This is a genomic window from Staphylococcus chromogenes (genome assembly GCF_029024625.1).
GTDB classification, from domain to species: domain Bacteria; phylum Bacillota; class Bacilli; order Staphylococcales; family Staphylococcaceae; genus Staphylococcus; species Staphylococcus chromogenes.
Genome location: NZ_CP118953.1, coordinates 1614802 through 1730144 on the forward strand (window position 1 = coordinate 1614802; position 115343 = coordinate 1730144).

104 protein-coding genes, 2 tRNA genes and 2 riboswitches (2 of these 108 only partly in view) are annotated in these 115343 nt (G+C 36.0%); of the genes, 32 read left to right on the plus strand and 74 right to left on the minus strand.

All coding sequences use genetic code 11. The features are described from left to right. The 3 genes from PYW36_RS07905 to cyoE form a co-directional block, all read right to left on the minus strand. Nucleotides 1-752: the 5' portion of a CAP-associated domain-containing protein gene (locus tag PYW36_RS07905; protein WP_103159654.1), read on the minus strand. Its footprint begins 322 nt before the window's first position; only the first 752 of its 1074 coding nucleotides appear in the window; the start codon lies at nucleotides 750-752; its stop codon lies beyond the left edge, outside the window. 125 nt (nucleotides 753-877) lie between these two features. Next, nucleotides 878-1339, minus strand: coding sequence for a DUF420 domain-containing protein (locus PYW36_RS07910; RefSeq protein WP_103159655.1), 462 nt, complete (start codon nucleotides 1337-1339; stop codon nucleotides 878-880). A gap of 24 nt (nucleotides 1340-1363) precedes the next feature. Continuing rightward, the gene (gene cyoE, locus PYW36_RS07915) at nucleotides 1364-2275 is read right to left on the minus strand and encodes a heme o synthase (protein WP_037571715.1); all 912 of its coding nucleotides are present in this window, start codon (nucleotides 2273-2275) and stop codon (nucleotides 1364-1366) included. Nucleotides 2276-2488: 213 nt separating this feature from the next. On the opposite strand from cyoE, the gene PYW36_RS07920 reads away from it, so the two are divergent. Beyond that, entirely contained in the window at nucleotides 2489-3397 is a 909-nt protein-coding gene (locus PYW36_RS07920) for a COX15/CtaA family protein (RefSeq protein WP_037571718.1), read from the plus strand. Nucleotides 3398-3451: 54 nt separating this feature from the next. On the opposite strand, the gene PYW36_RS07925 is transcribed toward PYW36_RS07920, so the two are convergent. From PYW36_RS07925 to PYW36_RS07935, 3 genes are all read right to left on the minus strand, one after another. Then, the gene (locus PYW36_RS07925) at nucleotides 3452-6901 is read right to left on the minus strand and encodes a pyruvate carboxylase (protein WP_103159657.1); all 3450 of its coding nucleotides are present in this window, start codon (nucleotides 6899-6901) and stop codon (nucleotides 3452-3454) included. A 264-nt stretch (nucleotides 6902-7165) separates the two neighbouring features. After that, the gene (gene ftsW / locus PYW36_RS07930; protein WP_037571723.1) at nucleotides 7166-8386 is read right to left on the minus strand and encodes a cell division peptidoglycan polymerase FtsW; all 1221 of its coding nucleotides are present in this window, start codon (nucleotides 8384-8386) and stop codon (nucleotides 7166-7168) included. A 76-nt stretch (nucleotides 8387-8462) separates the two neighbouring features. Further along, on the minus strand, nucleotides 8463-8738 hold the full coding sequence (locus tag PYW36_RS07935; RefSeq protein ID WP_037571726.1) for an Fpa/YlaN family protein: 276 nt from the start codon (nucleotides 8736-8738) through the stop codon (nucleotides 8463-8465). A 135-nt stretch (nucleotides 8739-8873) separates the two neighbouring features. Here PYW36_RS07935 and PYW36_RS07940 point away from each other — a divergent pair, with 135 nt between their 5' ends. Beyond that, nucleotides 8874-9356: a hypothetical protein gene (locus PYW36_RS07940; RefSeq protein ID WP_037571730.1), complete on the plus strand. Its 483-nt coding sequence runs from the start codon at nucleotides 8874-8876 to the stop codon at nucleotides 9354-9356. Next, complete coding sequence (locus PYW36_RS07945) at nucleotides 9357-9542, plus strand: DUF2197 domain-containing protein (protein ID WP_037571734.1); 186 nt, start codon at nucleotides 9357-9359, stop codon at nucleotides 9540-9542. A gap of 258 nt (nucleotides 9543-9800) precedes the next feature. Here the strand turns inward: PYW36_RS07945 and PYW36_RS07950 are convergent, their stop codons facing one another. Together PYW36_RS07950 and typA are read right to left on the minus strand one after the other, a co-directional pair. Beyond that, nucleotides 9801-10925, minus strand: a complete 1125-nt coding sequence (locus tag PYW36_RS07950; protein ID WP_037571737.1) for an NADH-dependent flavin oxidoreductase — start codon at nucleotides 10923-10925, stop codon at nucleotides 9801-9803. A 207-nt stretch (nucleotides 10926-11132) separates the two neighbouring features. Continuing rightward, a complete protein-coding gene (gene typA, locus PYW36_RS07955) occupies nucleotides 11133-12980 on the minus strand; it encodes a translational GTPase TypA (protein WP_103159658.1) in 1848 nt (615 codons plus the stop codon). Between the two features lie 91 nt (nucleotides 12981-13071). Here typA and PYW36_RS07960 point away from each other — a divergent pair, with 91 nt between their 5' ends. Then, nucleotides 13072-13263, plus strand: coding sequence for a DUF5325 family protein (locus PYW36_RS07960; protein WP_229717287.1), 192 nt, complete (start codon nucleotides 13072-13074; stop codon nucleotides 13261-13263). Between the two features lie 191 nt (nucleotides 13264-13454). On the opposite strand, the gene PYW36_RS07965 is transcribed toward PYW36_RS07960, so the two are convergent. Next, a complete protein-coding gene (locus tag PYW36_RS07965; protein WP_037571744.1) occupies nucleotides 13455-14267 on the minus strand; it encodes an inositol monophosphatase family protein in 813 nt (270 codons plus the stop codon). Between the two features lie 115 nt (nucleotides 14268-14382). On the opposite strand from PYW36_RS07965, the gene PYW36_RS07970 reads away from it, so the two are divergent. Beyond that, nucleotides 14383-14994, plus strand: coding sequence for a YktB family protein (locus PYW36_RS07970; protein WP_103159659.1), 612 nt, complete (start codon nucleotides 14383-14385; stop codon nucleotides 14992-14994). Nucleotides 14995-15282: 288 nt separating this feature from the next. Here the strand turns inward: PYW36_RS07970 and PYW36_RS07975 are convergent, their stop codons facing one another. The 13 genes from PYW36_RS07975 to PYW36_RS08035 all read right to left on the minus strand — a co-directional run bounded on the left by PYW36_RS07975 (nucleotide 15283) and on the right by PYW36_RS08035 (nucleotide 28017). Then, nucleotides 15283-16089, minus strand: a complete 807-nt coding sequence (locus PYW36_RS07975) for a DUF4064 domain-containing protein (protein WP_037571746.1) — start codon at nucleotides 16087-16089, stop codon at nucleotides 15283-15285. A gap of 241 nt (nucleotides 16090-16330) precedes the next feature. Continuing rightward, a complete protein-coding gene (gene auxB / locus PYW36_RS07980; RefSeq protein WP_103159432.1) occupies nucleotides 16331-17398 on the minus strand; it encodes a lipoteichoic acid stability factor AuxB in 1068 nt (355 codons plus the stop codon). A 64-nt stretch (nucleotides 17399-17462) separates the two neighbouring features. Next, on the minus strand, nucleotides 17463-18533 hold the full coding sequence (locus PYW36_RS07985) for an ABC transporter substrate-binding protein (RefSeq protein WP_103159433.1): 1071 nt from the start codon (nucleotides 18531-18533) through the stop codon (nucleotides 17463-17465). Further along, the gene (locus PYW36_RS07990) at nucleotides 18530-19342 is read right to left on the minus strand and encodes an ABC transporter permease (RefSeq protein ID WP_103159434.1); all 813 of its coding nucleotides are present in this window, start codon (nucleotides 19340-19342) and stop codon (nucleotides 18530-18532) included. The genes PYW36_RS07985 and PYW36_RS07990 overlap by 4 nt, the downstream gene beginning before the upstream one ends. Continuing rightward, nucleotides 19339-20145 (minus strand): ABC transporter permease, encoded by an 807-nt coding sequence (locus tag PYW36_RS07995; RefSeq protein ID WP_103159435.1) that lies wholly within the window; start codon nucleotides 20143-20145, stop codon nucleotides 19339-19341. Before PYW36_RS07995 ends, PYW36_RS07990 begins: the two co-directional genes overlap by 4 nt. Next, nucleotides 20132-21232: an ABC transporter ATP-binding protein gene (locus tag PYW36_RS08000; RefSeq protein ID WP_103159436.1), complete on the minus strand. Its 1101-nt coding sequence runs from the start codon at nucleotides 21230-21232 to the stop codon at nucleotides 20132-20134. The genes PYW36_RS07995 and PYW36_RS08000 overlap by 14 nt, the downstream gene beginning before the upstream one ends. Before the next feature lie 11 nt (nucleotides 21233-21243). Next, a complete protein-coding gene (locus PYW36_RS08005; RefSeq protein ID WP_037571758.1) occupies nucleotides 21244-21783 on the minus strand; it encodes a helix-turn-helix domain-containing protein in 540 nt (179 codons plus the stop codon). Between the two features lie 102 nt (nucleotides 21784-21885). Continuing rightward, on the minus strand, nucleotides 21886-22158 hold the full coding sequence (locus tag PYW36_RS08010; RefSeq protein WP_037571766.1) for a UPF0223 family protein: 273 nt from the start codon (nucleotides 22156-22158) through the stop codon (nucleotides 21886-21888). Between the two features lie 93 nt (nucleotides 22159-22251). After that, nucleotides 22252-23658: a dihydrolipoyl dehydrogenase gene (gene lpdA / locus PYW36_RS08015; RefSeq protein WP_103159437.1), complete on the minus strand. Its 1407-nt coding sequence runs from the start codon at nucleotides 23656-23658 to the stop codon at nucleotides 22252-22254. A 3-nt stretch (nucleotides 23659-23661) separates the two neighbouring features. Beyond that, on the minus strand, nucleotides 23662-24951 hold the full coding sequence (locus tag PYW36_RS08020; protein WP_103159438.1) for a dihydrolipoamide acetyltransferase family protein: 1290 nt from the start codon (nucleotides 24949-24951) through the stop codon (nucleotides 23662-23664). A gap of 182 nt (nucleotides 24952-25133) precedes the next feature. Further along, complete coding sequence (locus tag PYW36_RS08025) at nucleotides 25134-26111, minus strand: alpha-ketoacid dehydrogenase subunit beta (protein WP_103159439.1); 978 nt, start codon at nucleotides 26109-26111, stop codon at nucleotides 25134-25136. 3 nt (nucleotides 26112-26114) lie between these two features. Next, complete coding sequence (gene pdhA / locus PYW36_RS08030) at nucleotides 26115-27227, minus strand: pyruvate dehydrogenase (acetyl-transferring) E1 component subunit alpha (RefSeq protein ID WP_037571778.1); 1113 nt, start codon at nucleotides 27225-27227, stop codon at nucleotides 26115-26117. Nucleotides 27228-27387: 160 nt separating this feature from the next. Next, entirely contained in the window at nucleotides 27388-28017 is a 630-nt protein-coding gene (locus PYW36_RS08035; RefSeq protein WP_037571785.1) for a YkyA family protein, read from the minus strand. Between the two features lie 124 nt (nucleotides 28018-28141). Here PYW36_RS08035 and def point away from each other — a divergent pair, with 124 nt between their 5' ends. Beyond that, nucleotides 28142-28693 (plus strand): peptide deformylase, encoded by a 552-nt coding sequence (def, locus tag PYW36_RS08040; protein ID WP_037571788.1) that lies wholly within the window; start codon nucleotides 28142-28144, stop codon nucleotides 28691-28693. A 61-nt stretch (nucleotides 28694-28754) separates the two neighbouring features. Here the strand turns inward: def and PYW36_RS08045 are convergent, their stop codons facing one another. Continuing rightward, nucleotides 28755-29024 carry a hypothetical protein gene (locus PYW36_RS08045; protein ID WP_037571790.1) on the minus strand — a complete coding sequence of 90 codons (270 nt, stop codon included), beginning with the start codon at nucleotides 29022-29024 and terminating at the stop codon, nucleotides 28755-28757. 319 nt (nucleotides 29025-29343) lie between these two features. Here PYW36_RS08045 and PYW36_RS08050 point away from each other — a divergent pair, with 319 nt between their 5' ends. Continuing rightward, nucleotides 29344-29559, plus strand: a complete 216-nt coding sequence (locus tag PYW36_RS08050; RefSeq protein ID WP_037571792.1) for a DNA-dependent RNA polymerase subunit epsilon — start codon at nucleotides 29344-29346, stop codon at nucleotides 29557-29559. Beyond that, on the plus strand, nucleotides 29559-31241 hold the full coding sequence (gene rnjA, locus PYW36_RS08055) for a ribonuclease J1 (RefSeq protein ID WP_103159440.1): 1683 nt from the start codon (nucleotides 29559-29561) through the stop codon (nucleotides 31239-31241). Before PYW36_RS08050 ends, rnjA begins: the two co-directional genes overlap by 1 nt. Before the next feature lie 97 nt (nucleotides 31242-31338). Here rnjA and PYW36_RS08060 read toward each other — a convergent pair whose 3' ends face one another. The 3 genes from PYW36_RS08060 to PYW36_RS08070 all read right to left on the minus strand — a co-directional run bounded on the left by PYW36_RS08060 (nucleotide 31339) and on the right by PYW36_RS08070 (nucleotide 34539). Then, a complete protein-coding gene (locus PYW36_RS08060) occupies nucleotides 31339-31998 on the minus strand; it encodes a potassium channel family protein (RefSeq protein WP_037571801.1) in 660 nt (219 codons plus the stop codon). Nucleotides 31999-32170: 172 nt separating this feature from the next. Next, the gene (locus tag PYW36_RS08065; RefSeq protein WP_103159441.1) at nucleotides 32171-33190 is read right to left on the minus strand and encodes a cytochrome d ubiquinol oxidase subunit II; all 1020 of its coding nucleotides are present in this window, start codon (nucleotides 33188-33190) and stop codon (nucleotides 32171-32173) included. After that, nucleotides 33187-34539, minus strand: coding sequence for a cytochrome ubiquinol oxidase subunit I (locus tag PYW36_RS08070; RefSeq protein ID WP_103159442.1), 1353 nt, complete (start codon nucleotides 34537-34539; stop codon nucleotides 33187-33189). The genes PYW36_RS08065 and PYW36_RS08070 overlap by 4 nt, the downstream gene beginning before the upstream one ends. Nucleotides 34540-34761: 222 nt before the next feature. Here PYW36_RS08070 and PYW36_RS08075 point away from each other — a divergent pair, with 222 nt between their 5' ends. After that, complete coding sequence (locus PYW36_RS08075) at nucleotides 34762-34989, plus strand: glutaredoxin family protein (protein ID WP_037571811.1); 228 nt, start codon at nucleotides 34762-34764, stop codon at nucleotides 34987-34989. A 123-nt stretch (nucleotides 34990-35112) separates the two neighbouring features. Here the strand turns inward: PYW36_RS08075 and ptsP are convergent, their stop codons facing one another. The 5 genes from ptsP to auxA form a co-directional block, all read right to left on the minus strand. Then, complete coding sequence (gene ptsP / locus PYW36_RS08080; protein ID WP_037571813.1) at nucleotides 35113-36834, minus strand: phosphoenolpyruvate--protein phosphotransferase; 1722 nt, start codon at nucleotides 36832-36834, stop codon at nucleotides 35113-35115. After that, complete coding sequence (locus PYW36_RS08085; protein ID WP_037566021.1) at nucleotides 36834-37100, minus strand: phosphocarrier protein HPr; 267 nt, start codon at nucleotides 37098-37100, stop codon at nucleotides 36834-36836. Before PYW36_RS08085 ends, ptsP begins: the two co-directional genes overlap by 1 nt. Before the next feature lie 157 nt (nucleotides 37101-37257). Continuing rightward, a complete protein-coding gene (locus PYW36_RS08090; protein ID WP_037571815.1) occupies nucleotides 37258-37788 on the minus strand; it encodes a hypothetical protein in 531 nt (176 codons plus the stop codon). Between the two features lie 43 nt (nucleotides 37789-37831). Continuing rightward, on the minus strand, nucleotides 37832-39016 hold the full coding sequence (locus PYW36_RS08095) for a class I SAM-dependent rRNA methyltransferase (RefSeq protein WP_103159443.1): 1185 nt from the start codon (nucleotides 39014-39016) through the stop codon (nucleotides 37832-37834). A 125-nt stretch (nucleotides 39017-39141) separates the two neighbouring features. Beyond that, complete coding sequence (gene auxA / locus PYW36_RS08100; RefSeq protein ID WP_037571820.1) at nucleotides 39142-40485, minus strand: lipoteichoic acid stability factor AuxA; 1344 nt, start codon at nucleotides 40483-40485, stop codon at nucleotides 39142-39144. Nucleotides 40486-40810: 325 nt separating this feature from the next. Between auxA and graF the strand changes: the two genes are divergently transcribed. From graF to PYW36_RS08120, 4 genes are all read left to right on the plus strand, one after another. Beyond that, nucleotides 40811-40942 (plus strand): glycopeptide resistance-associated protein GraF, encoded by a 132-nt coding sequence (gene graF, locus PYW36_RS08105; protein WP_194434871.1) that lies wholly within the window; start codon nucleotides 40811-40813, stop codon nucleotides 40940-40942. A 193-nt stretch (nucleotides 40943-41135) separates the two neighbouring features. After that, nucleotides 41136-41236: riboswitch (TPP riboswitch) on the plus strand. Nucleotides 41237-41350: 114 nt separating this feature from the next. Continuing rightward, on the plus strand, nucleotides 41351-41932 hold the full coding sequence (locus tag PYW36_RS08110; RefSeq protein ID WP_037571822.1) for an ECF transporter S component: 582 nt from the start codon (nucleotides 41351-41353) through the stop codon (nucleotides 41930-41932). A gap of 12 nt (nucleotides 41933-41944) precedes the next feature. Beyond that, entirely contained in the window at nucleotides 41945-43342 is a 1398-nt protein-coding gene (locus PYW36_RS08115; protein WP_103159444.1) for an ABC transporter ATP-binding protein, read from the plus strand. Continuing rightward, nucleotides 43339-44130 (plus strand): energy-coupling factor transporter transmembrane component T family protein, encoded by a 792-nt coding sequence (locus tag PYW36_RS08120; RefSeq protein ID WP_037571827.1) that lies wholly within the window; start codon nucleotides 43339-43341, stop codon nucleotides 44128-44130. The genes PYW36_RS08115 and PYW36_RS08120 overlap by 4 nt, the downstream gene beginning before the upstream one ends. A gap of 819 nt (nucleotides 44131-44949) precedes the next feature. On the opposite strand, the gene purD is transcribed toward PYW36_RS08120, so the two are convergent. From purD to purE, 11 genes are read right to left on the minus strand one after another with little or no spacing between them, the layout of a single operon-like run. Beyond that, on the minus strand, nucleotides 44950-46191 hold the full coding sequence (gene purD / locus PYW36_RS08125) for a phosphoribosylamine--glycine ligase (RefSeq protein ID WP_037571830.1): 1242 nt from the start codon (nucleotides 46189-46191) through the stop codon (nucleotides 44950-44952). Between the two features lie 14 nt (nucleotides 46192-46205). After that, nucleotides 46206-47684, minus strand: a complete 1479-nt coding sequence (purH, locus tag PYW36_RS08130) for a bifunctional phosphoribosylaminoimidazolecarboxamide formyltransferase/IMP cyclohydrolase (RefSeq protein ID WP_037571833.1) — start codon at nucleotides 47682-47684, stop codon at nucleotides 46206-46208. Between the two features lie 12 nt (nucleotides 47685-47696). After that, nucleotides 47697-48263, minus strand: coding sequence for a phosphoribosylglycinamide formyltransferase (gene purN / locus PYW36_RS08135; RefSeq protein ID WP_037571836.1), 567 nt, complete (start codon nucleotides 48261-48263; stop codon nucleotides 47697-47699). A 2-nt stretch (nucleotides 48264-48265) separates the two neighbouring features. Next, a complete protein-coding gene (gene purM / locus PYW36_RS08140; RefSeq protein ID WP_037571839.1) occupies nucleotides 48266-49294 on the minus strand; it encodes a phosphoribosylformylglycinamidine cyclo-ligase in 1029 nt (342 codons plus the stop codon). Between the two features lie 4 nt (nucleotides 49295-49298). Beyond that, the gene (gene purF / locus PYW36_RS08145; RefSeq protein ID WP_037571849.1) at nucleotides 49299-50720 is read right to left on the minus strand and encodes an amidophosphoribosyltransferase; all 1422 of its coding nucleotides are present in this window, start codon (nucleotides 50718-50720) and stop codon (nucleotides 49299-49301) included. Next, a complete protein-coding gene (purL, locus tag PYW36_RS08150) occupies nucleotides 50699-52888 on the minus strand; it encodes a phosphoribosylformylglycinamidine synthase subunit PurL (protein WP_103159445.1) in 2190 nt (729 codons plus the stop codon). Before purL ends, purF begins: the two co-directional genes overlap by 22 nt. Further along, nucleotides 52881-53552: a phosphoribosylformylglycinamidine synthase subunit PurQ gene (gene purQ, locus PYW36_RS08155; RefSeq protein ID WP_037571853.1), complete on the minus strand. Its 672-nt coding sequence runs from the start codon at nucleotides 53550-53552 to the stop codon at nucleotides 52881-52883. The genes purL and purQ overlap by 8 nt, the downstream gene beginning before the upstream one ends. Further along, nucleotides 53552-53821 (minus strand): phosphoribosylformylglycinamidine synthase subunit PurS, encoded by a 270-nt coding sequence (gene purS, locus PYW36_RS08160; RefSeq protein ID WP_037571855.1) that lies wholly within the window; start codon nucleotides 53819-53821, stop codon nucleotides 53552-53554. The genes purQ and purS overlap by 1 nt, the downstream gene beginning before the upstream one ends. Before the next feature lies 1 nt (nucleotide 53822). Continuing rightward, entirely contained in the window at nucleotides 53823-54530 is a 708-nt protein-coding gene (purC, locus tag PYW36_RS08165; RefSeq protein ID WP_037571857.1) for a phosphoribosylaminoimidazolesuccinocarboxamide synthase, read from the minus strand. Next, complete coding sequence (gene purK / locus PYW36_RS08170) at nucleotides 54527-55654, minus strand: 5-(carboxyamino)imidazole ribonucleotide synthase (RefSeq protein ID WP_037571859.1); 1128 nt, start codon at nucleotides 55652-55654, stop codon at nucleotides 54527-54529. The genes purC and purK overlap by 4 nt, the downstream gene beginning before the upstream one ends. Beyond that, a complete protein-coding gene (purE, locus tag PYW36_RS08175) occupies nucleotides 55641-56123 on the minus strand; it encodes a 5-(carboxyamino)imidazole ribonucleotide mutase (RefSeq protein WP_037573011.1) in 483 nt (160 codons plus the stop codon). Before purE ends, purK begins: the two co-directional genes overlap by 14 nt. Before the next feature lie 211 nt (nucleotides 56124-56334). Between purE and folD the strand changes: the two genes are divergently transcribed. Continuing rightward, complete coding sequence (folD, locus tag PYW36_RS08180) at nucleotides 56335-57192, plus strand: bifunctional methylenetetrahydrofolate dehydrogenase/methenyltetrahydrofolate cyclohydrolase FolD (RefSeq protein WP_037571861.1); 858 nt, start codon at nucleotides 56335-56337, stop codon at nucleotides 57190-57192. A gap of 156 nt (nucleotides 57193-57348) precedes the next feature. Here the strand turns inward: folD and PYW36_RS08185 are convergent, their stop codons facing one another. Then, on the minus strand, nucleotides 57349-58494 hold the full coding sequence (locus PYW36_RS08185; RefSeq protein ID WP_103159446.1) for a globin domain-containing protein: 1146 nt from the start codon (nucleotides 58492-58494) through the stop codon (nucleotides 57349-57351). Nucleotides 58495-58700: 206 nt separating this feature from the next. On the opposite strand from PYW36_RS08185, the gene PYW36_RS08190 reads away from it, so the two are divergent. From PYW36_RS08190 to qoxD, 5 genes are all read left to right on the plus strand, one after another. Further along, complete coding sequence (locus tag PYW36_RS08190) at nucleotides 58701-59039, plus strand: immunoglobulin-like domain-containing protein (RefSeq protein ID WP_037571867.1); 339 nt, start codon at nucleotides 58701-58703, stop codon at nucleotides 59037-59039. 471 nt (nucleotides 59040-59510) lie between these two features. Continuing rightward, the gene (qoxA, locus tag PYW36_RS08195) at nucleotides 59511-60602 is read left to right on the plus strand and encodes a cytochrome aa3 quinol oxidase subunit II (RefSeq protein WP_037571870.1); all 1092 of its coding nucleotides are present in this window, start codon (nucleotides 59511-59513) and stop codon (nucleotides 60600-60602) included. Between the two features lie 2 nt (nucleotides 60603-60604). Continuing rightward, nucleotides 60605-62593: a cytochrome aa3 quinol oxidase subunit I gene (gene qoxB, locus PYW36_RS08200; RefSeq protein ID WP_037573014.1), complete on the plus strand. Its 1989-nt coding sequence runs from the start codon at nucleotides 60605-60607 to the stop codon at nucleotides 62591-62593. Beyond that, entirely contained in the window at nucleotides 62583-63188 is a 606-nt protein-coding gene (gene qoxC, locus PYW36_RS08205; RefSeq protein ID WP_037571873.1) for a cytochrome aa3 quinol oxidase subunit III, read from the plus strand. Before qoxB ends, qoxC begins: the two co-directional genes overlap by 11 nt. Further along, the gene (gene qoxD, locus PYW36_RS08210) at nucleotides 63185-63475 is read left to right on the plus strand and encodes a cytochrome aa3 quinol oxidase subunit IV (RefSeq protein ID WP_037571876.1); all 291 of its coding nucleotides are present in this window, start codon (nucleotides 63185-63187) and stop codon (nucleotides 63473-63475) included. The genes qoxC and qoxD overlap by 4 nt, the downstream gene beginning before the upstream one ends. A gap of 314 nt (nucleotides 63476-63789) precedes the next feature. Here the strand turns inward: qoxD and PYW36_RS08215 are convergent, their stop codons facing one another. From PYW36_RS08215 to PYW36_RS08260, 10 genes are all read right to left on the minus strand, one after another. After that, nucleotides 63790-65133, minus strand: a complete 1344-nt coding sequence (locus tag PYW36_RS08215; protein ID WP_037571879.1) for a glycosyltransferase — start codon at nucleotides 65131-65133, stop codon at nucleotides 63790-63792. Between the two features lie 17 nt (nucleotides 65134-65150). Continuing rightward, nucleotides 65151-65969, minus strand: a complete 819-nt coding sequence (locus PYW36_RS08220) for a prolyl oligopeptidase family serine peptidase (protein WP_037571882.1) — start codon at nucleotides 65967-65969, stop codon at nucleotides 65151-65153. A gap of 19 nt (nucleotides 65970-65988) precedes the next feature. Further along, a complete protein-coding gene (locus PYW36_RS08225; RefSeq protein ID WP_037571885.1) occupies nucleotides 65989-66906 on the minus strand; it encodes an ABC transporter ATP-binding protein in 918 nt (305 codons plus the stop codon). Nucleotides 66907-66911: 5 nt separating this feature from the next. Continuing rightward, entirely contained in the window at nucleotides 66912-68102 is a 1191-nt protein-coding gene (locus PYW36_RS08230) for a glycosyltransferase family 4 protein (RefSeq protein WP_037571888.1), read from the minus strand. A 21-nt stretch (nucleotides 68103-68123) separates the two neighbouring features. After that, nucleotides 68124-68933 carry an ABC transporter permease gene (locus PYW36_RS08235; protein ID WP_037571891.1) on the minus strand — a complete coding sequence of 270 codons (810 nt, stop codon included), beginning with the start codon at nucleotides 68931-68933 and terminating at the stop codon, nucleotides 68124-68126. Continuing rightward, nucleotides 68930-70795 carry a hypothetical protein gene (locus tag PYW36_RS08240; RefSeq protein WP_037571893.1) on the minus strand — a complete coding sequence of 622 codons (1866 nt, stop codon included), beginning with the start codon at nucleotides 70793-70795 and terminating at the stop codon, nucleotides 68930-68932. The genes PYW36_RS08235 and PYW36_RS08240 overlap by 4 nt, the downstream gene beginning before the upstream one ends. A 14-nt stretch (nucleotides 70796-70809) precedes the next feature. Then, nucleotides 70810-73371, minus strand: coding sequence for a glycosyltransferase (locus tag PYW36_RS08245; protein ID WP_103159699.1), 2562 nt, complete (start codon nucleotides 73369-73371; stop codon nucleotides 70810-70812). 1 nt (nucleotide 73372) lies between these two features. Beyond that, entirely contained in the window at nucleotides 73373-74299 is a 927-nt protein-coding gene (locus PYW36_RS08250) for a hypothetical protein (RefSeq protein WP_037571900.1), read from the minus strand. A 120-nt stretch (nucleotides 74300-74419) separates the two neighbouring features. After that, nucleotides 74420-75682: a nucleotide sugar dehydrogenase gene (locus PYW36_RS08255; RefSeq protein WP_103159134.1), complete on the minus strand. Its 1263-nt coding sequence runs from the start codon at nucleotides 75680-75682 to the stop codon at nucleotides 74420-74422. Nucleotides 75683-76023: 341 nt separating this feature from the next. After that, nucleotides 76024-77637, minus strand: coding sequence for an SH3 domain-containing protein (locus PYW36_RS08260; protein ID WP_229717271.1), 1614 nt, complete (start codon nucleotides 77635-77637; stop codon nucleotides 76024-76026). Nucleotides 77638-77825: 188 nt separating this feature from the next. On the opposite strand from PYW36_RS08260, the gene PYW36_RS08265 reads away from it, so the two are divergent. Further along, the gene (locus PYW36_RS08265) at nucleotides 77826-79163 is read left to right on the plus strand and encodes an SH3 domain-containing protein (RefSeq protein ID WP_232160012.1); all 1338 of its coding nucleotides are present in this window, start codon (nucleotides 77826-77828) and stop codon (nucleotides 79161-79163) included. 77 nt (nucleotides 79164-79240) lie between these two features. Here PYW36_RS08265 and PYW36_RS08270 read toward each other — a convergent pair whose 3' ends face one another. After that, nucleotides 79241-80893: a phospho-sugar mutase gene (locus PYW36_RS08270; protein WP_308446700.1), complete on the minus strand. Its 1653-nt coding sequence runs from the start codon at nucleotides 80891-80893 to the stop codon at nucleotides 79241-79243. A 351-nt stretch (nucleotides 80894-81244) separates the two neighbouring features. Between PYW36_RS08270 and PYW36_RS08275 the strand changes: the two genes are divergently transcribed. The 6 genes from PYW36_RS08275 to PYW36_RS08300 all read left to right on the plus strand — a co-directional run bounded on the left by PYW36_RS08275 (nucleotide 81245) and on the right by PYW36_RS08300 (nucleotide 90489). After that, nucleotides 81245-82492 carry an LCP family protein gene (locus tag PYW36_RS08275; protein ID WP_103159136.1) on the plus strand — a complete coding sequence of 416 codons (1248 nt, stop codon included), beginning with the start codon at nucleotides 81245-81247 and terminating at the stop codon, nucleotides 82490-82492. Between the two features lie 16 nt (nucleotides 82493-82508). Next, nucleotides 82509-82979: a DUF2538 family protein gene (locus PYW36_RS08280; RefSeq protein ID WP_037571909.1), complete on the plus strand. Its 471-nt coding sequence runs from the start codon at nucleotides 82509-82511 to the stop codon at nucleotides 82977-82979. Nucleotides 82980-83111: 132 nt separating this feature from the next. Beyond that, nucleotides 83112-83534, plus strand: a complete 423-nt coding sequence (locus PYW36_RS08285) for a GNAT family N-acetyltransferase (protein WP_037571912.1) — start codon at nucleotides 83112-83114, stop codon at nucleotides 83532-83534. A gap of 202 nt (nucleotides 83535-83736) precedes the next feature. Then, nucleotides 83737-87831: an N-acetylmuramoyl-L-alanine amidase gene (locus tag PYW36_RS08290; protein WP_103159405.1), complete on the plus strand. Its 4095-nt coding sequence runs from the start codon at nucleotides 83737-83739 to the stop codon at nucleotides 87829-87831. A gap of 412 nt (nucleotides 87832-88243) precedes the next feature. Then, complete coding sequence (locus PYW36_RS08295; protein WP_037571918.1) at nucleotides 88244-89251, plus strand: acyltransferase family protein; 1008 nt, start codon at nucleotides 88244-88246, stop codon at nucleotides 89249-89251. Nucleotides 89252-89322: 71 nt separating this feature from the next. Further along, nucleotides 89323-90489, plus strand: coding sequence for an aminotransferase class I/II-fold pyridoxal phosphate-dependent enzyme (locus tag PYW36_RS08300; RefSeq protein WP_037571921.1), 1167 nt, complete (start codon nucleotides 89323-89325; stop codon nucleotides 90487-90489). Between the two features lie 92 nt (nucleotides 90490-90581). On the opposite strand, the gene menB is transcribed toward PYW36_RS08300, so the two are convergent. Genes menB through PYW36_RS08320 form a run of 4 tightly spaced genes read right to left on the minus strand, consistent with a single transcriptional unit; the run spans nucleotide 90582 to nucleotide 95222 of the window. Then, a complete protein-coding gene (gene menB, locus PYW36_RS08305; protein ID WP_037571924.1) occupies nucleotides 90582-91400 on the minus strand; it encodes a 1,4-dihydroxy-2-naphthoyl-CoA synthase in 819 nt (272 codons plus the stop codon). Then, on the minus strand, nucleotides 91393-92208 hold the full coding sequence (gene menH / locus PYW36_RS08310; RefSeq protein ID WP_037571929.1) for a 2-succinyl-6-hydroxy-2,4-cyclohexadiene-1-carboxylate synthase: 816 nt from the start codon (nucleotides 92206-92208) through the stop codon (nucleotides 91393-91395). Before menH ends, menB begins: the two co-directional genes overlap by 8 nt. Beyond that, complete coding sequence (menD, locus tag PYW36_RS08315; RefSeq protein ID WP_103159404.1) at nucleotides 92195-93868, minus strand: 2-succinyl-5-enolpyruvyl-6-hydroxy-3-cyclohexene-1-carboxylic-acid synthase; 1674 nt, start codon at nucleotides 93866-93868, stop codon at nucleotides 92195-92197. Before menD ends, menH begins: the two co-directional genes overlap by 14 nt. Before the next feature lies 1 nt (nucleotide 93869). Further along, entirely contained in the window at nucleotides 93870-95222 is a 1353-nt protein-coding gene (locus PYW36_RS08320; protein WP_103159403.1) for an isochorismate synthase, read from the minus strand. 174 nt (nucleotides 95223-95396) lie between these two features. On the opposite strand from PYW36_RS08320, the gene PYW36_RS08325 reads away from it, so the two are divergent. Next, nucleotides 95397-96335 carry a 1,4-dihydroxy-2-naphthoate polyprenyltransferase gene (locus PYW36_RS08325; protein WP_037571937.1) on the plus strand — a complete coding sequence of 313 codons (939 nt, stop codon included), beginning with the start codon at nucleotides 95397-95399 and terminating at the stop codon, nucleotides 96333-96335. Between the two features lie 22 nt (nucleotides 96336-96357). Here PYW36_RS08325 and PYW36_RS08330 read toward each other — a convergent pair whose 3' ends face one another. The 8 genes from PYW36_RS08330 to PYW36_RS08365 form a co-directional block, all read right to left on the minus strand. Then, nucleotides 96358-97134: an ABC transporter permease gene (locus PYW36_RS08330; protein ID WP_103159402.1), complete on the minus strand. Its 777-nt coding sequence runs from the start codon at nucleotides 97132-97134 to the stop codon at nucleotides 96358-96360. Beyond that, a complete protein-coding gene (locus tag PYW36_RS08335; RefSeq protein WP_103159401.1) occupies nucleotides 97131-97778 on the minus strand; it encodes an ABC transporter ATP-binding protein in 648 nt (215 codons plus the stop codon). Before PYW36_RS08335 ends, PYW36_RS08330 begins: the two co-directional genes overlap by 4 nt. An 11-nt stretch (nucleotides 97779-97789) precedes the next feature. After that, entirely contained in the window at nucleotides 97790-98347 is a 558-nt protein-coding gene (locus PYW36_RS08340; RefSeq protein ID WP_037571946.1) for a GNAT family N-acetyltransferase, read from the minus strand. Between the two features lie 440 nt (nucleotides 98348-98787). Beyond that, nucleotides 98788-98876: transfer RNA gene (locus PYW36_RS08345), tRNA-Ser, on the minus strand. Nucleotides 98877-98879: 3 nt separating this feature from the next. Then, nucleotides 98880-98954, minus strand: a tRNA-Asn gene (locus PYW36_RS08350). A 152-nt stretch (nucleotides 98955-99106) separates the two neighbouring features. After that, a complete protein-coding gene (locus PYW36_RS08355) occupies nucleotides 99107-99517 on the minus strand; it encodes a YolD-like family protein (protein WP_037572095.1) in 411 nt (136 codons plus the stop codon). A 158-nt stretch (nucleotides 99518-99675) separates the two neighbouring features. Next, nucleotides 99676-100125 carry a GNAT family N-acetyltransferase gene (locus tag PYW36_RS08360; RefSeq protein ID WP_103159400.1) on the minus strand — a complete coding sequence of 150 codons (450 nt, stop codon included), beginning with the start codon at nucleotides 100123-100125 and terminating at the stop codon, nucleotides 99676-99678. Nucleotides 100126-100519: 394 nt separating this feature from the next. Then, entirely contained in the window at nucleotides 100520-101158 is a 639-nt protein-coding gene (locus tag PYW36_RS08365; RefSeq protein ID WP_051604934.1) for a competence protein ComK, read from the minus strand. A 226-nt stretch (nucleotides 101159-101384) separates the two neighbouring features. Here PYW36_RS08365 and PYW36_RS08370 point away from each other — a divergent pair, with 226 nt between their 5' ends. After that, on the plus strand, nucleotides 101385-101612 hold the full coding sequence (locus tag PYW36_RS08370) for an IDEAL domain-containing protein (RefSeq protein ID WP_103159399.1): 228 nt from the start codon (nucleotides 101385-101387) through the stop codon (nucleotides 101610-101612). Nucleotides 101613-101679: 67 nt separating this feature from the next. Here PYW36_RS08370 and lplA read toward each other — a convergent pair whose 3' ends face one another. Then, nucleotides 101680-102672, minus strand: coding sequence for a lipoate--protein ligase (gene lplA / locus PYW36_RS08375; RefSeq protein WP_103159398.1), 993 nt, complete (start codon nucleotides 102670-102672; stop codon nucleotides 101680-101682). Nucleotides 102673-102846: 174 nt separating this feature from the next. On the opposite strand from lplA, the gene PYW36_RS08380 reads away from it, so the two are divergent. Then, the gene (locus tag PYW36_RS08380; protein WP_037572105.1) at nucleotides 102847-103032 is read left to right on the plus strand and encodes a YkvS family protein; all 186 of its coding nucleotides are present in this window, start codon (nucleotides 102847-102849) and stop codon (nucleotides 103030-103032) included. Nucleotides 103033-103038: 6 nt separating this feature from the next. Then, nucleotides 103039-103641, plus strand: a complete 603-nt coding sequence (locus PYW36_RS08385) for a CPBP family glutamic-type intramembrane protease (protein WP_103159397.1) — start codon at nucleotides 103039-103041, stop codon at nucleotides 103639-103641. A gap of 82 nt (nucleotides 103642-103723) precedes the next feature. On the opposite strand, the gene PYW36_RS08390 is transcribed toward PYW36_RS08385, so the two are convergent. The 7 genes from PYW36_RS08390 to PYW36_RS08420 form a co-directional block, all read right to left on the minus strand. Continuing rightward, nucleotides 103724-105229: a bifunctional metallophosphatase/5'-nucleotidase gene (locus PYW36_RS08390; RefSeq protein ID WP_103159396.1), complete on the minus strand. Its 1506-nt coding sequence runs from the start codon at nucleotides 105227-105229 to the stop codon at nucleotides 103724-103726. A gap of 169 nt (nucleotides 105230-105398) precedes the next feature. After that, on the minus strand, nucleotides 105399-106757 hold the full coding sequence (locus PYW36_RS08395; RefSeq protein WP_037572111.1) for a TrkH family potassium uptake protein: 1359 nt from the start codon (nucleotides 106755-106757) through the stop codon (nucleotides 105399-105401). Between the two features lie 16 nt (nucleotides 106758-106773). Next, nucleotides 106774-108387 carry a S1C family serine protease gene (locus PYW36_RS08400; RefSeq protein WP_103159395.1) on the minus strand — a complete coding sequence of 538 codons (1614 nt, stop codon included), beginning with the start codon at nucleotides 108385-108387 and terminating at the stop codon, nucleotides 106774-106776. Between the two features lie 151 nt (nucleotides 108388-108538). After that, entirely contained in the window at nucleotides 108539-109348 is an 810-nt protein-coding gene (locus PYW36_RS08405) for a TerC family protein (protein WP_165806227.1), read from the minus strand. Between the two features lie 76 nt (nucleotides 109349-109424). Continuing rightward, nucleotides 109425-109551: riboswitch (yybP-ykoY riboswitch) on the minus strand. A gap of 77 nt (nucleotides 109552-109628) precedes the next feature. Further along, nucleotides 109629-111191 (minus strand): peptide chain release factor 3, encoded by a 1563-nt coding sequence (locus PYW36_RS08410; protein ID WP_037572120.1) that lies wholly within the window; start codon nucleotides 111189-111191, stop codon nucleotides 109629-109631. 12 nt (nucleotides 111192-111203) lie between these two features. After that, a complete protein-coding gene (locus tag PYW36_RS08415) occupies nucleotides 111204-111443 on the minus strand; it encodes a YueH family protein (RefSeq protein WP_037572127.1) in 240 nt (79 codons plus the stop codon). Next, entirely contained in the window at nucleotides 111433-112917 is a 1485-nt protein-coding gene (locus tag PYW36_RS08420) for a UDP-N-acetylmuramoyl-L-alanyl-D-glutamate--L-lysine ligase (protein WP_037572130.1), read from the minus strand. The genes PYW36_RS08415 and PYW36_RS08420 overlap by 11 nt, the downstream gene beginning before the upstream one ends. A 525-nt stretch (nucleotides 112918-113442) precedes the next feature. On the opposite strand from PYW36_RS08420, the gene PYW36_RS08425 reads away from it, so the two are divergent. Together PYW36_RS08425 and ltaA are read left to right on the plus strand one after the other, a co-directional pair. Continuing rightward, nucleotides 113443-114618, plus strand: a complete 1176-nt coding sequence (locus PYW36_RS08425) for a diglucosyl diacylglycerol synthase (RefSeq protein WP_103159394.1) — start codon at nucleotides 113443-113445, stop codon at nucleotides 114616-114618. Then, on the plus strand, nucleotides 114596-115343 hold the 5' portion of the coding sequence (gene ltaA, locus PYW36_RS08430; protein WP_169301482.1) for a lipoteichoic acid biosynthesis MFS flippase LtaA. It continues 440 nt past the right edge of the window; 748 of the gene's 1188 nt are visible here — the first part of the coding sequence; its start codon is at nucleotides 114596-114598; the stop codon falls past the right edge of the window. The genes PYW36_RS08425 and ltaA overlap by 23 nt, the downstream gene beginning before the upstream one ends.

The window sequence follows — 115343 nt, forward strand, 5'->3', positions numbered from 1 at the left end:
TAGAGCTTTCTCATTTCATTCGTTAACTCATATAAAGTTAAACGTTGATTAACGTCTTGATCAGGATTTTTATGTGCTTCTTTTTGGTCAACCTCATCTTCACTAAGAAGCTCAGGCTGATTTTGAGTATAAGGATTTATAACGACTAACGCTTCTTTATCTAAAAATCTCAATCCAATGACACGGTTCGATTGTTGATCAATGAACACTTGTGCATAAATATCCCCAAAAGGTATTAAGGCTTGCGTTTTAATATCTTCATCAGACAATTCATAATGGTAGTGTTTTCCATTAAATTTAAATTGAGGCTCAGTATTAATTGAAAAGGAATTATAAATCTTATCAGCTCTAGAATTAATCTCTATAGGGCCTGTTTTCCCTTTTGCCCCTTCTCCTGTCACATAGACAGATTTCACTTTTTGACCTTTTACAGTGACAATTAAATACATGTTATCACGATGATAAATATAGTTTTCAAAATCTTTTTCATAACTATATCTTCGGTCTGCTTGACCATATTTTCGAGTCACCGTTTCGATAGATTGACCCACTAAGGTGCCTACACCTTTAGTTAATTTTGGGTTCCCCCCTTCATTGGGGTTTGTTTTCGGAGGTGACGTGCGGTTCACACGCTCATTCGAATGATTTGGATTCTCTAAAACATCGAATTCAAGTTTGGGGGAGTAGAACAAATAAATTAATAACCCAACTAATAAAATAATCCCCACCACTTTAATAATGATACTTTTCATAGGCACCTCCTTAAATAAGACATTTTACAATATTTTCGCACTTTTTGTGTGAAAATTAAAGAAATTAAAATAAAAAAAGAGTTGTAACAGGGTCTCTTATCAAAGAATGTTACAACTCAACACTATTATAATCCAAAAGTTGCTTTAATTAATGATGTTGTTTCGCCACCAGGATATAACACGTACAATAAAATATAAACCGCTACGCCTGTAATCGCTGTAAAAAACCATACCACAGAAGCTGGAGGTCCTACTTTACGGTGAACATGATATTTGTCTTTCAAACCAGTAATGATTTGGATTAAACCAAGCACAGCCCCCACTGTTGCTAAAGTAATGTGACAGAATAGAAAAATTGTATAATAAATTTTAATGGAGTCTGGTCCACCAAACGCAGTATTTCCAATGAAGATGGTACGACTCGCATAAATCGTAAAGAATATTACGGCGAAAATAGCCGCTAATAACATTACTTTTTTATGTTTTTTTATTTCTTTTTTCCAAATCAATCTCCATCCAATGGCAACAAATATTGCGCTGATGACAATACACATTGTACTAATCGTTGGTAAAATTGGTAAGCTCATTTTTAAACCCTCACTCGTATTTGTTTAAATCATATTGATTAAAGTTATAATAACCACAAGTGCGAAAAAGACAACAAGATAATTCAATGAATAAATAAACATTTTAGTTGCCCATTTCGACTCATTTGATGTTGATTTGAAACTTGTAAACCATAAATATAACCATCCAAGATTTAAAAGCGTCGCTAAAACGATAAAAATATTTCCTAAAGCATGCATTAAAAATGGTAAAGGTAACAATGCAATTAACCATAACAACATACCGACTCTCGTACGTTTAAAACCACTCACAGAAGGTAACATTGGAATATTTGCCATTGCATATTCATCTTTACGTTTAATCGCTAGCGCATAAAAATGAATAGGTTGCCAACAAAATACAACAAAAAATAATGCCCAAGCTAATAGAGACAAATGGCCATCAATGGCTGCCCAACCAATTAAAGGTGGTACTGCTCCAGGAAAACTTCCGACGACCGTGTTCCAAGTTGTATGACGTTTAGACCAAATAGAATAGAAAGAAACGTAGCCAATTACTCCTGCTAAACCAATCACACCTGCAGGTATATTTAGGATGAATAAAAGTATTTCACCAATGATAATCATACCTAAACTTAATATTAAAAGATGACGATTTGAAATCCGATCATTAACTGTAGGACGGTTTTGTTTGCTCGGCATCACACGGTCAATATCTTGGTCGTAATAATTATTAAGTGCACACGCACCTCCCATAACCAAAGTGGATCCTAACATCATCGTAAAAATTTGTGGTATCGATCCTAAAAACGAATGATGCGTAAACACGATGGCTAGCCATGCACCAGCAAAGGCAGGTATCAGGTTACCTTGAACAAGGCCTAACTTGACAATCTGCTTTAATTCTTGAAAAGTAACACGTCCATGAGTTCGAACGGCTAACTCGGATTTAGACATCATGTCCCCCCCTTAAAAATTTCATATAATACAATGATATATTAAAGTGAAATACTTTACTAGGTAAATTCTAAAAAAAATGTGACACTTTAACGACATTCATTGAAAGTCACCATTAAGTCACATACATATGTTCTTTTTTTGCTATAATATAGCTAAATGTAAAATTACGATACTTTTACAACATTATTTTGAATAACGGGGTGTTGAACAGTGTTTAAAAAGCGAAACCTAAAGTGGTTATCGGTACTTGCCACTTTAATTATGGTATGGGTTCAGCTTGGTGGTGCACTCGTTACAAAAACCGGTTCTGCTGATGGTTGCGGGACGGATTGGCCATTATGTCACGGTGCCTTATTACCTAAAAACCTCCCGATTGAAACGATTATTGAGTTGAGTCATCGTGCAGTTTCTGGACTCTCATTACTCGTTGTACTTTGGCTTGTGATTACATCTTGGAAGCATATCGGGCATATAAAAGAAGTCAAGCCATTATGTAGTATTAGCGTTGGATTCTTATTACTACAAGCATTGATCGGGGCAGCCGCAGTTATGTGGCAACAAAATGACTATATACTCGCATTACATTTTGGGATTTCATTAATCAGTTTCTCATCTGTATTTGTACTCACATTGATTATTTTTGATTTAGACCAAAAATATGAAGCAAATATTGTACATATTCGAAAGCCACTTCAACTTCTAACTTGGATAATGGCTGGTATTATTTATGTCGCAATCTATACAGGTGCCCTTGTACGTCATACAGAGTCAAGTTTAGCTTATGGTGCATGGCCGTTACCGTTTAATGATTTAATGCCACATGATATGCACGATTGGGTACAACTTTCACATCGTATTTTAGCTTTTATTGCATTTATCACAGTCATGATTGTTTATATTCATGCCATTAAAAACTATCCAAACATTCGTACGATACGATACGGTTATACGGCAAGTTTTATACTCATCATTCTACAAGTCGTCACAGGTGCTTTATCAGTGATTACAAATGTAAACTTAATCATTGCCTTGCTTCATGCATTATTTATTACGCTTCTATTTGGCATGATTAGTTATTTCTTACTTCTTATTTTACGATCGAATCGTGGAGAGCAGTAATCTATATCTCATACGCAATAAGGGCGGGGACCTGAGTCCTCGCCCTTATTTTAGTTATTCAGCTTGTTCAATTTCGATTAATAAGTCCCCTGTTTCAATTCCCTCATTAGGTGAAACATGTACTTTCTTAACGGTTCCTTTAAAAGGCGCTTGTATTGTCGTTTCCATTTTCATTGCTTCAGTAATAATGAGTGACTGGTTAGCTTCTACTGCATCACCTTCACTGACATTCACTTGCAAAACGGTACCTGGCATTTGCGCACCAATATGTGTTGGGTTAGACTTATCTGCTTTTGGTTTTGCTAAATGTGAAGCTTGTACGTTCTCGTCTTTAATTTGAACACGTCGCGCTTGACCATTCATATCAAAGAAGACGGTACACATGCCATTTTCATCAGGTTTCGTTATCGTTTTAAGTGTAATGATTAAAATTTTACCTTTATCGATTTCGATTTCAACCGTTTCATTATCACGCATACCAAAGAAAAATGTTGGCGTATCTAAAATTGAAACATCTCCAAACTTTTCATAAGTTTGAACATATTGTTCATATACTTTTGGATATAACGCATAGCTAATTAAATCTTCATCAGTGACTTTATCTTGTTGTTTTTGTTGCAATTCTTCTCTTAGTGCCTCAAAGTCGACAGGTTCAAGATATTCACCAGGACGTTTCGTGAGTGATTTTTGACCTTTTAATACCGCTTGTTGTAACTCTTTATTGAAACCGTTGACCGGTTGTCCGATTTCACCTTTAAAGAAAGAAACAACGGATTCTGGAAAATCAAGTTTATGTCCATCACGAATGACTGCTTGTTCATCCAAATCGTTTTGCACCATATATAATGCCATATCTCCTACAACTTTTGAGGATGGTGTTACTTTTACAATATCACCAAATAAGAAGTTCACGCGACGATACATTTTCTTAACTTCACCAAAACGCTCACCTAGTCCTAAACTTTTCGCTTGTTGACGCAAGTTTGAATATTGTCCACCCGGCATTTCGTGTTGGTATATTTCTGTATGCGGTGATTTCATATCACTTTCAAAATCACTATAGTAAGCACGTGTCGCATCCCAATATTGTGAAAGTGTTTCATGACCATCAATATCCATACGCAAATCTCTTTCGAATCCATCTAAAGTGTAATAAAGAGAGTTACTACTTGGTTGACTTGTCAAACCAGACATCGCCGCCACAGCAGTATCTACAATATCCACGCCTGCATCTATCGCTTGTTTATAAATAATGATGCCGTTACCACTCGTATCATGCGTGTGTAGGTGGATCGGTAAATCAACAGCTGCTTTTAGCTCACCTATTAACTCATAGGCTGCGCGAGGTTTCAATAATCCCGCCATATCTTTAATAGCTAACATATGGAATCCTTCTCGTTCCAGTGTCTTCGCTAATTTTACGTAGTAATCAAGCGTATAAATGTTAGAGCGTTCCGGATTTAAGATATCACCCGTGTAACAAATCGTACCTTCTGAAATCTTTCCGGCTTCTTGAACCGCTTCATTGGCGACTTTCATTTGCTCTACCCAGTTTAACGAATCAAAAATACGGAAAACATCTACGCCTGCTTCAGCACTTTGTTTCACAAATTTTTGAATGACATTGTCCGGATAGTTTTTATATCCGACTGCGTTAGACGCTCTTAGCAACATTTGAAAGAGAACGTTCGGAATCGCTTCACGTAAATCATGTAATCTTTGCCAAGGATTTTCCTTTAAAAAGTTAAAAGCAACATCAAATGTCGCGCCTCCCCATAATTCTAATGAGAAGTTATCTTGCATGACTTTCGCAGTTGCAGGTGCAATTTTAAGTAAGTCATGCGATCTTACGCGTGTGGCTAATAGGGACTGATGGGCATCACGGAATGTCGTATCTGTAATCAATACATCTTTCTGTTTTTTTACCCAGTTTGCGACAGCTTGTGGACCTTTTTCATCTAGTAATTGCTTGGTGCCTCTAAGGTCTGCTACCTCTTTTGCACTCACTTTTGGGATTTCTGCAGGTTCGAATGTCGGCTTTGGTCTTTTTTTGACATTAGGGAATCCATTGATCGTAACATTTCCAATGTATTCTAAAGTTTTAGTTCCTCTATCTCGCGATGGTTTAATCTTAAATAGTTCAGGAGCATTTTCAAGAAATTTAGTTGTATAATCTCCAGAAGCAAATTTTTGGTGATTAATGACATTGCGTAAAAATGGAATATTTGTTTTTACACCTCTAATACGCATTTCTTGTAATGAACGTTCCATTTTTTCTCGAGCTTCTTTATAGCTGATCGCATGAGTAGAGACTTTTACAAGTAGCGAGTCATAATAAGGTGAAATTTCAGCACCTTGGAAAGCATCTCCCGCATCTAAACGAACCCCAAATCCACCACTTGAACGATAAGCGACAATTCGCCCTGTATCTGGCATAAAGTCTTGTGTTGGATCTTCAGTTGTAATTCGGCATTGAATCGCATAACCGAGTGTCTTAATTTCATTTTGCGCTGGCATACTGATGGCTTCTTCATGGAGTGATTCGCCTTCAGCAATGAGAATTTGAGTTTTAACAATATCTACACCTGTAATCATCTCAGTAATCGTATGTTCAACTTGGACACGAGGATTAACTTCAATGAAGTAAAACGCATCGCCTGAAACTAAAAATTCAACTGTCCCTGCATTGACATAGTTGATTTTTTTCATTAAATCTACTGCTGCTGCACAAATGCGCTCTCTAAGTTCATCAGATAAGGATACTGAAGGGGCCACTTCTACTACTTTTTGATGACGTCTTTGAACGGAACAATCTCTTTCATAAAGATGGATAATGTTCCCTTCTTCATCTCCAATAATTTGAACTTCTATATGTTTAGGGTTATCTATGAATTTTTCAATGTAAACTTCGCTATTGCCAAATGATTTTTCAGCTTCAGATTTTGCGCGAGTAAAGGCCTCTTCCAGTTCTGAAGCTTCGCGAACGATACGCATTCCTTTACCGCCACCCCCGCTCGTGGCTTTAATCATTAATGGATATCCTGCTTCCTCCGCAAAAGCTTGTGCAGCTTCAAATCCTTCAACAGGACCATCCGTACCTGGAATGACTGGTAAATCTGCTTTAATCGCAGTCGCACGTGCTTTAACTTTATCTCCAAACATATCGAGATGTTCTAAATGAGGCCCTATAAAGATAATCCCTTCTTCAGCACAACGTTTCGCAAATTGCATATTTTCACTTAAAAAACCATAACCTGGATGAATCGCATCAACATCTGCCTCTTTAGCAACTTTAATGATACGTTCAATATTTAAATAACTTTCAGCTGGTCCTAATTCTTCACCTACGAGATAAGATTCATCTGCTTTATATCTATGTAATGAGCCCATGTCTTCTTTAGAATAAATCGCAACCGTTTGAATGTTTAATTCTGTTGCTGCTCTAAAGATACGTATGGCAATTTCTCCGCGGTTTGCGACTAATAACTTACGAATGCGTTTCATATAGCCAACCTCCTAAAAAGTTCGAAAATTCTAAAAATATACGTCCAATTATATCAAATGACAATTGCAAAATAAAATATTAGCTTCTTTTTTATCATTCAATTACAAAATGACGCATTCAATTATTTATAAGTTTTAGTTATCATTATCAATAGAAAATAGTTATTACAATGATTATTTTAATCATTTAGATTTTAAATGTCAAAATAAAAACGAGAACATTGAATCCTATTACTCATTTAGATTCAAAGCTCTCGTGAAAGTCTACATAGATTGCTTTTTTCTCAAATAACGTTGTCGGGCTTGTTCGTATCTAATTTGTTTAGAAACAATCAATAAAAGGCCCATCGCGACACTCAGACTAAGCATGGAAGATCCACCAAAACTAATAAAAGGTAATGGCACCCCCGTTAATGGAATTAATCCAGAAATACCACCTAAATTGACAAAGGTTTGGAAACCGATGTAGCTCGCGATGCCTACACACACCAATTTGTAAAAATAAGATGATGTACGTGAGGCAAGTTCAAATGCACGATAGACAATAAAAAATAATAAACCGAGCACGATGAGCACACCCAATAATCCCAATTCTTCAGCTATAATCGCAAATATAAAGTCGGTATGGGGTTCAGGTAAATAGCCGAGTTTCATAATACTATTCCCTAATCCTCTACCAAAAAGCCCTCCATTCCCAATTGCTAAAAGGGAATTGGCTAAATGATAGCCGATACCATCTTCAAAATTAAATGGATTTTCTAACGCACTAAATCGTGCTGTTAGATATGTAGGCAAAATATTAATTCTAAACACAACAATAATGATAATGACAACGAAGAGACCTAACAAACTAAAAAAGCCAATTCTCAAAAAATTCTTAACCCCAATTCCAGAATAAAGAATGATTGAAAAGAAAATCGCTGAAATTAAAAGCGTTTGCCCGACGTCTTTTTGAAGCAGTACAAGACCAATCATAAAACCGACGAATAAAATGGGCCATAAAATTGTTGTAGGATCTCTTTGAATTTGCGGTCTTTTGCGCTCAATGATATACGGCACATATAAAATAATCGCTATTTTTAAAAGCTCTGAAACTTGGAGGTTCATAAATCCTAATCTAATCCAACTTCGGGAACCGTTAATTTCAGAACCTATGACTAACGTTGCTAAAAGAAGTAACAAAATGATGCCCATCATTCCAACTTGAAACTTAGGCTTTTTTAAAACTTTAACGTTTAATAAATAAGCGATAAAAAATACGATGAGAAAACCTACAATGACATAGATTAATTGTCTCGTATAAAAATATGTACCTGACACAGGGACGCCACCTGTTAATGTTCCTCTCGTTGCAGCCACCATACTTGCGCTATATACCATTGTTAAACCAATAAAACAGAGTGCAAGATAAGTGATTAATAATGGAAAATCGATATATTTAGAGGATCTCAAAATATATCGAAGTAAATGTTTTATGTTATTCATATGTTATAATCATCCAATTCATCGCAGATACAAAGCGTCATTGCGATAAAATTCTAAGATGGAAAATTTATCGCAACTAAACTGTTGTAAACGCTTCGTGTAATTTTGATAACTCTTTTTCGAGACGTAACATTAATGCTTTTCCGTCTTCTTTATCGACGAGGCCGAGTTGTACTGCAAAATCAACTTCTTTTTGTAAGCCGTACATTTGTGTATCTAAAACTTCCTCATATAAAGGACATTGTGGCAATGTTAAGTTATCTATTTGTACTTTAATGAGCTGTAAAATTCTATCTGCATCTGCATGTAATTGTTCATATGCTGCATTACTGATGTTCGATTGCTTGCTCATGACAGAGTCCCCCCATAATTTTATCTTCATGTTAAAAGTTTATCTTAACCTTTTTTAAAAAGCAAGTGAATTTCATACGTCTCCTACTTAAGTGTGATAAAATAAATATAGATTATTTGAGGGAGTGCAATAAATATGATTCAAATTAAAGGGGCTGTAAAATTTCCAATTACTTTAGATAGTTCAACTTGGATTTTTGATGACCGCAAAGTTCGTATTGAAGATTTAAAACAAGGGGTCTTTGATGGAGAAAAACCTATTAAATTCGAAGACAACCGTGAATGGAATCGCGCAATTTTAGAAGGGCAAACGAATCCCCCAACATTGAATTCTGAAATTGAATATAAAAAGCGTGCGGTATTAGAAGGTTCATTTGCCATCAATATGACACCTTTCTTCAAAAATGCCGAACCACATGATCATGCATCTATCATACGTCTATCCAATGAAAACAACCATATTGATATTCCTTTCAATTTATTACCTTATTTATTCTTTCAATTCTCAAAAGAAGGTAAAAGATTATACAAAAATGACGCTGTAGATAGTTTTGTATATCAAAAAGAAACAGGAGTAGAGTATCCTTTCGAGTACGTTACGCATATCGAGGTGTTATAAATGCAAAAAGAAAAATGTATCATTTGCGACACGGAAGTTTTATTAGATGAGAATACAGTCATCGCTAAACGTTTGAAAAACAACCCTATTCAAACCTTTATGTGCGATGAATGTAAGAGTCGTTTAGATACACCCAAACAACGTCATAACCCCTCACATCTTCTCATCTGTGAAAGTAGAGCATGAATCTCATTAAATTGTTCCAAAGTGGGAACTGGGATAAAGAAAGTCTATCACAAATAAATAGCCCTCAAAATTTACCTTGGGATAAATTTTGAGGGCTATTTTTTATAAAACTAAAATAACTCGATTAGCCTCAATTAAATATACTCGGTGACGTAAATTTACGAATAAATTTCTCAAATTTGTTTGAAGCCTTTTGCAAGTGCTCTAGGTCTCAAATATAAATGAAAAAAAACATTTGTCATTTGAATAGTTAGTATATTAGGCCTCTTTTTTTGGAACTGGGAAGAGTCCATCATTAAATAAGTCCCAAATCTCTTTAGGCAGTTGATGGTGATCTTCTCTAGTAGCGTCAAATTGATTAATAATTTCATTTTCGCGGTTGTCTTTTATTTTAGAGACGAGCTGAGCATCTAATAACAAGCCTCTTCCTAAAGCGATTAAATCAGCACCTGCTTCAATACCTGAAAGTGCAGTTTCTCCAGAATAAACTGAACCTATACCTATTAACGGCATACGCCCATCCACCCATTTTTTCAAGAGCGTAATTCTTTTTTCTCCTTGATACTTACCTTCTCTTGTAGTGGATTGAACATCCATTAATGAAGCATGTAAATAATCTAAAGGATATTGTGTTAACATTTGAATTAATTCTTTAGTCAACTCCATAGTGATTCCAGGGGATTCCGCTTCCTCTGGGGAGAATCGATATCCTACGATGAAGTCTTTAGGTGCCAATGCTGTTTTCACATCGAGCACTTCCTCAACAACAGCCTTTGGATACGCCATTGGGTTTTGCCACTCATCATTTCTACGGTTGTAATAAGGTGAAACGAATTCATGTATAAGGTAATGGTTCGCACCATGAATTTCAATCCCATCAAAGCCTGCTTGAATGGCCAAGGCAGTCGCGTGGCCGTAATCTTTGATAGATTGTTCAACTTCCTCACGCGTCATAGCTCTTGAAGCATGTTTTTCGGGTTTACAATAACCATAATCTTCCACTTCACTTGGCGCTTTAACATCTCCATTTGGCACATATTCAGGTAAAGAACGTGCACCCCCATGATGGATTTGCATAATCGCTACTGCACCATTTTGTTTAATCGTATCTGCAAGACGTTTAAGTCCTTCTAAATCTGATTCTTTAGAAATTGACGGATGTCCAGGAAACGCTTTTCCTTCTATGTTAATGTAACTTGCTGCAGTAATCGCCATTCCGACATCTTTTGTTCTAGAACGGACAAATTCAATCTCTCTATCTGAAGCTGTACCATCCTCATTAGAAATTGTATGCGTTAAAGGCGCTAAAACAAACTTATTTTTCACCTTTTTACCATTGGGAAAAGTAAGACTTTCAAATAATGTATCATTGCGTTGAGACATTTTGAGACCTCCTTTAATATAACTCCAGTGTAATACAAATAGAATAACCGATAAATCAACTCGACTTGATGTATAGATTCACCCCTTTACTTATTGAAACCTAAAGAGCTATTGTCTTATGCATGCTCACATAATAAGAACGGTGAGAACCACTATTTTTATAGTCATCCTCACCGCTCATTTCTCATCTAAACATAATCTATTAAATTATTCATTCTCTTCCATCATTTGTTTCATACGTTTAGCTTCTTTTTCACGCTGACCCTTATTTAAAATTTTCTTTCTTAAACGTACATTTTCAGGTGTTACTTCGACTAACTCATCATCATTGATGAACTCTAAAGCTTCCTCTAATGTAAGGATACGTGGTTTTTTCATTGTTTCTGTTTGATCTTTAGTAGCAGATCGTACGTTAGTTTGATGTTTGACTTTCGTAATATTCACCGTTAAATCATTTTCACGGTTGTTTTGGCCGACAATCATACCTTCGTAAACTTCTGTTCCTGGCTCCATAAAGTTAATCCCACGATCTTCGAGACCTAATATTGCATATTCACTTGCACTACCTTGGTCCATCGATACGAGCACACCGTTACGGCGTCCACCAATACGTCCTTTGATACGTGGACGGAATTCATCAAATGTATGGTTAATAATGCCATATCCTCTTGTCATAGACATAAACTCAGTTGTATAACCAATTAACCCACGTGCAGGTACATTAAAAATTAATCGTGTTAGGCCATTATCTGTTGTCGTCATATCAACCATCTCGCCTTTACGTTGACCCAATGACTCTATCACAGATCCTGCATATTCTTCCGGCACTTCGGCTTGCACACGTTCGAAAGGTTCGTGCGGTTCGCCATCAATATCTTTTAAAATAACTTGAGGTTTAGAAACTTGTAATTCAAATCCTTCACGACGCATGTTTTCAATCAGAATGGACAAATGTAATTCTCCACGTCCAGCTACAGTCCAAGCATCAGGTGAATCTGTAGGTGTGACTTTTAAGGACACATCTGTTTCTAATTGATTGTCTAATCGTTCTTGAATTTGACGTGCAGTCACAAATTGACCTTCTCGTCCGGCAAATGGTGAATTATTTACTCTAAAAGTCATTTCTAATGTCGGTTCATCAATACGTAAGACTGGAAGTTTATCTTGATAATCTTGAGGTGTAATGGTTTCACCTACGTTGATATCTTCCATACCTGAAACTGCAATTAGATCACCTGCATAGGCTTCTTGGATTTCCTCACGTTTCAAACCAAAGTAACCAAATATTTTTGTCACTCGGAAATTTTTAACACTGCCATCTAGTTTTAAAAGTGATACACTTTCACCCACACGCATCGTTCCTCTGAAGACACGGCCAATACCAATACGGCCAACATAATCATTATAGTCTAATAATGCGGGCTGGAATTGTAGGGGTTCATCACGATTATCAATCGGTGCTGGAACATAATCTATAATCGTTTCATATAAGCATTGCATATTTTCATCTTGTTTGTCTGCATCAAGGCTCGCTGTACCACTGATTGCTGAGGCATAAACGACTGGGAATTCTAATTGTTCATCATTTGCATCTAACTCGATAAACAAGTCTAACACTTCATCTACGACCCCTTCAGGACGTGCTGAAGGCTTGTCGATTTTATTCACTACAACGACAGGTTTTAAATTTTGCTCTAAAGCTTTTTTCAATACGAAACGTGTTTGAGGCATTGTCCCTTCGTAGGCATCTACGACAAGGACAACCCCATCTACCATTTTCATGATACGTTCAACTTCGCCACCAAAATCGGCATGTCCAGGTGTATCTAATATATTAATTCTTGTACCTTTATAATCAACTGCAGTGTTTTTCGCTAAGATTGTAATCCCACGTTCTCTTTCTAAATCATTAGAATCCATTGCGCGTTCCGCCACATGTTCATTTTCACGAAAAATACCAGATTGTTTTAATAATTCATCAACCAAAGTTGTTTTACCATGGTCAACGTGAGCGATAATCGCAATATTACGAACATCTTCTCTAAATTTAGTCATACATTAATTTCCTTTCTTGAGTAAATTACCACTTTCTTTTACAACTCGTTTATTATATCATATAAATGAAATGACGACACAGTTAGGTGGAATAAAGATGCAAAAGTCTAAATTAATTTTTTTCATACTTGCACTTGTTGCAGTGTTCTTTTTAACAATGTTTAGCTTTGCAATCGCTGCAACGAATATTTTATGGATGTGTATTACCTTCCTTTTATTAATGGCCACTTTAGGTTATGGCTTTTCACTAAAAAAGAAATACCGCGAAAATGATTGGTTTTAGGATTAAAACAATTTTATAAACATAAAACGGGTTGAGTTCGGCACTCAACCCGTTTTATTTAGCTGACTGCCCACCTCGTCAACTTGAATACATTGAAAATATCACTCATTATTTATCACACACTAGCTTTCATAACATGAAAATATCAGAATTTTGAAGCCCCATATAGTAACAAGCGAGACTTCCACTTTTTATTTGAATCGTTGTTGGAGTTCTCGTAAAACATCTTGTTGCGGTTGTAAATAATGGGTCAATATTTCTTCATGAATCGCTGGGTTCCCGATTAACACTGTACTGTGTGTCGTAATAGATAAAGCCTCTCCTAAAAAGCTCGTCCCTTTTCCTCCAACTTCTTGTAAAATAATTAATCCACCTGCATAATCCCATGGATGTAAACGCGGTGTAATGTAAGCAGAAAGTAAACCAGTCGCCACATACACAATCTCTAAAGCGGCAGAACCATAAGCTCTCGCTGTTCTTGAATCTTGTATAATAGGTTGTAATATGGCGCCCATTTGAGGCTTAGTTAACCAATTAGGATTTAAACCTACAATACTTTCTTTCAAAGCGGTGGATTGTAATGATGGGAGAGGTGTTTCGTTTTTATAAGCGCCTTTATTTGCTTTTGCATGATATAAAATATCTCTCATTACATCATAAACAAAACCTGCATACGCTTGTCCATCTTTGAATATTCCAATTGAAATAGCAAAATTTTGTTTCTGATGGATAAAATTTAATGTCCCATCAATAGGATCAATCACCCAAACTACGCCTTCCGTCGAATCAATGTCGTGACCATGACCTTCTTCTCCAATAATTTTATGATGAGGATATTGTGCTTGAATTTGATTAACAATAAATGTTTCTACAGATTTATCTACATTGGTCACTAAATCGTTGGGATTTGATTTAGCCTCTATTTCAAGATCTTCATTCATCCATTTACGAATATTATTTCCAGCTTCTAAAACTAAATTTTTAGCGAAATCATATAAATGCATCAGCATCACTCCTAGTTGTCTTACATTATACAATAAATCATTATATTATGAATGTTTTAGAAACTAAGTTATGCTATAAATAATCTAAAAAAACTGCAACTTAGGAGGAACAATAATGACAAAATATACGTTCAGTCCCAAAGACTTCAAAGTGTTTCAAGTAGAAGGATTAGAGGCGCGTATGACGGCTTTAGATGAACATATCCGTCCACAATTTTATCAACTTAGCGATTATTTTACGGAGTATTTAAAAACAATGACAGGTGAAACGTTTTATGCTCATGTTGCAAAACATGCACGTCGCACGGTCAATCCTCCGAAAGATACTTGGGTCGCTTTTGCAACAAATCAACGGGGGTACAAAATGCAACCGCATTTTCAAATCGGTCTTTTTGAAGATCACTTATTTGCCATGTATGGCGTTATGCATGAAGATAAAAATAAAGCAGAAGACGTTAAAATTTTCGAAGACAAGCTAGACACTTTAATGCACTTACCTGAAGACTTTCAAATCTCATTAGATCACACGCAACCTGACAAGTCGAAAATTAGCCACTTATCACAAGAAGATGTATTAAAAGGGATTCAACGTGCGCAAAGCGTTAAAAAGGGTGAATTTTTCATCGCCCGAGCATTAAAACCAAATGCTAAAGAATTAAAAACAGATAAAGCTTTCATCGCCTTTTTAGAAGAAACTTTTGAACACTTATTAAAATTTTACAAATAAAATTGGAAAACTTCTTTTCCATGGTGAACTTAACTACTTAAAAAAACGCTATTTAGTCTTAACGAACCTTTTATCAAAGTTGGACTGAACAGAGCGTTTTTTTCTTTATAAATGGTCTCCTGACTAACAGTGATGACTTTTTCATCGTACGCTTCCACACTCCAGTTGTTTACTTTTAATAATGCCTCTTTATTTTGTAATACATTCTATCTATACCTAACCAAAAAAGACAAACTTTCCAAAGGTTAGGAAAGTTTGTCTCAAATTTAACAATGAAATATCAAATTATTAACGACGATCGTCTTTAAAATCATTGAAACGCTCTTTAGCCTCTGATCCTTTATCTTTTAAGTCACGTGGCTCATTGCGTAGATTTTGACGCTCATCACGGAAATCATGATCATTTTCGCGTACACCATTATTTTGACGATGCGTGTCATGATGTTCATTTGTATGATTTGTACGCGTTACATCATGATAGCCACGATTATGATCTACATCGTTAGTGTGACGTCCGTCTCTTTGAACGTCATGGTCTACTCGATGATGATCTTCATTCGTGTGACGGTAGCGCTCTTCATCATGATTACGACGAGGTTCTTGCGCATAACGCGCATCTGTGTGATGATTTTTTGGTTTACGTACAAGTAACATAATACCTGCAATTAACCATAAAATCGCAACAATTAAACTAGCGCTTAAGAATAAAGCAAGTAATGCTGCAACAATTAATAAAATACCTGCTAAGATACGTTTTTTAAATAAAAACGCTGCTATGAGTGCAAGAATTAACGGAATCCCCACAGTAAATAACATCGGGATAATATTTTGACTTTGCTCAGTCAATTGTGAAGGATCTTGACCTTGTTGTTGTAATTGCTGTTGAATTTCTTTGTTTTGTAATAACTTTGGAAGTTGAGAACCGAAACCAATGATTAATAACGCCCATAATGCATGGAGGACGATACCAATCCATGTTAAAACTTTCTCAACTGTACGTTTAAACGGTTTGTAATTCTGATGATTACCATAATGCGCGCGATCATTATTCATATTTTGCGCATGAGATGTTTCATAAGTATATTTATCTGCCATAATTCAATACCTCCTTACTGCTTTTATTACCCTATCTCACAAGTATAAACGCACAAATTATAAAAGTTTGCAAAATTCAAAGAGTAATCTATTATTTATAAGTTATAATATAGCTATTAAATTAAAGCGATGTATTGAATCAGTCCAGTTAATGACTTGCTTTAAACGCTTATTTGAATGACTTTACCAAAAAAGCAGCAATGTTCATTTATAAATGACATTACTGCTTTTTTGTAAATATTTATTGATTCCTATTTTCGTCTTCATGCGTACGTTCGTGTTGTACTTGTTTACGATAATCATAATTTTGACGACGTTGAGAGGAAGCACTCGGACGTAATTTTCGTTGCTCTTTTTCATGTGCTTTACGCGCTTTGCGTGCCTCTTTTTTCTCTGCTTTGATTTGTGCACGTTCTTCTTTACGTTGTTGTTTTAACGCTGCTTTGTCGTCATTTTGAAAATCGTCCATTTCATCAGTATTGCCTACCCCATTGGTTCTAGAATCAAAAGTATGCGTTGATTCTTGGTGACGGGATTCAGAACGTGTTTGATATGAAATTTCAGGCTCTTCTGGTTCACTGAAACTTTCTTCTTGAGGAGCTTCCGATGCTTTAGTTGTTTTGTGATGGTATTTTGCTGTACGTGAAAGTACTGGGCGTTCTGAATGCGTGTCATTGTCTTCATTTGACGTTGCATGATTTTGAGATGTTATTGTTCTATCGCTGTTATCTCGGCGTTCATCTGCAATTGAAGATGTGGGTTGTGCATATACCTTTTCCTCGTTATTCATACGTTCATGACCAAACTCTTTGTCACGATAATTTTCTTCATACGGAACATCATAATAACGTGCAGCCGGAATCACTTTGTCTTTACGTGCAAACATCATTATCGCAACGATGATAAAAAATAGAGGTACTAAAATAAAAAACAAAGGTACCGTTAAAATCGCAACAAGTAAAAAAAGTAGTCCTGACACAATACGGTGTTTCATTGAAATCAATGCAAGGAATGAAATCAATAGACATACTATTAAATAGACAATAAATGCCCATACGCCATTTTGCATTGAGATGACAAATTGTGTCGCGGTTAAGTTGTTATTTGCTAAAAATGTTTGTATTGTTTGGTTATTTGCAATACCATTTTCGATATTTTGTATTGAATTTTCATTGCTAAATAATACCAATCCAAAAAACATGGCAATGATTGTCGTTAGAAGTAATAACGCCCAACTTAACCAACCCAGAATTTTTTCAGCAATGCGACTGACAGGTCTTGTCACCTGTTGGTACGCTTCATAAGCCATAATTTCACTCCTTATTGTACTTTGTAACCTATATTATATCTAAACTCTTCCAAAATAACTAGAATCATAACCCCATTTTGAAATTAAGGAATCTTTCATTATATTCGTTCAACACTTGAGGACCTAAATCTTTATAAACTTCAAGTCTACGTTGCTCTTCAGGTGTAGGATAGATTCTATGATCTTCTCGTGTTTCTTTTGGAAGCAGGGATTTTGCTGTCTTATTCGGTGTGCCATATTCTACCCACTCGGTATTTTGTTTATTCACTTTTGGATCTAGCATAAAATTAATAAACTTGTGTGCGCCTTCCACATTTTGAGAAGTTTTTGGAATGACCATATTATCAAACCATAAATTTGAACCTTCTTTTGGAACTTTATAATCAAAACGGTCGTCACTCGTGAATATAGGTGCTGCAGAGCCACTCCATAAAACTGCAACGCCAGCTTCATGCTGTTCTAACATCATGGAAACTTCATCTCCAACAACACCTTTTATGGAAGGAGCAAAAGATTTTAATTCAGTTTCCGCTTCTTGTAAATGTTTAGGGTTTGTATCATTCAAACTATACCCTAAACTATTCAGAGATAGTCCCATAATTTCTCGGGCACCATCGACAAATATAACATCATTTTTCAAGCGTGGATTTTTTAAATCTTGCCAACTATCAAATTTTATATCAGGATACTTCGTTTTATTATAAATAATTCCGACAGTTCCAAAAAAGTACGGCATAGAATACGTATTATGCGGATCAAATGGTTGATTCATAAAATGCGAATCTAAATGCTTCATATTGGGGATTTTCTCTTTATCAAGCGGTTTTAATAAATGGGCTTTTCGCATTTTCTCAATTGTATAATCACTTGGAAAAGCCACATCGTAACTCGTTCCCCCATTTCGAATTTTAGCTTCCATTGCTTCATTAGAGTCAAATGTTTCATAAATCACTTTAATGCCTGTTTCTTTTTCAAATTGTTGAATTAATTCAGAATCTATATATTCTCCCCAATTATAGACATACAATTTTTCTTGTTTCTTTTGACCCACGTCATGATTAATCCAATATCCGATTGCCAAAAAAAGTATGCCTGCTATAAGCGCGCCCCCTATTAATTGTATGAGTTGTTTCATAACGACATCCCCCTTTTATGCTCGACTGTACGTTTATGACGTTGTTTTAACCATTGATATAAAGCTAATCCAAGCATAATCAGGAGAAAGAGCAATGTTGAAATTGCATTAATTTCCATACTAATACCACGACGTGCCATTGAATAGACTTCGACAGATAATACACTAAATCCATTACCTGTCACGAAGAAACTGACTGTAAAGTCATCTAAGGAATACGTGAGTGCCATAAAAAAGCCCCCAATGATTCCTGGCATTAATTGCGGTATCACGATACGACTCAACACTTGAAAATCAGAGGCACCTAAATCACGCCCCGCATCTAAAATAGAATCGTTCATTTCGTATAATTTAGGCAAAATCACGATGACCACGATAGGAATACAAAACGCGATATGCGAAATTAGCACGGATGTAAATCCTAGTCCAAAGCCTGTGACATGACCAATGGCTGTAAACATGATTAAAAATGATGCACCAATAACAACATCTGATGAAACCATTAACACATTATTTAAAGTCAAAAAAGATATTTTAAGGGATTGATTTCTAATTTGATATAACATGAATGCCCCAAACAAACCAATCAACGTCGAAATAGCCGCGGCGATAAGTGCAACTGCAATTGTGTTGAAAACAACTTCTAATAGACGGGCGTTACCAAAAAGCGTCGCATAATGTTCTAATGTAAATCCTCCAAAGTGAACCATATTACCTTCACTATTAAAGGAATAAAACATGAGATAGAAAATGGGTAAATACAACACAACTAATAAACCAATCAAATAACTTTTACCTATCCATTTCATCGCGATGCACCTCCCTTATGTTTTGTACGTGTCAGTATAAGTAGAAGTGCCATGAACAACACGAGAAATAGTGCTATTGTTGAACCCATGCCATAATTTTGAATGACTAAAAATTGTTCTTCAATAGCTGTACCAATGTTTACCACTTTATTACCAGCGATTAAGCGCGTAATCATAAATAGCGATAAAGCCGGTATAAATGTGACTTGTATGCCTGTCTTAATGCCTTCTTTGGATAAAGGTAAGAGTACTTTGCGCATCGTCGTGAACGTGTTAGCACCTAAATCTTGCGCTGCATAAAAAAGTTGATTGTTAATATCTTTCATACTGTTATAGATTGGCAATAACATAAACGGAATATAAATATACGCAGAAACAATAACGAACGCAGGCGCTGTAAATAATAATCCTTGTGAAGGCAAATGTAAGGCATTCAAAATACGGTTGATAAGTCCATCTTGACTGAAAATACCGATAAATGCATAAGTCTTAAGAAGTAAATTCATCCAAGTCGGAATAATCATCACCAAAAGCCACGTTCCCGCATGCCGTGATTGTCGAATAAAATAGGCTGCCGGATAACTAATCAATAAACACACTAACGTTATGATAGCAGCATATAAAACAGACTCTGCAAACATGTACATATAACGCATAGTGAAAAACTGTTGATAGTTTTCAAAGGAAAAATGACCTTGTTGGTCTACAAAAGAAAAGTAACACAGCAAAATAACAGGAATTATAATAAATACAAGCATCCATAAAAAATAAGGGATAGCTAACCATCGACTAATATTTTTCATAATCTACGTCTCCATAACCTTCAATACGTCTATCAAATTCCTCTTCGGTTTCACCTGGAACCATGATATGAATCGCAACAGGATCAAAAAATAACCCGACTTTATCATTAATTTCCGCATTTTTAGTAGATTGTATCGTCCATTGGTAACCTTGTTCATCAATACATGTAATTTCGTAATGGACACCCCTAAACAAAGTTGAATGAACCGTCGCCTTGAATAACCCTTCTGAGGCATCAATTAACGAAATATCCTCAGGACGGATAATCACATCTACTTTCTTACCTGCTGGAATATCTTTATCGACGCAATCAAAATCTTGGCCATAAATATTGACCACATAGTCTTTCACCATACGCCCTTCGACTATATTAGATTCTCCGATAAAATCTGCAACATATCGGTTGACCGGCTCATCATAAATATCTAGTGGCGTTCCGAACTGCTCAATATTCCCTTCACGCATGACAAAGATATAGTCACTTAGCGCTAATGCTTCTTCTTGATCATGTGTAACAAACACAAACGTAATGCCTAGTCTTGATTGCAATTCGCGTAACTCATACTGCATTTCGGTACGTAATTTTAGATCTAAAGCGGATAAAGACTCATCTAATAATAAAATTTCAGGTTCATTCACAATCGCACGCGCAATCGCAATTCGTTGTTTTTGTCCCCCACTTAAAGATTGAATGTCGCTTTCAACATACTGTTCTAATTTGACAAGTTTCAAAGCTTCATAGACTTTCGTACGGATAGATTGCTTATCCATTTTTTTCATTTTCAAACCAAAAGCCACATTTTCATAGACATTTAAATGAGGAAATAACGCATAATCTTGGAAGACTGTATTGACTTGACGTTTATTTGGGGGAAGATTATTTATTGTTTTACCTTGATAAACAATTTGTCCCTCATCCGCTTGTTCAAAGCCTGCAATCAATTTAAGTATCGTAGTTTTACCACATCCTGAAGGTCCTAAAATCGTGTAAAAGTGCCCTGTTTCGATATCTAAATCGATGCCCTTTAATATGGTTTTCCCTTGATATTTTTTGGTTACATTGTGAAAAGATAATAATGTAGTCAAAGTTTTTCCTCCTATAAATACGATGACGTAGCGACAATCATCACCCGTACTTCTGTATCTTTTTCATTTAAAAGTTGATGTTGTTTTGTCGCTTTAAAATAAAGCGCATCCCCAGTTCTCGCTTGATACTTTTCGTTTCCTAATTTCAGTGTGACACAGCCCTTCATACAATAGATAAACGTATCAGAGTAAGAAGGCTCAAACAATTTATAAGAAGATTTTGGCTTAAGTGTGAGCAATAAAGGTTCCATCTCAAATTCATTCGATGTCTTAACTGGCCACTGTAAAAAGTACCCTTTATCGTATTCATCATAAGTAAGTTGTTCTGCTTTGGGATAATGAATTTTATCGACTTGCTTTTCATCAAAAAATTCAGCCGGCGTTGTTCCTAATACTTCTAGTAAGTTTAAAAATGTTTCCATACTCGGTGAAGTTTTATCACTCTCAATTTGAGAAATATAGCCCTTAGATAAATCTGTGCGTTCTCCAAGCTCTTCTTGCGTTAAATTTTTAAGTTGCCTTAAATTTTTTAATTTCTGTCCTATGTTCATATATGTCTCCTAAAAAAAGCTGCATTTTGTTTACTTTTACTAAACATAAAGTTTAATGCTTAATAAAAATACCAAAATACAGCTTAAATTACAATAGGCTATTTAATTGTCAGACAACGTTTTTTGATCAGGATAATTTTTTGCTTGTTGTACTACTTTATAGCTATCATAGCCACTTGTTTTTTTAAATTCTTCAAAAATATTTTTCTCGTCTGCTTTCCCTGGAACGACCTTTTTAAAAACTTGATAACGATTCATGACGACGTCTCGTTCAATGGAGGATTCGTAATAAGATTCGATTGCATTAAAAAATTCAATCACTTGAATTATCTCTTCTTGTGACCACTCAACATCGATAGGGTATGGGTACTCCATATTTGTCCCTCCTCTATTTGTTTATATCAAAATGAAGGGCGAAGACAATAATTCGTCCTCGCCCTTATAAAAACGATATCTTTATTTACACAATTACATTGTATGAATTGGTAAACCGATTGCTTTTTCAGCAGCTTCCATGCTCATTTCACCTAATGTTGGGTGAGCATGTACTGTTAATGCGATGTCTTCAGCATTCATTCCTGCTTCAATAGCAAGACCTAATTCTGAAATAACATCTGATGCACTTGTACCTACAACTTGAGCTCCGATTAATGTATTGTCTTCTTTAAGTGTGATTAACTTAACGAAACCAGTTGTATCATTTAATGATAATGCACGACCATTCGCTTGATACGGGAATTTAGAAGCTTTATATTCAATGCCTTCTTCTTTTGCTTGAGCTTCAGTGTAACCCACTTGTGCAAGTTCTGGTTCAGTGAAACATACTGCAGGCATACCGATGTAATCTACTTCGGCATTTTGACCTGAAATCGCTTCTGCAGCAATTTTTGCTTCGTAGCTTGCTTTATGTGCAAGTGGTAAACCAGGTACGATATCACCAATCGCATAGATAGTATCTACAGAAGAACGGCTTTGTTTGTCAACTTCGATTAAACCACGATCTGTAAGTTTAATACCTACTTCTTCAAGACCTAATTCGTCTGTATTCGGACGACGACCTACAGTTACTAATACGTAGTCAGCGTCGATTGTTTTCTCTTCGCCTTTAACTTCGTAAGTCACTTTTACGCCGTTTTCTGTTTCTTCAGCAGATTTTGCTAAAGCTTCAGTTTCGATTTTCATACCTTTAGCTTTCATTGCTTTTTTAACCGGTTGTGTCATTTGTTTTTCAAAACCGCCTAAAATATCTTTCGCACCTTCAAGAATAGTAACTTCTGTACCAAAGTTAGCATAAGCTGTACCAAGTTCAGAACCGATGTATCCGCCACCTACGACAACTAATTTCTTAGGTACTTCTTTAAGGTTTAAAGCACCAGTAGAGTCTAAGATACGTCCGCCAAATTTGAAGTTAGGAATTTCAATTGGACGAGAACCTGTAGCAATAATCGCGTTTTTGAAATTGTAAGTTTGAGCACTTTTTTCATCCATTACGCGTAAGCTATTTTTATCATGGAAGTAAGCTTCACCTTTAACGATTTCTACTTTATTTCCTTTTAATAAAGATTCAACACCACTCGTTAATTTGTTAACAACTGAACTTTTGAACTCTTGTACTTTACCGAAATCTAAAGATACATTTTCAGCAGTAACCCCTAAGTCAGCACCGTGTTGCGCTTGTTCAAAACGGTGTGAAACGTTTAGTAATGCTTTTGAAGGAATACAACCTACGTTTAAGCATACGCCACCTAAGTTACCTTTTTCGACGATTGTTACTTTTTGACCTAATTGCGCTGCACGAATAGCTGCAACGTATCCACCAGGACCTGCCCCGATAACAATAGTATCTGTTTCAATTGGAAAATCTCCGACTACCATATTTTACCCCTCCATTAATAATAATTCTGGATTGTTAAGTAAACGCTTGATGTGGTTCATTGCATTTTGACCAGTAGCTCCGTCAATTTGTCTATGGTCAAAGCTTAATGACAATGATAATACTGGTGCTGCAATAATTTCTCCATCTTTAACGATAGGTTTTTGCGCAATACGGCCAATACCTAAAATCGCTACTTCTGGATGATTAATAACTGGTGTAAACCATTGTCCACCTGCTGAGCCGATGTTACTGATTGTACATGTTGCACCTTTCATTTCCTCAGAAGTTAATTTACCATCACGTGCTTTAACAGCAAGTTCGTTAATTTCGTCTGAAATTTGGAAAATAGATTTACGGTCTGCATGTTTAACAACAGGCACTAATAAACCTCTTTCAGTATCTGCTGCGATACCGATATTCCAGTAGTGTTTGTGTACAACTTCACCTGCTTCTTCATTGAATGAAGTGTTAAGTGCTGGGTATTTTTTAAGTGCTGAAACTAATGCTTTAACAACATATGGTAAGAATGTTAATTTCGTACCTTGTTCAGCTGCGATTTCTTTAAATTTCTTACGGTGATCCCATAATTCTTGAACATCAATTTCATCCATTAATGTTACGTGAGGTGCTGTATGTTTAGAGTTAACCATTGCTTTAGCAATCGCTTTACGCATTGCAGGGATTTTTTCAGTAGTTTCTGGGAAGTCTCCTGCAGGTGCTGCTGTTGGTGCTGTTTCTTGTGTAGATTCAGCAGGTGTTGATGCTGTTTCTTCAGTAGTTGCAGCTTGGCCACCACCATTTAAGTATGCATCCACATCTTCTTTAGTAATTCTACCATTTTTACCTGTACCATTAACAGCTTTAATATTTACATTGTTATCGCGAGCATATTTACGTACTGAAGGCATCGCTTTAACTTTTTTGTTTTCATCTAAGTCTTCATTTGCTGGTGCTTGTTGAGGTGCTTCTTCTTTTGCTTCCTCTTTTACTTCTTCTTTGCTGTCATTTGAGCTTTCGTCATCATGACCGCCTTTGAATTGCATTTCTTCAGCATCAGGTGCATCAATTTTAACAATTGTATCCCCTACAACTGCCACTGTACCTTCTTCAACAAGAACGTCTTCAATTGTACCTGCTACAGGTGAAGGAATTTCAACGACAGATTTGTCGTTTTGTACTTCACATAGTACATCATCTTCTTCGATTTTATCTCCAGCTTTTACAAACCACTTTACAATTTCACCTTCGTGGATACCTTCACCAATATCTGGTAATTTAAATTCAAATGCCACTTTGTTTCCTCCTAATTAATCATTTTGATTGATAAGTTGTAACGGCATAAAGGAATGTTAGAGATCGTCGCAAATCAGTAAGAGAAGTAATTGTACCTTCATTCTTAACATAGATCGCATTTCAATCATGATGATTGTCTCTAACAATTCCTATATACCCCATTATGACTTCATTCAGTTAATTAAAATTCAAGTGTTTCTTTTGCTTTTTCTAAGATGTCATTTTTATTTGGTAACCAAACATTTTCAGCTTGTGTAAATGGATAAACTGTATCTGGTGCAGAAACACGTCCGATAGGTGCTTCTAATGAAAGTATAGCGCGCTCTGATAATTCAGAAACCACATTTGCACCCACACCTGCTTGTTTTTGTGCTTCTTGAGCGACAACCACGCGTCCAGTTTTTTCTGTTGATTTAACAATCGTATCAATATCAAGTGGTTGAATTGTACGTAAGTCAATCACTTCAACAGAATGACCTTCTTTTTCAAGTTCTTCTGCAGCTTTTAATGATTCTTGAACCATTGCACCATATGCGATGATTGTTAAGTCTGAACCTTCACGTTTAACGTTCGCTTTACCAAGTTCAATTGTATATTCTTCTTCAGGTACATCTTCACGGAATGAACGATATAATTTCATATGTTCTAAGAAGACAACTGGATCATTGCTACGGATACTTTCGATAAGTAAACCTTTAGCATCATATGGACCAGATGGAATAACAACTTTAAGACCAGGTGATTGCGCTAATAGACCTTCTAAGTTATCAGCGTGTAATTCTGGTGTGTGTACACCCCCACCGAATGGTGTACGAATTGTAACTGGTGCTGTTTTTGAGTTACCAGAACGGAAACGGTGACGTGCAATTTGACCTGCAATTGAGTCAAATACTTCGAATACGAAACCTAAGAATTGTACTTCCATAATTGGACGATAACCTTGTGTTGTTAAACCTAATGCTAATCCACCAATACCAGATTCAGCTAAAGGTGTATCGAAAACGCGGTCTTCACCGAATTCTTTTTGTAAACCTTCAGTTACACGGAATACACCACCATTAACACCTACGTCTTCACCAAAAATCAAAGTGTTTTCGTCATTTTTAAGTTCAGTTGCTAGCGCATTGTTAATCGCTTGAACCATTGTCATTTGTGCCATGGCTTACTTCGACTCCTTCTCTTTGTAAATTTCATATTGTTCTTTAAGGTTATATGGCATATCTTCGTACATGATTTCCATTAATGAAGTGACTGATTGTTTTTCAATACCATCAGCTTCTTTAATTGCAGCTTTGATTTCATCTTTTGCTTGTTCAATGACTTCATTTTCTTTGTCTTCAGACCATAAACCTTTGTTTTCTAAGAACTTTCTGAAACGTACGAGTGGGTCTTTTTTCTCCCATTCTGAATCTTCATCAGAAGTTCTATATTTCGTTGGATCGTCCCCAGCCATTGTATGTGGACCATAACGGTATGTCATAGTTTCAATAATAGTTGGTCCTTCGCCTCTTACTGCGCGGTCACGAGCTTCTTTAGTTGCTTGGTAAACTGCTAATGCATCCATACCATCAACTTGAATACCAGGGATACCTACAGCAATCGCTTTTTGAGCTAATGTGTGGGCTGCAGTTTGTTTTTCACGAGGTGTAGAAATCGCATAGTTATTATTTTGGATAACAAAAATTGCAGGTACTTTAAATGCTGATGCAAAGTTGATACCTTCATAGAAGTCACCTTGTGAAGAACCACCGTCACCAGTATAAGTGATTGCAACTGCATCTTTACCACGTTTTTTAAGACCTAATGCAACACCTGCTGTTTGGATGTATTGTGCACCGATGATAATTTGTGGGCTTAATGCATTAACACCTTCTGGGAATTGGTTTCCTACGAAATGTCCACGAGAGAATAAGAAAGCTTTTGTTAAAGGTAAACCATGCCAAATTAATTGTGGCACATCACGGTAACCTGGAAGAATAAAGTCTTCTTTTTCTAACGCATATTGAGAAGCAAGTTGTGATGCTTCTTGACCAGCTGTAGGCGCATAGAAACCTAAACGTCCTTGTCTATTTAAAGAAATAGAACGTTGGTCAAGGATACGTGTCCATACCATTCTTCTCATTAATTCAACTAATTGCTCATCTGATAAATCCGGTAACAAATCTTCATTAGTTACATTTCCATCTGCATCTAAGATTTGAACCATTTCAAATTTTGATTGAGTATCTTTCAATACTTGTTCAGCATCGAATTGGGCTTTTAACTTAGCAGCCATTCAATTCACCATACCTTTCCCGTTTTATATAGTTCATCTTTACATAGTTTAACATATTTTTTATGACCTGTTAAACAGTTTTACACAACTTCTGTAACAGTTGGTACCATTACAGTCATCGTAACTGTTACATTAAATTTATGAAACTGTTATAGTGAAATCACTTGAAATACTGGTCAATATCACTTTTTTCTTTTTGAACTTTTTTGATTGAATTTGTGTAATTATCTACTTTACTTTTCATTTGCTTTTGCGCATCTACTAAAGATTTTGAGCGGGTGTCAATTTCTTCTTGTGTGCCAGATTGACCCGTAAAGTAACTGAATAAATTCTTTTCTTTATTAATCACATTTTGATAGCCTTTAACGAAATCGGAATGTGTTTGATATTTCTTTTCCATAGCTTGATTAAATTCTTCAAACTGTTTTTTCTTTTCTTTATCTTCTATTTTACTTACATCATTTTTAATTTTTTTAAATTCTTGCTCTGATTTGTCCATGGCTTTGACTTCTTTTTTTAATTCTTTGTCACGTTCATTTGTGTTTTTAAGTACCTTTTGAACTTGATCTTGAACTGAATTAATGTCTTTACCACTGATTTCTTTAGTTAGTTTCTCTTTTTCTTTTTCTAATTTATTCATTGATTGATTCACTGCTTGGATAGGTTGCTCTGCTTTTTGAATCTTGTCTAATCCATCATTGTAACTTTTAATTTGTTCATCATCATTATTACATGCGACAAGTAATACACTCGATGCGATGAGTACACTCAATGATCTTTTAAATTTCATTATATTGGTTGCCTCCTTCTTTTCACTCGTAATAGTAATGAAAACAAGTTGATAAATCAAACAATATTATTATGACTCTTTCTCATTTATCTGATATATTATTGAATAAGGAAGGTGTCATAATATGCTAACAATGAAAGATATTATACGCGATGGACATCCCACACTTCGTCAAAAAGCAGAAGAAGTCAAATTTCCTTTATCTAATGAAGAGAAAGAAACCTTTTTAGCGATGCAAACATTTTTACATCATAGCCAAGACCCTGAAATGTCAGAGAAATATCACTTACGTAGTGGTGTTGGCTTGGCAGCGCCACAGATAAATGTGCCAAAACGTGTTTTCGCCATTTATCTTCCTGATGATGGAAATGGTAAGAGTTACGACATGATTCTCATTAACCCTAAAATTGTCAGCTATAGCGTTCAAGAAGGTTATCTCCCTACAGGAGAGGGATGTTTAAGTGTGGACGAAGATATCCCTGGACTTGTCCATCGTCACTATAGAATTAAAATTAAAGCCTATGATTTAGAAGGCAAAGAATTTAGTTTAAGACTCAAAGGCTATCCTGCTATCGTATTTCAACACGAATTAGATCATTTAAACGGCGTGATGTTTTACGATCACATCAACCAAGATCAGCCTCTTCAACCGCATGAAAATGCAATAGAAGTCTAATCAAAACCACCTAAGCACAACTATAGGCTTTCAGTACATCCTTGGTTGTCTTAGGTGGTTTTTAAATAAATTCGTCTCGGCGTTCAGAAAAATGAATATTTAACGTACTGAGCTCTGATTTTACTTGTTCAAACGTTTCAATATCTAAGAATTCTGGGTCATGATCATGTCTAACATAATGATGGTTACTTTCTGAGGGACTTGGTTCGTTATATTCAAAAAACATTGTGACTTCATTTTCTCTAATTTCAAAAAGAATACTTTTGAGCTGTTTATCTTCTCTTTGTTGCTCTGTCTTAACCTCTTCGATAATCGTATCGGCTTTTTTCATTAACATCACCTATTTCACACATTTTAATATACGTATTTCATTCAACTCAGTGCTACTATCAGTTTATCACAAACTGCTTTATTTATCTGAATACATAAGGTAAAATGAATAATAACAAGTTAAAGGTACAATCAGAATTTGTGCCTTCTGAACGGGTTTATCACAATACATATGCAAATTACTAAGTGAATGTATGAATGGGTTGAATAAAGCGAATTTTGAAACGTCTACTTATTCAATTCATATTTTTTATTTTCATGTAAAAGCACTTAGATCGTTGCATTATCATTATTTTTCAAATTCTAGGAGGAAATTATAAATGGCAATTTTTAAAGTATTTTATCAACATAGCAAAGACGAAGTCATCGTCCGTGAAAACACACAAACAATTTATGTTGAAGCAGAAACTGAAGAACAAGTGAGACGTTACTTAAAAGAACGTAATTATAATATTGAATTCATAACTAAATTAGAGGGCGCACATTTAGAATATGAAGAAAAGTCAGACCACTTTAACGTGGAGCGCGCTGAGTAATGAAACAACTTCATAAAAACGAAGTGGGTGTTTATGCGCTCGGTGGCTTAGGTGAAATTGGTAAAAACACTTACGCTGTTGAGTACAAAGACGAAATTGTAATTATAGATGCAGGTATTAAATTCCCTGATGATCATTTATTAGGAATTGATTATGTTATTCCGGACTATTCTTATCTTGAACAAAACCAAGACAAGATTGTCGGGTTATTTATCACTCATGGTCACGAAGACCATATTGGTGGTGTGCCCTACCTGCTCAAAAAAATCAATGTTCCCATTTATGGTGGCCCACTTGCACTCGGCTTAATTAGAAATAAACTTGAAGAGCACCATCTCTTACGCACAGCCACATTAAATGAAATTGACGAAGACAGTGTCATCAAGTCTAAACATTTTGAAATCAGTTTTTACCTTACAACACATAGTATTCCAGAGACTTATGGTGTCATTGTGGATACACCTGAAGGAAAAATTGTCCATACCGGTGACTTTAAATTTGACTTCACGCCGGTTGGTGCTCCTGCAAACATCGCCAAAATGGCTCGACTTGGTGATGAAGGTGTCTTATGTTTACTTTCTGACTCAACGAATTCACTTGTTCCTGATTTTACACTTAGCGAACGTGAAGTCGGTCAAAATGTTGACAAAATATTTAGAGGATGCACAGGTCGTATCATATTTGCGACGTTTGCTTCAAATATTTATCGTGTGCAACAAGCTGTTGAAGCCGCAGTAAAGTATAATCGTAAAATTGTAACGTTTGGTCGCTCGATGGAAAATAATATTAAAATCGGAACTGAACTCGGTTACATCAAAGCACCTCCAGAAACATTTGTAGAACCTAACAAAATTAATAGTATTCCAAAACATGAATTACTCATTTTATGTACAGGTTCACAAGGGGAGCCGATGGCCGCTTTATCACGAATTGCAAATGGAACGCACAAGCAGATTAAGATTATTCCTGAAGATACAGTCGTTTTCAGTTCATCCCCTATTCCTGGTAATACGAAAAGTATCAACCGCACAATCAACGCTTTATACCAAGCTGGTGCTGAAGTTATACACAATAAGATTTCAAACATTCATACATCTGGTCACGGCTCTCAAGGGGATCAACAACTGATGTTACGTTTGATTCGTCCAAAATACTTTTTACCTATTCACGGGGAATATCGCATGTTAAAAGCACACGGCCAAACTGGTGTAGATTGTGGCGTCAATGAAAATAATGTCTTTATTCATGACATTGGTGATGTGCTTGCCTTAACACGTGATTCTGCACGTACTGCCGGTCGTATCCCTTCCGGTAATGTGCTTGTTGACGGCAGTGGTATTGGTGATATTGGAAACGTTGTTATTCGTGATCGTAAATTATTATCCGAAGAAGGCTTAGTCATTGTGGTCGTTAGTATCGATTTTAAAACAAATCAACTGCTTTCTGGTCCGGATATTATTTCACGTGGATTTGTTTATATGCGTGAATCAGGACAGTTAATTTATGATGCGCAACGTAAAATTAAAAAGGATGTCATCTACAAACTTAACAACAACGAAAACATTCAATGGCACCAAATTAAATCCTCTATCATTGAAACGTTACAACCTTATCTTTACGAAAAAACAGCACGTAAACCTATGATTTTACCAGTCATTATGAAAGTCAATGAGAAAGTGTAATCTTATTATTTATGAGTTATCATCAGCCTGCCCCACATTGGGGTAGGTTGATTTTATATATAAAATAACGGATTTGGAATAGTCTCCAAATCCGTATTTAATGCGCCATTTTTTTCTCATAACGTGTGAGATCATTATCATGACCAATCATAATTAAAATATCATCAAACTCTAAAACCATATCAGGATCAGGCGCTACGATAATTTCTTTTCCTCGTTTAATGGCAATAATATTAATGCCATAATTCGCACGGATATCCAACTCTACTAAACTGCGCCCAGCTAATTTTTCCATCACTCTCATTTCGATAATAGAGTGTTCATCAGATAATTCAAGGTAATCTAGCACGGTACCACTGGCCACGTTATGTGCGATTCGACGTCCCATATCGCGCTCGGGATGAACAACCGTATCAGCCCCGATTTTATTTAATATTTTTGCATGGTAATCGTTTTGTGCTTTTGCAGTTACTTTTTTAACACCTAATTCTTTTAAAATAAGGGTTGTTAAAGTACTCGCTTGAATATTCTCACCAATAGCCACAATCACATGATCGAAGTTACGAATCCCTAAACTTTTCATAACGGCTTCATCTGTGGTATCTGCAACAACTGCATGTGTGGCGATATCACTGTACTCATCAACACGATGTTCATCACTATCAATGGCCATGACATCCATATCAAGCGCATTCAGTTCTCGTACGATACTTCCACCGAAGCGCCCTAATCCTATCACTACATATTCCTTATCCATGTTTTACCTCCGAAAATCGAAAAGATAGGCGTCGACATCTTATTTTTTAATTTATATGAAAATAATGTTTCCGCGCCATTAAAACGTTTTACTCACAATACATACGACAGTAGAGAATCAAAACATTTCATTACACTCACTGTCATAACAATTTTATCCACTTACAATACCCTTATTTTCTACCTCTGACATACCCTTTGTCAAATACAAATAGTTTTAGAAGTAACCCTAAGGAAGGTAATAATAAAATTAAGCCTAAGACGAAAACAATGATTAATGCGAGCGCCATACTATCATTTGTGACAGCATGGTCAATACGCACATAAGGATATAATAGATAAGGTAATTTACTTAAACCATAGCCGAAAAATGCAGTTCCCATTTGAATAATGACAAATAAGAAGGCAAGACCGTGGGCTTTTTTTAGTAATGTTAAAATACCTGCCACGAAGAATGCAATTAGACTGATAATAAATAACCATCCATAATCGAAAACTGCTGCATCAAAATGCGCTTTATTTTGAACACGTAAAGATAGAAAAACAAACAATGAGACCATGATCATCGGTGCACCCCACATTAAGAACCATTTTCTCACAAGGGCATAGGCTGGCCAATCTTTGGCTCTGGCTGCGTAAAAAGTTAAAAAACCAGATGAAATATACAGTACAGAAACGATTGAGAGTAGTACAACAGACCAACCAAAAGGACTCAGTAATAGCGCTATCCAGTCTAAATCCACGCGATCTGTTGATGTCCGAATCAAATAGCCACCTTCAGCAATAGTTAATGCTGTTGAAAGTGAAGCTGGAATCAATAATCCTGAGACTGCATAAATCATTAACCAAGATAACTTGGAGTCTTGACCGTAGTTTTCAAAAGCATAAAAAGCGCCTCTAGCTGCGATTAACAATAAAGCGATGGATCCAGGAATAAGTAAGGCGGTTCCAAAATAGTAAGCAGAATCCGGGAAAAACCCTACAATACCGACAAAGAAAAAGACGAAAAAGACATTCGTCACTTCCCATACTGGATTCAAATAACGTTGAATCAAGGTATTCACTTTCTTTGATTCTCCAAACAATTTAGCATGTAATGAAAAGAATCCTGCACCAAAGTCTATCGATGCAACGATGATGTAACCGAAAAGGAAAAGCCATAGCACCGTAATGCCTATCATTTCATAACTCATAATTGGTCCTCCCTTCTCTCAGCTTCAATTTTCTCTATTTCTTTAGCGATAGGTCTATTTTTAAACATACGAATGAGTACAAAGCTCGCTGAAAATAAAAGAACAAAATATAATAAGGCGAATAGAATCGTTACAAATGGTAAGCCACCTGCTGTCGTCGCTGCATCTTGAACTTTTAATATTCCTCTGACCATCCAAGGTTGACGTCCGAGTTCTGTTAAAAACCATCCAAATTCAATCGCCAACATACTAGCAGGACCCGTCAGTAAAATGGCATACAATAACCCTTTATGATTTGGATTCCATTTTTTAATCCACATTGCGAGTACATAAACGGCAGAAACAACAAAACAAAATATGCCAAATGTCACCATTAAATCAAAGAAATAGTGCACAATAAGGGGTGGTAATTCCTCTTTCGGAAATTCATTTAAGCCTTTAACTTTTGTATCAAAGCTAGAATCTGATAGGAAACTTAACGCCCCTGGAATATGAACTGCTCCTTTTACTTCTTGCGTAGATTCATCTAAAACACCAAATAAAACAAGATCTGCCTTAGATTCAGTATTAAAATGCCATTCATATGCCGCTAATTTTTCGGGTTGATGCTGATGCAAGAATTTTGCAGATAAATCACCTGCTAACATTGAAAACAATGAGAAAATTAAGCCTGCAATCATCGTCAATTTAAGTGCTTTTTGATGATATGTTCGATCTTCTTTCACTTTATTTTTTAGTAGTTTAAAAGCTGCGATTGTTGCTAAAATAAAAGCCATTGTCATTAGGGCAGTCGCAATCACATGAAAAGATCTTACAAAAAAGGAAGCATTAAACATCGCTGCAATAGGATCTACATTTACCATTCTCCCCCCAGAAATTTCCATGCCTGCTGGCGTGTTCATAAATGAGTTGACAGACGTAATGAAAAAAGCTGAAAATGTTCCCCCTATGATGACAGGTATGCTAATTAAGAAATGAATCCATTGATTTTTAAACCGATTCCATGTATATAAATAGATACTTAAAAATATTGCTTCAAAGAAAAAAGCGAATGTTTCCATAAAGAGGGGTAATGCAATGACATGACCCCCAATGCGCATAAAGGTTGGCCATAACAATGAAAGTTGTAGACCAATAATCGTACCTGTGACGACGCCAACAGCTACAGTAATCGTATATCCTTTCGCCCACCGCTTTGCTAAAGCGAGATATTGTGAATTTTTCTTTTTGATTGCTAAAAACTCTGCGATTGCGAAAAATAATGGCATCCCCACACCAATGGTCGCAAATATAATATGGACAGCAAGCGTCATTCCCGTGAGAAAACGACTGATTTCCACTGCATCCATCTCATCACTCCTTTTATCTCTTTCCAAAGTAATTTCCATTATACTGAGGCCAGTCATGAAACAGAATGACAATGCTTAATATAACATTGACAATTTATTGACATGTCGCAAAGTTGCCATAATTTTTAATTTGACATTTAACTTTATTCTTATATTTATTTTGACAATGAAAAGATGCTAAGATAATTTAGTAGAAGAAGTAAGTAGAAAGAAGGATTCTTTATGACCCAAATTATTATTTATACTCAAAATGATTGCCCACCTTGTACGTTTATTAAAAATTATTTGACCGAAAAGCAAATTCCTTACGAAGAACGGAATATTAAAAATGGGACATATCGTCAACAAATGATCGACCATGACGCATTTGCTACCCCATTTATTCTTCTTGATGATGAACCTATGTATCAAGTTGACCTAGACCGTTTGAATCAAAAGTTAGGGTTGTAAATTACGATAATTAATAATTCTAGCTTTAGGATTTATAAATAAGCCGCATGCTTGGCATCACCCTCTTATACCACAAAAGGCTGAGACAAAATCGTCTCAGCCTTTTGGTGCATTTTTATTCAATTATGCTTTAGATGTGTATGCGCGAACTAATTCTACAACTTCATCTACAGTTGAACATTGGATTGCTTTGTCTGCGAGATGTTGCATTTCAGTTTGACTTAAATTTTTAATTTGACGACGTGCTTTTAAAATTGAGGTCGCACTCATTGAAAACTCGTCTAATCCTAAACCTAATAATAGCGGGATTGCCGTTTCATCTCCTGCCATTTCGCCACACATTCCTGTCCATTTACCTTCTTTATGAGAAGCTTCAATCACTTGTTTCACAAGACGTAAAATCGCTGGGTTGTATGGTTGGTATAAATAAGACACGCGTTCTGACATACGGTCAGCCGCCATAGTGTATTGAATCAAGTCATTTGTACCAATACTAAAGAAATCGACTTCTTTAGCAAAGACATCTGCAAGCGCTGCTGTAGATGGAATTTCCACCATGATACCGAGTTCGATATCATCGCTCACTTTAACGCCTTCACTTTCAAGGTTCGCCTTTTCCTCTAATAATAATGCTTTGGCATCACGAAATTCTTGGACTGTTGCGACCATCGGGAACATGATATTGAGTTTTCCGTAAGTTGAAGCACGTAACAGAGCACGTAACTGCGGACGGAAAATCTCAGTTTGATCTAAACAGAGACGAATGGCACGATAACCTAAAAATGGATTCATTTCTTTCGGTAAGTTAAGATAAGGTAATTCTTTATCGCCACCGATGTCTAATGTACGGACAACGACACGCTTATCTTTCATTTCTTCAAGTACCTTTTTATAGGCTTCGAATTGTTCTTCTTCTGAAGGCATAGTGTCACGCCCCATATACAAGAACTCAGTTCGGTATAAACCGATACCTTCAGCACCGTTATCTTTAACACCTTCTAAATCGTTAGGTGTGCCGATATTTGCAGCAAGTTCAACATGTTGACCATCTGCAGTTTTTGATGGCTCATCACGAAGTTTTTTCAATTCTTCACGATCAGCAAAGAAAGATTGACGCTTATGTTGGTATGCTTTAACTTCATCCTCACTCGGATCGATGATAACATCACCTGTTAAACCATCAACAATAATCATATCACCTTGTTTGACTTGAGATGTAATCGCTTTTGTTCCAACAACTGCTGGAATTTCAAGCGAACGACTCATAATCGCAGAATGAGAAGTACGACCACCAATGTTTGTTACAAACCCTTGCACATATTGTTTATTCAATTGTGCCGTATCTGAAGGTGTTAAATCGTGACCAATAATGACAACACTTTCATCAATAATACTTGGATTTGGTAACTCTACACCTAAGATATGCGCTAACACACGTTTAGAAACGTCACGAATATCAGCCGCACGTTCTTTCATGTATTCATTATCCATAGATTCAAAAATTGTAATGAAATTTTGAGTCACTTCTGTAAGCGCATGAGGTGCACTTGCTTTTTCATCACGAATTTTACTTTCAATAGGCTGAATCAACTCTGGGTCATCTAAAACGAGTAGATGTGCATCAAAAATGGCCGCTTTATCTGGACCAAGTTGCTCTTCAGCATTATTTCTTATTTTTGTTAATTCAATCTTTGAATTTTTTAATGCTTCATTAAATTTAAGCACTTCTGCTTCAGTATCGTTTGTTGTTGTTTCATTAAAACTCAAATCTGGTTCAATGAGCATATAGGCTTTGGCAATGGCAACACCATCAGATGCTGCAATTCCTTTAATAATATCAGACATTATTTTGTTAATCCTTCTTTTGATAAGACTTCAGAAATAGCTTGAATTGCTTCTTTTTCATCGCTACCATCTGCGTAAATTGTAATCTCTGCGTCTTTACCTACACCTAAACTCATAACACCCATAATTGATTTTAAGTTAACTTTTTTAGCGTTGTACTCTAATTGAATATCAGAATCAAATTTTGAAGCTGTTTGAACTAACATTGTCGCTGGGCGTGCGTGAATACCTGTTTCGTCAATAATTACGTATGATTGTTGTTCCATCTTTTATCTTACTCCTTCTATTCCATTAATACATTAGCATAAATTTATTTGTAAATTAGCTACTTAGCATTACATTACCAAAAAGTACATTTATTTTCAATTCGAAAACAGTGGACACAATAGGTTTTCGAAAGTTTTTTAACAATTTTTCGTCAGTTTACAAAAGTCCCTTTACAACATTTTCACATTTTTGAATATGTTCTTTGCCGACTTTCATCATAAAATAATAACTGATAGAGGCTGATACTGCTTGACCAACAAGTGGAAACCAGCGTGTTTGCTTTGCTGCCGTACGCTTCGCAACATCACGTATCACGACTTTTAAAATTCCTTTTGATACTTTTTTACCGATGAATTGACTCCCTTGAAGCGCTGCAGCCATTTTCACTCGGTTTTTCATATCATCCGTCATTTTATTCACTTGCTTATGATCTAAGCCATAAATTTTATTAACATCTTCAATGATGTCGCGCATGAGTTTCATATCAACACCAAAATCAAATCCTGGAATAGGAATGACTGTTGCACCGGAAGATAGTAAAGCTTTCTTTTTAATCAATGCTTCAGCATGCTCACGACGTTTTTGAATGTCTACCTCTGTTTTAGGTAACACGTCTTTAACTTGGATATCTTCTATATTTAAAAATTTATTTTCAACCTTTTGTGTGATTTTATTTTTAATTCCCATGATTATTGCCACCTTTCAAGTATGTCGTAACAATATATACCCCCTATTTATCCCTCTCATGCTTAATTGTCACGAAGACTACTTTCAAATATTTAGAGGGCTTGTAGTGCTTATTCGTTTTAAAATCTTTAGGCAATCCCATGACTTCATCAATTTCGTAGTGGACGCCTGCAGAAGCCAACGTCTTTTTAATCGTATTTTTAAATGCATTCAACGTATACATACTATGATTAGTACTTAAGATTAACGTTCCATTCGGATTTAAAATTTGTAAAGCTTGTTCAATGAGTTGATCATAATCTTTTAATACTGAAAAAGTCTTCTTTTTATTACGTGCAAAACTTGGCGGATCAATCACAATAGTGTCATATGAAAGCCCATGGCGAAGGGCATATTTATAAAAATTAAACGTATCCATCACATAGATATGTTGTGAATCGGGATTTATGCCATTAATACCAAAATTTTCTTCGGTAAGTTGTCGAGAACGATTGGCCAAGTCTACACTTGTAGTGATGGCTCCTTGCGTCGCCGCTATGACAGAAAATGCCCCTGTATAACTAAACAAATTTAACACTTGTCTTCCTTCGCTATAATAGTCTCTTAGTTTTTTACGCACTTCTTTTTGATCGAGAAATATGCCTGTCATGGGGCCATCATTTAAGTGTACATTGTAAAATGTAAAATTTTCTTCCACAATAATTGGAAATTGGGGTTCTTCCCCTGTTACCCAACCACTTTGAATAGCATCATTTTTAAAACGTGTTTTTTCATAAATCGAAGTATAAGAAAAGACCGTTTTCATCGCTTCAATAACTGCAGTTCTAAACTGATAAATACCTTCAGAATACCACTGAATTAAAAGATGCCCATTATAGTTGTCGATGGTTAAACCGCCAATGCCATCTCCTTCACCGTTAAAGAGACGAAAAGCATTTGTACCTTCACGTTCCTCATAATATTTTCTTATTTCATAAGCTTCTTTGAATTTTTCTTCAAAAAATGACTGATCTATAGCTTCTTTTTCATCGTAGGACAAAACCCATCCCAACCCTTTATGTTGACGGCCGACATAACAGGTTGCGATATAAATATCTGTAGATGACTTTAAATGAAATAAGTCTCCCTCTTTTAAACGATCACTTTTAAATAAATCTTGTTCATCAATTAAAGGATATTGATTGAAATACTTTGCTTCTTTACCTTTATTTAAAATTGCTGTTTTCATCATTTCAGCCTCTCTATTTTCATTTATTATAGTGTAACACGAAAAACTAAACTTTCTTTCATATTTCAAAAAGAGAGCGATAGCAAATGTAGCTTTCATTTACTATCACTCTCTTTATTTACCTATTATTGTCTAAATTCTCCTTGTTCTTCCATTTTTTCCGGTGAGGGTTGTCGCAACTGAAATACGAATGCGACAATTGCCGGTATTAACATCAGTACAAGGATGGGTGTAATAAAAATGGATAACATTAATCCATGCACCAAAATGACAATATACTCAGTCATTAACTTGAAGAATAAAATACTAATCATAAATAATTTCAAGTAATAATGACGCCCTTTTAACATATTCGTCACGGATGTCCAAATAAAAATGGTCACAATCACTAATAATAAGAATAAGCTAATCCATTCATACACGTATTGTGTTTGTGAAAGTTGCCAATCTCCAGACATAAATAAACTGTTACGGTTTTTAAACTCTACCAATATAAAGAAAAATAAAATGACGCCACAAGCAATGCTTACATATTCGCGTTTTAACCATTTTGGTCGATGTAAAAATGAAGGGATATCATCTTCTTCTAATTTTGCCCAACCAAACCATTTTTCTTTTATTGTCTCACGTTTGTGTCTCAACTTTTCAATATCGATACTGCGTCGTGTTCGATGAGAAAAATCTTGTGTTAATTCATTTGTACGTGCCTGAAAATCTTTAAAGTGATATTGCGATTGGCCTGTAAAACTATATTTTTTACTTCGAGAATACGGGTTTTCTTCCCCAGTAATTTCTTCCTCAGTCATCGGTAAAGCTCGGCGTAAAAATAGGAAATTCCAAATGGCCATTTGACCTAACAACCATAAAATAACAAAGAATGTATTGATACTTAATACATCAATTGGGGCCACTTGTCGCTCTTCAATGCGTCCGTAAAGCGCGAGTTGTCCCAAAATATAACACACGCCATAGCTCACAATAATCCATAAATAGTGTTTTTTGCGATTAAAAGGATTGAGTTCATCTTTATAGGCAATATATCCTATATGTATTAAAAAAGGAATGACAAACACAAATGCCGCAAAACCGTAAACTTGTGACATAAAAATAAGGGTTAAAACAAAATAAATAATCCCAATAAGTAAAAATAAAATTGAAATATCATAGTCGAAACGTGTTGTATTCGTTAAAGTTCTCCCTATAAAAATCATAAAAATACCGAAAAGTAAAATGATTATGCCACTTACTAAAGGGATTTCACCAATATAATTACTCATCACGCGAATAATTTCATTGAAAAATGCCATAATAAAGTCCCACAAATTATCGATGTTAATTGCAGGCTTTTTATGTTCATTAAATTGGTGAATCAATGGGATATTAAGAAAGATAATAATACTTAGTAAAATAGAAACTGCACCGATGATATAACTATAAATCACCTCGGTGTATTTATTAAACAAAGACATCCGCTTCACCTCACAATTATTATATACGAAGACGCAGTTCATGTCTTTATAAAAAAGAAATCTCATTCTTTAGATGGAGAAACATTTATTGCGCGAGATTTTAGCAAAATCACGTATTTTTTATAAATCAATTATGAACATACCACTTTCAATGTATTTAAATATATTATCTTTTTGTAGCAATTTAAAACATACTTTTTTAGTACGAATTTTACATTCCTGTATTATACCAAAAGTTACATATGTTTGTACCCTTTCTTCTCATGTTTATTATTTTTAAATACGGGAATGTTTTTAGAAGAATACATTAAAGGAGCGATGTATCATGTCTAAAGAAGATATTAAAAAAGCAGCAGAAAATGCTAAAGACAAAGAACAAGAATTAAAAGATAAAAAAGACGACACAAAAGATGGCGTTGAAAAAACGAAAGACGATATTCAAAGTACTTTTGACTAATTATTAAAGTATCTCAATATTAAGAGACGAGCGAATAAGCCCGTCTCTTTTTTGATTTGCATTATAGTGATTATATATTGTTTGAATCACATGTTAAAAATTTAAAACTGGACTTTTTTTCAATGAATATTACCCGTTTCATAACATTGACATTCGCACAAGTCAGGTGTATATTAACGTTATTAATTAAATAGAAACGCACTAGGGGTGTGAAAACTGAGATGAGGTATTCACCTCAAACCCTTTGAACCTGAACTAGATGATACTAGCGTAGGAAAGTGTGATGACAACTCAAATTCAACAGATGACGTATGTCTTCTTCCGTTCTCAATAATGATTTGTAGTTTCAAATACACTTTCACACAGTACCTAGTTCAGGTGCTGTGTTTTTTATTGAGGAGGATATTTATGCGTAAGAAGCAAGGGTTAACTTTATCTGATATTTTGGTTACTGTACTTATTGCGGTCATTTTTGCAGTCATTTATAACATTTGGTGGATTGCATATTATACGGTTCAACCTATCGGATTGCATATTGATCAACTGATGTACGGCATGTGGTTTGCTGCAGCCGTTGTCGCTTATTTAATCATTCCGAAAATGGGGATTGCTTTAATTGCTGAGTTTGCAGCGGGTGCTGGAGAAACCATTGTCATGGGTCGATTTGATATTCCTACTATTATATATGCCATTCTTCAAGGTTTAGCTTGTGAAATTGTGTTTGCGATTTTCAAATACAAATCTCGTACATTTATGGTAAGTCTACTTGCAGGTATGGCAGCTGCGCTCATTAGCTTTCCAGTAGATTGGTATTATGGTTATTTGAATGAAGTAGCGACATGGAATTTAATTTTACTCATTGTTTTCCGTTTAATTAGTGGTGCGATACTTGCAGGTGTGTTCCCTTATTTTCTTGTAAAAGCACTAGACAAAACCGGAGTTACGAAATTATTTCGTCCTGCATCAAAAGAGGATTATGACACGTTATAAGGAGTATGCCAGGTGTTAAAAGCAACAAATTTACGATTAAAATACCCGAGTGCGCCACATAAAATTTTTGATGGACTCGATATCGAAATTAAAGATAAAGAAAAAGTACTTTTACTAGGCCCTTCTGGTTCTGGTAAAAGTACACTATTAAATGTTTTAAGTGGAATTGTTCCCCACTTAATTGATTTACCTATGAAATACGATTCATTAACCATTTCACAAAATGCGGGCGTTATTTTCCAAGATCCTGATGCACAGTTTTGTATGCCACAAGTAAATGAAGAATTAGCATTTATTCTTGAAAACTTACAAATACCACGAAAAGAAATGGATGCGAAAATCCAAGCAGCACTAGAAGCAGTTGGTCTTGATATTAATCCAAAGCAAGCTATTCATCAACTCAGTGGAGGCATGAAACAAAAACTCGCGATTGCTGGAACATTGCTTCAACAAACTGACACGCTCTTTTTAGATGAACCTACAGCAATGCTCGATACTGAAGCAACAGAAAATCTTTGGCAACTCTTACGTACACTTTGGAAAGATCAAACCGTATTGATTGTCGAACATAAAGTAGAACACATTTGGGATTACGTCGATCGTGTCATTTTAATGAATCAACATGGGCAAATCATTCAAGAAGGCGCGCCAAATGATATTTTAGAGCACTACGAAGACATCTTAAGTGAATATGGTGTGTGGCATCCAAAAGCTTGGAATCATGCGCCCAAACCACTATTAACAGATACAACTTCCCCCGCTTTCGAATTACATTTCCATGAAGGCGTCATTCAACGAGGGAAAAGGACATTGTACACAGTAGAAAATTTTAAAATTCAAGCTGGGGATTGGGCGATTATTACTGGAAAAAATGGAACAGGAAAAACGACTTTTTTTGAGAGTTTAATGCAACTCATTCCTTATAAAGGAACGGTCACCTTTAATCATACACCCGTGCGTAAACTTAAATTTGCCGCCTCTCATCTGTTTCTTGTTTATCAAAATCCAGAACTTCAATTCCTTCAAAACTCTGTGTATGACGAAATATTAATTAATTTTACACACTTTGATCAAGTCAACGCCCAAAAGGAAGTAGAAGATATTTTAGCGCATTTAGATTTAACGCATGTCAAAGACCAGCATCCATTCGAACTATCAATGGGACAAAAACGTCGTTTAAGCGTTGCAGTAGCTTTGAGTACTTCTGCAGATATCATCTTATTGGATGAACCTACTTTTGGGTTAGACAGTCATAATACGTTTAAGCTTATTGACTTATTTCAAGAACGTATTCAAAAAGGTCAAGCAATTATTATGATTACCCATGACCCTGAAATCATTGCGCGCTATCCTTCTAAACATTTTATTATAGACCATGAGAAAATGTATGAAAGTGGGAATGTGCAATGATTGAATCATGGAAGACACGTCATACTTTTATGGATGATGTAAATATTATTACAAAGTTATTTATCGGTATTGCCTTATTTTTCATGGTCATTTTTATACACAATTTTGATGTGATGCTCTATCTTGTCGCGCTTATGTTTATATTTATGTTATTCATGAGCGGCGCTAAATTACACATTTTGATGGGATTTGTAGCGTTTACGTTACTATTTGCGCTAAGCTCATCATTATTTATGATTTTTTACGGGTCAGGCCAACACGAATTGTTCAAATTTGGGTTTGTGCATATTACAGTGGAAAGTCTCGTTCGTGGTCTACACCTTTCTTTAAGAACGCTTGTAGTCAGCTTTTTCGGACTGTCCATTGCCTTTTCTTCCCAAGTTATTACCGTATTTTATAGTTTTATGCAGCACTTGCGTGTAAAACCTAAAATAGCCTACGCCTTTATGGCTGCGTTTCGTATGTTACCTATGATTATTGAGTCTTTTTTTCAACTTCGAAACGCTTTGAAAATGAGATATCAAATCATTCAAAAACAACATTATCGTGGGATACGACGTATTTTCCATTTACTTATCCCGTTACTGAGCCAAAACATGCGTAAGGCGCATCGGTTGTCCGTCGCCATGGAAATGAAAGGGTTTCGTGATGGGCCTCGTACTTATTACTATAAAACATCTTTTAGTTTTCGTGATTTAGGGCTTATTGGATGTGTGATTGTTATAGTCACCTTCGCTTTCTTATTAAGTCAATTTATACCAATTACAGGTATTTTAGACGTACGATAAACATGCTGCGTTTTCACGATCTCGATGATGTGAAAAGGCACACCATTTCCTTTCCTAACTTTCCATCTGCAAAGGAAATTTCCCGTTAAACGGGTTGGGGTCGCCCCAACCCGTGTTTTTTTGGTCTATAACATATCAGACTGGTGTATAATTAATTTCATTAATTTGATTGTTCCATAAAGCCTCGTTTTTCTTGGAGCATTACAGAAATCTATCTGATTTCGTAGTAATGCCTGCCGGTGCATGAAGACGTTAGAAATGTAATGAGTTACGTCTTCAGTACACCTATGAACATGCGTGAATAAGTGGTCCATAGTGTAAGTTGCGTAAAGCTTGAAAAGCGCATACGTAATCCAGTCAGCTACTGCCACTAATTTTATTGCAGTAAGTGAAAAATCTAAAAATGGATTTTCGGTTTCGGCTAGATATCTCAGAAGTCTCGGCTAGGAACCAATCAAATTCGCTATATTTAATCACAACTCTAAGTTATAAAAACTATTTTACTGACTCTGGTGTATGGAGTTAAGTGGTATCAAAATAGCAATATATGTTTAAGTCTTTATACTCCCATAACGAAAAAAGGCGTTTGGCAATCCAATATTGCATAATTCCTTAATTTAATGTGACCATTCCATTGGACACAGAGCCGGTTTTTATATAGAAAAGGCAATGAAAGACTGATTTACTCACTATAAAGTTCAAACTCAAAGTGGGAAAACTTTTTAAGAAGCCTTGTATAAAAAAGTAAACTAACCCAAAAAATCTAGGACACTTCTATACAGATGTCCTAGATTTTATCGATTTTTAAGAGGATTTCAATTATAACAATGCTTTATCCGCAATATCTTTACGGCAGAACAAACCTTCCCTGTTTATTTTAGAAATACGCTGGTAAGCAGCTTGTTGTGCTTCTCTTATAGTTGCGCCCTCACCAAGTGCTAATATCACGCGACCCCCACTCGTTTTAAACACACCGCCATCACGTTTTAATCCACTCACAATATAATGCTCTAGCGCATCTTCAAATCCTGTAACCTCATATCCTTTTTGATATGTGCCTGGATAACCTTTTGAAGCCAACATAACGCCGACAACCGCTTCAGCTTTCCATTTTTGAGAAATCGGTTGCTTAGCTTTTAATTCTAATATATGTTCCATAAAGTCGCTTTCTAAACGTCGGAGCAACACTTGTGCTTCTGGATCGCCTAAACGTGCATTAAACTCTATCACCTTTGGTCCTTCATCAGTTAAAATGGCACCAATATATAAAATACCAAAATAAGGATAGCCTTCATTTTCCATGGCCTGTGCGATAGGTTGCGCAATGCGGTCATTGACCTGTTTCAGAACCTCTTGACTGATATGAGGTACGGGGCAATAGGCCCCCATTCCTCCTGTATTAGGTCCTTGATCATTATCGAACGCACGCTTATGGTCTTGTGCAATGGTTTCAAAAGGGACCGCATAATTCCCATTGACAAACGTCATCACTGAAAATTCTTCACCTTCTAAAAAGGCTTCAAAAACAACTTTTTCACGCTCTTGTGGATAGAGCGTATCTACAGCCTCTCGGGCTTCTTGACGTGTTTTCGCAATGATAACTCCTTTACCTGCTGCCAATCCATCTTTTTTTAAAACCACTGGAAGTTCACAAGTTTCAACATATTCAAGTGCTTCTGTTTTCGTCTCAATTTCACGATAAGTAGCCGTTGGAATTTGGTACTTTTCCATAAGGTGTTTTGCAAATGATTTTGAGCCTTCTATTTGTGCAGCAGCTTGTTTAGGCCCAAACACATCTATGCCGGCCTCTGTTAAACGATCAGCTAATCCATCGATTAATGGTTGTTCAGGCCCAATGATTACCCAATCGATTTGACCTTGCCGTGCAAATTCAACAATGTTTTTTTGGTCTGATTCTACTATAGTCGGATGGATCGTTGCCAATTCTGCCATTGCATCGTTCCCAGGAATAACATCGATATGCGTTACATGCGGTGACTGGCTTACTTTTTGTACAATGGCATGTTCTCGCCCACCACTACCGATAACTAATATTTTCATTTTTATAGCCTCCATTAATGTTTAAAATGACGGACTCCTGTCATAACCATAGCAATTCCATGACGATTGGCCATGTCAATCGATGCTTGGTCTTTAATAGATCCCCCTGGTTGAATGATAGCCTTTATTCCCGCTTTTGCTGCCAATTCAACAGTGTCATCCATCGGGAAAAAGCCGTCTGAAGCTAAAACGACATTCTCATTCATTTCAATCGCATGACGTATCGCTATTTCTGCTGCTCCGACACGATTCATTTGCCCTGCGCCAACGCCGACGGTTTGGTGATCATTTGCAAGTACAATCGCATTACTTTTCACTGCTTTAGCGACTTCCCATCCTAGCAATAGTGCTTCCCATTGTTTTGAAGTTGGCGCCTGCTCAGTGACGATGGTCATTTCTGATTGAGGCGTGATTTGATTATCTTTGTCTTGTACTAAATATCCACCAGAAACTGATACAAATTCTTGTTCATCTTGTGTCGCATCTGTTTGAATTTCCAATAAGCGAATATTTTTCTTTTGCGAAAGAATCTCCAGTGCTTCTTTATCAAATGACGGTGCAATAACAACTTCTAAAAAGATTTGATGCAATTGTTCTGCTAAAGATTTTGTGACTGGACGATTGAGTGCAACAATTCCTCCGAAAATAGAAGTGCTATCCGCTTGGAACGCATGTTCAAATGCACTCTCGATATTTTGACCTATTCCAACACCACATGGATTCATATGCTTTACTGCAACAGCAGCTGGCGTTTCAAACCGTTTCACAAGTGTGAGTGCTGCATCTGCATCTTTAATGTTGTTATAGCTTAGAGGTTTTCCATGATGTTGAATCGCCCCAGCTAATGTACTCGGATGATTAGAAGTACGCACAAAATATGCACTTTGTTGTGGATTTTCACCGTAGCGTAATTGCTCTTTATTTTGGCTAAAATGATTCACAATCGCCTTATCATAATCTGCCGTATGTTTAAATACTTTGAGCATCAGTGATTTACGAAACGCCTCGTCTAATGTATCTGTTTTCAGACGACGAAGGACTTCCTCATAGTCTTCACTATGAACCACGGTTGTCACATGTTTAAAGTTTTTCGCAGCAGCTCTTAACATTGTAGGGCCCCCAATGTCGATATTTTCTATCGCATCAGCTTCAGTCACATCCGGGTTTTCTACTGTTTTTTGAAAAGGATATAAATTCACAACCACCATATCAATTAATTCGATATCTTGAGCTTTTAATTGCGCTAAATGTTCTTCTTTATCACGATCAGCTAAAATGCCTCCATGAACTGCAGGATGCAGTGTTTTGACACGCCCATCCATGATTTCATCAAAATGTGTTAAATCTGAAACGGAAGCCACAGGTATTCCTGCAGATTCTATCGCACGTAATGTTCCCCCCGTCGAAAATAATGCAAATCCTTGGGCAACAAGACCTTCCGCAAAATCTTCAATTCCTGTTTTATCTGACACACTTAAAATTGCTTTTTTCATTTAGAAATCTCCTTATCGAATAATCTTTTGAATGACTTCTGGATATAATTCATATTCTAAAGTTTTAATACGTTGTTCAAGGTCTGAAATTTGATCGTTTGGATAAATCGGACATTCCCGCTGAGCGATGATTTCCCCTGTGTCCATACCTGCATCTACATAATGTACCGTTGTCCCTGTTGTCTGTTCCCTGTTGTTTAACGCCTGTTCTATCGCATGCTTTCCTTTATATTTAGGTAGCAGTGAAGGATGAATATTTAAAATATGGCCTTCATAAGCATTTAATAACGTTTCTCCTATTAACCGCATATAACCCGCTAAAACAATCCATTTCACCCCATTTTGTTTCAGCGTTTGATAAATGACTGATTCATACTCTTTTTTGGAAGTATAAGTTTTAGGGTCATAGGCATAAACTTTCACATTGTGTTTGTGCGCGCGTTCCACACAGGCCGCTTGAGGTTGATCTGTAAAAAGGCCGATAACTTCTACATGACTAAGGAGACCTGTGCTGATTTTTTGCATAATATTATCGAAATTAGTGCCTGAGCCAGAAGCAAAAATGGCAATTTTAACCAAATTTACACCCCCATCAGTTGAATCGGTTCTGACGTTTCATCAATGTACCCGATAGTATAGGCCTCGCATTTTGATTGTTTTAAAATCTCGTGAACCTTTGTCTCGTCTTCACTAGAAACAACCATCGTATAACCAATGCCCATATTAAAAATGTGGTACATCTCATTTGTAGTGATATTGCCTTGCTGTGCTAACCATTCAAAAATACGCGGTGTTGGAAATGAAGCGGTATTAATGACTGCTGTTTTACCCTCAGGAAGCGCACGTGGTATATTTTCGTAAAATCCGCCTCCTGTAATATGCGTCATGGCTTTAATGTTTACTTGTTTTTTTACTTCTAAAACAGGTTGCACATATAATGCTGTCGGTTTTAAAAAGACATCTAAGTAGGATTCCCCTTCAGCAAAAGTATCATCTATATTAATATTTGATTCTGCAATCAGTTTGCGCACTAAACTATAACCATTAGAATGAATCCCTTTTGATGCTAAGCCAATCATGACATCCCCTTTTTTGACTTGACTGCCATCAATATATTCATCCTTTTCAACGGCACCTACAGCAAAACCAGCAACATCATATTCACCCTCATGATACATTTCTCCCATTTCTGCTGTTTCGCCGCCAATCAAAGCCATGCCTGTTTCTTCACAACCATCACTGATGCCTTTAACGATTTGTTCGATGACCTCAGGGATGACTTTGTACGTCGCAATATAGTCTAGAAAATATAAAGGTTCTGCCCCTGTCGTTAATATATCATTGGCACACATCGCTACAGCGTCAATGCCAATCGTGTCATGACGTTGATAATCAATCGCTAATTTTAATTTGGTACCAACTCCGTCTGTTCCTGAAACCAACACAGGCGCTTTCATGTTCAATTGAGATAAATCGAAGGTCGCTCCAAATCCTCCTAAACCTCCGAGAACTTCCTTGCGCATTGTACGTTCAACATGACTCGACATACGCTTCACTGCTTGATAACCCGCTTCAATATCTACACCTGCTTGTTTATACGATTCAGCCATTTCTTTACACTCCTCTACGCTTTAATTCTTTAGCTACGGGTAGTTCGTGGTCCACGATTTCAATAGGATAATTGCCTGTAAAGCATGCATTGCACTCACCCTTTGAACCATATTGTTTAAAGACATAGTGCATGCCTTCCACAGATAGATACGTGAGTGAATCTGCCCCAATCATATCTCGAATTTCATCGAGCTCATATTGTGCTGCCATCAACTCAGCATGTGTAGAAACATCAATGCCGTAGTAACATGGATTTTTAAGCGGGGGCGACGAAATGCCCATATGCACTTCTTTTGCTCCTGCAGATTTTAATGTTTTGACAATATGTTTACTCGTAGTTCCACGCACAATTGAATCATCAATCACGACCACACGTTTACCTTCAATCACATCGCGTATCGGGGCGTGCTTCATTCGTACTTGACGCTCTCGCACCGCTTGATCCGGTGTAATAAATGTGCGTCCAATATAGCGATTTTTTAATAAACCTTGCTCATTCGGTACGCCTGATGCTTCTGAAAACCCTTTTGCTGCTTGTAATGAAGAATCCGGAACACCGATAACGATGTCCGCTTGGATGTTCATCTCTTTCGCCAACTGTCTCCCGAGTGCTTTTCTCACTTGATAAATAGAGTGTTTACGAAACTCAGAGTCGGGTCTTGCAAAGTAAACATATTCCATAGAACACATCCGATGGTCAATATCAGATGTATAATGATCGTAGTCAACGTCGTCTTCATTTGAAAACGTAATAAGTTCTCCTGGCTCAATATCTCGAATATACTCCGCACCGATAGCTGTGAAGGCGCATGTTTCGCTCGCCACACAATATGCGCCATCAACTTTACCTAACATTAAAGGGCGCACACCGCGATGATCACGTGTCGCGGTTAATTGTTGTTCATTTAAAATGACACAGCTAAAGGCTCCCTTCATTTGATTTAAAGCCGCCTTTTGATTAGTTTTAATATGTTTTGAGTTCCCTTTTATGAGTAAATGCGCAAGGACTTCTGAATCACTCGTCGTTTGAAAAATCCCCCCTGTGGATTCAATCGCTCGTCGAAGTTGAAGGGCATTTGTTAAATTCCCATTATGAGCTAGTCCAAGATCGCCTTTCGAGTGTTTAAATAAAAACGGTTGCACGTTTGAAACTTCACTCGCACCCGTCGTAGCATAACGGACATGGCCAATCGCATGCGGATAGCCTTCTAAAGATTGCAACTGAGCATCAGAAATGGCTTCCGTTAATAAACCCATTCCTCTCGCTCCAAAAAGCTGTTCTCCATTAGAACACACAATTCCAGCACCTTCTTGACCTCGATGTTGTAAACTGTGTAATGCAAGATACGTTAAGTGTGCTGCATGAGGATGATTCCATATTCCAAAAATACCGCATTCTTCATTTAATCCGCGGATGTCATACATGCCTCAATTGCTCCTTCCCATTCACGCTTGATTTCAGATTTTTGACGTTCAATCACTGCATCTGAACTTTGAACTTTAAAGACATCCTTATCAACAAATGTCCCTATTTTAATCGCGTCTTTCATGTTGAATGTTTGTCCTTCTTTGACACTCACAATATAACGTCCTGGCGTCTCGCTAAAGAACATTGCTTTTTCAAATGGTAAAGTAGCGTCAATTCCTAGATCATAGTACGCACTCATTCGAGCTAAAGTAATTAATGCACCGCCTTTACCTACTGTTTGAACATGTGATAGTTGTCCATTTCGAATGGCTTCACGGATTGCCTCTCCGCGATGCACTTCTTGTATTAAATCAATATGTTCTGATTCATGATTCACTTGTTGATATAATAATTTTTCAATTTGGCTTCCCCCAAAGTGCGCCACTGTGTCGCCTACGATATAAAGTGTGTCTCCCGCTTGAGGGTGGAAGTTTTTAAGGTAATCAATATCTTCAATAAGTCCTACCATGCCTACAACAGGTGTTGGAAAAATCGATGACGTCCGTGTTTCGTTATACAAAGAAACATTTCCGGAAACCACAGGTGTTTTTAACACTTCACAAGCTTCAGCCATACCTCGTGTTGAATCAATCAATTGTTGATAAATTTCTTTTTTCTCTGGTGAACCGTAATTTAAGCAATCTGTCATAGCTAAAGGTTTCGCACCCACTGCAATTAAGTTACGATAAGCTTCAGCCACTACCATTTTTCCGCCTTCATAGGGATGATTAAATACGTAACGTGCTTCACCATCAATTGTTGAAGCGACGGCTTTGTTTGTGCCTTCAACACGAACGACAGAGGCTTGCAATCCTGGCTTCACAATAGTGTTCGCACCCACTTGTTGATCGTATTGAGAATATAAATAACGCTTAGACGCAATGGTTGGGTGTACTAATAACTTATTAAATACTTCATCTTCATCAATTTTTGAATAATCACGTGTTTCAGGTGTATAGTTTGGTTTTTCACCTTCTAAAATGTAAACAGGTGCTTCATCAGCGAGTGGCTCAACTGGGATATCTGCAAAAACTTCCCCGTCATAAGTCAATACGAATCGATTCGTTTGAGTGACTTGACCAATGACTGCACTATCGAGCTCATAATGCTCAAATAAATCTAAAAATTTTTGTTCCGTCCCTTTTTCTACGACTAATAACATACGTTCTTGTGTTTCTGAAAGCATCATTTCATAAGGTGAAATCCCTTGTTCTCTTACTGGAACTTTTTCTAATTCTAAATGAATACCGCTACCGCCTTTAGCTGCCATTTCAGAGGAGGAAGAAGTTAAACCTGCTGCGCCCATATCCTGAATACCGACAAGCTCTTTATATTGAATAGCCTCTAAAGTCGCTTCCATTAATTTCTTACCTACAAATGGATCACCGATTTGAACAGATGGGCGCTTACTTTCACTTTCTTCTGTCAACTCTTCTGACGCAAACGTCGCCCCATGTATCCCATCGCGACCTGTTTTTAAACCGACATAAATCACAGAATTGCCTTCTCCTTTGGCTGTCCCTTTTTGAATCATGTCATGGTCTATTACACCGACACACATCGCATTGACAAGAGGGTTGCCATCATAACGTTCATCAAACTCTATTTCACCTGCTGTCGTAGGGATACCGATACAATTTCCGTATCCACCAATACCCGCAACAACACCACGACATAGGCGACGATTCGTTTTTTCAGTGAGTTCACCAAAACGTAAACTATTTAAAAGGTTGATGGGACGTGCACCTATTGAAACAATGTCACGAATTATTCCTCCAACTCCTGTAGCAGCACCTTGGTAGGGTTCAATGGCTGAAGGATGGTTGTGGGACTCAACTTTAAATACGACTGCTTGGTCATCTCCAATATCAACGACACCTGCACCTTCACCAGGCCCCATTAAGACATGTTCACCAGTAGTTGGGAATTGTTTTAAGAAGGGTTTGGAGTGTTTATACGAGCAATGCTCACTCCACATTACCGAAAAAATACCGATTTCAGTAAAGTTAGGATCACGTTGTAGTATGCTTCGAACTTTTTCATATTCCGCTTCACTTAACCCCATATCTTTGTATAACTTTTCGCTTTTTACCTCTTCAGCCGTAGGTTCTAAAAATTTAGACATGTTGTTCCCTCCAACTTTCTACCATTGATTCAAATAATTTCACACCACTATCTGTTCCTAAAATAGTTTCCAGTGCACGTTCAGGGTGAGGCATCATCCCACAGACGTTACCTTCTTTTGAAACAATACCTGCAATATCTTGATAAGAGCCATTCGGATTCTCTTTGTATTTCAGAATAATTTGATTATTCTGAATTAAATCGTGATACATCTCTTCAGTACAATAGTAATGTCCTTCACCGTGCGCAACAGGATAAATAACTTCTTCCCCTACTTCATAGCGTTGTGTAAAAGGGGTGTCTGCATTTGTAATCGTTAAGCGTTCGTTTCGACTAACAAATAAATGACTATCATTATGTAATAATGCGCCTGGTAATAAGCCGATTTCAGTTAAAATTTGAAAACCATTACATACCCCAAGTACAGGTTTACCTTCTTTAGCCAAACGTTTCACTTCATGAATAATAGGGGCTACACTCGCCACAGCGCCTGAGCGTAAATAGTCTCCAAATGAAAAACCACCCGGAATTAATACACCGTCAAAACCTTCTAATGATGTTTCACGATAATCGACATATTGGGCTTCTACCCCTGATTTTAAAGCAGCGTTATACATGTCTCGGTCACAATTTGATCCAGGAAATTTGAGTACCGCAAACTTCATTAGACATTCTCCTTTTCTGAAGGTTCCTCTAAAATGGTATAACTATATTCTTCTATTACGGTGTTCGCAAATAATTTTTCACTTAATGTCGTCACTACATTATGGACAGCTTCATCTGTTGCTTCATCCACTGTTAAATAGAGAACTTTTCCGACACGAATATCGTCTACTTGTGTATAACCTAAATCATGTACCGCACGTGTTAATGCTTGGCCTTGCGTATCTAAAACTTGGGGTTGCAATGTAATGTGTAATTCAATTTTTTTCATTTTAAAGAGCCTCCAGTTTATTTAAGAATGATTCATATGTTTTGATTAAAGAGCCTGTCTCATTGCGGTAAACATCTTTATCAAAGTTTTCACCTGTGGTTTTATCCCAAATTCGACATGTGTCTGGTGAAATTTCATCTGCTAGCAGTAGGTTTCCTTCTGAATCTTTACCAAATTCAATTTTGAAGTCTACCAAATCTAGATTGAGTGCACTCATAAGCTGTATTAAAGCTTGATTGACTTGAAGGGCTTGCGCTTTTAGACTTTGTATTTCATCATCATTAGCAATATGCAAGAGCTTAATGTGATCTTCGGTAATTAATGGGTCATTCAGTTCGTCTTTTTTATAGAAGAATTCAACTAATGGTGTATCAAATGGATGACCATTTTCAAAGCCCAATCGTTTTGTAATGGAGCCTGATGCTATGTTTCTTACGACGACTTCTAATGGGATAATTTTAACCGCTTTTACAAGTTGCTCTGTTTCTGAAATACGTTGAATAAAATGGCTTTTCACACCTTGTTTAGCAATGAACTCAAAAATTTCAGAAGTGATTCTATTATTTAAACGTCCTTTTCCTGTCATTTGGTCCTTTTTAGCACCGTTTCCAGCTGTAACTTCATCTTTATACTCAATACGGAGAACTCCAGGTTCTTCAGTTTCAAACACTCGTTTCGCTTTTCCTTCATAAACTAACGCATTACTCATGATTTTCTCCCTTCAAAATATGTCATTAGTGTTTTTTCTACGTTTTGAATATCATCTGTAAGCTGTGTTAAGTGCCCCATTTTACGTAAAGGCTTGCGTGAAGTTTTGCCATAAATGTGCACATGCCACTCTGGATGTGCGTCAAACTCAACTTCCAGTAAATCTAAATCTTTACCAAGCAAATTCATCATTACGGCAGGTTTTAGAAGTTCAATAGTCTCCGGTAGTTTTTGACCCGTGACAGCCATAATATGTGTATCAAATTGTGAATAATCACAAGCCTCAATCGAATAATGACCGGAGTTGTGAGGTCTTGGTGCAATTTCATTCACATACAGTTCGTCATTTTCATCTATAAAAAATTCAACGGTAAATGTTCCAATAAAGTGAACGGCTTGCGTAATTTTAAGGACTTCTTCACGTGCAAGTTTTTCGTGATTGTCGCGAGCGGGGACGATGGTTTTAAATAAAATTTGCTCACGATGTTCGTTTTCTTGCAACGGGAAAAAGACGATTTGTTGATGAGCACCTTTTGTCACAGTGACAGACACTTCACGTTTTAGAGTTAAATATTTTTCAGCCACACATTCTTGATCTTTAATCAGTGCCAAAGCTTCATTTAAATTTTGCTCACTGTCAACGAGAATTTGGCCTTTGCCATCATAACCACCGAAGCGCGTTTTTATAATGAACGGATAGCCTAATGTCTCTGTTGCTTGCTGTAATTCTTGAGGCGTCGTCACTTTGCAAAATGGCGCCACATGTGCCCCTGCTTTTTCAATCGTTTCTTTTTCAGTCAATCGATCTTGTAATAGTTGAATAGCTTCGTAACCTTGTGGCACGTTAAAACGTTCTGTCAATTTATGAAGTTGCGTTGCGTTAATGTTTTCAAATTCATAGGTAATGACATCAGATTGTTCTCCTAGACTCTGTAACGCTGCCTCATCATCGTAATCGGCATGAATAAATTGATGTGCAACGAATTGCGCCGGACATTCCGCATCTGGGTCTAATATAATAATGCGATAGCCCATCTTTTGCGCCGATTGTGCCATCATTTTTCCGAGTTGACCCCCACCGATAATCCCTATCGTTGAACCAAATTTGAGTTTATTGTAAGTCATTTTGCATACCCTCAACTTTTTCAATTAATGTTTGTTCATATTCATGGAGTCGTGTTTGAATCGCCTCATCTGTCGCTCCAACTATGCGTGCTGCTAAAATACCAGCATTTTTAGCTCCTGCTTTACCGATGGCTGTTGTTGCCACAGGGATACCTCCAGGCATTTGAACGATAGAAAGTAAAGAATCCAATCCCTTCAATTGTTTCGATTCAATCGGAACACCAATGACAGGTAATGTCGTCATTGAAGCCACCATTCCTGGGAGATGAGCTGCACCACCCGCACCAGCAATGATAACCCGATAACCATTTTCATAAGCTTGTGTTGCAAAATCCACCATCATGTGAGGCGTACGATGTGCTGATACTACCTTCGCATCGTACGGAATTTTAAAATAAGCCAACATGTCACAAGCTTCTTTCATGACTTCCCAGTCAGATGAACTTCCCATTATGACCGCTATCTTCAATTTGAACACCCTTTCAATCATTTGAAATCCCATGTCAATTAGTTGTATATTACAGATATAGCATAACAATCAAAAATGCTTTTTTCAATGCTAAAGTCGAACTTTATCGTAAATTTCTTTTTAATATTTCGTGTTTTGACATTAAAATCACGATAAATAAATGGAATGTACGTGATATTGTTCGAATCAATCAAAGGGAGGATTTTGTATTATGAGTGCAAAAATTTTAGATGGTAAACAAATCGCAAAGGACTACCGTCAAGGATTACAAGATGAGGTAGAAGTTTTAAAACAAAAAGGGTACACACCAAAATTATCCGTAATTTTAGTCGGTAATGATGGCGCAAGTCAAAGTTATGTTCGTTCTAAGAAAAAAGCAGCAGAAAAAATCGGAATGATTTCAGAAGTTATCCACCTTGAAGAAGACACATCAGAAGAAGATGTTTTAAAAGAGTTAGAACGTTTAAACAATGATGAATCCGTAAGCGGTATTTTAGTTCAAGTGCCTCTACCTAAACAAGTAGATGAACAAAAAGTTTTAGATGCCATTGATCCAGATAAAGATGTAGATGGGTTCCATCCAATTAATATCGGACGCTTATATTTAGATCAAGCGAAACTTATTCCATGTACACCATTAGGCGTAATGGAGCTTTTAAAACATGCGGATATTGACCTAGAAGGTAAAAATGCTGTCGTTATCGGCCGTAGCCACATTGTAGGACAACCTGTTTCTAAACTATTAATCCAACAAAATGCGACAGTCACTGTACTTCATTCTCGTAGTCAAAACGTTCATGAACACCTTAAAAATGCAGATATTATTGTCAGTGCGGTAGGTCGCCCTGGTATGGTGAAAAAAGAAGATGTCAAAGAAGGTGCAGTGGTCATTGACGTCGGTAATACACCTGATGAAAACGGAAAATTAAAAGGGGACGTAGAATACGACGAAGTTTCAGAAGTAGCTGGAGCAATTACACCTGTTCCAGGTGGCGTAGGTCCTATGACAATTACAATGGTATTAAATAATACATTAATCGCTGAAAAAATGCGTCGCGGTTTAGAATAAAACTTGCGCTTTATCATCTTTGCAGAGAAGGGTTCACCTTCTCTGTTTTTTGTTTTTAAAATCAAAAAAAGACTGTTTACCAAGTCTTATACTCAGCAAACAGTCTGAAAGTGAAACACTATCCTTCACTTTTATTTTGTTTTAAGATTGTCAATGTTAAACTTCTACGCTTAAACGTGGGACAAATGTTTCATAGTAAATATTATCTTCGTTAAAGTTTAACGTTTTAAGTTCTTTAATCATTGATTGTAAAAACGGTGTTCCCCCACAAATGTAAACTTGTGTTTCATCAGTTAGGTACTTTTTAAGCTCTTCCGCCTCTAAATAACCTTCTTTATCGCGGAGATGGTAGTGTACATCTGTATTGTTACCTTGAGATTTAATTTTATCAATCTCCTCTTTGAACGCAACATCTGCTTCAGAAGCCGCTACATTAATAAATTGAGATTGCGGCGCTTCTTTAACAGCTTGACGATACATTGAAACAAGCGGAGTCACACCAACACCACTACCTAAAAATAGTTGAGGTTTATCCGTGTTGTGTAATTGGAAACCACCTACTGGTGCAGATAAATTGATAGTGTCACCTTCGTTGAATTCATCATGTAAGGCTGTTGACACTTCACCTTCATGGCCATCGCCTGATTCGCGACGTACACCAAATGTAAGATAGTTTTTACCACCGTCAACAATTGAATAATGACGTTTTGCACGGTAAGGTAATTTTTCACTTTCAATATCTACAGTAATGTATTGACCTGGTGTAAATTGACTTAAGTCAAATTCATCAGATGTTACGGTAAACGCTTTGATATTATGAGTAATTTGTTCGATTTTTTCAATTTTAAATGGTTTAAAACTTTCCCAAGCCATGTGATCGTAAATGTCTTTTTCAATAGAAATAAAGGCATCGGCAATGTCTCCATACGCTTTTTCCCAAGTGGTAATAATTGGGTGATCCGCATCTAAACCAACCACTTCCTGAATGGCTGCTAATAAGTTTTCACCAACGATAGGATAATGTTCTGGACGTACATCTAAAGCACAATGTTTATAACCAATTTCTTTAACGATCGGTAAAATAGGTGTCAAATCTTCAATATTAACTGCTGCTGCTAAAACTGATTGTGCAAGCGCTGTGGATTGAAAACCTTTCTTTTGGTTAGTTTGGTTGAACATATTACGTAATTCAGGGTGTTGATTGAACATTCTGCCGTAAAACTTAGCTGTGATTTCTGTACCTTTTTCTTGAAGTACGGGTACAGTTTCTAAAATAATCCCTTTTTCTTCTTGTGTTAACATTACAATCACTCCTGTAAGAAAATTTTCATGATAATTATAACCACGCTTATACTATATTCCCTTTTTAAAGCTTTGAATACATTTAAGACATGTCATCATTGTGACATTTACAAATCCTTAACCTTTTTAAGCCTAAAGATTGATTTTATCCAAGCCGTAAAACAGGTATAATAAATTTGTATAGAAACAAATGGATGACAGAGCCAATGAATCAAAAATTACTTCAATCTTTGTCAGCTTTAGGGGTTTCAGCCACACTGGTGACACCTAATTTAAATGCAGAAGCAACTTCGAATCACATTCCTTCAATCAAAGGAACGGCAGACTCAAAAATCACTGTAGGGGTTCAATATCATCCTCTTGATGGCGTAAAAGCTTATGATAAAGAAGATGGTGACCTCACAGATAAAATCAAAGTCAAAGGCCATATTGATACGACTAAGGCCGGTACATATCAATTAGAATATAAAGTCGCTGATTCTGATGGTGCAATTGAAACCTCACATCGCATCATTGAAGTCGTGGATGCCCCTTCTCTTGATTAGTGCGTCACAAAGCAATAATTATTAAAAATTCATTTACTATTTAAAAATAGCATTTTTAGTTTTTTTCAATGTTATATAGTATAAGAATGGGAGTTTATTTTGAAGGCGTTTTCTCACCTTTAAAATAAGCTCTTTTTCTATTTACATTGTACGTCATTTCTCCCCTACTCATAAATTAGCATTTTCCCTATAATCCTATCTGTATTTCCCCTTTTTAAATAAGAAGAAATTATTCTGAAAGTTGTGCCAAATCGTGTAATGATAGCTATTTTTGCAAAATTAGCTTAAGATAACACATTTCACAAAATGTACACATTATTTTCATAAACCCTCTATCCCTTGTCAGTGTTAGAGTCACATGGCATGCAACAAATTTATTTCGACGAATTTCTAAAAAGCCTCTTGTAAATATCACATATTATTTTAAAATTAATGTAAGCCCTACAATTGTAGTATTAGGAGGTCAAAAAAGTGTCAAAATTAAAGTCTTTGCTTCTAGCATTCGGAACATTATTTTTGCTTGCGGGCTGTTCTGATGTAGAAGTTTTAAACGCAAAAGGGCCAATGGCGAGTGACCAAAGATTTTTAATCATTTACTCGATTATTTTCATGGTTGCCATTGTTGCTGTCGTACTTATTTTATTTGCTATTTTCACTTTTAAATATCGTTACAACAAAACGAGTGAATCTGGCAAGATGCATCATAGTGTGTTACTTGAGTCTATTTGGTTCATTATCCCAGTAATTATTTTAATTGCTTTAATGATTCCAACTGTTAAGTCACTTTATGATTATGAAGAACCACCAAAAGCCAAAGATGATCCAATGGTCATTTATGCAGTAAGTGGTGGATACAAATGGTTCTTCGCTTATCCAGATGAAAAGATTGAAACGGTCAACCACGTGACAATCCCAACAAATCGTCCTGTCACTTTCAAACTTCAAGCGATGGATACGATGACAAGTTTCTGGGTACCTCAACTCGGGGGTCAAAAATATGCCATGACTGGCATGACAATGCAATGGACGTACCAAGCTGATGAAGAAGGTACATACCGTGGAAGAAACTCTAACTTTAACGGTGAAGGTTTCTCACGCCACACATTTAATGTGCATGCAGTTAGTCAAAGTGACTACGACAAATGGGTAAGAGAGGCTAAGTCTGAAAAGAAAATCGATCAAGATACTTTCGACAAACAACTTTTACCTATCACACCTAACAAAGAATTAACATTCAGTGGAACGCACATGGCATTCGTGGATCCAGCTGCTGATCCAGAATATATTTTCTACGCTTATGAACGTTTTAATTACACACCTAAAGATCCTAACTTCTACGACGATAAAGAAGGCGTTTTAAGCGAACCGAATAAGCCAGCACGTAAGCCACAAATCACAAATCCAAACTATGAACGTCATGGTATGAAAGTAGCCATTTTAGGTAATGACGAACCATACAACAATGAGTTCATTAAAGAAGAAAAACACAACATGGATGAAATGGAATCTATGCACAAAGGTGCAAAATCGGAATCAAACGATAAAAGTGGAGGTGGACATTAATGATGGACTTTCCATGGCATGAGCTTATTGTAAATGGTAACTGGATGATTACCATGGCTCAAATTGGTGCACCATTCTTAGTGATTGGTGTCATTGCAGCTATTACTTACTTTAAGCTTTGGGGATATTTATACAAGGAATGGTTCATGTCAGTCGACCACAAGAAAATTGGGTTAATGTACTTGATTTGTGCTGTTTTAATGTTTGTACGTGGTGGTATCGATGCGATTCTTTTACGTATTCAATTAACAGTACCGAACAATCCATTCTTAGAATCAAATCACTATAACGAAATTTTCACTACGCACGGTGTTATCATGATTATCTTCATGGCGATGCCACTTGTAATTGGTTTAATGAACATTATTATCCCATTACAAATTGGTGCGCGTGACGTTGCATTCCCTGTACTTAACAACATCAGTTTCTGGTTGTTCGTTGCAGGTATGTTACTTTTCAACCTTTCATTTATTATCGGTGGATCACCTGCCGCTGGTTGGACAAACTACGCACCACTTGCTGGTGAATTCAGTCCTGGACCAGGTGTAAACTATTACCTTATCGCAATCCAAATTGCCGGTATTGGTACACTTGCAACTGGGATTAACTTCTTTGTCACTATTATTAAACTTAAAACACCGAGTATGACATTTATGCAAATGCCAATGTTCGTAGTTACTACGTTCATTACAATGTTAATCATTATCTTAGCATTCCCTGTATTAACAGTTGCACTTGCATTAATGACAGTAGATAGAGTTTTTGACTTCTCATTCTTTACTGTTGCCGGTGGCGGTATGCCAATGCTTTGGGCAAACTTCTTCTGGGTATGGGGGCACCCTGAGGTATACATTCTCGTATTGCCAGCATTTGGTATCTACTCTGAAATCATTCCAACGTTTGCTCGTAAACGTTTGTTCGGTCACCAAAGTATGGTGTGGGCAACAGCTGGTATCGCATTTTTGAGTTTCATCGTTTGGGTTCACCATTTCTACACAATGGGTAGTGGTGCTTTAGTCAACTCATTCTTCTCAATTACAACAATGTTAATCGCTGTGCCTACGGGTGTAAAAATCTTTAACTGGTTATTTACACTTCACAAAGGCCGTATTACTTTTGAATCACCAATGCTATTCTCATTAGCATTTATTCCTAACTTTACAATTGGTGGGGTAACAGGTGTTATGCTTGCCATGGCATCTGCCGACTTCCAATATCACAACACTTATTTCTTAGTGGCCCACTTCCACTATACTATTGTTGCTGGTGTTGTATTTGCATGTTTCGCAGCTATGATTTTCTGGTATCCAAAAGCAATGGGATACAAATTATTCGAAAAACCAAACAAATGGTTCTTCTGGATTTTCATGATTGGTTTCAACGTGACATTCTTACCTCAATTCGTATTAGGTTTAGACGGTATGCCACGTCGTTTATACACTTACATGCCAGAAGACGGTTGGTTCTTATTAAACGTCATTTCTTCAATTGGTGCGGCAATGATGTCTATCGCATTCTTAATCTTTGTTGGTAACATCGTATACAGTCACTTAAAAGCACCTCGTGAAGCGACTGGCGATAACTGGGGTGGTTTAGGCCGAGGCTTAGAATGGTCAACTGCTTCAGCAATCCCACCACATTACAACTTTGCGATTACACCTCACTGGGATGACTTAGATTCATTCGTTGAGATGAAAGCTCAAGGTCGTCATTACTTAGACAATCACGACTATAAAGATATTCACATGCCAAATAATACACATATTGGTTTCTGGATGGGTATCCTCTTCTTTATCGGTGGATTCTTCCTTGTATTCGAAACAATTTTACCGGCAATCCTAAGTTTACTTGGTATTTTCGGATTAATGATTTGGAGAAGTTTCCAACAAGATCACGGTTACCACATCCCTGCAAGTGAAGTTGCTGAAAATGAAGCGCGCTTAAGAAAAGCACGTCAAAAAGAAAGGGAGGCTATGAATCATGAGTCATAAGGTTGATACAATTGATGCACGTACGCATGAAGGTAATTTAAACAAACTCGGTTTCTGGATCTTCCTTACAGCTGAATTTGCACTTTTTGGTACGCTTTTCGCAACACTGTTAACCCTCCAACATGGTGGGGGTTACGGTGGCATGATGACAACAGAGCTATTTGAATTACCTCTTGTTTTAATCATGACATTCTTGCTTTTAGCAAGTTCTTACACATGTGGTATTGCCATTTACTTCATGCGTAAAGAAAAGAAAACATTGTTTATGGTCTGGATGATTATTACTGTACTTCTTGGTGTTGGCTTCGTTGCATTTGAGATCTTCGAATTCACTCATTATGCACACGAAGGCGCGGTACCACAAGCAGGTTCTTATTGGTCAAGTTTCTTCTTACTATTAGGAACTCACGGTGCCCACGTAACATTAGGTATCTTCTGGATTATATGTTTATTAATCCAAGTTGCAATGCGCGGACTTAATAAATTCAATGCACCTAAAATTTTCATTGTAAGTTTATACTGGCACTTCTTAGATGTTGTTTGGATTTTCATCTTCACTGCCGTATATATGATAGGGATGGTGTTTAGCGGATGAATACAGTAGTCAAACATACAATAGGCTTTATCGCCTCAATCATTCTTACGTTACTTGCAGTTTTCGTTACTCTATACACATCATTGTCATTTCAAGCTAAAGTAACAATTATTTTTGGTTTCGCTTTTATTCAAGCATTTTTACAACTCTTAATGTTCATGCACTTAACTGAAGGTAAAGATGGTCGTGTTCAACTTGCAAAAGTTATCTTCGCTATCATCATTACACTTGCCATTGTGATTGGTACATTCTGGGTAATGCAAGGTGGCCACAGCGCTCACTTATAAAGCAAACTTGATATAAAAAAGGCTTACACATCACGTGTAAGTCTTTTTTTGTGGCTATGTATTTCTACTTTTGAGCTTCCCCCTTCTGTAAAAGTTCATTAACTAGATCGTAAACACAATACTATCTACAGGTATTAACCCCTACTCTTTATACCTTTTGAAAACGCCGATAGTTTATCCCACTATATAGAAAAGCGGACGAGTGAAATGATGAACTCATTACATTCGTCCGCTTTATTTTAAAGTTTTTAAGAAGCGCTATTTCCAACCTAAAAAGTAAGAGAGTGTTCCCTCCCTACAGTTTATATATATATCTAAGAACGTTGCGCTTTTAATTTTTGTTTGACTTTACCCACATACGACGCTTTTGATTCTATCCGTTCATAAAGGGCTAATAATTTGGATTTTTCATTTTGCCAATTATAAATCATTTTGGCTTTTTCAGTGTTCGCTTTCGCATGTGCATATAAGGCATCATTCGTTAGAAATTCATTGACCGCTTGTGCGATATTATGAGAATCATGTGCATCAATAGCGATCCCGACTTCTTGTTCATTAACCACTTTGGCAATTTCTGGAAAATCACAACTGACTACTGGAACATGTGCCATCATATATTCAAACAATTTGTTAGAACTTGCAGAATAATGATTAAAACACACGTTTTGTAATACTTGGAAGCCTAAAAAAGCCTCTCTGGTAATACTAGGTAACTCTTGAAATGGTACTTTTTCTAAAAAGAAAATACGATGCTTTTCAGGGGATTTCGCTGCTTGTGCTTTTAATGCATTTATAAGTTTACCCGCACCGATAAACACGAGTACCCCTTCTTTAATATAAGGCATCGCCTCAATGAGTTTTTCTAAACCTCGACCTTGTTGTAATCCGCCTTGATAAAGTAAGATTTTTTCATCTTCTGAGATGCCTAATTTTTGATGAAGATTGACTTTAGGTCGTTCATTAATATCATACAACTCTGAATAATTGTATAAAGTTTGAGGATAAAAGCCATATAACTTTTCATTATGCTTAGCACGTGTATGATTTTCTACCATCATTTCATCAACGAAACGTAGTAGAAACTTTTCAATCTTTTTAATTTTTTTCGTATCATAGCCCGTACGATCCGTTTGAACCTCATGACTGTCATATATCAACGGTTTCGGTTTCAAGCGGAATTTCGCACATATAATGCCTTGAGGTAACGTATTTAAATCATTTGAGTGGTAAATATCTGATTTGCACAAATACCCTCTAATAATCATTCGTGCAATAATGGCGCTATTGATGACGATTTTTCGCACTTTTCGTTGTTTAATAGCCACTGCGCCTCCTAATAACATGAGGAGATAGCTCGATAAAATCATAAAGTTCACAAAAAACAAGCCTGCTGCGACCACCATCGCAACACCCCCTACCATGATAATAAAGGGCTTTCCGTAATCCGCATACGTTTGTAGTAGCCAAGGGTACCGTTTTACACGATGCACACGAAAACGTGCATTTATTTTTTCAAAAGCTTTTATTGCAGGATTTTTAGGATCATTAATTGCAATTAAGTCCACATCATAGCCTGCTTCGGATAAAGCCGTGCATTCTCGATTAACCCGAGCGTCATTGGTGAAATGATTCCATACAAACATGCCTACTTTTTTCATCAAATATCCTCCTTACTTTAGTATATGTTCAGTTCTTTGTTTATTATCAAATTTACAATTTCTACCGTCTTATCTTTAGGAAGAGGACTATGTCCAGACTTTTTGTCATTGTAAAATAGAAAATTAATTTTAGAACTATCAAGATTATATTTATCTAGCATTTGCATAAAGGGATTAACGTGATTCTCCATATCCGATTTACTCAAACGATTTTGTATAAAAAATAACAGAGGCACATGCTTACATTTTTTCATTAATGCGGTAGATGAAAGCCTATCAGCGTATCGTTTATTCACTTCGTCAAAGCTCACCTCTTCTCCAAATACTAAATGATAAGCTTTTAATACTGCATTTCTTGAATATCTATGCACATAAGCTTGCGGATTATTAACAATAGCACATGAATTTCTATGTAAAGTGGCTAGCATTAATGAAATAAAGCCTCCCCCAGAACTTCCATAATAAGTCACATTTGAGTCTTTAATTTCAAGAAGCTCCGCTATTTTTTGGCTAATTCGTGCGTAATCTTCAACATAATATCGATCCTTTGTGCCTAATCCCCAACCTAATGAAACGTTACTGTTGTGAATAGTTCGATCATCTATAAACAAACAATTCGCATCAAATTCTTCACGCCAACTATTTCTTAAAAACACTGGAGGTGTAGATTTATTTAAATCAATCGCTCCATTAGAATGCACAAGTAAATTTTCATTATTCTCTTTAAGATGTAATAATATATAGAAATCCAAATTATCTACCACTAGCTTAATTTTTTGATTGTTAACTTTTATTAAATCATCTTTGGTTAATTCATCAAAATTTAATTCAAACATAACTCATTCCCCTTTTATACTACATTAATTGAAAACCAAGAGAGATTAGCCATCCAACAAATACTATACTTACAAATCCATAGGTTTTCCAAGAAACTTCTTGAAACGATTGATGTGGTGTATTCATGTTTGAATTTGCTTGTTGCTGTTGTATTTTCTTTTTTTTATATTCAATTTGTTCTGCTTTAGGCATTTTTTTTATTTTTTGAATTAATGCATTATAGCGTTTAATAACAGCATTGACATCATCATACGCGACCATTTGACCATAATGAATCCAAAGCGCTTTGTCACACATTTTTCTGATTTGACTTGCGGAATGAGAAACGAAAAATATAGTTTTACCATTCGCTTGGAACTCTTTCATTTTATCAATACATTTATTAGAAAACGTTTCATCCCCGACTGAAAGCGCCTCATCAACGATTAATATATCGGGATCCGTATGAATAGCAATGGAAAAACCCAATCTAGACTTCATACCACTTGAGTAAGATTTAAGCGGTTGATAAATAAATTCATCAAGTTCACTAAACTTTACAATATCATCAAACTTGTCATTAATTTCTTTAGTGGTCATTCCATGCATTAAACATTTATAACGTATATTTTCCTCTCCTGTAAAAGAGGGATTTAAGCCAGCACCAATAGCAATTAATGACGGCTTACCTGTTGTCCTAACTTCGCCATAGGTGGGTGATACCACTTGCCCTAAAATATTGGAAAGTGTGGATTTACCTGATCCATTCAATCCGATAATACCTACTGAGGTGCCTTTTTCCACCTTAAAACTCACATCTTTCAATGCATAATAGGGTTTAAACTGATACGTTTTACCAAAAGTAAATAGTGAAAGCAATTTCTCTTTTCTACTACGGTTCAAATCGTATATCTTGGTGACATTTTCGCAAACAACATTATATTTACTGTCAGTCATTTGGTTCACTCCTTCAAGAAGTTAATCAATTCTTTAATGTTTGTTTCCCAATTCAAAAATTTATCTCTATAATGCCTAATATTTAATAATTGTGATTGATAGTATGAAGTGTCATTTCGATACAATAAAATCTGCTCTAACAATTCTGAGGGGGTAGCTTTCATTTGAGCAAAACCAATTTGATAATTTCTAATGTCCTCTGCCATTTTTCCACCAATATTTGTTACAGGTAAGGTATCGACACCTAATGCATCGACAATTTTACCTGGTAAAACATTTAAAAAGGTTTCATCTTCATTCAATATTGAAAGCGCAATGTGATGCTTTGATATTTCTTTAAGACATTTTTCCCGGCTCATTGCAGGTTTAAGGATGACATTTTCTAAATTTTCTACAGCTTGTCTAAATTTAGGTGCCTTCACCCCATATACGATGGCTGTAACTTTAATTTTATGGTCATTGAGTAATTGAAATAATTCGATTAAATGATTGACATCTTGCGCATATCCAATATTTCCGGTATAAACTACGCTAAATTCTGGAAATTTTTCCTCTTCAATACGCTCTTCTTTACTCACCGAATTAGGTATAAACTTGATAGGAATATCTTTAGAAATCATTTTTGTAATATGTTGATAAAACCCTTTATTATTAATCACTATTTTATCTGCACGTTGATACATAATTTTCTCTAGTAATTTTAGGAGAGGCCACGTATATTTCAACTTAATCCCTTTAATGCCATTCACACTATCAGGCCATAAATCTCTAATTTCTAAAATATATAACGGTCTTTTAGCCTTCTTTAACAGTAAAGTTGCCCATGCGATAAATATATTTGGACTTGTCACATAGATATAATCGTAGTCATTTTGATGTCTATATATAAAATACTTCACCTTCAAAAACTGCTCTATATAATAAAATAACCTTGCAATTAAATTTTTGTTTTGCTTTGCAAACGTCATTTTCATGCGAAATATTCTATCTTTTTCATATTGATTAATCAATTCATCATTAAAATAGCTTTTATCTTTAAAGAGTTCATGATTGGGATAGGATGGGTATGTTGTTAAGACATGTGTCTTTACATTTTCTTCTGTAAAATGTTTAAATAACATTTTCATTCTATTTGCTGCTGAACCTAGTTCAGGATAAAAGTTCTGTGTAATAATTAAGAGCTTTTTAGATTTCATAATTTAAACTCCTATAAATAATTATAAATAATCTAGAATTCTCTTTCTAAATTTAGTGTGAACGATGGCACCAATAGTTATTAATAGTAATGTCGTCACCCAAAAATAAATATGATCGGACCAAGTCCCGTAAACTGCTGTCTGAGGATGAATAAACGCTGTTCGATAAACACCTATGAGATATGCAAATGGATTTAAGCTCGCTAATTTAACTAATATACCGTGTTGTTCTTCTAAAACCCAAAAAATAGGTGTCATAAAAAATAGCATTCTGATCACGTTTTGAAGTAAATTTTTAGTATCACGTACGATAACAGTTAAAGTACTCATAATTAAAGAAATACCAAAAATGATAGCAAAAGATCCTATCATAAAATACACAAACCAAAAATAATGCCATAATGGGACATAATGATTAAATAAAGAAATAATGAAAACAATCAGTGTAGTAATCAGCAAATTGATCATATTGTTAGTTAAAGCAATAGATATAAATATAGAGGATGGGAATTTCATTTTTGACAGGAGCCCTATATTTTGTTGTATTGCAGTAGCTCCTGAATTGATGCCTTGCGATATAAATAACCATGGAAATAATCCTGAAATAAGGTGAACAATAAAGGGCACACCCATCACTGAGCCAGCGCTACCTCTCAATCCAAGTCCAAATACGATGTAATAAACAATCACTTGTAATAAAGGTTGTAAAATATTCCAAAAGACACCTAAATAATGGTTCGCATATTGACTTTTCATGTTATAAATAGCTAATTTCAAAATCTTTGGCAGATTAATGATTTGTTCTTTAAAAATACTAATTATAGCTCTCATTCTATTACCTTCTTACATAAGTGGATTTCCTTGATTTGAAGTATAGCCGCATTAATCCACGACTTTTTATCGATGTTTTGCGTTGATTGCATCACTATACTCGTTTGAGAATGAGGTGGAATGAACATTTCAACATGTTCATAACCTAAATCAACGATGTCATATTTTTTTGAATCTATATGTAAAAATATTTTCCCTCTACCTTTTTCATTTTTATAAAACGTTCGGATAGCTATTTTTACATTTTCCTCCTTATGATTGACAATATTTATTTTATAAGTCTCTTCCCTGTTAAACGCAGCATGACTTAGCTTCAATTGAATACTTTGTGCCTCATTTTCTTTAACAAAATCAGACGTTAAATACTCTAACTGCAATTTATTTATCTCATCCGTTTCACTTTGTGGCTTAAGTTGCTTTTTTAAATCTAAGTATTTATCGTATAAATTAACATTAGTATTTATTCCAAAAAATTGCAGTAAAGGCCAACTCTCATTAATAATGGAAGTATGAAATTCCATATTTTTTCTAGCCTCATAGTTCATATTGATTAAGCTAAATAAAATATATCTACAATTAATCAGATTATATACCTCCATATAGGGATCGCTTTCTTGTAAAATCGTACTATGCCATCCGTTCATACGAGATTCAAGATACAAAATATCATATGGATGATATCCTTTTTCTAGAAACTCGTTTATTTCGTTTCTTGTGATAAATTCATTTAGTACTCTCTCAATCCATTGTTCATCTTTTATCTGGGACCACCTTTTCAAATAATGTACAAAATCCATTATTTTACTCTCTTGACCTTCTAGCTTTGGCGGCCGGACTCCTTTAGATAGTTCGAAAAGCGTTGATTTTATATGCGCGACATTTTGAAACTGTTGATCTTCACTATAGTGCTGAATAATATATTTAGAATGGTCCGATTCATAATAAGAATATAAATTTTTGACTTCTTCATTTATATTGGTTTTATTTATGCTAAAAAATTTATGTTTTAGATTAAGTTGTTCTACCAAATATGTTACTGCAGTATAATCATTTTGATATATCTTTCTTTGCGCCTCTGACATTTCCTTATCATCTGTTTTTAAATAAGTGAAAAATAAAGTGTCTGGTATGTGGCTTTTCAACAAAGCTAATGTAAGTCTTGAATCATATCCTCCAGTTAACGAAACAACCACCGGACGATTAAGATTAAAAATAAATTCAACCATTTCCTTCATTAAAGGGAGCACTTGTTTTACAACATTGCTTGTCGCTATCTCTTTATAGGTATTGATTGGAAAAATCCTTTTCAACGTATGATTATTCAGTTCAAATCGAAAATTAGAATTGAATTTGTATATATTCTCATACTTACTTAAATCTAAAAATCCTTTCATTTTAGGATGTATGGTAGCTTCTTCAATATTGTAAATTTGTTGAAGCAATTGATGTAATATTTCTGAGTGTGAAGCATAAATATTTTTTTCACGATGATAATATAATGAAAGAAATGACGTTGCATCATTATAAAAATAGAGTTTTTCCTTATCTTCTATAAAAATAGCATAAGCCCCATTGAAATATGACATTTCATTAAGAAACACTTCTGAGTCAATGGTATGTTGTAGTAAATCACTTACAATATTTTTCAATTTCTTTTGGCTATCTCTTACATCCACAATATGGCCGAGTACGAAGACATTAAAATCTAAAATCGAATCAGAGAAATGGTTAAAATCTTCCGTGTAATAAATAGATTTATGCTTAAATTCAAATTTTTTATACCCTTCAACATTAAAGAGCATACTGTTAGATGCGACAAAATAACATTTTGAGAAATTAATCAATTGTAAGTGATTTCCCATACAACTACCACCTTTTATTTCATTTTCACTTCATTTAAAAGCTTTGATATATACTCATCTAATTCAACATCTTTTGGTCTCTCATAATTGTGATAAAGCTGATAGATTTCTAAAAATCGCTTAATAGCTTCTTCTCTTTCTTCTTCTTTAACTTTATTCAGTCTTGGCATATACCACCCTTTTATATACAAATTAAAACGATTCTCCATATATGAATCCATTAATTTATGCTTTTCAAGAAATGGAATACGTTCTAGTTCAAGCTTATAGTACTTATCAAACAATTTTTTTGAAATAGAATTCGTTACAGATCCAGTTACTGCTGCGTAATACATGTGAATTGGAACTTTGATTCCGAGTACTTTTTTACAATAAATCATGAGCTCCTGAAAGAATACAGTATCTTGACCTGCTGCACCTTCAACCATTTTGATGTTATTTTGACTAATTATTTCTTTTTTAACCATTAGCGCCTGAATGCTTTGTGCTCTTAGTCCAGCATTTTTTAAATATTTTCCTGTGTTTGTGATTAAAGCACTGTCATTGTTGTATTTTTTGATGGTTCCGTAATAATTAAACACAGATCTCTTTTGATTGTCCTCTTTAATAATATTGCCAACCACCATATCCAACGAAGCATCTTCTACTAAGTTTTTATATAATTCAGCATACCCATCACCGATAGCTTCATTATCTGGATCCAAATAAGTAATGTACGGTGTCGTCGCAAGTTCTACCCCTTTATTTCTTGGTCTTGAGGCACTACCCGAACCAGACTCAAATCTGAAATATACGATATTTGGATATTTTCTTCTTAAGCGCTGAATCACCTTAACCGTTTCTTCATCTGTTGATCCATCATCAACAAAAATTATTTCAAGCCTATCGAACATAGAAGATCTTCTAAGACTTCTCATACATTTATCTTCTAAATAACGACCATTGTTGTGTATAGGTACAATGACACTTACTAAATCATTTTTACTTAAAATTTGCTTTTCTTCATAAAATAACTCTGCATCGTCTAACGTATACCCTATGTTAAAACTCATGTTTTGATAGCATTTCGCATCAAACATTGTTAAATACTTATCTTCATAAGCATTCGTATATTCATGAACATTTGTCTCACTATTTATTACTTTTTTAACGAAATCAACATCTGTATAGTAAAATGCGCTTATTAAGTCAGCTAAATAGTACTCTTCATAATTATAACTTTCATTAAAAAATGTTATAAAGTCTAATTCATGAATACGATCATTCAACTCATCTTCCGTGATTAATACTTTTTGAACATTCATTTGGCGTTGAAACATTTCAACAAGCATATCCGTTCTTTCTGGAACAACAACTCCTATGATTGGTGTATTCGTTGTACTAGGTAGTCCTATGAAGTTTGCAATTTCATCTATGCGGTGATAAGTCGTATTTTCCAACATCACATTTCGTATGTTTTTCGCTTGAAACTCTCTTAATTCACTTTGTGAATGATTATTTATGATTGAACCCACATCTGTCTTATCATTCACCATAAAGACATTTGGAAATTGATTATTTACACCTACAGAATAATTAGAAATTAAAAGATTTCCAAAGGCTTGTAATTCAAAGACACGATTTGCAAACATTGACTCTGAATATTTGACAGAATTGACATTAATAGCCCATCTGAAAATTTTGTGTGTTTTCATTAGTGCATCATGCGTTAATGGCCCCGTTATATATGGGATATATTTTTTTGGAAATAAATAACGTTCTCTTTCTAAATGAAGATTTCGATCAAAAATTGTGAAATCGTTGTCACTCATTCGTAAGCCATCAAATATTCTCTCTAAATCTTTATTTCTTTCTGGATACTTTTTCGTCCAACTCCCAGCGAATATCACTTCATTTTGATGTTTTCTAGCCTCAGCTGTTCTTGTTCCAATTGGATTATGATAGTGAGGGTTAATACCGAATTGTAAGACTTTGACATTAGTGTTATTCGTATATTCTATGTAATCATTTACCACTTCTTGTGCAGTGGTAAGTATGTAGTCACATTTTGTTGCAATGTCTTTAAATAAGTGAAAGTTAACCGGGTCTTCTTTAGAATAAAATACTAATGGCACTTGGCGTTCTACCAATTCGTCTAACATACTCATTAAATGCATTCTCATCTTACTTTTAGGACTCGCTGCGCCTTGCCATGACTCATCTATTCCTCTCCAAGTCGTCGCAACGATGACAAAATCAAACTCCAGGTTTTCCAGTTGGGCATTGCTCCCAATGTATGTAATATCTACAATATCTTTAAAAGAATTATATAAAAATTCATCTGCAATGATGCCTACTTTATATTTAGGCTTTTTTAAGATTCTTGAGCCATTGCTTGCTTTCTCTTTTTCCAATTCTTCCTTAAATTGATCTATAAAATGTAACTTGCCCTTCTCTTCTAGCAATTTAAAGTAACTATGTAAGTCATCTGTATTTAGCGTTTCTTCTAAGCGATTAAGACCTTGTAAATAGTCATATTTAAGTAATTTAACTACTTCATTAAGTTGCTCTTGTTTATTCTGAGGATTACTACTCATATTACTTCCCCCATTTTTTTCTCATATTCCAGTATTTAATTTGTAACTTACCTAATTTAGAATTTTTTAAATTTTGATATCTTTCATTTACGCGACTAGGATTATCAACGCTTTCAGTATAGCCTTCCACGCCGTTATTAATTTTATCTTTGACGAGGGAAATCAATAGTTTTTTCGATTTTTTTCTTTCATTTAAAAAGTTATTAATTAAATCATTAATCTCCGCATTTTCAGTTGGATTATATGTCTCTAAAGTACTTAAAATTTTATTTAGCTCAACGTCATCGACATACTTTAAATCAACCCAAAATTTTTTATTTTCACATTCCACTTTTCCTATCGATTTATTAGGGAAAATCATTAACAATTTATAGATATCGTTTTCATTATTTACTTTAGTTTTAAATTGGCTATCCACAAATAATTCTTTATCTCTTGGTAATGTTACCTCATACTCAACGTTATATCCGACATCTAAATCCGACGATTTCATAAATCCAACAAATCTTTCTTTTTTATAAAGTAATTCGTAAAATTCATCATTATAATTGATTAGACCTTTGGACGTTAAATACTTTTTTTGAATATCTTCTGTAAATGATTTTGTAAAATTGTATTTGATATTTAATTCATTTTGAATATTGGCGCCTTCTTTAAGAAAAACAATTTCGTTAGTTTTGTTATAAACGTAATATGAACTTTCTAAATTCACCCAACCAATTTCTCTTTTTCCTTTTATAAAACCAAATAATCTATCATTAATCATTCTAGTACTTAACACTTTATACACTTTATGATTAAAGGGTTCAACTGTCCCTAATTCTTCAGTTAAACCTTCGTCTCTATACAAAAATTGATTATTAGGTTCATCCAAAAAAATATTGAAAAGAATATCATTCGTAATAATATAGTCTCTTAACCCTCGCATAAATTAACCTCTCATTTGAAAATATTAAAATAAAAAGAGTTTGTAAAATTTCAACTCGGCAAACTATATAAGATTCATTGACCGAATATTGTATTTTTACAAACTCGTTTTAACTACTAATTATTTTTCATCAAATTCGTACAAGTTTCCGTAATTGTAATATTGAACAGTTTCAAATTCAGTTTGCACCACATTTTTAGTGTCAAAAATCACTTTGTCTTTCATAGCACTAAAATCAGCATCTGTTAAATGTTTAAATTCTGAATGATCACTTAAAATTAAAACTAAAGAGGCATCTGTTACTGCTTTATTAATATCTTTTTCAACAAAATCTAATTTAACATGCGGATCATAAGTCACAACTTCTAGACCTTGTTGTTGACGTAATAACTCATAAATATCAAATGCTGGAGATTCGCGAATGTCATCAACATCTCCTTTATAAGTTAATCCAAAGACAACAATTTTATTGCCATTTAATGTTTGAATCATATTTTTCGTTTTCTCTACAACATACTCAGGCATAGAGCGATTGACTTTACGCCCTGTTTGAATAAGCGGAGAGTTTTCAGGATCTTTAGCGATAATAAAATAAGGATCCACCGCTAAACAATGACCTCCAACACCTGGACCTGGTAGATGAATATTCACACGTGGATGTTTATTAGCCATTTCAATCACGTCTAATACATTAATGTTTAAATTATTACTAATCTTAGCCAGTTCATTAGCTAACGCAATATTTAAATCACGATATGTATTTTCCATTAATTTACTCATTTCAGCCGTACGTGCATTCGTTTCTATCATTTCACCTTTTACAAAGGTACTGTAGACACGTTTACCTGCTTCAACACACGCAGGAGTGATACCACCAATAATACGGTTATTATTAATTAATTCTTCTAAAATTTTTCCTGGTAAAACTCTTTCAGGACAATGTACAAGGTATAAATCTTCTCCGATTGTAAATCCTTGTTCTTCTAGTAATGGTTTTACATGGTCATCCATTGTTCTAGGGGCAATCGTAGATTCTACAATCACTGTATTACCTTTTTTTAAATATGGAATAATACTTTTTGTCGCAGCCATCACAATTGAAATGTCGCATGATTCATATTGATCATCGTTATTTGGTGTTGGGACGGCAATAATATAAGCATCCGCTTCTTCAGGGGTTTGAGAGGCTTTGAACTTACCTGTTGCTAAAACTTCTTCATATGCTTCTTGTAAGCCTGGCTCCTCGATATGAATATGTCCTTGATTTAGACTTTGTACAGCTTTTTCATTAATATCAACACCAACAACGTCTACACCATGTTTGGCGAACATTATAGATGTTGGTAATCCGATATATCCTAATCCAACAGTAGTTAATTTCATTTCATACACCCTTTAAGTTAGTTATTTTTTTCAAATATCTCACTATTATTAATTCCTCTTTAATTGTTCATTAAAACAATCTTAAATTCAATGTTTAAAGTGCAATTTACGGCACAATTAACAGTATATTTGTTTGGAATTAACTTTGAGATTACATTCTTTACAACTATTTAACATTTTTTTGGTTTTTACTACTTTAGAAATGATATATTTTATATACCCTTTTCATCGACACCCAAATATAAAATTACTTTTATATAAAGTATAAAAATTAAAGAGCACGAGAAATACGTTCTTAGCATCACCCCGTGCTTTATAATATTTTTTATTAAACTCCTAATTTAAAAGAACACCCCAAATATATCACTATTAGGCTTGTAGTTATTCTTGCCATCGCTAAAACCAGTTTGAGCATAATAGCGTTTTCCATTCTTTTCAAAACCAATCCAAACGTAACCATCATTAACGTATTTATAATCATATATTAAGTATTGACCTTTTTTGAGCGTATCGAATTGTTTTCCATCATTGTTGGGCTCAGAGTAAATGGCAACACCTGAATCTTTAGTAACTTTAAAGCGTCCCATCTCATTTCTAAATGTGATACCAGAGTCTGTTTGGCGCCATTGGCTCATTTTTTCATTTTTATCAAATATAGTATCCGAGTAACTTAGATTTTCTATATTAACTTTATTAAAGTTTCCAAACGGCTGGGTTTGAGACTTAAATGATGTATGGTTATCACTAAAACCAACTTGTGCATAATAGCGTTTATTATTTTTTACATAACTAATCCATACATAGCCGTCATTAACATACTTATAATCATACGTCACTGTATCATTAACTTTGAGTTTATCCAGCATTTTTCCATCATTATCTGGATATCCATATACGGCTACTCCATCTTTTTTTGTGACATTAAAAACACCGTTTTCATATCTAAAAGTAACCCCTGAGTCAGTTTTCATCCAGTCACTCACTTTACTATCTGGATTGTAACCCGTATCAGATAGCGAATCGTAAATATTACTAGAATTAAAAATAGATTTTGCTCTTTGATAAGCACTCCTTCTTTTCTCAAGCGCATTATACCCTCCATTAATAATGCGTGTTATTTCTTCTACAGTAGCTCCGTTGCCAGCTAATGTATTCGCATTTGAGTGAATACTAAAGAACCAAGCTGCTGACTCCCAAGGATAAGTTTTTGAAACATAGCTATATCCCTTGGTTAGAACATTATTATCGTTAATATATGAAGCAAAACTTCTATAATTATTTTTACCTGTTAATTGGAGATACCCTGCACCTCTATAAAATGCGCCTTGACCAGGGCCGTTATTTCCTAACATATAATCTAAATAAGATAAATAGTTAGCATCTCCTAATTCATAGGTATACACTCCATTCCCAGATTCCGCCATAACCTGAGATAGAAAGTGGGCAATTTTTTCTGGACTATCAATATGGTACTTATTTAGTACTGCATTAAGTTGGTTTATATCTGTCTCACTCAGACTGCCTATCCAACCTAAACTGATTAATTGCTCTATTGTTAACTTAACGCGACGTTGTGCGCTAAAATTATTAAATAGCTTTTTTTCATTAGTGTAAGCACTTGTTTTTTGAGTAACATCGTCATTTTTTATAAAAGTATTTATATTTTTTTGCTTTTGATTAACGTCTAATAAATATTCATATATATCGTTTTTTGACATTTTCTCCCAATTACGCTTAACAAAACTTATTTTATCCTGATCTATATTTTGTTTCTTTAGATTGTCAATAAATTTTTCTTTATCATCAGATACTTTAGTTTCTTCAGTTCCATTGACTGCATGCTCACTTTTATTTGATAAATCTTTTGCAAAAGAAATATGAGTTGTTGTAAATAAATTTGATATGAGTAAACCCGAAACGATAATTGAATTGGTCATTAAACTTTTTTTATTCATATTTTACCTCCACCTTTTCTCGCTTATAAACATAACAACTATATGTAAATATAAAGTTTATTTAATATTAATATTCTATTCACACTACATTTTTGTACAATTTACAATAAAAATATAAATTATTTACAAGTATTTATAGATTGAGTGTTAGATTGAAAGCAAGAAAAAAATTATGAAGGAGACAAAATATGACTTTTAAGAAATCAAAGTTTAGTAAGGGATTAAAAGTAGGTCTTGGATCAATTGTCATAATTAGCGGTTTAACATACATCACTCCATCAATCAGTAACCAAATCACTTCTGATAATTCCTTAAAAAATTTCACTCACTCTATACAGAGCCTTGGCCTTAAGAATTTATTGAAAAACGAAACAGTTATGGCTGCGACTATCAATAAGGATACTTGGTCCCAGGTAGATGGCGTTAAATATTTACAAAACCATATTGGAGTGGGTGTAGATTTTGATGGGAAATATGGCTATCAATGTATGGATTTAGCCATTGATTATATGTACAAATTATCAAATGGAAATGTTCGTTTATTTGGCAATGCATACCAAGCGAAAAATAACAACCTCGGTAACTATGCTAAAGTATACAATAATACACCTGACTTTTTACCTCAGCCTGGAGACATTGTTGTGTGGTACCCGAGATGGTGGAACTCAAATTATGGTCACATTGGGATTATCAAAGAAGCTAATTTAAATAAATTCACCTCACTAGAACAAAACAAAAAGGGAGATTTAACATATGGTGAAGTTGGCAAATTAGGAACTCATGATTATTCCGATGTAGCTTATTTTATCCGTCCCAACTTCTCTGATGTGAATCATAACCCTGACACTTCTTATTCTGATACTAAATTAGATCCACAATCTGTTGTTGGTGATTGGTCTAAAACACGTAGTGGTATTACATTTAGAAATGAAAACGGCCAATTTACAGTAACCAAAAAAGAAGGTGCTGCTGTATACGGTGAACCTAACAATGACGGCAAGCAAGTCACTACGTTAAAACCTAATACAACGCTTAACTATGACTATAAATATGTGAATGATGGTTATGTTTGGGTTGGCTTTGAAAAAGAGGGTAAACGCTACTATGTGCAAACAGGCTTTAGCGATGGAAAAATAGGTTATAAGATTAATAGCCAACCATTCGGTGCTTTTACTAAGGTTAACTTTGGAGAAAATAGTTATTCAGACACACCATATAATAGTAATGCGATTACAACTGATTGGAGCAAAACTAAATCTGGTATTACCATGCGCTATGAAAATGGTCGATTTAAAGCAACTAAAGATTCTGGTGTCGCTATCTATTCTGAACCTAACAATGATGGAAAACAGTTCGATACACTCAAAAAAGGTCAATACTTAATATATGATTATAAATACATCAATGATGGTTACGTTTGGGTTGGCTTTGAAAAGAATGGAAAACGCTATTATGCACAAGTAGGCTTTAGTGACGGAAAATATGGCTATAAACCAAATACTCAACCATTTGGTCAATTTTATTAATCACACTCTTTTAAATCTATAACTCAACCTGAAAAAGCCCAACAGCTTACAAAACGAACTTAGCTGTTGGGTTTTATTTATAAATATGTTTCTTGAAATTCTTCAACAATTGCTTCAAAATCTGGCACTTTTAATGAAAAATAGATTTTCATTTTGGGTTCAGTCCCTGATGGTCGAATTGCGATAAAACCTTCTTCAAAAGTAAAACGAATCACATCTGAAACCGGAAAGTTCATTTTCGTCGTTTCATCTGTATCAAAATGATATATTGTCGACGTTTGATAATCTTCGATGGTCGAAAGTGTTAAACCGCACAGAGTAGACGCCTCAAAATTTCTAAATTCCGACATTAAAGTTTTAATCTTTTGTTGTCCGTTTTGGCCTTCATATTTAGGAGAGAGCGTTTTGTCTTCATAGCGTCCTACTTGTTGATAAATGTCTTCTAGGACGTTGAAAAGTGTCGTGCCTTTTTGATGAAATAACTGCTTATATTTAATTAATAACGGAATACACTGAATCGCATCTTTATCTCTAGAAAAATCTTGTAATAAATAACCATGACTTTCTTCGTATGCGAGTACGAGCTTATCATTTAAGCTTTCATGCTGGTGAAGTTGATCTGATATATATTTAAATCCAGTTAATACATCAATAACATTCAATCCTAAATATTTAGCTAATGCATCACTTGTCGCTCCAGTGACAATCGTCTTAATAATATAAGGCGTTTGGGTACAGTTCTTTAATTCTTGTGCACGCAAATAGGTTAAGAGTAGGCCTATTTCATTGCCATTAAAAAAGTAATATGTTCCATCTTCATACCGTTCTACTATCCCAAATCGGTCTGCATCAGGGTCTGTTGCGATAATTAAATCGGCATGCGCAAGCTCCGCCCTTTTTAATGCATGATCAAAGGCAACTGGGTCTTCAGGATTCGCAGTTTTACATGTCGGAAACGCCCCATCTGGGATTGATTGTTCTTCATCAATATCAAAATTAAGAAATCCTAATCGTTTTAAAATTGTGGCACTTAGCGGTAAACTCGTCCCATGTAAACTTGTTAAAAGTATATGCGCGCCTTGGTCCTGTATGCCTTCATACATTGCAACGACATGTTCTATATAGCTCTCTGTTACAGACTGGGGTAAGTAACGAATCAATCCTTGCTTCATGAGCGCATTCCAGTCGTTTGATTCTATATTCAAAGCAGAGTCAATTTGGTTGATGGTGTCACTTAATGCTTCTGAGGCTTCAGGCATTAATTGCCCGCCTTCACTGTTATAAACTTTAATTCCATTATAATCGCTCGGGTTGTGGCTTGCTGTAATCATCACCCCTGCATCCGCTTTCAAATAGCGCACGGCAAAAGAGAGCTCTGGGGTTGATTTATAATCTTCGGAAATCATTACGTACACAGATTGCGTCGCGAGGACTTTTGCCATTTCTATCGCAAATTCCTTTGATAAAAAACGTGTATCATAATGGATTACGACGAACGGTTCTACATAGTGACGACGTAAAAGTTGCGCTAATCCTTGTGCCACTTTACGCACCGTGAATTTATTTAGCCTTCCAGGACCTAAACCAAATTTACTTCTAATGCCGGCAGTCCCAAATTTTAATTGTTCTTCGAAAGCAGCATTGCGTTCTGCTTCGTCTTGTTGTTGATAGAAATCTTTGACGAGACTTTCATCTAAACGTGACCTCCATTGTGCTTTCAAAATGCGCACCTTCCTTAATTTATGTATTTATCGTTCCATATCGCCCTTATTATACATGAACTTTTTATGCGATGCGAAACAATCTCTCACTTTAAAAACGCCATCAAAATTTATCTCTAAGTGAATTTGATGGCTGTCTCACTTTCAGTTGGCACTATGTTCCTATCCTGTGCCCTATTTCAAATAGCTAACTCATTATAGTAGTAGGATTTATTATCTTTTATACGGCCTTTTATACTTGTAATACACTTTACTTCTATTTCAATGAATTTGTGTTAAAATCATTGAAGTACAGTGATACTTTCCTTTACAATAAAGTATCATATAGATAAAATACACTTTTTTTAGGAGCAACTTACAATGAACAAAGCCTTGAAATACCTGTTATATGCGCTTGTCCTCATCTTAGTAATTGTTCCTGCAATATTCGCTTATATTTTATTTAATTCGTCAAGAGATGCTTTTGACGATTCTTTTTCGCAAAATGACAAAAGAGAATCAGTACTTAGAAAGCATAAAGTTAATCCCACAACTGATCCTGTATCTATTTTATTTTTAGGTATCGATGATAGTAGTGCTCGCCGTGAAAACGGACAAAGCGTTGAACAGTCTAGAACAGATGCCATGATTTTATCAACATTGAATCCTGATAAAAATCAAATTCGCTTGTTAAGCATTCCAAGAGATACATTGAGCTATATTCCAGAAGTGGGCTATTATGATAAAATCACACATGCTCATGCCTATGGCGGACCTAATGCCTCTATGGATACAGTAGAAAAAGCATTAAATGTACCTGTTGACTATTATGTACGAATCGACATGGATGCCTTTGCTCAAACCGTTGATGAACTTGGCGGCATTGAGTACGATGTCCCTTACGACTTAAATGAGCCTAACAGATCAGACAACGGTCGAATTAAATTAAAAAAAGGGAAGCAAGTTTTAAATGGTGAAGAAGTTCTTGCGGTGACACGCACGCGTAAACAAGACTCTGATTTAAAACGGGGTCAACGTCAAATGGAAGTGCTCAAGATCTTATTTAAAAAAGCCCAAGAAACACAATCCCTTCATAAGTTAGACGACATCATTGAAATTGTAGGAAAAAATTCTAAACATAATCTATCGTATGATGAAATACGAGCGCTCGCAACGGACTACCTTGTTAAAGATACTGATATTAAAACAGAACAACTCAAAGGTGAAAACGAACTTTTAAATGGTATCTATTATATTAACCCAGATGTGGATGCTTTAATTAAAACAGCTAATCGACTTAGAAACGATTTAGGAATAGATTCGATTAAAGATAAAAATGAATTTATGTTGGTTCGTGTAAAAAATGCCTTTGGCGAAATCCCACCACTGGTGAATATTGAAGACAGTCTTAGCAATCCAAATTCAGAAACTGAGACAGAGTCATCGCGCAATCCATCAAATGAAACACCTACAAATCAACCTGATGTAAACTCAAATGAGGCTACGCCACCTGTACAACAAAATGAACCATCAGCAGAACCTCAGTCACCTAACAATCAATACAGCAGTCAACCGCCCGTTCAGAATGATCTAAACACGCAAGAACAAACGACTGCACCTGTATACTAAAAAGGAGGTATATGAGATGTCACGCCACACATACGAAAAAATTAATCAAATCAATGGGATGTTTACGATGTTAGAACAACAAATCATCCATAGTAAAGATATGGCACATTTTCGTTCTGAACTATTTTACGTTAATCACGCACATCGTGAAAATTATGAAGCCCTCCTCCTCTATTATTCTGATAGTGAAACAAATCCTGTCATCAACGGAGCTTGTTATATTGTCGCTCTGCCTGAAATATTTGATGCGATTGATGTATTTGACTCACCTTTACCTTTTTCATGGGTCTATAATGAAAAAGGCTTAACAGAAGAAATGCAAAAGCTGAGCGTCCCTATTCAATATCTTGTTGCCGCAGCATTAGAAGTCACAGATGTTAACATTTTCAAACCTTCAGGCTATACAATGGGAATGAATAATTGGAATTTAGTTCAAATGCGCATCTTTTGGCAATATACAGCGCTCGTTAGACAAAATGCTGAATAATCCTAAATAGATAAATCATTCGGGAGACTACTGACAATCAACAGTAGTCTCTTTTTTATAGAACGAAAAAAATGCTTTGCTTCTGCTACTAGTTATTTTAAAATAGGAGCAATCATGAAATGGAGGGATTCGATGATTAAAAAAGTTGAAACTAATCAAGAATATAACGACGCGTTATCTATTCGAAAGGCTGTGTTTATCGAAGAACAACAGGTCCCTGCTGAAGAAGAAATCGACCAATTCGAGGACAGTGCTACACACTTTATTGCATATGATGATCATGGTCAACCTCTTGCAACAGCAAGATATCGCGAGGTTGACGGAGTGGTTAAAGTCGAACGCGTTGCAGTAGCTAAAAATGCTCGTGGATTGGGTTTAGGAAAAAAACTCATCACTTTCTTGGAAAATGATGCGATACAACAAGGTTATCTCGAATTTAAGCTTGGTGCACAAACCCATGCTGTCCCTTTTTATGAATCATTAGGCTACATCACTTATGGAGAAATCTTTATGGATGCCAATATCCCACATTTAAATATGTATAAAAAAGTATAAAACACAAAAATCAATATCTCTGTAACATTTCTTGTAATAATTTACAAAATCAATATATATAAATGTTTTAATCTAATGCATTTCGGGGGACGATTATTAAAATTAAATTACAATACAATTAAAATCACCATTTGCGATTTCTGACACTATATAATGAACTCAATCAACTTTATACTATCTTAATGATTAAAGGGGTAATGAAATGGTAAAAAAAATTGGGTATAAAACACCTTCTATTATTGCATTGACGATTGCGGGAACAGCGATTTCAGCACATCATGCTGACGCAGCTGAAAACACGACACAACAAGCACCTGAGAAAGTCATTGACAGTGAAAATGCTTTACAACAGGCAGAACAAGCAAAATCAGCGACAACGTCTCAACAGGCTACTATTTCCGGCACACAATCTTACCAAGACCCGACGCAAGTCACTACAAATGAAACGACTACTCCAACTCAAGCCAACGATACAACATCAACAAGTGATGTTTCTTCAACAACTACAAATACAACTGAAGATAGTCATATTAACTTACATAACGAGGCACAAGTTTCACCAGAAGCTTATCACCAATCAACGGTAAACGAAGCTTCAGCATCAAATGACGCTTCTACTGAGACGCTTTCTAACAATACATCTAAGATTCAACCAAATACTGACGCATCTGTAAATACTGAAGCGACTTCAAATAATACTACAGCTGAGACACTTTCTAACAATACAACAGATGTTCCAACAAATACTGACGCATCTCTGAAAACTGAAGCGACTTCAGATGACACTGCAGCTGAGACGCTTTCTAACAATACATCTGAGATTCAACCAAATACTGACGCATCTGCAAATACTGAAGTGACTTCAAATGATACTACAGCTGAGACACTTTCTAACAATACAACAGATGTTCCAACAAATACAGACGCATCTCTGAAAACTGAAGCGACTTCAAATACAGACACAACAAAGACACAAACACAACCTGAACAAGCATCTGTGGCACCATCTTCTGCTGAAACATCAAAACAGTCACAACTTTCTAGTGAAAATAATACGAATTCAAACCCATCTTTAACTGCTAAACAAAATACGTATGCGACTCAGTCAAATGACACAGACATTAATGCTAATCCAGATGGTCCTACACCTCCTCGTGTAGGTGGCAAAGGTGGACCTGCGACATTATCCTTAAATTCTAGTAATACAGGGACAACTGCGTTCCGTTCTGCAGGCACTACTGCGTTACGCGCAACTGCACCCGCAGCCTATAAACCACAAGTGTCATCTCAAATTAATGATTACATTCGTAAACAAAACTACACTGTTCCTACTTATGAGGAAGATTTTTCAAGTTACTTTCCTAAATATGGCTACCGTAACGGTGTAGGACGTCCTGAAGGAATCGTAGTGCATGATACTGCTAATCCAAATTCAACTATTGATGGTGAAATCAGTTATATGAAACGTAACTATCAAAGTGCTTTTGTCCATGGATTTATTAGTGATCAACGCATTATTGAAACCCAACCTACTGATTATCTTTCATGGGGTGCAGGACCAAATGCTAACGAACGTTTCATTAATATAGAACTCGTTCACGTCTATGGTTATGATAATTTTGCGCGTCAAATGAATAACTTTGCGGATTATGCAGCAACAAACTTACAATATTATAACTTACGTCCTGATAGTGCTGAGTATGATGGTCAGGGAACTGTATGGACACATGATGCTGTGTCACGATTCTTAGGAGGTACAGACCATTCTGACCCTCATGGTTATTTACAATCACGTGGTTACTCATATAACGAATTGTATGATTTAATTAACGAAAAATATATGGTTAAGATGGGCTTAGCTTCACCAGCATACTCAACAGGCGGCACTACAACGCCATCAACACCGTCAACGCCAAGTACAACTCCTTCGTCACCATTAACAGTAAATAAAGATACGGGTGTCGGACGCATTAAAACAACAAATAGCGGACTTTATACAACTGTCTATGATCAAGCAGGTAAGAAAACATCAGCAACGAATCAAACATTGAATGTCACAAAAAAAGCATCTCTAAATGGCAATAACTTCTACCTCGTTTCTGATTATAATACAGGTTCTAACTTAGGTTGGGTCAAACAATCTGATGTAGATTATCGCACAAGCCAACCTGCTAAAACTATCAACCAATCATACACAATTCCAGCCGGAACTGTACTCTATAGTGTGCCTTGGGGTACAAATGCACAAGTTGCTGGGAAAGTGAGTGGCACAGGTGCTCAAAACTTCAAAGCGACACAACAAAAACAAATTGCGAACAGTGTTTATATTTACGGCACTGCAAACAACTTGTCTGGTTGGGTGAATCAATCCGTATTAAAAGCACCTACAAATCAACTCAAAGTTACTGCTGATACAGGTGTAGGTCGTATCAAAACGACAAATAATGGGCTCTATGCCTCTGTTTATGATGCTAATGGCAAGAAAACATCAGCAACGAATCAAACATTAAATGTGACGAAAAAAGCCTCTCTTAATGGCGACCAATTTTATTTAGTCACAGATTACAATAAAGGTACGAATTTAGGTTGGGTGAAACAATCTGATGTGGAATACCGCACAAGTCAACCTGCGATTAAAATCAGTAAAAACTTCACAATTCCTGCAGGTACAAAACTTTATACGGTGCCTTGGGGGACAAGTGCTCAAGTCGCTGGTGCGGTAAGCGGTACAGGTGCTCAAAACTTTAAAGCGACACAACAAAAGCAAATTGCGAATGCTGTTTATATTTATGGGACTGCAAACAACCTCTCTGGCTGGGTGAACCAAACGTTATTATCAGCACCTAAAGCAACACAACAAGTTGCACAAGCGGTTTCACAAATTGGTCAATTAAAGCCTACGACATCAGGTATGCGTGCAACAATCTATGATTCAACTGCGAAAGATGCAAAACAGTATGCGAATCGCACATATAAAGTTACAAAAACCGCTTCTGCAAATAACCAAAACTTTGTATTATTACAGAGCGCAAATAATACACCACTTGGATGGTTTAAAGCTGAAGACGTCAATACACGTGCATTAGGTAAAGAAGTCCCTACTTCAGGACAATATACTGTGAATGCAACAACATCGGGTTTATATGCGATACCGTGGGGAACTTCAAATCAACGTATCGATACTTTGAAAAATCTATCAAATCGTACATTCAATGCAACGAAATCTGTTTTAGTGGGTAAAGATACTTACCTCTTTGGTAATGTGAATCAAAAAATGGGTTGGATAAACAAAAATGACTTAGCCGCTAAGGCAGTCACACAACTCAAAGCAGCACCAACACAAATTAAAACACTTACTAAACCTGAATATTATGTCGTTTATAACCGTAATGGTCAATATTACACTAATGCAGGTGATACAAACGCAAAAGGTAACTTATCAAGCTATTATGAAAGTATTTTTAAAGTACAACGCTCAGCTATCATTAATGGTGTGACATGGTACTACGGTCAGTTTAATGACGGGACACGTGCGTGGATTAAATCATCAGACTTGCGTACACAACTTACACGCTACTTTAACTCGCCGTATACTTTTAACCAAGCTGTAGATACACAAATGAATTTGTCATATAAACCACAAGTTCAGCATGTCGCTGGTCAATGGGTGGATGCATCACGTACTGAAGTAGCTAATGCTATGAATCCGTCACTTATTGAAAAAGACCCAACTCAAAAATACCAATTCCTTAAATTGGACAAATATCAAGGGTTAGATGCTGCTCAATTAGATAAATTACTTGTAGGCAAAGGCATTTTAGCTGGTCAAGGCGCAGCATTTAAAGAAGCGGCACAAATGAATAATATTAATGAAATTTACTTAATTTCACACGCTTTATTAGAAACAGGTAACGGAACTTCAACACTTGCCAATGGTGGATATGTGGATGCTAACAATAAAGTGGTCACAAACGCTCCGCGCAAATTCTACAATATGTTTGGTATCGGCGCGGTCGATACAGATGCGATTCGTGGTGGTTTTAAAACTGCTGAAGCTTATGGTTGGAACACTGTGAGCAAAGCCATTATCGGTGGTGCATCATTTATTAAAGACCGTTACATTGGCATCGGACAAAATACGTTATACCGTATGAGATGGAATCCTAATAACCCAGGTACACATCAATATGCTACAGATATTAACTGGGCGCACCATAATGCTGCGCGTATGAAACAATTCTACGATCAAATTGCAGCTGTAGGTAAATTCTTTGACGTTGATCATTACAAAAAGTAAATCTAGTATATAAATGTTAGGAGCCAAGACGAAACGAAGTCTTGGCTCATTTAGATTATTGAAATGCATTGTTCGTTGTATGCTTCGTAAAAACCACTTTCTAAAGCCACGTATCTCAAGCGTAATTTTAAAACGTTAATATAGATCGTCCTCTCACTCATAATATCTAAGGTCATAGTTACTGTGACTGATTCAAGTACGTATGCCTTATGATGTCTCATGTTTAAAAATTCAAAATTGACTCTAACGCTCTAGTCATTGGATACTTCAGATGCGTGATAAAAATATAACACCGCTTAGAAAAATAACCCTTTCTCTTTGTTTAAATATGATAGGAACCCCTTTTAAATTGCATTGTCCCTATCATTTGTAATACATTTATAGTAACGATTTTAAAAGGAGTATTTGTCTTATGGCACATGGAATCCAGCGTGATGCATTTTTTGATAATGCCCGTGCAATACTTATTTTTTTAGTTGTTTTTGGACATTTGATACAACCGTATACAGATACACACTCGGCGATAAATGCATTGTATTTAACGATATATAGTTTTCATATGCCTGCCTTCCTTTTTATTTCAGGATATTTTGCTAAAAACGTAGGGAAAGCCGGCTATATCGAAAAAGTAGGGAAAAAGTTACTTGGGCCTTACCTCATCTTTTTTGCATTTTTCTCGATATATTATTTTATTACAGGAAAAAATAGTACGATTGATTTAGATCCATTTGACCCTGTATTTGCTTTATGGTTTTTACTGACCTTGTTCTTTTTTAACGTCATCATTGTGATTGTGAGAGATTATAAACCGATTATTGTTTTGCCTATCGCCATTTTGATTGCGGTATTAGCCGGATTTTCATCCAATATCGATGGCTATTTAAGTTGGTCACGTACATTAGTATTCTTCCCTATTTTTTACATTGGGTATATTCTTGATGGTGGCTTTAGTCGTTGGATTAGATGGAAAAAGTTTGTGCCGATCTCTATGTTTATTCTCATCTTCTTCTATATCGGGTATTATATTCACCCAATTAGTTCATCATGGTTACTTGGAAGTTCTCCGTATGCTAATACAGAGGGATGGAATGTGATATGGAGTCCTTTAAAACGGTTAACACTTTATATGATAATCTTTTCATCTATGTTTGCCTTTTTAAATTTAGTCCCTACGAGAAAGTTCAAATGGACCTATATTGGTTCAAGAACGATGTATGTCTATTTGTTACACGGGTTATTTATAGGGATTATACGTGGTCATAATCTCTTTGCATTCATTGATCACCCTGCCCTTGGTCTTCTTTATAATTTTATTTTATCTTTGTTTATTGTATGGCTATGGTCAACCAATTTTATCGCCAAATGGATGAATCCTTTCGTCCATTTGCAAAAACCTTCACAATTTAAACCTTATCCGTAAACAAATCAAGAGAAGTTGTTCAAAGTATGATATGCTTTGAAATAACTTCTCTTTTTTTAGGATGTGATGTTATGAAACTTGAACTCAATGAACAATCTAAATATTTGAAAGCACCTTCTATACGACAATTCTCAAGCCGAATTAGTCAAATCGAGGATGTGATTAACCTGACTGTAGGTCAACCTGATTTTGAAATGCCTCAAGTTGTAAAAAATGCTTATCAACAAGCAATCTCTGACAACCTCACGACATATTCTCACAATAAAGGGTTAATTGAAACTCGTCAGGCCGTCTCGCAATTTCTAAAAACCCGCTATAACGTCAACTATGATGCTGAATCCATTATTATGACGAACGGGGCATCAGAAGCGTTGGACACGAGCTTACGATGTATTTTAAACCCAGGGGATGAAGTGCTTTTACCAGGACCCGTTTACGCCGGGTACATCCCATTAATTCAATCATTAGGGGGCGTCCCTGTATTTGTCGATACGCGCCAAACACAATTTAAATTAACCCCCTCTTTAATCGAAAGTCATATGACCGCAAAAACAAAAGTGGTCTTACTCAACTATCCTTCTAACCCTACTGGTGCGACATTGAGTTTTGACGAAGTTAAAGCGCTTGTCGATTGCTTAAAAAAATATGAGGTGTTTGTGATTAGTGACGAAATATACGCTGAAAATACATTTAATCAAACACACACTTCTTTTGCCCAATTTGAAGCGCTTAAAGACCAATTACTTCTTATTAATGGATTAAGCAAATCACACTCAGCAACTGGGATTCGCATGGGGTTTTTAGCGGGCCCTTTATACATCATTGAAAAAATGACATTCATGCACGCCTACAATTGTATTTGTGCGAATGTTCCGGCACAAGTGGCAACAGTCGCTGCGCTGTCTGAAGGCGTAAATGCCCCTCAACGCATGAATGCGGCGTACACTGAACGAAGAGATTACTTAGTGGATGCTTTAACTAAAATGGGATTTGAACTAGAATCTATTCCCCAAGGCGCATTTTATATTTTTCCAAAAATCACACGTTTTACTGAAAACGACTATGATTTTTGTGTAGAAGTTTTGGAAAAAGCACGGGTAGCGATGGTGCCTGGTTCTTCCTTTACCGAATATGGAAAAGGTTATGTACGTATTTCTTACGCCTATCATCTAGATGCGTTAAAAGAAGGCATGAAACGACTTAAGACGTATCTTGACACCTATTATCCACAAGCATAAACCTTATTGCTTACACATAAAAACGCCTTTCAAAGTTTGCATTGTCTACTTTGAAAGGCGTTTGTTTAATATATCATATCTTAATTAAAAGTTTATGGGAATTTAGGGAATTGGTCGAAATCTGGTGAACGTTTTTCTTTAAACGCATCTCGACCTTCTTTTGCTTCATCAGTTGTATAGTATAATAACGTTGCGTCACCCGCAAATTGTTGTAAGCCTGCTAATCCGTCTGTATCTGCATTCATCGCTGCTTTTAAGAAACGTAAAGCTGTTGGTGAATGTTGTAAAATTTCTTTACACCATTGAACAGTCTCATCTTCAATTTTATCTAAAGGAACAACAGTATTTGCCATTCCCATATCTAACGCTTGTTGTGCATCATATTGACGGCATAAGTACCAAATTTCACGTGCCTTTTTATGACCAACAATACGTGCTAAATAACCAGAACCATAACCCGCATCGAAAGAACCGACTTTTGGTCCTGTTTGACCGAATTTAGCATTATCTGCCGCAATCGTTAAATCACAAACCACTTGAAGTACGTTACCGCCACCAATAGCGTAACCTTTAACCATTGCAATGACAGGTTTAGGAATGACACGAATCAAACGTTGTAAATCTAATACGTTTAAACGTGGAATTTGGTCGTCACCGACGTATCCGCCGTGGCCTCGCACTTTTTGGTCTCCGCCAGAACAAAATGCTTTGTCCCCTTCACCTGTTAAGATGATCACACCGATACGTTCGTCATCTCGTGCACGTGTGAATGCGTCAATCATTTCTTGAACCGTATTGGGTGTGAAAGCATTATGTACTTCTGGACGGTTAATCGTTACTTTAGCGATACCTTCAAAATATTCATATTTAATTTCTTTATATTCTTTTAATGTTTCCCATTGTCTAGCCATGGTTGCCCTCCTTATTTAAACCATTAATAAACGCTAATGTTATTGTATCAAATTTTGTCGCATCTTCCACATGAACCGTATGTCCAACACTTGGGACAATTTCTAATTGAGCGTCAAAGAGTTGTTCTTGCATACGTTGTGCAATTTCTATAAACTTCTCATCCCATTCTCCAACTATTAGTAACACAGGCAATTGGAGAACCTCTAATTCATTCCAAAGTGGAGGCATTGCGCCTGTCCCGTAATCACGCAAAGCTTTCGCCAATCCTTTTGGAGATTGACGTAAGCGCATCTCACGAATACGATGACGTTCTACGTCAGATAAAAAGCGCTGTGACTGGAAAAGTGGCAACTGTTCCCAGTCGTTCACAAAAGTTTCTAAGGGAGCTATATCAAGCACTCTCGCTCTAGCCTCATCAACTTGTTGTCGCTCAATACGTTGGGCCTCTGTTTGAATTCCTGGAGAACCGCTCTCTAAAATCAAGCCGTCAAGGGTTTCTGGGTACCGACATGCATAATAAAGTGCAACTCTTGCCCCCATGGAATACCCATGTAAAACCGTTTTACGCTTTTGAACTTTCATTACAATTTCATGCAATGCACGGCTAATCCATTGAAAATCCCATAATTGATGGTCATCTGAGATATCTTCTCCATGCCCAGGTAAATCTATCGTAACAACATGGGTCTTTTGAGTTAACGTTGCAATATGCTGGTCAAACGTTGAACTGTCGCTTATAAACCCATGCAACATAATGAGCACGGTTTCCGATGTCTGTTTTGCCTCATAAATTTTATAGTGTAACATTGACAACCTCGCTTAATTTTTCATAGAGTTCTTGATGCGCCTCATAGTTAGATGCACGTTCTGTCATAATTTCATAGAGTGTCGCTGACATCGCATTTAACTCAGCGTATTCAAATGATTGGATATCTGTAAAACGTTTATATCCCAATTGATACAAATGCGCTGTATTTTCAAAATCGAGTCCCGTCGGTGTTCCAAACAAGCGTTCAAAATGTGGACCCGCTGCTTTTTTCTGAGGTAAATATGAAAAAATTCCGCCACCATCGTTATTGACTAAAATAATATTCATATGAATGTCATTTAATTTTGACATGAGCAGTCCATTCATATCATGATAAAATGCGATATCACCAATCAATAAAGTCACTTTTTTATGTACCGCCATCCCGAGTGCTGTAGAAACAACACCATCAATTCCATTAGCCCCTCGATTCGCATAAACACTGAACTTACGATTAAAATACAAATTATCGATATCTCGAATAGGCATGCTGTTACTTACAAAAAGATGATCCGTCTCATCCAGTTTATCTAACAAGCGAGAAATGTAGCCGGCTTCATCTGAGGCTTGTTTTTGATGCGTTGAAATAATGTCGCGCGCTTGAATTTCTAATTTTTGCCAATGCTTCAACCACACTTTACGATAAGTACTTTCTAATGTGTTGAGAGATCTAAAGAAATCATTCGCTGACATTTCATAAAAGTAATCAGGCATTTTAGGAAAAGCATCGATGTCTTTACTATTTTGAATAAGAATTTGCGATGCATTAGTTTGTTTTAACCATTGATTCAACTTTTTAGAGACCACCGGTTTTCCTACACGAAGAACAAAATCTGCTTCTAAGGCTAAACCAGATCGTAATAATAAATCATAAGTCGCCACCACGTTAGGATGTTCTGTACGTCGAATTGGATTTAAAGGATCCGCTAGTATAGGTAAATCATATTCAGTCGCAAAAGTTAACAGTTGAGACACATCTTGATGTTGCATGTCCCCCACAATAATGAGTCCTTTGACTTGTTTTAATATGGATTGGATGGGTGTTGGATCAATCGCTTTTTGGTATTTTGGTAACGTGTACTTATGCGTTGTTAACAAATCTGTCCGTGACCAGTCTGGTGTAAGTGGTTCTCTAAAAGGCAAGTTAAAGTGAACGGGTCCTTGATGCGGGCCGACAAAATATTGGCTTGCTTTTTGCAGTTGATAGCGATTAGCTTCCAGAGTGTACGCTGTGCCATCTGCTATAGGCATATCAAATTGAAAACGCACATAATTTTCGAACATATTGACTTGATTGATGGCTTGTGGTGCCCCTACTTCACGCAGTTCGTGTGGTCGATCACTCGTTAAAACGACTAGTGGCAAACGGCTAATATGACTTTCCGCTACTGCAGGAACATAATTCGCTGCTGCCGTGCCAGACGTACAAACGAGCGCTACAGGCTTTTGACTCCCTTTGATTAAACCGAGCGCAAAGAAAGCAGCACTGCGTTCATCTGGATGTATCCAAGTTTTTAGTTCAGGATGACATTCGCAAGCAATCGCTATCGGCGTCGAGCGTGATCCTGGACTAATGACCACTTCCCTCACTCCATATGCGTAAAGTTCAGAGACAAAATGAAATACTTGTTCAGTTAATTGTTGTTGTGCGTGCGTCAATTTAGTTCACCCCTAATGCGTCCATCATCGGACTAAATTTCAAAGCCGTTTCAGCAACCTCTGCCTTGGCATCAGAATCTTTCACAATGCCTGCCCCCGCAAATAATAACGCTTGGTTACCTTGAATCAACATGGAACGAATCGCAACGATAAATTCACTGTCATCATACATGTCTATCATGCCAACAGGAGCACCGTAAAGTCCACGCGCATTAAATTCATGTGCATCTATGTAAGTCATCGCTTGTGCTTTTGGATAACCCCCTAAAGCCGGCGTTGGATGCATCACATCAATGAGTTCAATATAGTTGGACGTTGCGAGTGTCCCTGAAATTTCTGTATATAGATGATACAAATGATCATTTTTTAAAATACTTGGTGTTTTGTTGTAGTTCACATTTTTAACAAATGGCTTGATATCTTCTAAAATACTCTCCACAACAATGTGATGCTCCCCTAGATTTTTATCATCTTGCAAAAAGGCGTGAACGCGCGTTTTATCTTGTTGTGGATTTGGTGTTCGTTTGATGGTACCTGCCACAGCTTTAGTAGAGAGCATCCCCTCTTGCACTTTAAAGAGTTGTTCTGGCGTTTGTGATATAAAACAATCCTCCCCAGACTCTAAAACAAACAAATAGCTGTTTTTTTCATTTTTAAGTGCTTTTTCTAACACCAAAGCAATATCAATTGATGTATTAAACTCTATTGCGCGTCGACGAGACAGAACGACTTTTTCATCTGTATCAAGCTGACGAATTGTGTTAGCAACTAACTGTTCCCACTCTTCGACGTCTAAATCCATTTGACGACAGACCTGTTGTTCTTCAGGTGTGACAGAGGCGTTGTCGTCATTTAATGTATTAAAAAAAGTTTCCCATTCTTTAAACGTTTCATAATGAAATTGCTCAACTGGGACAGTATAAGTTAAATACGTTTCTCCTTTTACATGAGAAACTAAAATTTCAGGTAAAATAAAATGGTTCATCCCAAATTGATGCCATTCCGAACTTGTTCGTTTCGTTGAAAATTGAAACCCTCCACAGATTCTTAAATGATGTCTTTCAGACTGTGGATGTATGAGTGCGATATCATTTTTAAACTGATTCCATTCCTCAAAAATAGAACGCTTATTCTGTTTATTATTTTTAAACTCCTTGGCAACGCGACACCCAAAATAAGCTGTTTCATTATCATTCAGCCGAAAATAAAAGCGGTTACCCGCTTCTTGATTGGTCTTTTTAAATAATGTAACTGGATCCAATGTACGTGATAAACGCACCTCTATGGATACCCAGGTTTTCGATGTGTGCGCTATTGCGTCAATGATTTCCTGCTCACCAACGTCAACAGTCATCTTTCTCTCACTTCTTTCTCATAATCATAATCCCATTAACAATCATTTTAACATTTTTTAATGTTAAATGTGTGGAACATTGCTTAATTCATAGAGTTTGTTATTGATTTCATACATAAACTTTTCTATACTGTTTTTGTATTAACAATATAATTAATCGAGGTTTTGATCTATATGGTGAATCAATTTAAGCAACATTCAGCCTTTCATAAGTACTGGTTGTTAATGCGTCCGCACACGCTAACTGCTGCTATTATTCCAGTGTTGGTCGGTACTGCACTCGCAAAAATCTTTCAACTTGGGAGTGAAGATCGCATTAATATTGGATTATTTCTAGCAATGTTGCTCGCTTGTCTTCTTATTCAAGCAGCAACAAATATGTTTAACGAATATTACGACTTTAAAAAAGGCCTCGATGACCACGAATCAGTAGGTATCGGTGGCGCAATCGTCCGACATGGAATGACTCCTAAATCTATCTTCAACTTAGCGATTGCCTTTTACGTCATCGCAGCGATTTTAGGTCTCTTTATAGCAGCTCAAACGTCATTTTGGCTTATCCCTGTAGGACTCATTTGTATGGCTATTGGGTATTTGTACACAGGTGGCCCTTTTCCGATTTCATGGACACCCTTTGGTGAAATTTTCTCAGGGTTATTCATGGGCATGATTATCATTTTAATTGCCTTCTTTATTCAAATCGGCCATGTCGAAGGGTTTGCGGTTTGGATGAGTATTCCAATAGTGATTACAATCGGTCTTATCAATATGGCGAACAACATACGAGATCGTGTCAAGGACCGACAAAGCGGCCGACGTACATTGCCTATTTTGTTAGGTAAGCGTCTTTCTTTAATTGTTCTTGCAGTAATGTATGTAATCGCATATGTATGGGTGATTTATACCGTGTTTTTTGTCGCAGGAGGCTCTATTTTCTATTTACTCGTTTTACTGAGCTTTCCTTGGCCAATTAAAGTGTACCGTCGCTTTAAAAAGCACGATACACCTGCTTCAATGATGCCTGCCATGGCAGCAGCTGGAAAAACAAACACATTTTTCGGACTCTTATATGCACTTGGCATATATATTAGCGCGTTACTTGGTAATATTTAAACATTATCCCACTTAACAACGGTTAAGTGGGATTTGTTTCGTCTTTTTTAATTTGTATCAATTGATGGCGATAATTAAAAAACTGACGATAACTTAAATATGTCGCCACTAATGCCGAAATGATCGTCGCCGTCGTATGAATAAATACAACCATTAATTGAAATTTAATTGCTTGTAATGGTGGTACTCCCGCAATAATCAAACCTGTCATCATCCCCGGAATGGAAACAAGCCCATAAGTCTTCACAGAATCGATGGTTGGGACAATAGCCACTTTAATACTTTCACGAATCGCATCTTTAGCCGCTAGTGATGGTGCAGCACCTAGCGAAAGCTTCGCCTCAATGGATTCCGTTTCCTTTGTAAAAATGCGGTCTAAATTTTGATAGCTTAAATTAATCGCAATCATACCGTTACTACCTACCATTCCAGCAACAGGAATGATTTCATTAGGTGTAAAATTAATCGCTCCCGTGAGTAAAACACCACCGAGTGATAACACCGCCCCTGTCATAATGGCGATAAACGAAACCCAAAAAACATGCCGTTGAATAGAAGAAGCTCGTTTACGCGTATTGGCTGCAGCATTAATCATAATCACTAACATTAAAGCAAGGACAATCCATGCCTCTTGTACTTTAAATACAAATTCCAATAAAAAGCCAATTAAAACCAACTGTATGACTGCACGTATCGCCGCAATGATTAAATCTTTGGCAATATGTAATTTTTCTTTATAAGAAATAAAAATAGGAACGAGCAATAAAAGAGAAGTCAATAAGAGCGACGTTGTTGTCATGCGTGCGCCCCCTTCTCTATTTCACCATTGCGAACCGTGATAACACGATGAAAATGACGTTCACTTTGCGCTTTGTTATGCGTAATCCATAACACAGAAGTTCCGTTTTTTACCATGTCAAAAATCAATTGTTCAACTTGCGCACTATTTTTATCATCAAGCGCACTTGTCGCTTCATCTAACAGTAACAACTCAGGTTGATACATGAGTTGACGTGCAATGGTAATCCGTTGTTGTTCGCCTCCCGACATACGATGGACAGAAGCGTTCAATTTATATTTTTTCAATCCTACTACTTCTAGCAAATGCTTTGCACGTGCTTTGTCAAAAGACTGGTCACGTGCAATAGAAGGAAACGCTAAATTATCTTGAACTGTCTCTCCAAATAATTCGACTCTTTGGGGTAAATAACTCACACGTTGTCTTAGTTCTTCAGGCGAATAATCTTGATAAGCATGCCCCTTAAAATAAATATTTCCTTCAGTCGGTGAGATTAAATCACCAATAACCCGAAGCAAGGTACTCTTTCCACTGCCAGAGGGTCCTACAACAGCAATCGCTTCCCCTGGTTTTACCTTCAAATCAATTTGATTTAAAATGCGTTGATCATCGACATGATAACTCACATTTTTTAAATCAAGCATCCTATCCCTCCTTAGCTTTGATAGGTCATATAATGATAGGTGTGACCATACAACGTCTTTTTATTTGTCGGTTGAAATCCCATTTGTTCATAAATTTTTCTCGCGACCGTGTTCGTTTGATCACAATTTAAACTTAACTTTTGCTCTTTATAATGGGACATCACATGTTGCATTAAAGCTTTAGCTATCCCACGCCCTCTAAACGCTGGAAAAGTTGCAATTGATTCTATGTAAATGTCCCCATCATCGGCTTCTTTGACGGGTAATGGGGTTTCTGTAGATAAAGGGAACGCTTTAGCACAAGTGAGCGTCCTCCAAGACTGTTCGTACTGTAGTTCTTTATTCCCCTCATAAGTGACAATCATCCCCGCCACTTGACTGTCCACCTCGTAGACATGAACATGTCGATAATGATTGCGATAAGGGATGTCCGTCACACTGTGTTGTATTGCTTGAATGACTTCTTCCTTTGGATATTTCCTTACAATTTCTAATTCCATATCTTTCCAAATTATGTAGGACAATTCGGCAATCGATTGCGCATCTGCTTCTTTCGCTTCACGTATCATAAGCGCGCCTCCTTTATTTATTATTCTAGAGGATTCTTCAAATTTATGAAATGCGAAAGCTTTATTTTCATGTAAATAACAAAAAAGAACACCGCAATTGCAGTGTTCTTTTACAAATAAAATATAATATATATAAGTAACCCTATACCTACCACTATTGATATCATCAGTGTTCAATCCACGCACTTTCACCTATTATTATACCGCAAACAACTGGCGTTTTTTACAATAAATTAGTGCCATTATCTAAATTTTGTTCTTAAAAGTGAGTAGTCGTCCCTTATTTATGAAGATATTTGTGTTATTTTTGTATTTAAAACAAAAATAACGGCTAGTGAACAACTCACCAACCGTTAAAAGTATAGAACCACAAAATACCGTCATATCAACGTATATAGATACGTGATACAACGGTAAATTTAAGAAATATAAACAAATAACGGAAACGGAGGGATTCGAACCCTCGCGCCGCTCTCGCGACCTACACCCTTAGCAGGGGCGCCTCTTCAGCCAACTTGAGTACGTTTCCTTATGGCTCCACAGGTAGGACTCGAACCTACGACCGATCGGTTAACAGCCGATAGCTCTACCACTGAGCTACTGTGGATAAATAATATTTTTTGTAAGCACAGATACTATTATATCAATTCACTTGAAGAAATCAAGCCTTAAAATTAAAAAAGTTAACGGAATATTTACACTATCCCTTTCAGAATTCCGCCAACTTTACATTTTACGCAATAAAATGATTATTCGCACCTACTCTATCGCATAAAGTTCGTTCAAAGCAATAGTGAGATAATCCTTTTGACGTTCATTGGTAATGACGAGCTCATTGTTTAACGTGTTGATGGATGCAATATACCCTTCTATCGTGTGAATATGACCTGAGCGCCAATAGCTTATTTTCGCAACTTCATTTTTAGATATTTTAAAGTGTAACATATGATTGATTTCAATCATTTGATCTTCACTTAAATCTGGACGATCAATTTTCAGTTGATTCGCCTCAAATTGTTGAATTCTTTCAAATTGTTCAGGTAGCGTCGCAAATGGTGCCCATTTCACAATTCCGCGTCCCATTGGAATGCGCGTATTCAAATATTGTCTTGGTATTTTACGATAATCCGTTTCTGCTTGATATTCTGGAGGAAGTGTACGATCCATCATTTTTATCACCTCAAACATATTATAGAACATATGTTCGGTTTTGTGAAGTGCCAAATTAAATTGTCTGTCCTTGTCAAAAATTCATTAAAGGAACTGCTGACGTTTAGCCACACCACTCTTATCTATTTATCCGCATTCTAAAAAGCATGAAATCCCATCTATAATTTTTTTACAAAGCGCAACATGTCTCGACACCAAATGCCATTTTCATAAATTAAAGGCTCATTATCTTGAACGAAAAAATCAAATGTAATGTCAACTAACCTAAAACCTGCTTTTTGATAAAATGCGATTTGATTAAGACTTGAATTTCCAGTGCCTACAATAATATCTTGATACTGGTGTTGTGATGCATAATTGATGGCATGATTTAATAAGCATTTTCCGATCCCTTTGCCTTGGTGTTGCTCACACACAGCAATATTCATCAATTCAATGCGAGCATTATCCCGCTTCATCAATACATAACACCCGATAACCTCACCTTTTTCTTTGTATAACATACACACGCCCTCTTCCAAATATCGATACACGCGTTTAACAGAAGGGTCTGCGAGCAATAAAAGATTCATGGGGGCTTCCATCATAGATTTTAATCGTTCAAACATGCTTCAATGAACTCCTCAAAAAGAACACTTATACTTCTAGCGTATCATACAGTCTAGAAGCATAAGTGTATAACAAGTAAAAATTCCAATATTGATACAAATAGCTTTCAAGTCATTTTCAAGCTGATATGTTTTTAAATCTACCGTAATTAATGTTTTCTAGACGACTGACACGTGAAGTTTCTCAAATACATAAAAACATTTCATACAAGTTCTTATAACAAAGTCTTTTACTTTGAGATATTGATAACTACTCTAGAAAGTAATATGACGAAAAATAAAAGTTATTCTTGCAACTGAGTTTCTAAACTTAAATCAATGTATTAACTGAACATGAGTATCACTTTAAATGGTTTAAATCGTAGAAATTAAACGAAGCAATTAAAAGGAACTTCTATAATTCTGGAAGATTTGGAAATGGTTTTGAAGCATCCGGAGCTGGTTCAAATTTAGCTCGCTTTTTCTCTAAAACAGCATATCTTGAGAGCGTCTCAAAAATATTAAAATTGTCATGATTATAGTCTATAGGTTTTTCAGGGTTCATCGTAAGCACTTTCGCTCTACGATCAAGCAAATAAGAAAAAGTAATACAATTTCGAAACTGTGTTCTGATTGTATGTTCTGACGCATTAATAATAACAGACTGACGGTTCGCAAAAATGACTTTTGTACGTGCACCTTTTAATTTTATTATTTGCTCAACAAAATGCATATTAATCCATGAATTGTCGGAAGTTCTATCAGAATGTGATGGAAAATAAAATGACGGGAATAACGGAGTAATATTAATTGGAAGTTTACTTTTGAGATCTGAAATACGTTGCGTTTGATCCTTTCTTAAGCGGTAGGGTTCACCATAGCATTTACAACTGTTCTCAATGATCTCAATCGGAGGTTCGTGAACGATAATAGGTGGTGCATCATAGCGGAAAATTTCTGTGCTCTCATTGAAGCCATTTGGACCATCTATTGGGCGAAGAAGCATGTCTCCTTTCATAAGGATATATTTTTTTGCATTAGGGTATTCTGTCATAGAATCCCTCCTTTTCTTATTATTTTTTATATCTCTTTATACCTTTATTATATTCATAATTTCAAGAGTGTCAACCTATATTTGATATTTTTTTAAATTTAATTTTACAACTCGTAGGAGCGACGTAATCCATTTTAAAAAAATTCTGAATATTCATTGCATTTATCTCCTTCTTTCGATATACTTTTATTTAACTATTCTAACAACATATAAGGAGTGATTTATCATGAAACACAAAATAGAAATACAAACACACGATACTACTGATGCCATGCGTATGATTCATCAACTCGCTGTTGAAATGGTCATTGAAGATGCTCTGAAAATTCAGCGTAAACAGAAGTTAAAACAATTAATTGATGAAGCTTTATGTAATAAGAATGAAGCCCAATTCAAAGCCTATACAGAAGAATTTTTACAATTGGAGGAACATGAAATTGAAACACTCGGATAGTTCCAGTCATTCCCATTAAAACAGGTCGAAACATTGAACATTACCAATGCATCGACCTGTTATTTTTTTATACCATTAAATTAATAATGTCTTCTTTTGCAATATCTCCAAAATAATAATAGAAATCATATGATTCTAATGCTTCTTGAATTGCTTGCTTTTGATGTAATACACCTTCAAGTGCATATTCAAGTTCTGTTACATCGCCTTCACCAAAAAAGTCGCCAAATATTTTAGCATGTGCAATACGTCCTTTTTTAACATCTAACTTAATTTGAACAAACCCTTTTTCAAATTTGTGTTCTCTTTCAAAGTTATATTTTGGATTCTTTCCATAGTTCCAATCCCACGTACGATATTTTTCATTACTCAATTTTTCAATGTTGGCCCAATCTTCGTCGGTTAACACATATTCTTCTACCTCTTGATCACCAAATAATTGTTTTAAAATGATATTTTTAAATGTCTCAATATCTATAGGTTCTTCAAGAAACTCTTGAATGTTTGCCACACGTTTTCGTACAGATTTCACCCCTTTAGATTGAATTTTAGCAGGGTTCACACGTAACGCATTTTGAACTTCATCTAACTCGCTATTTAACATTAATGTTCCATGACTAAACATACGATCTTTTACTTTAACCATCGCATTCCCTGATATTTTAGCTTCACCGACTTGAATATCATTACGCCCCGTTAACGCAGCGTCCACGCCTATTTTATTTAAAGCGTCGACAATAGGTTGTGTAAATTTTTTGAAGTTATGAAAACTCTGGCCATCATCTTTTGAAATAAAACTAAAATTTAAATTACCAAAATCGTGATATACCGCGCCTCCACCAGAAATACGGCGGACCACATCTATATTATTTGCTTCAATGTACGGTTGATGAACTTCTTCAATCGTGTTTTGGTTTTTCCCAACGATAATCGAAGGACGATTGATATAAAATAAAAAATAGCTGTCATCTTTATCCATAGGAACAGTATTCAATACATACTCTTCCATCGCTAAATTCAAAGTGGGATCAGTCACATTATTATTACTAATAAATTTCATATTGCTTCTCTCCTTTTAATAAGGTTGATTCAATTAAATATTGCCCCATATAAAGAGAAATTGCCACTGTTTACACTTAATGATGACAAAAAGATTAAAATTAATGCAAATAGTTTATTTAAATTGTAAATTTTAGTACAATATATGCTAGTTAAATTTTAAGGGGGCGTAAGTATGACGATAGCTGAAGTTGGAGATATTGTAGAATTTTACGATGGTATTAGAGGTAAAGTTGAAAAAATTAATGATAATTCTGTGATTGTAGATCTCACAATCATGGACAATTTTGCTTCACTTGATTTACCAGAAAAAACAGTCATTAATCATAAACGATATAAGATTGTTGAACAAGAAGGTTAATATACTATGAAGAAATTAAACAAACCGCTACTATGGTTTATTTTAAGTTTTATTGTCTTTCACATTATTTTACTCATCATGTGGGGTGAATATAATGTGTATTGGCAACTTTATACTGGTATTATGCTCATTGCGGGTATTAGTTACGTATTTTATCAACGCGATATTGCATCCAAACGCTTACTCACATCTATTGCAATCGGTCTAGGTACTGGTATTGTGTTGGTACTCGTTCAAGTTATTTTTGCTTTTATCACCTCAGACTTAACTTATACTTCACTTATTAAGCAACTATCTCGAACAGGCGTCTATTTTAAATGGCAAATGTTGATTACTTTACTCTGTGTGATGCCTTGTCATGAGTTGTATATGCGCACAATCTTACAAAAAGAGCTCACTCAGATTACACACCAACCTTGGGTAGGAATTGTTGTTAGTGCCCTTTTATCTAGCTCTTTCTTTATTTACCTTGATCGTTGGTGGATTGTATTTTTCATTTTTATATGCCAACTGATTTTAGGATTCAGTTATGCCTATACACGCCGAATCGTAACAACAACAGTGGCACAGATTGTAGCGGTCGTCGTTTTACTTATTTTTCATGGGTAAAGGCGTAACAAATATTAAATTTGAATTGTAGCATAAGAGGCTAGCACATCATCCATAAGAGATGTACTAGCCTCTTTTTTTATTAATATCCAATAAGTGTCATATTTTGCGAAGAGGACTGAAGTGCGTCTTTTTGGGTTAAACGTTCTATTAAACATTCTGTCATCGACACTTTGGAAACTTCATGTATTGGCGCGTTTTCTAAATATTGTCTGTAATGACGATAACAATAATCTGTCATGATGACACGATACGTATAATCAGGCCGCAAAGTCATTTGCGTCACACGCTGATGTACAGGTTTCGACAAATCGACTGTATACTCAAACCCCTTCCAAAATAGGAAATGGGTCGGATCAATTTGGGAAAGTTCAAGATGACCTTCATTGACTTGAATATATGCAACACTTTTTTCTATCAACGTTTTAATAATATGTCCTTTTAGCGTTAAATCAATTAAGTAATCCGGATGCGGATAAACCTCATAGACATCTTTATGTTGGACAGGCGTCTTAAAGCCATGAGATGTAGGAATAGGGATATGCACACAGCTAATCGTTTGATCACAGTGTAGTGTCATACTCTCATGTAATAATTGAATGAAGGGGTGCGCCTCAACCAGTAATGATTGAAAATCTGAGAAACGCGTATCTACGTGAACGCCCTCTATTATTTCATTTTGCCATTTTTGCACCGCTTGACGGTCATACTTTGTCATTTCTAATAATGCTTCATGTTCTTCGTATGCACTTAATGACACAATTTTTGGCTGAATCACAAGTGTTTCGTAGGAGGACTGGCGACGTCGAAATGTCACTTCAACATGCACGAGATGTTCTCCGTTTTGGCCTGCACGTACAAATAAGGTACCATCTTCATGCTCTAATGTCGTTGTGCGTTGATGGCCTGTAATAAACAAATCGACAATACCAATATTACTAAGAATCTCATTAGCATAGGCATCCGTATTTGCTTTTTCATTGCGTTGTGAAGTGGAAACGCCTCCATGATAGAGCACAATTAAAAAATCTGGGGCTTCAGCTTCATAGATATATCGAATCCATCGCTTTGCTGAAATCGTCGCACGCTCAATTGCAATATCTTTTTCCATTTCGATATTTTCATTTTTGACTAATGACTCTGAAGTTAATCCGATGATAGCAATACGTAAGTCTTCTATTTTATGAATAATATACGGCGTTGAAAAATAAGGCTCATGCGTCATCGCATATTCAATATTGGCAGATAACCATGGAAAACGTGATAATGCGACTGAACGGTTAAGAAAATCTAAACCAAATTTAAATTCATCGGCACTGACCCCACTGGCATCATAATCGAGCGCATTCATCAGTTTAATCATCGGGTGACGTTTATGTGGGGCAATTATTGCATAGTAAAACGCGACAATACTACCGGCTAAGCTTCCTCCATTATCTAGCAATAAAACATGTTCTTCACGCGAACGAATTTCAGATACGTATGTTCCTGCACGATAGAGTTGCGCTCCTTCTTCTCCGTTTAAGATATGACTATGAATGTCAGATGTCGCTAAAATATGAAGACAAATTTCCTCATGTTGGCGCATAAACAGTACCCCTTTTTATACATTTGCTTCTATTTTATCATACTCCTCAATAGCATGAGATTTTGTAAAACTAGCCGTCCCTTTATTCATTTCCTTTAAAAAAGCAGTAAAGAGGCCATCAATATGGCTTCTCTACTGCTTAACATATTCGGTATATCGTGTTATCAATCTATCCAATTTGAATGCGTTCTTTTGGATAGTGAAATTTGACCGGCTCACGATTTCCACTAAACATGATAATAAATGAAATTAAGCCGACACGTCCAATAAACATTAAGATCATGAGAACGACTTTAGAAATGCCACTCAGCTGACTAGTAACCCCTGTGGATAAGCCACATGTTCCAAAAGCAGACATAATTTCAAAGTAAATATGAATAATATTAAATGCGCGACCTTCTGCAAGTAACATAATAAACATACCTATAAATGTAAGGAAAATAGCAATAATAAATACTGCAAAAGAACGTTGAATATCTTGGGTATGTATTTCTCGATTAAAGACTTTGACATTCGATTTTTCCGCGTTCGGTTTATAATTGATTAAAAACAAAATAAGAATCGCAAATGTCGTCGTACGGATTCCACCACCGACTGAACTTGGTGAAGACCCAATAAACATCAATGCGCCTAAAAACAAGTTCGTAGCATCAGAAAATTGAGAGACATCGATGGTTTGTAACCCTGCACTTCGCGTGGTTGCTGATTGGAATAATGCATAGAAGAAAGATTCATGCCATGAATGACCTCTTAAAACACCATGACTTTCAATCAATAATATTCCAACAACACCCACAACTAAAATGGCTAAATAGGTCACCGTCGTAATTTTAGTGAAGAGTGTAAACCTAAAATTAGGTATTCTATTTTTAATGTATGCTTTGACTTCTAATAAAACCGGAAAACCAATCGACCCTAAAATAATTAAAAAAATGATAATGGTCTGGACAAAATAGTCAGAGGCATACGGAATTAACGACTCTCCTGTAATGTCCAAGCCCCCATTCGTCGTCGCTGAAACGGAGACAAAAATGCCTTGAATAATCGCTTCTTTGACATTATGCAATTCACGAAAGAAATAAAAAGATAACAGGATAGCCCCTACTGCCTCAATTAATAAAATGGCTTTCACAATGTCGAGGATTAATTTTACAGTACCACTCATGGATTCCCTATTATTATCTAGCATAATCAGTTGACGTTCACGAATCCCGATATGTTTGCCTAAAACGACCCACAGCAATGTACCGATAGCCATGACGCCGATTCCACCAATATTTAATATTAGCAAAATGACAAAATAACCAAAAGTGGAGTAGGTTTCTGAAATATTGACTGGGGTCAATCCCGTGACACTCACACCTGATACGGCTACAAAAAGCGTATCAATAGGTGCGACTTTTACTCCAGGTTTATGGACCCCTGGTAGATTCAATAATAAAAATGCGACAACAATCGCAACAAGATAATATAAAACAATCCCCTGTTGTGGGCTTGCTTTTCTAAAGAGTTGATTTACTATCGACAAGATTGTTCACTCCACATTATTTCAATTTAAATGCAATGTTTTCCGTGTGACCTTGACGCAATACTTTAAGTTTCACTTCTTGAGATGTATCACTATGTTTAAAGAGTTGCTGCCTATAAGAAAGTGTATCTTTTATAGGTTGTCTATTTAATTCTATAATAATATCACCTTTTTGTAATCCCGAATTTTTAGCTGGACTATTACTTTCAATTTGTCTTACGACGACACCTTCTTTTCTATCGTCTGGAATTTTTAACGCCTCTCGCTCATTTTCACTCAATTCCACAACGTTTTGCATCCCTATTAAAGAATTAGGATAGTCAATTTTACCCTCTTTTTCTAATTTTTCAGCAATTTTCAAGGCATCATTAATCGGTATCCCAAACGCCATACCCTCAACATTCGGCATGCTAATTTTTAATGAAGCAATGCCTATTAAATCTCCTTTTTGATCGATAATGGCACCACCTGAATCACCAGGATTGATAGATGCATCGACTTGAAAAGCATTTAATAGCATATCATATTGATTATCTTTATCAATATCTACGGGTACATTCCGATCTAATCCAGAAACAATACCTTCACCCACAGAATTATAAAAATCTAGGCCTAAAGGATTCCCCATAACAATAATAGGCTCGCCGAGTACTAATTTACTAGAATCTCCAATATGTAATGGTTGAAGTTGTTTCGCTTCTTTTGCTGGAACTTTTAATACGGCAATATCAGACCATTTATCCGTTCCTACCACTGTCGCCGTGACTTTTTTATCAGTTAAGTAAGTCAATGTTTGCTGTTTAGTCGTCCCGATGACATGCGCATTGGTCAATATATAAAGAGTGTCGTCTACTTTTTTGTAGACGACACCAGAACCAGTTTCATTTTCTTGTTGCGACTGATTTTTGACATCTTGAACATTCTCAGGAGTTGCTTGAGACTGACTTTCTACAGCAACAACGGAATTCAGTGCTGCATTCGCATGTTCCATCGTTTTAGTAATTTTTTTATGTGTCCCTTGTTCATTTTGTTGATGTTCGAGCGCATTACGCACATTATCATCACTATGGTTCACATTAGTAAAAATCGCATATAAAAGGATTAATATTAAGAGCGCAGCTAAAACAATCAAAATTTTTGCCCATTCTTTAGAGATAAAGGCAGACAATTTTTCAGTCCAATCTTTCTTCGATGTATAACGATGTTTTTCATGTTCCGCTAAAGGTTGTGCGTCCTCATGCGTATTTGACTCTGTTTCTGTAGTAGGATGATTTTTTTGTTGCGTTGTGGCACTTTTTTTAATTTCCTCAGCTTGTTGCTTATATAAATGATTTTGTACAACTTCAGTTTTTTGAGATGACGCTTCAGACTTTGAAGATTTGTCTGCCTCTGTTTTAGGCGTTCCGTTCGATTTATCTTCATGGGTAATTTTTTCAATCCGAGCTTTTCTCAAATTATCTTTAACACGTTCTTTATTGTTTTGAACTTGTGCTTTCTCTCGCTCAGCTTTTCGTTTAGACGCCTCTTCTTCAGCCTTTATTCTTGCTTCGCGTTCCTCATTATGGAAAAATTCACGTCTTTTACGTTTATATTTGTGTCGCGGAATGACATGTTTTTTATCTTGATCCAATCTTCACGCCCTCCTTAATTATGTGCTTCTCTATTATTATGCCATATTGTTCTTCAAATTTCTTTAATAATCCACTCTAAAATAAAAGATAAGGAGCGGTTTCGCATATATAAAATTGCGCTACCACTCCTTTTAGTATTTTAAGATGAGCCTATTTATGTGAATGTTTTTTATTTTTGGCTACTGACGTTAACCAGCCCACAATGACAAGCCCTATCATCACTGCCCAGAAGATGATTTGCCATGTTGCAGAGTGTGGGAAGTCATGTGGAATTATACCGATATCGTCGTGTGCTAATACTAACACGACCAATTTAATACCGACCCATCCAACAATTGCAAATGCTGCAGCTTCTAAACCTGGGTATTTATTTAAAAGTTCAACAAAAATCGTTGCTGCAAAACGCATTAAAATAACACCAATTAATCCACCTAAGAACATGACACCAAATTGACCGGCGTCCATGCCCCCAAAGTGAATACCCACTTTAGGTAATGTGACTGCGATTGCAAGTGCCGCAAGCATTGAGTCTATAGCAAAAGCGATATCCGCAAATTCAACTTTCGCCACCGTACCCCAAAATTCTTTGGCGCTTACTTCTTTTTCTACACCTGATTCGTCGAAATGATGGTCATCATTTTCAGGCGTTTCTTCTCCGTGCTTTTTCTTTTTAAAGAATTCGTACAGATTTTTAATTGACATGTAGATAAGATAAATCGCTCCTAATGCTTGAATCCACCAGAAGTTGACTAAAATACTAATTAAGAATAAAGCAATAAAACGAAATACAAATGCTCCTAGTAATCCATAAAACAATGCCTTTTTACGTTGCTTTGGCGGTAAATGTTTGACCATCACGGCCATAACGACCGCATTATCTGCAGCAAGCAAACCTTCTAAAAAGACAAGTACTAAAACGACCCATCCATAGGTTAACAGTAACGTTGGATCCAATATAATCCCTCCAGTTTTTTAATCCCTTACGCGAAACTTTCACGCTTATTGGCATAATTAAAGAGACCCATGCTAAATATATAGCAAAGGTCTCACTTAGCATTTACATTGCCCGCTTCACCGGAAGATATCTCTTCGTAATGACGACAAAGCGCTTTTAACGTCTACACGTTAAACAAGTTACTCCCCTCTGACAAAAACGTCATAGGTATTTAATTATGATGAGATTATTATACCCAATTCCATAAGAAAAAAACACCCTCATCATGTTATTTTTCAAATCGACTTACAACAAGCTGTAAAGTTCGATTTCAGGAAACTTTTCTTCGAACCAGCGTGTCGCAAATTCATTTTCAAAAAGAAATACTTTATTATCGTAACGGTCGTTTACTAAAATAGAACGACTTGTATTCATTTTTTCTTGAATTGCCTCTTCATTATGAATCCAACGCGCGATTTTCTTACCAACAGGCTCCATCACAACATCGACATTGTATTCATTTTTCATACGATGTTCGAACACTTCAAATTGTAATTGACCGACAGCCCCTAAAATGACTTGGTTCGTATGTGGCGATTTATAGTACTGAATGGCTCCTTCTTGTACTAATTGTTCAATTCCTTTATTGAAGTGCTTTTGTTTCATCACATTTTTGGCCGACACTTTCATAAAAATTTCCGGTGTAAACTGCGGTAAAGCTTTAAAATTAAACTTTTGCGTACCCCCAACTAAAGTATCACCAATTTGATAGTTTCCTGTATCATACAGGCCGATAATATCTCCTGCTACGGCATGATTCACCGTCTCTTTATCATCAGCCATGAATGTCGTTGAACGCGTAATCTTTTGTTTCTTTTGCGTCCGCTGCAGTTTGACGTCCATGCCACGTTCAAATGCTCCACTAACGACACGCATAAACGCAATACGGTCACGATGGCGTGGATCCATGTTCGCCTGAATCTTAAAAATAAAACCTGAGAACTGGTCATCAAATGGGCTGACATCTATATCTTCTTCCGTTTGACGCGCATGGGGCATCGGTGCATGGTCAACATAGGCGTTTAAGAAATTTTGAACGCCAAAATTCGCCAAGGCAGAGCCGAAAAAAACAGGCGTTAAGTCCCCTTTCATGAGGGCATCAGTATCAAAAGCTTCTCCTGCTTCATCTACTAACATTAACTCTTCAATTGCTTGTTGGAACACGCTGTCATTGGCAATGTCGTGCGTTTCTTCTAATTCGTATGCTTCATTAATATGCAGTACATTTTCTTCATCTCTGAATGGCTCAATCGTACGTTCTTTTCGGTCGATGATCCCAAAGAAATTTTGTCCCATACCGATTGGCCAATTCATAGGATAAGTTTCAATACCTAGTGTAGATTCGATTTCGTCTAATAAATCAAAAGGATCTTTACCCACACGGTCTAACTTATTGATAAATGTAAAAATAGGAATACCTCGCATTTTACATACTTTAAAAAGTTTTAACGTTTGGGGCTCAATCCCCTTAGCACAGTCAATCACCATGACCGCACTATCGACAGCCATTAACGTTCTATACGTATCTTCAGAGAAGTCTTCATGTCCTGGTGTATCTAAAATATTAATTTTAAAATGGTCGTAATCAAATTGCATAACAGAACTTGTCACAGAAATTCCACGCTCTTGTTCAACTTTCATCCAGTCACTTGTAGCAAATTTTCCAGTTTTTTTCCCTTTTACCGTACCGGCCTCACGAATGGCACCACTAAAATATAATAACTTTTCAGTTAAAGTGGTTTTTCCGGCATCCGGATGCGATATGATTGCAAACGTTTTGCGGGATTGAATTTCATCTTTAATACTCATGTATGCTCTCCTTTATACTTCTTGTAACCAATGTGTAATACGTAATGCAAGTCTTTGTGCTTCATCTTCATCGATAACATTAAATAAATGCATAAATAAATGTTCAGTTAAACTTTCCCCATATAACGTATCATCTATTAAGATAGACCAATTCAAGTCAGGGATAGAAACGATAAAGTAATCTTCTTTCTTATTTTGGTAGATATAAACCTTTGCTGAATAGTCTTCGCTATGGCTTTCTCTAATTTTCAACAGGTCCACCTCCAAATTTTTCATAAGCCGCTTCTAGACCGATTAAATCATCACGATGCGGAACTTTGACGTGACCTGGCATAATTTGATAAGGTTCTCGTCCTTTGGATGCAAGCACGACCGTATCTCCAGGTTCCGCAACTTCAATGGCATGGCGTATCCCTTCAGCTCTATCCGTAAACTCCACATAGTTAGAATGTGTCGCTCCTTTAGCAAGTTCGGCAGTTAACATTTTAGGGTCATCATTTGCAGGATTGTCAGGCGTGAAAATGACATAATCCGCACGAGAAGCCACACGTCCCATTTCAGGCGTTTTAGTTAGATCTCGTTCCCCTGCCATACCTACAAGGAAAATCAATTTTTGCTTCACAAATGGTTCGACGGCGTCAATTAATTTAGTCATTCCGTCAGCCGTATGGGCATAGTCAATGATTAAGTCAATAGGTAAATCAGGGTCGAGCACTTCTAATCGTCCTTCTACTGGTTCTAGATCTCTCACAATTTTTGTCACTGTGGCTAAATCATAACCGTTGACCCATACCCCTAACATCGCTGCCATTAGATTAGCAATATTAAAACGCCCCACGTAAGGAGAGGTCACAGGGTAAGTTCCAAATGGCGTTACAAAATCAAATGTGACACCTTGTAGAGATTCTTTAATATTTTCAGCTTTAAATTGTGCCTCGTTTTCAATACCATAAGTGAGTATTTCATAAGGCGTTACACTATGTAGATATTTTGAAAAATCATCATCATTATTAACGATAGCGTATTTATCTTTTGACAAATCTTCACCGAGTTGACTAAATAAAAGTGATTTCGCGTGCCCGTATGCTTCCATAGTGCCATGAAAATCCAAATGATCTTGTGTAAGATTAGAAAAAATAGCGACATCAAATGTCACACCACTTAACCGTCCTAGTGATAAACCGTGAGAGGAGACTTCAAGTGTCATCGCCTCTGCGCCTGCTTCTACAGCCTCGTGAATTTTTTTCGTTAATGAGACCGTTTCAGGCGTCGTATTTGCCCCTTTTGTAATTTTTTCATTAATTTGGAACCCGTTTGTTCCAAGATAGGCACTTCCCTTACCCAATTTGCGATAGATATGATGAATCATTGTCGCAATGGAAGTTTTACCATTTGTTCCTGTTACGCCAATCGTTGTTAATTGTTGACTAGGATAGTGATATAGGCGATGCGCAAGGTGACTCGCAACGCGTAACGTGTCAGGGACCACAACTTGCGTTACGTCGCCGGTTAGCTTAAGCGAACGATTAACAACAACGAGTCGACATCCTGCGTCAACCACTTGTTGCGCAAATAGGTGACTATCTACAGTATAACCTTCAGAGGCTATGAAAATACTTCCGACTTTAGCCGTTCTTGAATCAGTCGTAATGTCTGTAATTTCTCTATCCAATGTTCCGATGACATTTTTGATTAAAATTTTTTCAAATAGTTGATGCGCATTCACAAAAATCTCTCCTTTTATTTTCACTCACTCATTATACACTTTTCTCAATAAAATCATATAAAATCCAGGATGATTTTACCATTAAAATTCAAAAAACTTCCTATTTTATAACTTGTTGTTTGGAAAATAGGGAATAGAAAGTACGAACGTGCAAACTGTCATTTCTTAAGTTAAAACCACTTTTTTGTTGTGTCTATGTTGGGGATATATTAAGATATAATAATGAATTTGTTTACGTCAAAAAAGAATGGACCCCCCAGTTCCATATACATATAACAGTGAGACGAGGACAGTTTTGATTCTACATAAGTCATATTCTATCCTTAATTCTTTATCTTTTTTGTAAAATATATAGATATTTTTAACATCACTTACGACACATTAAAATTGTAATAGTTTTGTTAGGATTAAAATAATCTTTTCACAATGAATACATTTTAAGTTACACTAAATACGTATTCAAATATACAGCTGTTGCATACTTCTGTAAGTTACAGAAAACAATAGACGGAGGGTGACCTAATCATGGTGACACATAAGAAAAAAATATTAATCATTACTGGTTCATTTGGTAACGGACATATTCAAGTCACTAATAGCATCGTAGAACAACTTAATAACCTTAAACTAGATAACCTTACAGTGATTTCACATGACCTCTTTTTAGAAGCTCACCCTATCCTCACTACAATCACCAAAAAATGGTATATCAATAGTTTTAAATATTTTCGTCGTATGTATAAAGCATTTTACTATAGTCGCCCGGACGAGTTAGATAAATGTTTCTATAAATATTATGGTTTAAATCGTTTATTAAACTTATTGCTTAAAGAAAAACCTGATTTAATCTTGTTGACGTTTCCTACTCCAGTGATGTCTGTTTTAACAGAGCAGTTCAATATGAACATTCCAATTGCAACAGTGATGACTGATTATCGCATGCATAAAAACTGGATTACTCCTAATTCGGAACGCTATTATTTAGCTACAGACGACTTAAAAAGAGAATTCGAACAGGTTGGCGTCCCAAGTGAACAAATCAAAGTCACTGGGATTCCTATTCCTGATAAATTTGAGGCAGAGATTGATCGCACCGCTTGGTTACAACAAAACGGTCTAGATCCAAATGCGCAGACAATATTAATGTCTGCCGGAGCGTTTGGTGTCTCCAAAGGTTTTGATCAAATGATCCAACGTATTCTTGACGAAAGTCCTAACGCTCAAGTTGTGATGGTGTGTGGTCGTAGCAAAGAACTAAAACGCCAGTTGTCTGCGACGTTTAAAGATAATCCTAAAGTACTGATTTTAGGATTTACAAAACATATGAATGAGTGGATGGCTTCAAGTCATATGATGATTACCAAGCCAGGAGGTATTACTATTTCCGAGGCATTAACACGTCAAGTACCGATGGTATTTTTAAATCCTGCACCTGGACAAGAATTAGAAAATGCTTATTATTTTGAAGATAAAAACTTTGGTCGTATTGCTTTTACACCTGATGAAGCAATTGACATCGTGACACATTTAACGAATCATCCGCATCAATTAAAAGAAATGATAGACACTATGGCTCAATTGCGAACGCGTTATGCCACACAACGTTTATGTGAAGATTTACTTGAGCTATTAAATGATGCAATGCAATACGACAATGTTTATGGAAAGGTACCTTTATATGCAAAATTACTCGTCAAATAAAGATAACTATATGAAAAACTTTTATCTATTATTAGTTATCCTATTTTTGATGGAATTTGCGAGAGGCATGTATGTGCTTAGCTATTTACCCCTTTTACCAACTGCTACTTCCATCGCAGTTGGTATTACGTCCGTCGCAGTTTCCATCCACTTTATTGCAGATTCCGTTTCAAATTTTGTCATCGGATTTGTTTTAAAGCGTTTAGGTACTAAAATAGTGTTGACTGTGGGGTTTATTTTGGCACTCGCAAGTTTGTTTTTCGTTATATGGTTCCCGATATCACCCTTGGTGCTGATATTAAGTGCGCTTATGTTAGGGATTGCTGTTTGTCCAATATGGGTCATTATGTTAGCAAACGTTGAAGAGTCTACTCGCGGTAAACAAATGGGTTATGTTTATTTTGCATGGCTTGCTGGTTTATTATCTGGAATGATTGTAATGAACTTAATTTTTAAAGCGCATCCGACTCAGTTCAACTTTTTAATGACCGCATGTGTCGCACTCGCATTTCTACTCTATATGTTTGTCAAAGTCTCTTTAACAGCCTATAACCCTAAAAATATTAAACAACAGTTAAAACAAATTGTGAGTGTGTCGAAAAGACATCTCATTTTATTTCCTGGTATTTTGATACAAGGCATTGCGATTAGCGCACTCGTCCTCGTTCTCCCGATTTACGCCATTAACATTATAGGTGTATCAACGGTTGAGTACACTTTAGCCA

Bases quoted from the DNA above. Each gene is read 5' to 3' on its own strand.
- auxA (WP_037571820.1), bottom strand. From the start codon at position 40,485: ATGTCTTTGTTTAATAAATACACCGAGGTGATTTATAGTTATATCATC.
- PYW36_RS08425 (WP_103159394.1), top strand. From the start codon at position 113,443: ATGGTGACACATAAGAAAAAAATATTAATCATTACTGGTTCATTTGGT.
- PYW36_RS07925 (WP_103159657.1), bottom strand. From the start codon at position 6,901: ATGAAACGCATTCGTAAGTTATTAGTCGCAAACCGCGGAGAAATTGCC.
- PYW36_RS07940 (WP_037571730.1), top strand. From the start codon at position 8,874: ATGATTCAAATTAAAGGGGCTGTAAAATTTCCAATTACTTTAGATAGT.
- PYW36_RS08295 (WP_037571918.1), top strand. From the start codon at position 88,244: ATGGCACATGGAATCCAGCGTGATGCATTTTTTGATAATGCCCGTGCA.
- PYW36_RS07970 (WP_103159659.1), top strand. From the start codon at position 14,383: ATGACAAAATATACGTTCAGTCCCAAAGACTTCAAAGTGTTTCAAGTA.
- PYW36_RS08330 (WP_103159402.1), bottom strand. From the start codon at position 97,134: ATGACAACAACGTCGCTCTTATTGACTTCTCTTTTATTGCTCGTTCCT.
- PYW36_RS08070 (WP_103159442.1), bottom strand. From the start codon at position 34,539: ATGGATGCAGTGGAAATCAGTCGTTTTCTCACGGGAATGACGCTTGCT.
- PYW36_RS08085 (WP_037566021.1), bottom strand. From the start codon at position 37,100: ATGGAACAACAATCATACGTAATTATTGACGAAACAGGTATTCACGCA.
- PYW36_RS07910 (WP_103159655.1), bottom strand. From the start codon at position 1,339: ATGAGCTTACCAATTTTACCAACGATTAGTACAATGTGTATTGTCATC.
- PYW36_RS08245 (WP_103159699.1), bottom strand. From the start codon at position 73,371: ATGAGTAGTAATCCTCAGAATAAACAAGAGCAACTTAATGAAGTAGTT.
- PYW36_RS08220 (WP_037571882.1), bottom strand. From the start codon at position 65,969: ATGTTTGAATTAAATTTTGATGAATTAACCAAAGATGATTTAATAAAA.
- PYW36_RS08240 (WP_037571893.1), bottom strand. From the start codon at position 70,795: ATGGGAAATCACTTACAATTGATTAATTTCTCAAAATGTTATTTTGTC.
- PYW36_RS08025 (WP_103159439.1), bottom strand. From the start codon at position 26,111: ATGGCACAAATGACAATGGTTCAAGCGATTAACAATGCGCTAGCAACT.
- typA (WP_103159658.1), bottom strand. From the start codon at position 12,980: ATGACTAAATTTAGAGAAGATGTTCGTAATATTGCGATTATCGCTCAC.
- PYW36_RS08050 (WP_037571792.1), top strand. From the start codon at position 29,344: ATGGCAATTTTTAAAGTATTTTATCAACATAGCAAAGACGAAGTCATC.
- purM (WP_037571839.1), bottom strand. From the start codon at position 49,294: ATGGCTGAATCGTATAAACAAGCAGGTGTAGATATTGAAGCGGGTTAT.
- folD (WP_037571861.1), top strand. From the start codon at position 56,335: ATGAGTGCAAAAATTTTAGATGGTAAACAAATCGCAAAGGACTACCGT.
- PYW36_RS07945 (WP_037571734.1), top strand. From the start codon at position 9,357: ATGCAAAAAGAAAAATGTATCATTTGCGACACGGAAGTTTTATTAGAT.
- PYW36_RS08235 (WP_037571891.1), bottom strand. From the start codon at position 68,933: ATGAGAGCTATAATTAGTATTTTTAAAGAACAAATCATTAATCTGCCA.
- qoxB (WP_037573014.1), top strand. From the start codon at position 60,605: ATGGACTTTCCATGGCATGAGCTTATTGTAAATGGTAACTGGATGATT.
- PYW36_RS08230 (WP_037571888.1), bottom strand. From the start codon at position 68,102: ATGAAATCTAAAAAGCTCTTAATTATTACACAGAACTTTTATCCTGAA.
- PYW36_RS08090 (WP_037571815.1), bottom strand. From the start codon at position 37,788: ATGGGAATTAAAAATAAAATCACACAAAAGGTTGAAAATAAATTTTTA.
- PYW36_RS07950 (WP_037571737.1), bottom strand. From the start codon at position 10,925: ATGTCTCAACGCAATGATACATTATTTGAAAGTCTTACTTTTCCCAAT.
- purH (WP_037571833.1), bottom strand. From the start codon at position 47,684: ATGAAAAAAGCAATTTTAAGTGTGTCAGATAAAACAGGAATTGAAGAT.
- PYW36_RS08360 (WP_103159400.1), bottom strand. From the start codon at position 100,125: ATGTTTGAACGATTAAAATCTATGATGGAAGCCCCCATGAATCTTTTA.
- PYW36_RS07975 (WP_037571746.1), bottom strand. From the start codon at position 16,089: ATGGCAGATAAATATACTTATGAAACATCTCATGCGCAAAATATGAAT.
- PYW36_RS07985 (WP_103159433.1), bottom strand. From the start codon at position 18,533: ATGAAACAACTCATACAATTAATAGGGGGCGCGCTTATAGCAGGCATA.
- lplA (WP_103159398.1), bottom strand. From the start codon at position 102,672: ATGAAATTTATTAGTAATAATAATGTGACTGATCCCACTTTGAATTTA.
- PYW36_RS08320 (WP_103159403.1), bottom strand. From the start codon at position 95,222: ATGACTGTTGACGTTGGTGAGCAGGAAATCATTGACGCAATAGCGCAC.
- PYW36_RS08035 (WP_037571785.1), bottom strand. From the start codon at position 28,017: ATGAAATTTAAAAGATCATTGAGTGTACTCATCGCATCGAGTGTATTA.
- PYW36_RS07965 (WP_037571744.1), bottom strand. From the start codon at position 14,267: ATGCATTTATATGATTTCGCTAAAAATTTAGTTTTAGAAGCTGGAAAT.
- PYW36_RS08370 (WP_103159399.1), top strand. From the start codon at position 101,385: ATGAAACACAAAATAGAAATACAAACACACGATACTACTGATGCCATG.
- PYW36_RS08215 (WP_037571879.1), bottom strand. From the start codon at position 65,133: ATGAAAAAAGTAGGCATGTTTGTATGGAATCATTTCACCAATGACGCT.
- PYW36_RS08325 (WP_037571937.1), top strand. From the start codon at position 95,397: ATGGTGAATCAATTTAAGCAACATTCAGCCTTTCATAAGTACTGGTTG.
- PYW36_RS07995 (WP_103159435.1), bottom strand. From the start codon at position 20,145: ATGAAAAATATTAGTCGATGGTTAGCTATCCCTTATTTTTTATGGATG.
- PYW36_RS08005 (WP_037571758.1), bottom strand. From the start codon at position 21,783: ATGAACATAGGACAGAAATTAAAAAATTTAAGGCAACTTAAAAATTTA.
- purQ (WP_037571853.1), bottom strand. From the start codon at position 53,552: ATGAAGTTTGCGGTACTCAAATTTCCTGGATCAAATTGTGACCGAGAC.
- rnjA (WP_103159440.1), top strand. From the start codon at position 29,559: ATGAAACAACTTCATAAAAACGAAGTGGGTGTTTATGCGCTCGGTGGC.
- qoxC (WP_037571873.1), top strand. From the start codon at position 62,583: ATGAGTCATAAGGTTGATACAATTGATGCACGTACGCATGAAGGTAAT.
- PYW36_RS08225 (WP_037571885.1), bottom strand. From the start codon at position 66,906: ATGACTGACAGTAAATATAATGTTGTTTGCGAAAATGTCACCAAGATA.
- ptsP (WP_037571813.1), bottom strand. From the start codon at position 36,834: ATGTCTGATATTATTAAAGGAATTGCAGCATCTGATGGTGTTGCCATT.
- menB (WP_037571924.1), bottom strand. From the start codon at position 91,400: ATGGCTAGACAATGGGAAACATTAAAAGAATATAAAGAAATTAAATAT.
- pdhA (WP_037571778.1), bottom strand. From the start codon at position 27,227: ATGGCTGCTAAGTTAAAAGCCCAATTCGATGCTGAACAAGTATTGAAA.
- PYW36_RS08355 (WP_037572095.1), bottom strand. From the start codon at position 99,517: ATGATGGATCGTACACTTCCTCCAGAATATCAAGCAGAAACGGATTAT.
- PYW36_RS08075 (WP_037571811.1), top strand. From the start codon at position 34,762: ATGACCCAAATTATTATTTATACTCAAAATGATTGCCCACCTTGTACG.
- PYW36_RS07935 (WP_037571726.1), bottom strand. From the start codon at position 8,738: ATGAGCAAGCAATCGAACATCAGTAATGCAGCATATGAACAATTACAT.
- PYW36_RS08065 (WP_103159441.1), bottom strand. From the start codon at position 33,190: ATGAGTTATGAAATGATAGGCATTACGGTGCTATGGCTTTTCCTTTTC.
- purC (WP_037571857.1), bottom strand. From the start codon at position 54,530: ATGAGTAATGCGTTAGTTTATGAAGGAAAAGCGAAACGAGTGTTTGAA.
- PYW36_RS08380 (WP_037572105.1), top strand. From the start codon at position 102,847: ATGACGATAGCTGAAGTTGGAGATATTGTAGAATTTTACGATGGTATT.
- PYW36_RS08340 (WP_037571946.1), bottom strand. From the start codon at position 98,347: ATGATACGTGAAGCGAAAGAAGCAGATGCGCAATCGATTGCCGAATTG.
- PYW36_RS08410 (WP_037572120.1), bottom strand. From the start codon at position 111,191: ATGAGTATTAAAGATGAAATTCAATCCCGCAAAACGTTTGCAATCATA.
- def (WP_037571788.1), top strand. From the start codon at position 28,142: ATGCTAACAATGAAAGATATTATACGCGATGGACATCCCACACTTCGT.
- PYW36_RS08190 (WP_037571867.1), top strand. From the start codon at position 58,701: ATGAATCAAAAATTACTTCAATCTTTGTCAGCTTTAGGGGTTTCAGCC.
- purL (WP_103159445.1), bottom strand. From the start codon at position 52,888: ATGTCTAAATTTTTAGAACCTACGGCTGAAGAGGTAAAAAGCGAAAAG.
- purD (WP_037571830.1), bottom strand. From the start codon at position 46,191: ATGAAAATATTAGTTATCGGTAGTGGTGGGCGAGAACATGCCATTGTA.
- PYW36_RS08275 (WP_103159136.1), top strand. From the start codon at position 81,245: ATGAACAAAGCCTTGAAATACCTGTTATATGCGCTTGTCCTCATCTTA.
- PYW36_RS08335 (WP_103159401.1), bottom strand. From the start codon at position 97,778: ATGCTTGATTTAAAAAATGTGAGTTATCATGTCGATGATCAACGCATT.
- graF (WP_194434871.1), top strand. From the start codon at position 40,811: ATGTCTAAAGAAGATATTAAAAAAGCAGCAGAAAATGCTAAAGACAAA.
- cyoE (WP_037571715.1), bottom strand. From the start codon at position 2,275: ATGTCTAAATCCGAGTTAGCCGTTCGAACTCATGGACGTGTTACTTTT.
- ftsW (WP_037571723.1), bottom strand. From the start codon at position 8,386: ATGAATAACATAAAACATTTACTTCGATATATTTTGAGATCCTCTAAA.
- PYW36_RS08290 (WP_103159405.1), top strand. From the start codon at position 83,737: ATGGTAAAAAAAATTGGGTATAAAACACCTTCTATTATTGCATTGACG.
- purF (WP_037571849.1), bottom strand. From the start codon at position 50,720: ATGTATGACATCCGCGGATTAAATGAAGAATGCGGTATTTTTGGAATA.
- qoxD (WP_037571876.1), top strand. From the start codon at position 63,185: ATGAATACAGTAGTCAAACATACAATAGGCTTTATCGCCTCAATCATT.
- PYW36_RS08120 (WP_037571827.1), top strand. From the start codon at position 43,339: ATGATTGAATCATGGAAGACACGTCATACTTTTATGGATGATGTAAAT.
- PYW36_RS08060 (WP_037571801.1), bottom strand. From the start codon at position 31,998: ATGGATAAGGAATATGTAGTGATAGGATTAGGGCGCTTCGGTGGAAGT.
- PYW36_RS08390 (WP_103159396.1), bottom strand. From the start codon at position 105,229: ATGCGCCAACATGAGGAAATTTGTCTTCATATTTTAGCGACATCTGAC.
- PYW36_RS08365 (WP_051604934.1), bottom strand. From the start codon at position 101,158: ATGACAGAATACCCTAATGCAAAAAAATATATCCTTATGAAAGGAGAC.
- PYW36_RS08250 (WP_037571900.1), bottom strand. From the start codon at position 74,299: ATGCGAGGGTTAAGAGACTATATTATTACGAATGATATTCTTTTCAAT.
- PYW36_RS08185 (WP_103159446.1), bottom strand. From the start codon at position 58,494: ATGTTAACACAAGAAGAAAAAGGGATTATTTTAGAAACTGTACCCGTA.
- lpdA (WP_103159437.1), bottom strand. From the start codon at position 23,658: ATGGTAGTCGGAGATTTTCCAATTGAAACAGATACTATTGTTATCGGG.
- PYW36_RS08300 (WP_037571921.1), top strand. From the start codon at position 89,323: ATGAAACTTGAACTCAATGAACAATCTAAATATTTGAAAGCACCTTCT.
- PYW36_RS08385 (WP_103159397.1), top strand. From the start codon at position 103,039: ATGAAGAAATTAAACAAACCGCTACTATGGTTTATTTTAAGTTTTATT.
- PYW36_RS08260 (WP_229717271.1), bottom strand. From the start codon at position 77,637: ATGAATAAAAAAAGTTTAATGACCAATTCAATTATCGTTTCGGGTTTA.
- PYW36_RS08255 (WP_103159134.1), bottom strand. From the start codon at position 75,682: ATGAAATTAACTACTGTTGGATTAGGATATATCGGATTACCAACATCT.
- PYW36_RS08265 (WP_232160012.1), top strand. From the start codon at position 77,826: ATGACTTTTAAGAAATCAAAGTTTAGTAAGGGATTAAAAGTAGGTCTT.
- purK (WP_037571859.1), bottom strand. From the start codon at position 55,654: ATGACTTACAATAAACTCAAATTTGGTTCAACGATAGGGATTATCGGT.
- PYW36_RS08285 (WP_037571912.1), top strand. From the start codon at position 83,112: ATGATTAAAAAAGTTGAAACTAATCAAGAATATAACGACGCGTTATCT.
- PYW36_RS08010 (WP_037571766.1), bottom strand. From the start codon at position 22,158: ATGGAGTACCCATACCCTATCGATGTTGAGTGGTCACAAGAAGAGATA.
- auxB (WP_103159432.1), bottom strand. From the start codon at position 17,398: ATGGCTTATGAAGCGTACCAACAGGTGACAAGACCTGTCAGTCGCATT.
- purS (WP_037571855.1), bottom strand. From the start codon at position 53,821: ATGAAAAAAATTGAATTACACATTACATTGCAACCCCAAGTTTTAGAT.
- PYW36_RS08110 (WP_037571822.1), top strand. From the start codon at position 41,351: ATGCGTAAGAAGCAAGGGTTAACTTTATCTGATATTTTGGTTACTGTA.
- PYW36_RS08045 (WP_037571790.1), bottom strand. From the start codon at position 29,024: ATGAAAAAAGCCGATACGATTATCGAAGAGGTTAAGACAGAGCAACAA.
- menH (WP_037571929.1), bottom strand. From the start codon at position 92,208: ATGTTACACTATAAAATTTATGAGGCAAAACAGACATCGGAAACCGTG.
- PYW36_RS07990 (WP_103159434.1), bottom strand. From the start codon at position 19,342: ATGAAATGGATAGGTAAAAGTTATTTGATTGGTTTATTAGTTGTGTTG.
- PYW36_RS08095 (WP_103159443.1), bottom strand. From the start codon at position 39,016: ATGAAAACAGCAATTTTAAATAAAGGTAAAGAAGCAAAGTATTTCAAT.
- PYW36_RS08280 (WP_037571909.1), top strand. From the start codon at position 82,509: ATGTCACGCCACACATACGAAAAAATTAATCAAATCAATGGGATGTTT.